Here is a 115,343-nt window from a genome sequence, read left to right on the forward strand (position 1 = left end):
TTTGGGCATGCTGGCTTGTGCCGCGTTAATCGGCGCCACAGTTTTCGGCTTATTAATGCGTTAAAGCGAAAAAAGCGAATACAAAGATCGACAAAGTTCCCTTATGAAAATATGCTTGAGGACTGACTACTAATTAGCATTGCGCGTCCTGTCCTGATGGTCACTGGCGCGCCAGGAGAACAATATGTTGTTTCTGAAGAGCACGAGTGTAACCAAGGCGCCAGGGATCTATGAGGTCGACGTCGCAGCCAAGCCGCCAGGCAAGACTTTTGGCGTCTTCCTGGCCACCGACCCCGAAAATCCGCCGCACACCGTGCTTGCCGGCCTGGCCGAACTGGGTTTCCAGAACGTCCACCAGCAAAACTATGTGCACCGCGACAAGGGCAAGGTGCTCGACCTGCATTTCCAGAAGGACGGCACCGATATGTTCAAGGGCTGGAAGGCGGACGAATGCAGCGTCAACCTGGCCGCCATCGACGCCCTGTTCGGCAACGTCGGCATCAAGGTGGCGCCGCGCGTGATGAGCCTGGCGGAAGCCTACGCCTGATCTAGGCCATCACTTCCAGGTGATACAGGGCCCAGGGGCAGGCGCCGAAACGTTGCGCCACCGGGAGCGCCGCCATTTCCGGCACCCGGTCGGCGTCGTACACGGCCCATAGCGGCCCCAATCCACCCAGCGGCATAGCCTTGCCATCCAGATGGGTGGCGACGATGAAATTCCACGCTCGCAACTGTCGCATTTCCAGTACTGCAGCATAGCCGTCGACCGCCCGCATCAGCACCTTGGCGGCATCGCGCGGCTTCGCGCCGGCCTGGGCCAGCACATCGGCCAGCAGCGGTCCGCGCAAGGTGTGCGGTTTGCCGTCGTATTCCAGGGTCGGACGGATGGTGCGCGCCGGCAGGGCGGCCAGGGCTGCGAAATCGAGGGCATAGGCGCGGTCGAACGCCAGCTTTTGCTTGGCCATCATCTGGTCGAGCGCCGGATCGAGGGCGCCGCGGTTGCTGCGCGTGATGGCGCCGGTGATGGTCAGCAGTGTCGGCCCCGCGGCCGGACCCGGGACCGTGCCTGTGCTGCGGCTGGCGAAGGCCGGCGCTGCACCGGCCAGCGCGGCGGCGCCGAGGAAATGGCGTTTGTCCATGCGAGAATGCGGTGTGGTGGAAAGTTCACCATCATAGCCGTCAATTTTGCGTATGGTTTGACCATGGACTTATTTGCCGACGACTCCGTACTGAGTCCGATCCCCCTCGAAGACGGCGAGCTCGCCTGGATGCCCCAGCTCCCACTGCCCGGGACCAATGCCGAGGTCATGGCCCGCCTGTTGCATGAGACTAACTGGCGCGAAGAAACGGTGGTGGTATACGGCAAGCGCCACCTGCAGCCGCGCCTGAGTGCCTGGTATGGCGATGCGGCGTATACCTATTCCGGCCTGCGCCTGCAGCCGGCGCCGTTCACGCCCCTGCTCGACACCCTGCGCAAGGCGGTCGAAGCGGCGAGCGGCCACAGCTTCAACAGTGTGCTGCTGAATCTCTACCGTAATGAGCGCGACAGCATGGGCATGCATAGCGACGACGAGCCGGAACTGGGACCGCAACCTGCCATCGCTTCGCTCAGCCTTGGCGCGGCCCGCACCTTCATCCTGAAGCATAAATACAACAAAAAGACGGTCCGGCTGGAATTGACGGACGGCAGCCTGTTGCTGATGCGCGGTGAAACCCAGAAATATTGGTTGCATGGCATCAATAAGATGACACGGACGTTACAAGTGCGGGTCAACCTAACTTTCAGGAAAATCGTCTAAACTGCTTGCAACCCCATTGATCCACGCGGAAATATTAATAACCGGCCGGTCATTAAGTTACACTTTCTTACAGTTCTTACGGAATCGGCACGGACTTGCTCTGTCGCCAGTGCTATCTTGATCACATCGCGATTCGTTGGGAATCACGAGCCAGATGAACAAGAAGAGGAATTGAGATGAAAAAGCTGATCGTTGCACTGCTCGCTACCACCGCCGCTGTCTCGGCTGTCCAGGCACAAGAATTCACCCCACGCGCCTATGTTGGCGCCGGTGTGGTGGCTACCGATTATGAAAAGCGCGTCCCAGGTGCAACCACCGCCGACATCGATACCATCAAGGCATCGGCCAAGCTGTTCGGCGGCTACGAATTCACCCCGAACTGGGCAGTCGAAGTCGGCCACACCGACTACCGCAGCGCCGACATCTACTACACCCTGGGCCCAGTAGCTGCCAGCGGTCAGGTCGATGGCCGTTCGACCTACGTCGCCGCCAAGTTCAGCTCGCCGCTGACCGAAAAGCTGGTCGGCTACGCCAAGCTGGGCGTGTCGCATGACGTGAACGAACTGGCAGCTGTCAACGCGTCGCTGAACCGTCGCGACAGCGACAACAACGCCTACGGCGCCCTGGGTGTGCAGTACAACATCAACCAGGACGTGGCAGTGATCGCCGAATACGAACGCTTCGGCGGCAGCCGCGACTTCGGCGTGCGCCCGAACGCACTGACCATCGGCGCGAAGTACTCGTTCTAAGCCGAACGAATCAAGAGGGCGCGGCGGTCAGCTAGCGCCCTGAACACGTCGTCGCCGCCACTGGCGACACCGACTCCCCGCGCAGGCGGGGACCCAAGTGCTGCCTGCGCTATCGAAACGCCGGCTACTTGGGTCCCCGCCTTCGCGGGGACGACGTTTTTGCGTTTACGAGTAATGCGGGTGGATCGGGCTAGTCACAGCCGGGCCAGCGCCAGGCCCTGCGGCCGCTGCACCCAGGGCGGCACGATGATCGCCGGTTCGGGCGCCGCATGTCCGGCCGAGATGAAACGGTGCAGCGACGACCACGGCCAGTCGCGTGGCTCGCGGCAATGGCCATGGCGCACGGCATCAGTGTGGACGTAGTCGACCAGGGCCGCATAATCGTCGTCCAGGCCGACCCGGTAGTGGCGGTAGTGGCGTTCCCAGAGCGCGCCATCGTCCACCCCGGACTGGCCGGTCTTGCGCAGTGCCTTCGAAAACGCAATCTTGACGGTGCGCCAGCGGCTGGAACAGTCGTGGTCGCCCGGTGGCAGGGTCCAGATCGCATGCGCATGATCGGGCAGGACTGCCCAGGCGTCGACGTGGAAAGGACGGCGCGCACGCGCCAGCCGCATGGCTTCGCCGAATGCGGAGATATGTTCGGTCAACAGGTGACTGCCGCGGTCGAGCAGGCGCACCGTGAAAAAGAAGGTCCCGCCGGGGACCCGGTTATTGCGGTAACTATGATGGCATTCGAGCATGGTCTGGCCAGCGCCGCGCGCACGAAGCGGCTGCGGTCGACGAGCTTCCGGTAGTCCTGATCGCAAACAGTTTTACATATTTTGCATTCTGACCCCGTTCCATTTCCGCTAGTAAAAAAGCCTGCCAAATGGCAGGCTTTCCCTTACGAAACAAGCGCTTGCTTTCTGTCTACCGATCAGGTGGTCAGCGGCTTGTAGCGGATACGCTTCGGCTTGGCGCCTTCTTCGCCCAGGCGTTTCTTCTTGTCAGCTTCGTATTCCTGATAGTTGCCATCGAAGAAGGTGACTTGCGAGTCGCCTTCGAAGGCCAGGATGTGGGTCGCGATGCGGTCCAGGAACCAGCGATCGTGGGAGATCACCATCACGCTGCCGGCGAACTCGAGCAGTGCGTCTTCCAGCGCGCGCAGGGTTTCGACGTCCAGGTCATTCGACGGTTCATCCAGCAGCAGGACGTTGCCGCCTTGCAGCAGGGTCTTGGCCAGGTGCAGACGGCCGCGTTCACCGCCCGACAGGTTGCCCACGACTTTTTGCTGGTCGGAACCCTTGAAGTTGAAGCGGCCCAGGTAGGCGCGCGACGGCATTTCGAAGCGACCGACGCTGAGCATGTCGGCGCCGCCCGAGACGTCTTCGAACACGGTCTTGCTGTTGGCCAGCTCGTCGCGGTGCTGGTCGACCAGTGAGACCTGGGCGGTCTTGCCAATCGCGACTTCGCCGCTGTCCGGCTGTTCTTTGCCGGCGATCATCTTGAACAGGGTCGATTTACCGGCGCCGTTGGGACCGATGATGCCGACGATGGCGCCTGGCGGCACGGTGAACGACAGGTTGTCGATCAGCAGGCGGTCGCCGAAGGCTTTCGAGACGTTCTTGAATTCGATGACTTCATTGCCCAGGCGCTCGGCCACGGGAATGAAGATCTCTTGCGTCTCGTTGCGCTTCTGGTATTCGAATTCGGACAGTTCGTTGAAGCGGGCCAGACGGGCTTTCGACTTGGCCTGGCGCGCCTTCGGATTCTGGCGCGACCACTCGAGTTCTTTCTGCAGCGCTTTCTGGCGCGCCGATTCGGTCGATTCCTCTTGCTTCAGGCGGGCCTGCTTCTGGTCCAGCCACGACGAATAGTTGCCCTTCCATGGGATGCCATGGCCGCGGTCCAGTTCGAGGATCCATTCGGCGGCGTTGTCGAGGAAGTAGCGATCGTGGGTGATGCCGACCACGGTGCCCGGGAAGCGCAGCAGGAATTGCTCGAGCCACTCGACCGATTCGGCGTCCAGGTGGTTGGTCGGTTCGTCGAGCAGCAGCATGTCGGGTTTCGACAGCAGCAGCTTGCACAGCGCCACGCGGCGCTTCTCGCCGCCCGACAGTACGCCGATTTTCGCGTCCCATGGCGGCAGGCGCAGGGCGTCGGCGGCCATTTCCAGCTGCAGGTTCAGGTTGCCGCCGTCGGAGGCAGAGATGATCGCTTCCAGGCGTTCCTGTTCCTTGGCCAGCGCGTCGAAATCGGCATCTTCTTCGGCATAGGCGGCGTACACGGCTTCGAGTTTGGCTTGCGCCTCGAAGGCTTCGCCCAGGCCGGATTCGACTTCCTGGCGCACGGTTTTTTCCGGGTCGAGCTGCGGCTCTTGCGGCAGGTAGCCGATGTTCAGGCCCGGCATCGGGCGTGCTTCGCCCTGGATGTCGGTGTCGATGCCGGCCATGATTTTCAACAGGGTCGACTTGCCCGAGCCGTTCAGGCCCAGCACGCCGATCTTGGCGCCCGGGAAGAAGGACAGCGAGATGTCCTTGAGAATTTGACGTTTCGGCGGGACGATTTTGCCCACGCGGTTCATCGTATAGACGTAATTGGCCATGCTTTGACTCTGGTGTTGTTTAAGGTGCACAGGATACGACAGAACCCGCGCCCGACACAGGATTTCTTGGCCGATGCCTGGAAATCCCATGTGGGTACTGCGCGATCAGGTTTTGGCTGGCGCAGGCTGCCGGCGCAGCAGGCCTTCGCCGGCGAACAGGATCAGCGCGCTCCAGATCAGCACGAAGCCGACCAGGCGGTCGGCGGTAAACGCTTCCTTGAACAGCCACACGCCGAGCAGGAATTGCAGGGTCGGCGACAGGTATTGCAGCAGCCCCAGGATCGACAGCGGGATCTTGCGCGCGCCGCTGGCGAACAGCAGCAGCGGGATCGCGGTCAGCGGGCCGGCCATCACCAGCAGCACGCGGATGGTGTCGGAGTCGGTATTGATGAATACGTTCTGGCCCTGCACCGTCAGCCAGATGACGTAGGCCGCCGCCAGCGGGAACAGCACGATGGTCTCGAACGACAGCCCCTCGAGCGCGCCGAGCGCCGCCGTCTTGCGCAGCAGGCCGTAGCTGCCGAAGGAGAACGCCAGGAACAGGGCGATCCAGGGCACCGTGCCGGTTTGCCAGGTCAGCCAGGCCACGCCCAGCGCGGCGATCGCGATCGCCACCCACTGGATGGTGCGCAAGCGTTCCTTCAGGATCAGGTAGCCCAGCATGATATTGACCAGCGGGTTGATGAAATAGCCGAGGCTGGCTTCGATCACGTGGTGGTTGGTGACCGACCAGATATACACCAGCCAGTTGGCGCTGAGCAGCACGGCCGACAGCACGAAGCTGAAGAATACCCGCGGCTGGCGCACCACGTTCAGCCATTTCCACTGGCGCCGCAACAGCAGGATGATCAGCAGGAAACCGAGCGACCACAGCATGCGGTGCGCCAGGATCTGCAGCGGCGGCACACCATCGAGCGCGTGGAAATAAATGGGGAACAGGCCCCAGCAGAGGAAGGCCAGGGCCGCGTAAATGATGCCGGAACGCATGGGAATGGGGGCTGGATTGCAGGGATGACATTATCCCTGAATATGTACACGGCTGCTGAAGCGTGCCTCTTTTTGCACGGGTGTATGATGCACCACGAAATATTCTTGCTTTTTTTCAGCCACTATTTTATGGTGCGCCGCACCACTACAAAAGCGATGGTGTAATCTTGACATCAGATAGCAAGAAAAGCAGCCTGGCGGCGCTCACCCTGGCCGCGGTCGGCATCGTCTACGGCGATATCGGCACCAGCCCCCTCTACACGCTGCGCGCGGTGTTCGACGACACCCACGGCCTGCCCCTGAACACTCCCAACATCCTCGGCGTCATCTCCCTGATCTTCTGGGCCCTGACCGTCATCGTCTCGCTCAAGTACGTGACCCTGGTGCTGCGGGCGCACAACCGCGGCGAGGGCGGCATCATGGCCCTCATGGCGCTGGCGACCAACTCGGTGGCGCGCAACTCGCGCTGGAGCTTCCCGCTGCTGGCCATCGGCGTCATCGGCGCCACCATGTTCTATGGCGACAGCGTGATCACGCCGGCGATCTCGGTGCTCGGCGCGATCGAGGGTCTCGAGGTCGCGGCGCCCGGCATGTCGCACTACGTGGTGCCGCTGGCGGTGGTGGTGCTGGTGGCCCTGTACAGCGTGCAGCGCCACGGCACGGCCGGCATCGGCCGCTTCTTCGGCCCCGTGATGCTGGTCTGGTTCCTGGCCCTGGCCGCGATGGGCATCGTCAACATCGTCCAGTCGCCGGAAATCCTGAACGCGCTCAATCCCTGGCATGCGGCCCACTTCATGCTGGACAATAAATTGCTGGCCTTTATCGCGCTGGGCGCGGTGGTGCTGGCGATCACCGGCGCCGAGGCGCTGTATGCCGACATGGGGCACTTCGGGGCCAAGCCGATCCGCATGGCCTGGTTCCTGATCGCCTATCCGGCGCTGACCCTGAACTACCTGGGCCAGGGGGGCCTCCTGATCGCCGATCCCGGTGCGGTGGAAAACCCGTTCTACCACCAGCTCGGCAGCTGGAGCGTGATCCCGCTGGTGATCCTGTCGACCATGGCGGCGGTGATCGCCTCGCAGGCCACGATCAGCGGCACGTATTCGATGACCAAGCAGGCGATCGCGCTCGGCCTGCTGCCGCGCATGCGCATCCTGCACACCTCGGAAAGCGAGATCGGGCAAATCTATATCCCGGCCGTCAACTGGCTGCAGCTGGCGGTGGTGCTGATCGCCGTGGTCGGCTTCGGCTCGTCGGACGAGCTGGCCGGCGCCTACGGCATCGCGGTCACGGCGACCATGATGATGACCACCGTGCTCACCTTCTTCGTGACCCGCTACCGCTGGCGCCTGCCGCTGTGGGTCTGCCTGGCTGCGACCGGCTTCTTCCTGGCGATCGATCTCATGTTGTTCGCGGCCACCACCACCAAGATCTTCCACGGCGGCTGGTTCCCGCTGCTGATGGGCGGCGTGCTGCTGACCCTGATGCTGACCTGGAAGCGCGGCCGAGGGCTGGTGTTCGAGAACCTGCAGAAGCATGCGATTCCGCTGGAAGCCTTCATGGAATCGCTGTTCGTGGCGCCGCCGACGCGGGTGCCGGGCACCGCCATCTTCCTGCGCGGCGAGAGCGACGGCGTGCCGCACGCGATGTTGCACAACCTGTCGCACAACAAGGTGCTGCACGAGCGGGTGGTGTTCCTGACCGTGCACATGCGCGAGGAGCCGTGGGTACCGTTCGAGGAGCAGATCGACATCGTCGACCTGGGCCACAACTGCTACCAGCTCAACATCCACTATGGCTTCAAGGACGAGGCCGATATCCCGGACATCCTCGACCGCTGCGGCGCGCTCGGCCTCTCGTTCGAGATGATGGAAACCTCGTTCTTCATCGCGCGCCAGACCGTGATATCGGGCCCGGGCGGCGGCATGGCGCCATGGCGCGAGCACCTGTACGTGGCGCTGTCGCGCAATGCGCGCAGCGCGGCCGACTATTACCAGATCCGCAGCAACCGGGTGATCGAGCTGGGCACGCAGATCGAGATCTGAGTAGAGCGCCAGCCTGCCGGCGGTCCGCATGCGTGGCGATGGCGGTCCTGCACCGCGATCACAGGGTCCGCGACGCTCGGTGTCGGGCAGACCAATGGTTAGGTAACATGATTTTCTCCCGGAAAGATCACACGGCAGAAAAATGCTAAGATTGTTGACAATTTTTTACCGATGATCAGGTGGGCCTTTGGGTATGGTCATGCAAAACTGCAAATGCCTGACGCATCAATTTCGTGAGAGTGAAGCAGAATCGTATCTGCATGAGGCGCCATCCAGGTTCCACGGGTAGCGGGTAAGTACGGCGATTCCCGCTACCCGGTCCGACGACACTTGCCGCATTCCAGACCTGAAGCCGAAACCGCCCTTTCTCACTACCCTTGCGGCTGACAGTTATCAGGTCAGGCCACACACTCACGGAGATTCAGGTGACTATAGGAGATAAATCTTGTCCATGATCATTATTATGGCGACGTGTAACGGGGCCAAGACGTTGCCAAAAGTGTTGGAAGGATATGCGAACCTCGCACAACCTGCAGGTGGGTGGTCGGCCATCGTGGTGGATGACGGGAGCGATGACGAGACCCGTTCGATCGTCGAATCTTACGCAAAAGTATTGCCGATCGAATATGTTCATCAGGAGCGAAGCGGCAAGAACGCCGCGCTCAACCGAGGTGTTGAGCTGGCGCTCCAACGGCGGCCGGCCGCCGAGTTGTTCGTGATGACAGACGATGACGCCACGCCTGAGCGCGAATGGCTTGTTGCGATGCAGGCTTGTATGCTGGAAAACGCCGACTATGACTTGTTTGGCGGTGCAATATTGCCCGATTGGGGCGCGCCACCTCCCGACTGGGTGCTGCGTCACGTTCCACTTGGGCTAGCGTTCGCGATCACCAACTTCAGCGACGGCCCGATTCAGCCTGGCGCCATATGGGGGCCGAATATGGCGGTGCGTCGCAAAGTGTTCGAAGCCGGACACCGCTTCAACCCGAATGTAGGACCAAACCGCGGTAACTATATTATGGGTAGCGAGACGGAATTCAATAAACGTGTCGTGGCCGCAGGCCATAAGGCCTGGTTCTGCAACAATGCGCGAGTCAACCACTTTATTCGTCCACATCAGTTGACCGAGGATTTTTGCCTGGGTCGCGCTTTCCGCGGAGGACGCGGTACATGCCTGGAAACCGGCGATCTGACGCATTTCCCCACATTGTTTGGCGTACCCCGCTGGCTATATACGAAAAAAATGCGTCATGCGTTGCAAATCGCCTTGGCAACCTTGCGTGGCGATAGTGAAGGCAAGTTCAAGGCGCGCTTCCACTACCATCACACGCGCGGATTCTTGCATCAGGCACATGATCTGAAAAACGCAGCATCGCGGAAACAATGAGCTTGCCTTAGCGGGCTCAACCAGGCATCGCAAGACTGGATCGTTGAACGGATTGTGATATAGAACTTGCGCAGCAATCTTTTCATGAATTGGATATTGGAATGAACGAATCATTTTTCCACGTCAAACGGCTGACTGAAGGGTTTGATGCTCGGGGAAAAGCGCATTGTGCTCTTGGACACCAGATCGCGCGAGAATCAGGTAATCCCGATGGCATTTACGTCGAATGGAATTGGGATGGGAAGTGCTTAACTGCGCGCAACGACCGCTACGGGATGTTCCCGGTTTTTTATTACTCACGCGACGGGGAATTCGCGATATCCTCGTCCATCGATCAGCTTCTCAATGCCGGTGCCAGTCCCGAACTGGATGAAACGGCGCTGTCTGTATTTTTCAGGCTCGGTTTTTTTATCGGTGAGGATACACCTTTCCGCCACATCCGCGCACTGCCGCCAGCGGCAACACTGAGTTGGGATGGTGAATTACGTCTTGAACGCGCGACCAGGGCTCGTGGCGCCCCCAGTCGTGGCGAATCTCGCACATCTGCGCTCGACACTTATAACGAACTTTTCCGCTGTTCGATGACCCGGCGGGCTCCCTCCGATGCGAATTTCGTAGTGCCATTGAGCGGAGGGCGCGATTCACGACATATCTTGTTTGAACTGCTCCGCCAGGGGCATAAGCCTGGTCGCTGCATTACTGCACTCCACTTTCCACCACGGGGAAACGAAGATGCGCGCATCGCTACCATGCTTACGCAAGAATTCGGCTTGAAGCATGACATCATTGCGCAATCCGGCTCATTTTACAAAGCGGAAGCGGCGAAAAATCCGTTGACTAGTTATTGCACCGATGAACACTCCTGGTATCTCGAGACAGTATCCAATATTCGCAAGCGGGATCGTATTGTTTATGACGGTATTGCAGGAGATGTTCTTTCTCAAAGCGTTTTTCTGACAGAGGAACGCCTGCGATTATTCCAGACCGCTTCTCCCAAGGAGATTGCAACACAGCTCCTTAGCAAAGCCGAGAGGAAACTCAGCCATCTTCTCGCGCCGCAGTTATACCGGAGCACAAGCCTGGAACTTGCTATCAGCCATCTGGAGAAAGAAATAAAGACGCATCTGGATAGTCCAAATCCGGTCGGATCGTTCTTTTTCTGGAACCGAACACGACGCGAGATCGCCTTGGTGCCATATGGCCTGTTGGGAGATGTACCAACGGTGTATGCTCCATTCCTGGACCATGATCTCTACGACTTCCTTACCGGACTGCCTGTAGAAATGCTGATCGATCATACCTTCCATACAGATGCAATAAGCCGCGCATATCCCGCACATGCAGGTCTTCCATATGAAGACAAGGGAAAGCGAGCCGATTCGCCAGACTTCATGCTGCTTCATGCAGAATTTGGCAAACAGGTAGCCAAGCGCCTGCTGCTTCGCCCCTCATCACGACTGATCAACAAGCGCTTTGCCCTTCCGCGCGCTGTGCGGACCCTGTTCAGTTCAACATTCAGCGCGTCTACGCACTGGTACAGTCCGTTAGCACTTTATCTCGACCAGCTCGATATCGCATCGCGTCGCTGAGCGCCGCGGAATGCGCATGTCCATTGCAGATGCCGGCGCGACAATTATCAGACAAATTCCAGACAGTTTCATGGGACTGATTCGATAAGGTACGAGGTTGCGTTACATAAACCTTATTTGCCTTTCCCAGTCGAGGACACCCCATGAAACTGAAGTTCCCCCTGATCGCAGCCTTTGCCGCCATGCTCGCCCTGACCGCCTGCGGCGGCGGCAGCGATGGTCCATCCGGCCCGGTCGTGAGCAGCCCAGCGGCGCTGACCAAGACCGACAACACGGTGGGCACCGGCGCCGAGGCGGTGACCGGCAAGACGGTGACCACCCAGTACACGCTGTGGCTGTACAACGACAAGGCCGCCGACTTCAAGGGCACGCGTCTGGAGACGGGCAATCTGCGCCCCTACGTCGTCGGCAGCGGCACCGTCATCCCCGGTTACGACCAGGGCGTGATCGGCATGAAGGTCGGCGGCAAGCGCACCGTCCTGATCCCGGCCAACCAGGCGTATGGCGCGAACGGCAACGGCCCGGTTCCGCCGAACTCGGGCCTGGTGTATGAAATCGCCCTGACCAAGGTCGAGTAAGCCAATCGGGCTTGACCAATGAGGTACCGGACCGGGGCATTGCCCCGGTCTTTTTTTGCGCGCTCGGCTGACCTGGCGCACGGCCCGCGGGGCGGTGGCGGGCGATGCTCGGGGCTTTTCGTGCCGAGCCGATCATGCGTTCCTCTTTCCAGTTTGCCGTCCGCCTGCTGCCCATCTGTCCCGGCGCCGCGTCCGCCGCGCCCGCGCCGGCGCCGACCTTCTCCGCCTGCGTCGTCGTCGATCCCCTTCTCGCCGCCGACCCGCCCGCCTGGCTGCTGCTGGCAGCCGCGGTGCTGCTGCTCGGGGCCGGCCGCCTGGCCGCCTCGTGACCGGCGCGCGCCTGCGCTGGCGCAGAACGGCGCCGCTTTGTTTGCGACATCGTTGAGATTCACCGGCCCCCGGAAGGATCGATCATGCCCCTGCGCAAACATTTCTTAAATAAATTGTTGCTGGCCATATTGGTGTTGCCGGGCCTGGCCATGGCGGAGCCGGTGTACCGCATGACCTGGCTGCCGCAGGATTTCACCGCCGCCGGTCTCGATGGCGCCGGGCGGGTGGTCGGCACCGCGCAGAGCGGGATGGCGGTGTGGTCGACGGGCGGCGCCACCTACCTGGCCTCGCTGCTGCCCGGCAGCGAAGGCCTGGCAATCAATAACGGCGGTTCCATCGTCGGCCGCGTCGGCAGCGACGCCTTCGTGTATGCCGGCGGCGCCTTCTCGATCTTCAACATGCCGCCGGCCTACGGCACCTGGGCCACCGCCATCAACGACGCCGGCCAGGTGGCGGGCTTCGGCGCCGTCGGCTTTTCCGAGACCTATGCCTTCCTGTATCAGTCGGGCGCCGTGACCCGGCTGGGCAGCTTCGGCGGGACGATCAGCGTGGCCAACGCGATCAATGCCAGCGGCCATATCGCGGGCTTCGCCAGCCGCGCCGGCGATGGCGACGACTGGGGCGATCCGCGCCGCACCGCCTCGGTCTACCGCGACGGCGTCCAGCACGACCTCGGCTCGTTGGGCGGCTGGTTCAGCGAAGCGAACGACATCAACGACGCCGGCTTCGTCGCCGGCTGGTCCGGGCTCGACGACAATGTCAACGAGCGGCCCTTCCTGTTTTCGCCCGACGAGAACCGCATGATCGATCTCGGCACGCTGGGCGGCGTGTCCGGGCGCGCCAATGCGCTCAACAACGCCGGGGTGGTGGTGGGCCTGTCCGGCATCGGCAGCGTGGGCGGCTTCGACTACCACGCCTTCCTGTATGGGGCCGACGGCATGCTGGACCTGAATGCGCTGGTGGGCGAGCGCGGCGACTGGCAGCTAGTGAACGCGCTCGACGTCAACGATGCCGGCCAGATCCTGGCCCAGGCCTGCAACGGGCTGGGCGACTGCCGTGCGGTGCGGCTCGACCTGGTCACGGCGGTGCCCGAGCCGGGCAGCTGGGCGATGCTGGGGGCCGGGCTGGCGTTGCTGGTCTGGCATACGCGCCGGCGCCGGCGCTGGCTGGCGCCGGCGCTCCTGATGGGAACGCTGACGGCGCTGCCGGCAGCGGCCGCAGCCCCGGCCGACGCGGCGCAAGGCCAGCCCCGCCTGTTCCGGGTCACTTTCATCCCGGCCGGGTTCTCCGCCTATGCCATCAACAGCCGCGGCCACCTGGCCGGGGTCTACGTCGACGCCGCACACATGTTCTCGCCGGCCGGCCTGCGCAATGCCGGGCGCGGGGTGCTGGTGGGCTTCAACTCGGCGAGCGGCTTGAACGACAGCGGGGCCGTGTCCGGCAATGCCGCCTTCGGGGTCGGCGAGCGTGGCCGCGGCTTCGTCGTCGCCAACGGCATCACGCGCATCATTCCCACGTTCGGCGGCACCTGGGGCGGCTCCACCGCGATCAACCGCCACGGCGCCGTGACCGGCACCGCCTCGGTCACGGGAGACGCCTTCCCGGTGCCGCACTATCTCGCCTACGTCTACCGCGACCAGATCATGCGCAGCCTGGGCACGCTGGGCGGCAAGAACAGCAGCGCCTACGACATCAACGATGCGCGCCAGATCCTGGCGCAGGCCTGCAATCACGAAGATTGCCTGTACGTGCGGCTCGATCCGCCGTCGTGCGCTTGCTGACCACCGGCCATGTGAACGGGCACGTCTGCGCCGTCGGCGGCAGACGGGCAGTAGTGTATCTTTGGAGGGGAGCAAGCACAGGCAGCCGGACCTGAACAGGAGGGCGCATGCCATGTTGCCGCAATGCGCGGCAGGTATGCTCATTCGAGCGCGCACCATGCCGCCGAGCCACCTGTCCATGGAAGATGCCCCGATGAGAATTCTGCTGGTAGAGGACGAGACCGAATTCGCCGACACGGTGCGCGGCGCGCTGGAGCGCGAAAAATACGTCGTCGACCATGCCGACCGGGTGGCGCTGGCGCGCGAGGCCAGCCGCATGAATTCCTACGACCTGGTCCTGCTCGACCGGACCTTACCCGATGGCGATGGCCTGTCCCTGCTGCCGCTGCTGCGCGCCGGCAATCCCGGCCTGCCCGTCATCATGCTGACCGCGCGCGGCGAAGTCACCGACCGCGTCGCCGGCCTCGACGAGGGCGCGGACGATTACCTCGTCAAGCCGTTCGCGCTCGAAGAACTGTTCGCGCGCATCCGCGCGGTGCGGCGCCGTCCCGCCGAACTCGGTCCTGAAGAAATCCACGTCGGCGCGCTCGTGTTCGATGTCGCCAACGACGAGGCGAGCGTGGCGGGCGTGCGGCTGGACCTGGCGCGGCGCGAGCTGCGCGTGCTGGCGGCGCTCGTCAGGCGCCGCGGGCGCACTGTCCTGCGCGAGTCGCTCGAACAGGCCGTGTATGGCTTCGACGACGCGATCCAGTCGAACACCCTCGACTCGCATATCTCGCGCCTGCGCCGCAAGCTGGCCGCCGTCGATGCCGGCATCGAGATCCACGCCATCAAGGGCGTCGGCTACCTGCTGCAGGCGCGGCCGTGAGCCGCAGGCCGCCCTCGCTCAAGCGGCCGCTGATCGTCCAGCCGCTGCTGTTCCAGTTCGCCATCCTGTTCATCTGCTTCCCGCTCCTCGTCGCGCTGGCGCTGCGCGCCGATAGCGGCGGGCCGTATACCGACGAGCGGATCACGCCCGTCATCGCCGCCGCCATCGTACGCGCGGACGACGGCGCCCTGGCGCTGCGCATGACGAAGCAACTGGCCGCGCTGCGCGCCGAGACGCCGAACCTGTGGTTCGTCGCCGAGGACGACCATGGCCGCCGCCTCAGCTTCGGGCAGGTGCCCGCGCAATATGCAGCGGCCACCAGCCTCTTACGCAATCTCTCCTACGGCCATGTGCGCGACCGCTTCGCGCCGCATGCGCTGAGCGCCGTGATCCGCCGCGAAGACTCGCCCGCCGGCCCGGTGACGATCCTCGGGCATGGCAAGCTGACGCAGGTGGGCTTTACCGTCCTGGCGGCGTCCAACGTCGCCGCGCTGCCGATCTTTCTGCTGATGGTCCTGATGTCGCTGATCGCCATCCCCTGGATCGTCAGGCGTTCGCTGGCCGGCGTCGCCCGGATCGCCGCCGAGGCGGAAAGCATCGACGTCGACCGGCGCGGCGTGCGGCTCAGCGAGGCGCAGGTGCCGAGCGAAATCGCGCCGCTGGTGCGGGCGGTGAACGATGCGCTCAGCCGCCTCGACGAGGGATACGAGCGGCAGCGGCGCTTCATCGCCTCCGCCGCCCACGAATTGCGCACGCCGATCGCGATCCTGCGGGTCAAGGTCGATGCCTCCAGCGACCCCGACACGCGCCGGCTCGGGAGCGATGTCGAGCGGCTCGCCAACCTGACCGAACAGATGCTCGACCTGCAGCGCCTGGATACGGCGCGGCGCGACGAAGAGATCGACCTGGCTGCGCTGGTGCGGCGCGTGGCCGGCGACCTGGCGCCGCTCCTGATCGCCGCCGACCGCTCGATCGAGGTCGAGGTCGACGCGGTGCAGCCGGTGCGGGGTGACGCCGGGGCGATCGAGCGGGTGGCGACGAACCTGGTGCAGAACGCGATCGAACATGGCGGGCGCCACGTGGTCGTGCGCGTGCTGGGCCCAGGGTTCGAGGTCGAGGACGACGGGCCGGGCATCCCGCCCGAAGAGCGCGAGCGCGTGTTCGAACCGTTCCACCGCCTGCGGCCGCGATCGGCGGGCAGCGGCCTTGGCCTGCACCTGGTGCAGCAGGTGGTCGAGCGCCACGGCGGCCACGTGGCCATCCTCGGCGCGCCCGGCGGCGGCACGATCGCGCGCGTCGTCCTGGCGCCGGCGCGGCCGGCTTCACCTGGCACTCCATGATCCCGCAATCCCGCGCTGTTCTACTGTCCTGCATGGCGACGTTGTCGCCTCCGGCCATGCGGCCGGCCACCGAATGTCAGACAGGAGAACAAGATGAATCGATCATATCTGGGCGCGGCTTGCCGCCCCCTCATGACGCTGGGCCTCGTGGCCATGCTGGGCGCGGGCCTGGCGGCATGCCAGTCGCCCGAGCAGCGGCGCGCGCTTCACCTGGCCGAGGACACCGGCACCTGCGCCGATTTCGGCGCGCGCCAGGGTTCGCGCGAATACACCGAGTGCATGCTCTCGCAGCAAACCCGGCGCGACAACGAGAAGCTCAATGCGCTCGAGCGCCAGCGCATCTCGACCCAGAACAGCAAGGACAGCCTCGAGATGGTGCGCAAGATCGAGTGCGATCGCGAGGCCAAGAAAGAACGGCAAGCGGGCCTGCGGCCGCGCCGCTGCGATTGAGCAGAGGGCTTCCTAGCGCAGCATATCGATGTGCATGATGCCGTCTTCGTCATACGGTGCCGAGACGGTCTCGAAGCCGAAGCTGCCGTAGAAGCGCTCCAGGTATTGCTGGGCGCCGATGCGGATGCGATGGCCCGGATACAGCGCCTCGGCCTGGCGGATGCCTTCGCCGATCAGGGCGCGGCCGGCGCCGGTGCCGCGCGCGGCCGGGGTGGTGATCACGCGGCCGATCGACATCTCGTCGTACTTGGCGCCCGGGGCCAGCACGCGCAGGTAGGCGGCCAGGCTGCGCTTGCCGTCGACGGTGCGCCAGCCCAGCAGGTGGTGGGCATCGAGGTCCTGGCCGTCGATGTCGGGATACAGGCAGGTCTGCTCGAGGATGAAGACGCTCTGGCGCTGGGCCAGCACTTCGTACAGGTCGAACGGAGAAAGGTCGGCGAAACGCGAGAATTGCCAGTCGATCGGGCTAGGGGTGGTCATGGATGCGAAGCGATGGTGGTGGAATGTGGAACGGCAGTCATTCGCCGGCGGTCTCGAAACCTTCGAGCACGTTGACGGTATGGATGCCGAGCTCGGGACCGGCCTTGCCGCCCTCGAACACGAAGGCCGTCGGCAGGCCGAGGTGGGCGATGCGTTCGCCGATGCGCAGGAAGTCGCCGGCCTGCAGGCCGAAGCGCGGATCGGGGCCCTGGGCGGCGGTATCGACGCCGAGCGAGACCACCAGCGCCTGCGGCCGGGCCATGGCGATCTTGAGGCAGGCGGTTTCCAGCGCCGCGAACCAGGCGCCGCTGCCGCAGCCGGGCGCCAGCGGGATGTTCGTGTTGTAGCCAAGGCCGGCGCCGCTGCCGGTCTCGTCGGCGTGACCCAGGTAGAACGGATAGGCGACGCGCGGGTCGGCGTGGATCGAGACGAACAGCACGTCGTTGCGGTGATAAAAAATGCCCTGGGTGCCGTTGCCGTGGTGGTAGTCGAGGTCGAGGATGGCTACGCGCTCCAGGCCGTCGTCCAGCAGGTGCTGGGCCGCCAGTGCGGCATTGTTCAGGAAGCAGGCGCCGCCGAAGAAATCGCTGCCGGCATGGTGGCCGGGCGGGCGCGTGAGCGCGAAGGTGCCGCGCTCGCCGCGTTGCAGGGCATGGGCCGCGTTAACGGCGCAGTCGGCGCCGGTCTTGGCCGCGATCCAGGTGCCGCCCGTGAGCGGCGTGCCGGCGTCCATTGAATACAGGCCGAGGCGCGCGCCAAAATCGTCCGGCTCGATATCGAAGCGCAGGGTGCGCACCGGCCATACCCTCGGCAAGGCATCCTTGCCGGCATGTCGCGGATCGAGACCGATCCACTCGCTCCAGGCATTGCGCAGGAAATGCAGGTAGCGCGGGCTGTGCACCCGTTCGAGCGTCATGAGCGGCACGCCGTGCGGCGTGACGATGGCGCCCAGGCCGCGCCGCTCGCATTCCTTCAGCACGATGGCGGCGCGCTCGGGTTTTTCCGAACAGGGCGCCAGCTCGCCGCGATCGAGCTCGACGTGGCCGAGGCCGTCATGCTGGGCATGGTGTTCGTTGTAAAACGTGAGCAAGTGGTCCTCGCGGCTGCGGATTCGAGCGGGCGCCGCGACTGGCGGCTACCTCAGTTGTTGGAGCATAGCTTACTGCTGTTGTACGCCGCAACAAAGTCGTCGAAGCTGCCGGTGTCCATCGCTTCGACGCTCGCCTGCTCTGCATGCGAGCTGGCCGCCATCTCGTCGAACAGCGCTTCCTCGGCCGGCATCAGGGGACTGTCGCGGAAGGTGGCCGCATGCAGGCGGCTCTGCTGCAGGCCGAAGGCCGCGGCCGAGCCGAGCGCGCGCACTTCTTCCAGCACCCGCGCCGATGGGGTGAGCGATGGATCCTCGATCTTCGCCTTCTGCTTGCCGAGCGAAGCCTGGTGCACATCGCCTTCGTTATGCCCGTCGTCCAGCAGCTGCGCCACCGGGCGGATGCGCTCGATCAGTTCCAGCGCCCATTCCTTCAACGGCACTTCGAGGCCGTCGCGGGTCAGGGTCAGGTCGGGGCGGCGGCCTTCCTTGACCGTGCGCGCGAAGTTACGCGCGTGCAGCTGGCTGTCGTGGGCGCTGATCAGGGGGCTTTCCTCGAGCGCGCAGAACAGCAGGAAGGCGTCCAGGAAGCGGCCGGTGTCGAGGGCGATGCCCACCGGCTCGAACGGATCGACGTCGAGGCAGCGCACTTCGATGTACTGCACGCCGCGGTTGCACAGGGCTTGCACCGGACGCTCGCCGGTGCGGATCACGCGCTTGGGACGGATGGTCGAGTAATACTCGTTCTCGATCTGCAGCACATTGGTCGACAGCTGGATCCATTCGCCATCCTTCTGCGTGCCCAGTTTCGCATAGGGCTCGTAGGGACGGTTGACCGCATCCATCAGGCTCGTGACATAGCTTTCCAGGCTGTTCTCGTGCGGACGCAGGCCGGACTGGGCGTCGTTCTGGTAACCCAGGTCGCTCATGCGCAGGCTGGTCGCGTACGGCAGGTACAGGGTGTCGTCGGACAGCGTCTCGAGGTTGTGTTCACGGCCGCGCAGGAAGCTGGTGGTGAGCGCAGGCGTCGCGCCGAACAGGTACATCAGCAGCCAGGAATAGCGGCGGAAGTTGCGGATCATCGCGATATAGCTTTCCGACTGGAAGTCACGCAGCGCATGGCGGCGTTCCTCGGCGATCCCTTCTTCTTGCGCGAACAGCTGCCACAGTTGTTCTGGCAGCGAATAGTTGTAGTGGATGCCGGCGATGCATTGCATCGCCTTGCCATAGCGCAGCGCCAGGCCGCGCCGGTACACGTGCTTGAGCATGCCGATATTCGACTTGCCGTACCAGGCGATCTCGATATCTTCCTCGGGCGGCAGTTCGCCCGGCATCGACACGCCCCACAACATCTCGTCGCCCAGCTTGGCATAGGCGTAGCGGTGGATCGCATCGAGGCGGTGCAGCGCCAGCGCGATGTCGTGCTCGGCGGGCGTGATGAATTCCAGCAGCGCCTCGGCGTAGTCGGTCGTGATGTGCGGGTGCGTCAGGGCCGAACCGAGTGCCGGGGAGTGCGGGGTGCGCGCCAGTTGGCCCGCCGCGTCGACCCGCAGGGTTTCGCGCTCGATGCCGCGCAACCCCTGGCCCAGCAGGGCGCGGTGTTCGTCGTCGTCGAGCAGTGCCAGGCGGCGGTTGAATTGGTTCGACACAGTGTTTCCTTTCTTATACTGCCAGTTCGGTTGGTGCAGAGATTAACCGAAAATCGGACTGCGCGTTCGGGCGCCCCTCATTCAAGCAAAGGCGCAAGCCAGGGCGGTGCGCTGAAGGACTTGCGGGCCGGCGTCGGCGCCGCTGGCGCAGGCGGCTCGAAATCGGGCGATGGACCGGGGTCGTAGCCCGGCGGCAGTTCGCCGTCGAGCACGAAGTCGAATTCGAAGGCGGGTTCCCAGATCGACACCGGTTCGGATGCGGCATTGAATGCGGCGTCGCCGTCGGCGTTTGCTCTGGGCACGGCCTGCGGCGCATTGGCGCGCGTGGCCGGATCCTTCTCGGCCGCGAGCCAAAGGCCCATGCGGCGTTCCAGTTCGGCTAGCGGCAGCGCACCGCCGCCGAGCAGGGCATCGTGGAAGCGGCGCAGGTCGAATTGCTTGCCGAGCGTGGCGCGCGCCTGGGTGCGCAGCGCCAGGATGCGCAACTGGCCGATCTTGTAGCCCAGCGCCTGGCCCGGACGCGCGATGTAGCGGTCGACCTCGGCCTCGTTGTCGCCCGGCGGATTGGCGGTATGCGTGTTCAGGTAGTCGAGCGCCTGCTGGCGCGTCCAGCCGAGCGAATGGATGCCGGTGTCGACCACCAGGCGCGCGGCGCGGAACATCTCTTCGTTGAGGTGCCCGAACAGCGAGAACGGATCCTGGAACAGGCCGAGCTCGGGGCCCAGGCTCTCGGCATAGGTGGCCCAGCCTTCGCCGTAGGCGTCATACCAGCCGTTGCGCCGGAATGCCGGCAACTCGAGTTCCTGGGCGCGCGCCACTTGCAGGTGGTGGCCGGGCACGCCCTCGTGCAGGGCCACGGTGTCGACCTGCCAGATCGGGCGCGCGTTCAGGCGCGCCGTGTCGACCACCAGCGCGGCGGTGCGCGCCGCGCTGCCGGCCTCGTAATAGGCGGCCGGCTGGCCGGCGCCATCGCCGCCCATCGGCTTGACGACGATGCCGGCGGCCGGAATGACGGTCGCGACGCGGCCCAGCCGCCCCTGGGCCAGCGCCAGCGTGCGCCGGTAGCGGTCGAGCAGGGCCGCCGCGTCGACAAAGAACAGGCGCCGGTCGCTGCGCGCGAAGACGATGAATTCGGCGAAGCCGCCGCGAAAGCCCGTGCGCGGGATCAGGCCCTCGATCCCGGCGCGCAGGCGCGCCACCTCTTGCTGGCCGAGCGCATGCACCTGGGCCGGGGTCATTGCAGTGGTGGTGCTGTCCCTCACCAGCCGGGCGTACCACGCCGGGCCGCCCGGCAGCGCTGCGGCGCCGATGCTGTCGCGCGCGGCCGGCACGTAGTCCTGGCGCAGGAAGTCCTCGAGCTTGCGCAGGGCGGGCGCCGCCTGCTGTTCCAGGGCCGCCTTGCCGGCCGCGCGCAACTGCGCGCGCACCTCGGGGACGATGGTCGCCGGGATGCGCTGGAAGGGCGCGCCGAGCGCCCCGTCGGCGATTTTTTCGCGCAGCGCGCGCAAGGCGTCCGGCACCGGCGCGATGGCGGTCTTCGGGATCGTCCAGCCGGCCTGTTTCCCGGCGCGCAGCTGTTCGATCAGGCCATCGACGTGGGCCGGCAGCGCCTGCAGGCGCGCCAGATAGGTGAGGTAGTCGGCGTCGGTCGCGAACGGCATCTGCGCGACCAGGCGCGGCAGCCGCACCTGCAGGCCGTCGTAGGCGGTGATCGGGAGCGGATCGAAAGGACGCAGGGCGCCGGCGGCGATCAGGCGCTCCTTGTCGGCCACGAACAGGTCGTACGACACCTGGTCTTCGCCGTCCAGCTGCGCGCGGTCGATTTTTTGCGCCGCCGCCAGCATGGCGCGTTCGTGCTCGAGTGCCCCCGCGCGTCCCGCCAGCGAGGTGTCGCTCAAGAAGGCGTTGTAGCGATGCTCGCCCAGGGCGGTGGCCTTCTCGGGCGCATGGCGCAACTGCCACTGCCAGTCGCGCTCGTAGAGCCGGGCGGCCAGCCTGGATGGCTGCTCGGTCGGCGCATCCCGGGTGACGGCAGGCAACGCGGGCGGCATGGGCGGCATGGGCGGCATGGGCGGCAAGGGCGGCAAGGGCGGAACTAAGCCGGCGGCGCCGCCATGCAGCGGCGCGAGCAGGACGAGAGAGGCGAACAGGATGCGCATGCATGCTCCGGAATCAGGACTGGTCATTTTAACAAGCCCATCCCGAGGGGTGCGCGCCCTAGGCACTCCGGCGGCCTCCGCTGACCCGCTCGATGCCTGCCAGGTCGCGCCAGCTCTGCACCTCGCCGTAGCCGCCTGCCTTCAGCAAGCCGCGCACCGCCTCGGCCTGGTCGTAGCCATGCTCGAGCAGCAGCCAGCCGCCGGGCTCCAGGTGGGCGGCAGCGCCATCGGCGATGGTGCGCAGGTCGGACAGGCCGTCGGCATGGTCGGTGAGGGCGTCGATCGGCTCGAAGCGCAGGTCGCCTTCAATCAGGTGGCGGTCGCCGGCCACGATATAGGGCGGGTTCGAGACGATCAGGTGGAAGCGCTCCGCGCCGAGCGCTTGATACCAGTCGCTGCGCAGGAAGCGCACGCGCGCGTCGTTGGCGGCGGCATTGGCGCGCGCAACGGACAGCGCCTCTTCGCTGACGTCGAGCGCGGTGACGTCGGCATCTAGCCGCGTGCAGGCGATGGCGACGGCGATCGCGCCGCTGCCGGTGCCCATGTCGAGCACGCGCTGTTGCGGCGCGAGGCGCTCCAGCGCGAGTTCGACGAGCAATTCGGTATCCGGACGCGGGATCAGCACCGCCGGCGTCACCTTGAACGGCAGCCCGAAGAATTCGCGCTCGCCGACGATGTAGGCGATCGGTTCGCCGTCCAGGCGACGCCGCACCAGCGCTTCTAACTGCGCCGCTTCTTCAGGCGTGAGCACGCGTTCCGATTGCGTGATCAGGGCCACGCGCGGCAGACGGAGCGCATGGCACAGCAGGATGCGGTTTTCGAGCGGATCGAGCGGCAGCGACAGCCGCACCTGCCCGAGGGTGGCGCCGGCCTCGATCATGCCCGCTTGGCGCGGAACTGGCGCAGCAGCACCCAACCCAGCAGCACGGTCAGCACCACGAACCAGACCGCCGACCATTGCGGGATCGCCAGGCCCAGGATGGCATCGGTCGCGCCTTCGCACAGGCCGTCGGCGCGGAACAGCCACGGCAGGTATTCGGCGGTGGGGATCTTGTTGAGCATCGTTTCCATCGGATCGATGCCGCACGAGAAACCGGGATTGGCGATCACGTACAGGTGCTTGCCGACCGTGTACAGGCCGCCGAAGGCCGCCAGCAGGGCCAGGATCGTGGCTGCGCGCACCTTGCCGCCGATGGCGCCGACCAGGGTGCAGACGCCGATGGCGAGGAACATATAGCGCTGGATCACGCACAGCGGGCAGGGCCGCATTTCCATGCTGTGCTGCAGATAGAGGGCGACGGCGATCAGCGCGAACGAGATCGACGAGATGGCGAACAGGACCTGGCGGTTGGTGGGCATGGATTTTTCTCGATGTGGACCGGTGCGGATGCGCTTCCAGTTATCTTTGGAACCGTCGTTCCCGCGCAGGCGGGAACCCAAGTTCATGTGCACCGCCGCTATCGGCGACCGATAGTGGCCGTGCTGGCATACTTGGGTTCCCGCCTGCGCGGGAACGACGTTCTTAGGCCAGCGTATGACGCGGGCGCCAACGGGAGGCGGGCATGCGCTTATTTTCGCATAAACGTTGCAAACGACGCTTCGCCATTTTCAATCTGGCAACTTAACAATGACTTAAGTCACTCAGTTGCGTCAATCAGTCACCGAGCGCAGCCAGCAATTCGGCCTGGTGTTCCTGGGCCAGCGCTTCGGTCAGCTCCTTCAGGTCGCCGTCCATGATGAAGTCGAGCTTGTACAAGGTCAGGTTGATGCGGTGGTCGGTCAGGCGGCCCTGCGGGAAGTTGTAGGTGCGGATGCGCTCGCTGCGGTCGCCCGAGCCGATCAGGCTCTTGCGGGTGGCCGCTTCCTTCGACTGCTGCTCGCGCAGCTGGGCGTCCTTCAGGCGCGCCGCCAGCACCTTCATGGCCGAGGCCTTGTTCTTGTGCTGGCTGCGGTCGTCCTGGCATTCCACCACCAGGCCGGTCGGCAGGTGGGTGATGCGCACCGCCGAGTCGGTTTTATTGATGTGCTGGCCGCCGGCGCCCGAGGCGCGGTAGGTGTCGATGCGCAGGTCGGCCGGGTTGATGTCGACGTCCTCGACTTCATCGGCCTCGGGCATCACCGCCACCGTGCAGGCCGAGGTGTGGATGCGGCCCTGCGTTTCGGTGGCCGGCACCCGCTGCACGCGGTGGCCGCCCGACTCGAACTTGAGCTTCGAATAGGCGCCGTTGCCGACCAGGCGCACGATGACTTCGCGGTAGCCGCCCAGGTCGGACGGCGACTCGGACACCATCTCGACCTGCCAGCGGTTGCGCTCGGCGAAACGGGTGTACATGCGCAGCAGGTCGCCCGCGAACAGGGCCGACTCGTCGCCGCCGGTGCCGGCGCGGATCTCGAGGAAGATATTGCGCTCGTCGTTGGCGTCCTTCGGCAGCAGCATTTTCTGCAGCTCGAGCTCCAGGCCCGCCATGCGTTCTTTCGCAGCTTCGATTTCTTCCTGGGCGAAATCCTTCATGTCGGGATCCTGCAGCAGCTCGCGGGCCGCCTCGGTATCCTCGAGCGCGCCCTGGTACTGGCGGTACACGTCGACCAGCGGCGCCAGTTCGGCGCGTTCGCGCGACATCTTGCGGTAGCTGTCCATGTTCGCGGTGGCGCCTTCGCTCATCAGGAGTTCATCCAGCTCGACGAGGCGGTTGGCGAGTTGGTCCAGCTTGAACAGCATGGAAGGTTTCATGGGCAGTCTCGGTATGAAGATGGTCGGATGGCCGCTGGAAGGGCCGGGTTGCGCGAGCAGGCGCGCATGGCGGGCGGGCCGCCGGGAGAATCGGGCGCTAACGGCGGCCGCGGAACAGCTGCGGCAGCAGGGTGGCCAGACGCGCGCGGTCGTCGCCCTCGGCCTGGTGCAGGGCCTGTTGCGGGCCGTGCAGGAACTTGGCGGTGAGCCCCTTCGACAGCGCTTCGAGCACGGCTTCGGCATCGTCGCCGCGCGCCAGCATCTTGCGCGCGCGTTCCAGCTCGGCCTGGCGCAAGGCCTCGCCCGATTCATGCAGGTCGCGGATCACCGGCACCACGGCGCGGTCGCCCACCCAGTGCATGAAGGACTGGACCCGGGTCTCGATGATGGCTTCGGCCTGGCGCACGGCGGCCTGGCGGCTTTCCATGCCGGTCTGCACCACCTGGGCCAGGTCGTCGACCGTGTACAGGAACACGTCGTCCAGACGCGCGACTTCGGGTTCGATATCGCGCGGCACGGCCAGGTCGACCATGAACATCGGGCGGTGGCGGCGCGCCTTGACGGCGCGTTCGACCAGGCCCTTGCCGATCAGCGGCAGGGTCGAGGCGGTGCACGAGATGACGATGTCGAACTGCTGCAGGCTGTCCGGCAGGTCGGCCAGGCGGATCGCGCGGCCGTTGTAGCGGGCGGCCAGCGCCTCGCCGCGCTCCATGGTGCGGTTGGCGATGGTGACCGATTTCGGGTTCTGGGCCGCGAAGTGGGCCGCGCACAGCTCGATCATCTCGCCGGCGCCGATGAACAGCACGTGCTGGTCGGCGATGCGGTCGAAGATGCGGTGCGCCAGGCGCACCGCGGCGGCGGCCATCGACACGCTGTGGGCGCCGATCTCGGTGGTAGTGCGCACTTCCTTCGCGACCGCGAAGGTGCGCTGGAACATCTGGTGCAGATAGGTGCCCAGGCCGCCGGCGGCGTCGGCCGTGCGCACCGCATCCTTCATCTGGCCCAGGATCTGCGGCTCGCCCAGCACCATCGAATCGAGGCCCGAAGCGACGCGGAAGGCGTGGCGCACGGCGTCGTCCTGCGGCAGCAGGTAGAGGTGGGGGCGCAGCTCGGCGTAGTTGAGCGCGTGATAATGCGCCAGAAATTGAGCCGAAGCGTCCAGCGGATCGAGCAGCTTGATCGCCGCATACATCTCGGTGCGGTTGCAGGTCGACAGGATCGCCGCCTCTTCGCCGCCGGTGGAACCCTGGCGCGCGAACCAGCCGCGCGCCGACTGCACCGCCGTGCCGATCTGGTCGGGGGCGAGCGCCAGCTGCTCGCGTAGCGAGACCGGTGCTGTGGTGTGGTTCAGGCCGACGGCAAGCAGTTGCATTTCGGAGGGGAGGCGAGGGTCAATGGACTGGGGCCATTATACCCTCTTGCCTTCAGGGTTTCAGGCGCCGAGCTTTTCCAGCCGATAGCCATAGCTGTAGACCGGCACAAGGCGGAAGCCGTTCTCTGGCCGCAGATGGAGTTTGTTGCGTACGCGCGAAACGTGGGTGTCCATGGTGCGCGACGGCACGTCGTTTTCGCGGACCCACACCGATTCGTGGATGTAGGCGCGCGACAGCGGGCGGCCGATATTCCTGAAGAACAGCAGCGCCAGCGAGAACTCTTTCTGCGTCACGTCGATCACCGAGCCGTCCCTGAGCAGCCGTCCCGGACGGGTCTCGAAGGTGTACGGACCGAACTGCAGCTGCTCGGCGCTGTTCTGCGACGGATAGGCGCGGCGCAGCAGGGCCGAGACGCGCGCCACCAGCTCGCCGCGGCGCAGCGGCTTGACCAGGTAGTCGTCGGCGCCGGCGGTGACGCCGGCAATGATGTCGTCTTCGGCGTTATTCCCGACCAGGAACATCGTCGGCGCGGTGGACGTCAGCTTTTCCTTGGCGCGGCGCAGCACTTCGGCGCCTTCCATATCGGGGACATTCCAGTCCATCACCAGCATGTCGGCACTGTCCTTTCGTAACTGTCCTAGTAGCTCCTTGGCGCTGTCATACGATTGACAGCTGTGGCCAGCAGCGCTGAGGACCTGGCAAATCAGGTCAGCTTGGGGACGGTCTTGCTCCAGGACGGCGATCTTCATGACGGGCGAAATGTTGTGTGGTTGCCTATGTAGGAAGATTCCTACAAAGTTAAACCAAATATATCAGACTTTCACAAAACGATGCTACTGATAAACTTCGCTCCGACACCAAAAGGTGACATTTGTACTATAAGACTGTTGTGTTAAAGGGACCACGCAGAAAATCTCCCCATAGGCGTAGACTGAATTTTATATGCCATTCAGATAATGTAGAGGGGGAAATTATGTTGTTTACACGCAAAAACACCACTGTGCCCGAGGACCGCGTGCCCGTCAGCGGCGCCGAGATCGACGCCACCCGTACCCGCTGCCTGGCCCTGGTCAAGAAACGCGCCGCCGTCTCGGCGGCGGTGGCCGCGGTGCCGGTGCCCGGCCTCGACCTGCTGGCCGACATCACGGGCTTCGCCGCCCTGGTCGACCAGATCAATGCCGAATTCGGCCTGACCCAGAAGCAGATCGAGCGCCTGCACCCGCGCATGCGCGTGATCGCCTACAAGGCGGCGGCCTCGGTAGGCGGCATGCTGGTCGGTAAACTGGTGACGCGCGGGGCGGTGGCGCGCCTGTTCCGGGTCGTGGCGGGCCGGATGGCGGTCAAGACCACGGCCAAGATGGTGCCGCTGGCCGGCCAGATCGCGTCGGCGGCGATCGGCTACACGCTGTTCAAGCGCATGGGGGCGCAGCACGTGGAAGCCTGCGTGAAGGTGGTGCAGGAGCTGGAGCGGGCCGAGTCCGCGGGCGAGGCGCCGCAGCCGGTGGAGGAGAACGACGACACCGCGACCGCCGCGCCGGTCAATGGCGGGGCGGTCAGCGGGCCGGCAAAAGAGCCGGTGCTGGTGATGTGACGATGGTTGGACGCGTAGTCATCTGGTCCAGTGGACCAGATGACAAGCTGTCCACCCTACCTCCACGCGTCCAATGGGCCTCAACCGACCTTCGGAAAATCGACCACCGTATCGTTGATCCGGTTGAACAGGTTCGTCAGGGTGATCGCCGTGATCGCCAGGGTGAGGTCGACGATCTGCGCATCGCTCACGCCGGCCGCCTTCACCGCCTCGACCCTGCCCGCGTCCACGGTGCCGCGGGTCGTCACCAGGTGGCGCGCGAACTCCGCCAGCGCATCTTCGCGGGCATTGCCGGTGGCCTGGCCCTGGCGCACGGCGGCCAGCGCATCGGGAGGCAGGCCGGCCATCTTGCCCATCAGGCTGTGGGCGGCCACGCAGTAGTCGCAACCGTTGACGGCGCTGACCGCCAGCTTGATGACTTCGATATCGCGCGCCGACAGCGTGGTTTTCTTGAGGCTGGCGTCCAGGGCCAGCACCGATTCCAGGACCACGGGGCTGTTGCTGCCGATGTCGCGGTAGGCGTTCGGCACCTTGCCGACGGCGCCCTGGATGGCGCTGAACAGTTGGGCGGCGGCGCCGGTGGCGCCCGAGACGGGGTGGGAGGCGAGACGGGTCATGGTGAAGCTCCTTGTCAAAATATCGTTGGGTTTGCTTGGCTGGCTGTCCGATGTGTTGCAGCCATGAACCCAGTATAGGCAGGGCCATCGATACTTTGAATGCTCAGATTCAACTAAAAATTGTCCGATCGTCTCACTACTAATATGCTCCGCGCCAAAGATAATGCCCGCACATGGCGGGCATCGTCGGGCGAAGGGCGGCGCCGGTCAGGTATCCGGCAGCACCACGTTCACGTCCAGCACTTCCAGGTTGCCCTGGCGGTCGAGCGAGACCTTGATGTCGTCGGGATTGACCTTGACGTACTTCGAGATCACCGCGATCAGCTCCTGGTGCAGGGCCGGAAGGAAATCCGGACCGGCGCGGTTGGTCCGTTCGCGTGCGATGATGATCTGCAGGCGTTCCTTGGCGGCTGTCGCGCTCTTCTTTTTTTCGGGGAAGAGGAATGAAAGCAATGCCATCTCACTTGGCTCCGAAAATGCGCTGGAATATGCCCGGCTTTTCGTAGTTGGTAAAGCGCAGCGGGCGTTCTTCGCCCAGGAAGCGCGCGACGACGTCCTCGTAGGCATCGGCCACGTCGGTGCCCTTGAAATGGATCGCCGGGTTGCCCTGGTTCGAGGCGTGCAGCACCGACTCCGATTCCGGAATGATGCCGATCAGCGGGATGCGCAGGATTTCCTGCACGTCCTGGTAAGACAGCATTTCGTCCGCTTCGACGCGTTTCGGCGAGTAGCGGGTGATGAGCAGGTGTTCCTTGACCGGCTCGCTGCCGCTCTGGGCGCGGCGCGACTTGGCCTGCAGGATGCCCAGGATGCGGTCCGAGTCGCGCACCGACGACACTTCCGGATTGGTGACCACGATCGCCTCGTCGGCGAAGGTCAGCGCCATCAGCGCGCCGTGCTCGATGCCGGCCGGCGAATCGCAGATGATGAACTCGAAGTCCATCTTGACCAGGTCGTTGAGCACGCGCTCCACGCCTTCTTCGGACAGGGCGTCCTTGTCGCGCGTCTGCGAGGCCGGCAGGATGAACAGGTTGTCGCAGTGCTTGTCCTTGATCAGCGCCTGGTTCAGGGTCGCCTCGCCATTGACGACGTTGATCAGGTCGTAGACCACGCGGCGTTCGCAGCCCATGATCAGGTCGAGGTTACGCAGGCCGACGTCGAAGTCGATCACCGCCGTCTTGTGGCCGCGCATCGCCAGGCCGGTGGAGAAGCTGGCGCTCGAGGTCGTTTTGCCCACACCGCCCTTGCCGGACGTCACAACAATAATTCTTGCCACAAAAAAGTCCTTTACAGTATCTGTTCAGTTCGGGGATCAGGCGCGGGGTGCCGGAGCCAGCGATTGGATGTCGATCCGGTCACCCACCAGCCGGATCTGCGTTGGCTGACGCGACAGGTCGGACGGAAAACCTTCGTCGAACGTGCGGTACACGCCGGCGATCGAGACCAGCTCCGGCTGCATCGACAGCGCGAAGATGCGGGCATCGGGATTGCCGGAGGCGCCCGCCAGTGCGCGGCCATTGAGCGGCGCATACACGTGAATGCTGCCGTCGGCGATCAATTCTGCGCCATTGTTGACCACGGCGGTGACGATCAGATCGGTGCCGCGCGCATAGATGCGCTGGCCGGCGCGCACCGGGGTGTCGATAATCATCGGCACGATGGCCGGAGCAGCGACCGGCTCCGGGGCCGGCGTCGGCGCGGGCGCCACAGCCGCCGCCGGAGCCGTGGGGGGCGCCGATTCGGGCGCGGCAGGGGCCGGTGGCGGGGCCGCATGGCCGCCGGCGCGTACGCCGCTCGAGCCGTCGTCCAGCGCCAGGCCCTGGGCCCGGATCGCTTCCACCATCGGCGGGCTGGCGCCGCGCACGGCCACCGCGTTCAGGCGGTATTTCTTGAGCAGGGACACCAGCGCCGCCCAGTCGAGTCCCGGCGCTTCGGGCGCGATCGCGGCCACGTCGATCACCGCGAACTCGTCCTCGAAGAAGTCCGATACGCCACCGGTCATCTGCTCCAGCGCGGCGTCGATGGCTTCCGGGTCGGCCGAGTGCAGGATCGTGGAAATGGCAACGACCGTGGAAATCTTGATTTCGATGGGAAGCGTGGTTTTAGGCATAAAGCGGTGTAGTTGGCGTTGCGCTTGTGCATTCTACTGTGAAAATTGTAGAAAAGGACAGAAGCGCACGCATCATTCCTAACAGAAATTGAACGTTTGTCAGCAACCAAAAATTAAGTCATGCGCTAGATCAAACCCGCACGATTGGCACGTTGTTTTTGATGAATAAACTGCTAAGATTGCTGATGCTTTAACAGCAGCATGGGTTCCTCATTCCGTAACTTGAGGTTTTTATCGATCCCATGCACAAAGTCCGCCATCGCAGAATGACGGGCCGAGTCCGAGGGAATTCTGAATGTTGCCGGCCGCGGCCGGCTGAACGGAGATTGAACATGGAAGACGTAGTCATCGTCGCCGCCGGTCGTACGGCCGTCGGCAAATTCGGCGGCACCCTCGCCAAGATTCCAGCCGCCGAACTCGGCGCGCAAGTGATCAAGCACCTGCTGGCCAAGACCGGTATCGCCCCCGAATCCGTCAGCGAAGTCATCATGGGCCAGGTGCTCACCGCCGGCGTGGGCCAGAACCCGGCGCGCCAGGCCGTCATCAAGGCCGGCCTGCCCGACATGGTGCCCGGCTACACCATCAACAAGGTCTGCGGCAGCGGCCTCAAGGCCACCCACCTGGCGACCCAGGCGATCCGCTGCGGCGACGCCGAGATCGTTATCGCCGGCGGGCAAGAGAACATGAGCGCCTCGCCGCACGTTCTGGCCGGCTCGCGCGACGGCTTCCGCATGGGCGACGCCAAGCTCACCGACACCATGATCGTCGACGGCCTGTGGGACGTCTATAACCAGTACCACATGGGCGTTACCGCCGAGAACGTCGCCAAGAAATACGAGATTTCGCGCGCCGAGCAGGACGAATTCGCGCTGCAATCGCAGCTGAAGGCCGAAGCTGCTCAAAAAGAAGGCAAATTCAAGGACGAGATCATCCCGGTCGAGATCGTGACCAAGAAGGGCACGACCGTCTTCGACACCGACGAATATCCAAAAGCGGGCAGCACGCTCGAGGCGCTGGCCAGCCTGCGTCCGGCGTTCAACAAAGAAGGCTCGGTCACCGCCGGCAACGCTTCCGGCATCAACGACGGCGCCGCCGCCGTGATCATGATGAGCGCGGCGAAAGCGAAAGAGCTGGGCCTGACCCCGCTGGCGCGCATCAAGGCCTATTCGTCGTCCGGCCTCGACCCGTCGATCATGGGCATGGGCCCGGTGTCGGCCTCGCAGCTGTGCCTCAAGAAGGCCGGCTGGACCCACGAAGACGTCGACCTGATGGAAATCAACGAAGCCTTCGCCGCCCAGGCCATCGCCGTCAACAAGCAGATGGGCTGGGACACGTCCAAGATCAACGTCAATGGCGGCGCGATCGCCCTGGGCCACCCGATCGGCGCTTCCGGCGCCCGCGTGCTGGTCACCCTGCTGCACGAAATGATCCGCCGCGACGCCAAGCGCGGCCTGGCGAGCCTGTGCATCGGCGGCGGCATGGGCGTGGCGCTGGCGGTCGAGCGCGACTGACGACAGCCTGATGACGGTAGCGATGGCCCGCTTGCCGCGGCGCCGTCGGTTTCAAGCGGTATGAAATGACACAATAAAACTGGAGAAGACAATGGCTCGAGTAGCATTAGTAACCGGCGGCATGGGCGGCCTGGGCGAAGCGGTGTGTATCAAACTGGCCGCATTGGGATATCAGGTCGTTACCACTTTTTCGCCAGGCAATACCAAGGTCGACTCCTGGCTCGGCGCCATGAAGGAGCAGGGCTATGACTTCAAGGCCTATGCCTGCGACGTGGCCGATTACGACGCGGCCCAGGAGTGCGTGCGCCAGGTGATCGCCGATGTCGGGCCAATCGACGTGCTGGTCAATAACGCCGGCATCACCCGCGACATGACCTTCAAAAAGATGGACAAGGTCAACTGGGACGCCGTGATCAAGACCAACCTCGATTCCGTGTTCAATATGACCAAGCCGGTCTGCGACGGCATGGTCGAGCGCGGCTGGGGCCGCATCATCAATATCTCGTCGGTGAACGGCCAGAAGGGCGCTTTCGGCCAGACCAACTACTCGGCGGCCAAGGCCGGCATGCACGGCTTCACCAAGGCGCTGGCGCTGGAAGTGGCGCGCAAGGGCGTCACCGTCAACACCATCTCGCCGGGCTATATCGGCACCAAGATGGTGATGGACATCCCGAGCGAAGTGCTGGAAACCAAGATCATCCCGCAGATCCCGATGGGGCGCCTCGGCAAGCCCGAAGAAGTGGCGGGTCTGGTGGCCTATCTGTCGTCGGACGAAGCGGCGTTTGTTACCGGCGCCAATATCGCCATCAATGGCGGGCAGCATATGTCCTGATCCGTCAGGGCAGTAGCTTCAGTTCCTTAGCACGTCGTCCCCGCGCAGGCGGGGACCCAAGTTTTCACGCATGCCACTGACGTTCAATGAAGTGGTTACGCTGAGGAATTGGGTCCCCGCCTGCGCGGGGACGACGTTTTTGCGTTAACAATCCATCATAAAATAACGATCCACCGATCTTCACGGAGCACCCCATGCACACCTTGCCCCACGGCGGCCTCGCCCTGTCCAGCCTCGACGAACAGCTGCTGCTCCCCGGCACCAAGGGTTTGCCGCTGCGTGAACCGCTGCGCCAGGGCGCGATCGGCGTGCAGGGCTGGAACGTATTGCGCGGCGATACGAGCTACCCGGTCGCCGTGCTCAGGGAATCGAGCCTGCGCCACAACCTGGCGTGGATGCGCGCCTTTTGCGAGCGCCGCGGCGTCACCCTGGCGCCGCACGGCAAGACCACGATGAGTCCGCAGCTGTTCGGCGCGCAACTGGCCAATGGCGCCTGGGGTATCACGCTGGCCACCGCGATCCAGGTCCAGGTGGCGCACCGCTTCGGCGTGCGCCGCGTGCTGCTGGCCAACCAGCTGGTGGCGCGCAGCGATATCGACGCCGTGCTGGCCCTGCTGCATGGCGATCCGGACTTCGAGTGCATCGTGCTGGCCGATTCGCTGGCCGGCGTGGCGCGCCTGGCGCAGGCGGTCGCGGCGCACAGGCTGGCGCGTCCGCTGCCGGTGCTGGTCGAGCTGGGCCTGGCCGGCAAGCGCGCCGGCTGCCGCACGCCGCAGGAGGCGATGGAGGTGGCGCGCGCTGTCGCCCTGGCCGACGGCCTGGCGCTGGCCGGCTTCGAGGGCTACGAAGGCCTGCTCGTCAGCGACGACCGCGCCGCCGACCTGCAGCAGGTGGACGATTTCCTGGCTCAACTGGTCGCCCTCGTGCGTGGCGCCGATGGCGAGGGCCTGTTGGCCACGCCCGAGATCCTGGTCTCGGCCGGCGGCTCGTCCTATTTCGACCTGGTGGTGCGCGGGTTCCAGGGCGTGGACGGCCTGTCGCGTCCAGTGCGCGCCATCCTGCGCAGCGGCTGCTACCTGACGAGCGACCATGGCATGTACCGCCGCCATATCGACGAGCTGAATGCGCGTGAAGGCGGCCAGCAGGAAGGGCTACAGGAAGGGTTACGGCCTGCGCTCGAAGTCTGGAGCATGGTCCAGTCGCGCCCCGAGCCGACCCTGGCCATCCTCACCATGGGCAAGCGCGACGCTTCCTACGACGCCGACCTGCCGATCCCGCTCTACACGGCGCGCCCCGACGGCGCTGCGGATGCTGATACCGCGCCGGCCGCGCTGCCGCCCGGCTGCACGATCTTCAAGATGAACGACCAGCACGCTTACCTGAGGTTGCCGGAAGGCGACCCCTTGTGCGACAGCCTGGCGGTCGGCGACCTGGTCGGCTGCGGCATTTCCCACCCCTGCACCACCTTCGACAAGTGGCCGCTGCTGCTGGCCGTGGACGACGCCTATACGGTGCGCTACGCGCTCAATACCTTCTTCTAAAAGCAGCTGTCGGTACGCTACAATCGGCTTCTTGAATCACTGCCAACAAGAGCCGCCATGCCCGTCACGCCGCCGTCGCTGTTCCCGCCGATCCAGCCCATCCGCCACGGCATGCTGGCGGTCGACGAGACGCACACGATCTACTGGGAAGAAGTCGGCAATCCGGACGGCATCCCGGTGCTGTTCCTGCACGGCGGCCCCGGCGCCGGCCTGTCGCCCCAGCATCGCCGCTTCTTCGACCCGCGCGCCTACCGCGTGATCCTGTTCGACCAGCGCGGCGCCGGCAAGTCGACGCCGCTGGGCGAGTGGCGCAACAACACGACCCAGCTCCTGATCGAGGACATCGAGCGCCTGCGCGCGCTGTTCGGCGTCAAACAGTGGCTGGTGTTCGGCGGTTCCTGGGGCTCGACGCTGGCGCTGGCCTATGGCCAGGCCCATCCCGAGCGCTGCCTGGGCTTCGTGCTGCGCGGGATTTTCCTGTGCACCCAGGCCGAGGTGGACTGGTTCATCAACGAGGTGCGCTGGTTCTATCCCGAGCTGTACGAACAATTCGTGGCCCCGATTCCGCAAGAGGAACGGCACGACCTGCTCAAAGCCTATGCGCGCCGCCTGCTGTGCCACGATCCTGACGTTTACTGGCCGGCCGCGCGCGCCTGGAGCCGCTTCGAGGGCCGGCGCGTCTTTTTGCTGCCGCAGCCAGAGGAAGTGGCGAACGATACGCTCGACCTGGGCGTCGGCCGGCTCGAATCGCATTACATGCTCAATGGCGCCTTCCTGGAAGAAGACCAGCTGCTGCGCGACCTGGCGCGCATCGCCCACCTGCCGGCGGTGATCGTGCAGGGCCGCTACGACGTGATCTGCCCGCCGCTGTCGGCCTGGCGCCTGCACACGGCGTGGCCTGGGTCGAAACTGGAGATGATCGCCGATGCCGGCCATGGCGCGCTGGAGGCGGGGATCGCGCGCGCGCTGGTGGCGGCGACCGAGCAGTTCAAGCGGCTGCGCCGGTTTGAATGAGGAGGGGTGGGATGCTGCTGGCTGTTACACTATGCTTCAGAGGTACCAGGCACATTACAACAATTCGAAACGTGTTCCCATGAATATCCAGATCAGCGATATCGGCCATGTCATCCAGCTGGCGATCGCGCCGGTTTTCCTGCTCACTGGCGTCGCCACCAAGCTGACCGTGCTGACCAACCGGCTGGCGCGCATCATCGACCGCACGCGCGTGCTCGAGGACCGGCTCAAGGTCAGCCCCAATGCCGAGTTTTCCAGCGAACTCGAACTGCTCTACCAGCGCTCGCACCTGATCAACTTCGCGATCGCCTCCAGCACCGCCTGCGGCCTGCTGGTGTGCGTGGTCATCGCGATGCTGTTCGCGGGCGATACCACGGGCATCCCGCTCGACCAGTACATCGCCGCCTGCTTCGTGTTCGCGATGATCGCCCTGATCAGCAGCTTCGTCTATTTCTTGCGCGAGATCTTCATCGCATCGAAGTTCATGCGCATGCAGCACCAGGCCATCATGATGCTGCAATCGCCACCACCGCCGCCGCCAGCGTCGCCAACTGCGCAACCTTGAGCGCGGCAAGAAAGAATCCCATGCACGACTACCAACGCCCTCCGACCCTGCATCGCTACGCGCTGCGTACCGAACTCGAAACCGCGCTCAAGACCGGCCAGTTCCGTCTCGAGCCCAATGGCGGCTTCCTGCACATCGCGTTTTCCACCGTCTGGGACAAGCGCCTGTTCGACATCATCACGCCGAGCGACGCCTGCCTGGTGATCCATAACACCGAGGAATTCGGCGAGCGCCTGCACCGCGCCGTGCAGCGCCTGCTGCCCAACTGGGCCGGCATCGACGGCGCCATCGAGTACGGCACCCGTTCGCCGTTGGGCGCCGCGTTCACCAAGAGCGCGGGCCAGGCGCGCGAAAAGGAATGGCAGTTCGCCTGGCGCCCGATGTCGCCCGGCGCCAGCCTGAACCCGGTGGTGGTCAGCATCGGCAGCATCGAGAGCTTCGCCGAACTGCGCGACCGCGAAAGCCACCTGGCTTGATGCACCATTCAGTCGTTTAGACGCACGACTCCAGAAAATCGCGGTGTAATGCCGCGATGACTACCTTTCCCAATCTGCTGGCGCCGCTCGACCTGGGTTTCACCACCCTGAAGAACCGCGTGATCATGGGCTCGATGCACACCGGGCTCGAAGACCGCTTCTACAACTACGGCAAGCTGGCCGCCTTCTACCGCGAACGCGCGCGCGGCGGCGTGGGCCTGATCGTCACCGGCGGCATCTCGCCCAATCGCCAGGGCTGGCTGCTGCCCTTCGGCGGGACCCTGAACTCCCTCTTCGACGTGCCCAACCACCGGCGCGTCACGCGCGCCGTGCACGAGGAGGGCGGCAAGATCCTGATGCAGATCCTGCACGCAGGCCGCTACGGCTACCAGCCCTTCGTGGTGTCGGCGTCCAGCATCAAGTCGCCGATTTCGCGCTTCAAGCCGAAGGCGCTCAGCGATGCCGGCATCGAATCGACGATCCGCGCCTACGTGCGCTGCGCCAGGCTGGCGCGCACGGCCGGCTACGACGGCGTCGAGATCATGGGTAGCGAAGGTTATCTCCTGAACCAGTTCCTGTGCGCGCGCGCCAATCGCCGCACCGATCGCTGGGGCGGGCCGATAGAGAACCGCATGCGCCTCGCCGTGGAGGTGGTGCGCCGCATTCGCGCCGCGGTCGGGCCGGATTTCATATTGATGTACCGCCATTCGGTGCTCGATCTGGTCGACGGTGGCAATACCTGGGACGAGATCGTGCTGTCCGCAAAAGCGCTGGAAGGCGCCGGCGCGACGATCCTGAACACCGGCTATGGCTGGCACGAGGCGCGCATCCCCACCATCGTCACTTCGGTGCCGCGCGCCGCCTTCGCCGAGATCGCGGGGCGCTTGCGCAAGGAGGTCGGCATTCCCGTCGTGGCCTCGAACCGCATCAATATGCTGGCCGAGGCGGAAAGCATCCTCGCGCGCGGCGACGCCGACCTGGTGTCGATGGCGCGGCCCTTCCTGGCCGACGCCGATTTCGTCGCCAAGGCCGCCGCCGGCCGCAGCGACGAGATCAATACCTGCATCGCCTGCAACCAGGCCTGCCTGGACCATACTTTCTCGAACCGGCGCGCGACTTGCCTGGTCAATCCGCGCGCCTGCTACGAGACCGAACTGGTGTTTCGCAAGGCCGCCACGGCGCGCCGCATCGCGGTGGTCGGCGCCGGGCCGGCGGGCCTGTCGGCGGCAACCGTGGCGGCCGAGCGCGGGCATCGTGTAACCCTGTTCGACGCCCAGGACCGCATCGGCGGCCAGTTCAATATCGCGATGCGCATTCCGGGCAAGGAAGAATTCGCCGAGACGATCCGTTATTTTGGTCGCCGCCTCGAACTGCTGGGCGTCGACATTCGCTTGAACTGTCGGGTCACGCGCGAGGAATTGCTGGCCCAGGGCTTCGACGACGTGATCGTGGCGACCGGCATCCGCATGCGACAACCAGCGATTCCCGGCATCGACCATCCGATGGTGGCGAGCTATATCGACGTGTTGAAGGGCGGCCGTCCGATCGGTGCGCGGGTGGCGATCATCGGCGCTGGCGGCATCGGTTTCGACACCGGCGAATTCCTGGTGCACGATCCGCGGGTAGCGCTGCCGGTGCCGGCGGCGCACTGGATGAAGGAGTGGGGCGTCGATCCGACAGTGGCCACGCCGGGCGGACTGGCGCCGCCCGTGCCGCCGCACCCGCCGCGCCAGGTCTGGCTCCTGCAGCGCAAGACCACGCGGCCCGGCGCCGGCCTGGGCAAGACCTCGGGATGGGTGCACCGCGCCACGCTCGCGCGCAACGGCGTGACCATGCTGGCCGGCGTGCAATATGACCGCATCGACGACGCCGGCCTGCACATCACGGTCGGGGGCGAAGCGCGCCTGCTGGAGGTGGACAATGTGGTGATCTGCGCCGGGCAGGAAAGCCTGGTGGAACTGATGCCGGCCGATGGGACCACGGGCGGACCGCGCTTTTACAAGATCGGCGGCGCGGCGCTGGCGGCCGAGCTGGATGCCAAGCGCGCGATTCGCGAAGGGGCGGAGCTGGCGGCGCGGCTTTGAAAGAGGCTGGTGGCGAGCAGGCTAGCTTGGGTCCCCGCCTTCGCGGGGACGACGTTGTTCAACGTCGCGAGCGATAGCCGGCTAACGCTTTAGCCAATCACCTCGAAACGTCGTCCCCGCGAAGACGGGGACCCAAGTCAGCCCGCAAACCCCATCGCCCCAGGCCCGCAAGCGCATGATTTACTTCTTGCGCACCACCACGCAACCAATCGAATAACCGGCGCCGAACGAGCAGATCACGCCATTGGCGCCCGCCGGCAGGTCATCCTGGTATTTGTGGAAGGCGATGATCGAGCCGGCCGACGAGGTGTTGGCATAGCTGTCCAGGATCACTGGCGCTTCGTCGGCTGTCGCGTCGCGGCCCAGCAGGGTGCGCACGATCAGCAGGTTCATGTTCAGGTTGGCCTGGTGCAGCCAGTAGCGCGCGACGTCTTTCGTTTCCAGGCCGGCCGCCGTGAGCGTGTCGGCGATGGTGGCCGCCGCCATCGGGCAGACTTCCTTGAACACCTTGCGGCCCTGCTGGCGGAACAGTTTATCCGGCTGGCCGATGCCGGCTTCGTCGAAGCGGTTCATGAAGCCGAAGTTGTTGCGGATGTTATTCGAGAAGCTGGTCTTGAGGCGACTGTCGAGGATTTCCCACTGGTGCGCGCCGGTGGCCGTCTCCGCGGCCTCGATCACGATCGCGGTGCAGGCGTCGCCGAAGATGAAGTGGCTGTCGCGGTCGCGGAAGTTCAGGTGGCCGCTGGTGATTTCCGGGTTCAGCACCAGCACCGCGCGTGCGCGGCCGCCCCGCACCGCGTCGACCGCGGTGGCGATGCCGAAGGTGGCCGAGGAGCAGGCCACGTTCATGTCGAAGCCGAAGCCGTCGATGCCCAGCGCTTCTTGTACCTCGACCGCCATCGCCGGATAGGCGCGCTGCATATTGCTGCAGGCGACCAGCACCATGTCGATGTCCTGCGGCTGTTTGCCGGCGCGCGTCAATGCTTCGCGCGCGGCGGCCACGCACATCTCGGCCTGCACCGAGATCTCGTCGTCGGCCCGTTCCGGGATGCGCGCCGTCATGTGGCCCGGGTCCAGGATGCCGCTCTTTTCCATCACGTAGCGCGACTTGATGCCCGACGCTTTTTCGATGAAGGCGCTGCTCGACGGCTCCAGCGCCGTCACCTCGCCCGCTGCGATTGGCGCGGCATGTTCCTGGTTGTGCAGTTCGACATAGGCGTTGAAGGCTGCCACCAGCTCGTCGTTCGAGATGGAATGCGGCGGGGTAAACAGGCCGGTGCCGCTGATGACGACAGGTTTCATATTCAGCAAACTTTCAGGGAAAATAAGCGGGGTTGTCCGCAAGATGCGCCGATTCTACACGCTCGGCGCATGCCTGGGAATCGGCTGCCGCAGGGAGCTTATTCGCCCTTGTGCCCTTGCTGGGCCAGGGTGGTGGAGGGCTCGGCGCGCTTGGACAGCACCACTTCCTGGCCCTTGAGGTGGCGCAGAGCCTGGGCCAGCTGGAAGTCGTCCGTGCTGCCGTAGTCGAGGGGCTTGCGGGTGCGCGCCTCGGCGAGCAGGCGCATCTGCTCCTCGATGTCGTCCTCGCGCGTGGCGACCTCGGGCCCCGAGCCGTTCGACAGATGGTGCTGCAGGTCGGCTTCGCGCATGCGCAGGGAGTTCAGGCCGTCGCCTTCCAGGTTTTCGTCGACCGGTAAGTCGGGCACGATGCCGCGCGCCTGGATCGAGCGCCCGGCCGGGGTGTAGTAGCGCGCCGTGGTCAGCTTGACGGCGGCGTCGCGTCCGATCGGGCGGATGGTCTGCACCGAGCCCTTGCCGAAGGTCTGGCTGCCCAGGATGGCGGCGCGCTTGTAGTCCTGCAGAGCGCCGGCCACGATCTCGGAGGCCGAGGCCGAGCCGGTATTGACCAGCACCACCATCGGCAAGTCCTTGAAGCTTGGGGGCAGGGTGGCCAGCGGATCGGCGCCGCTGCGCAGCATGTAGAACTCGGGCCGCGCATAGAAGCGCTGGCGCTGTTCAAGCAGTTGGCCGTTGGTCGACACGATCTCGGCGTTCTTGGGCAGGAACGCCGCGGCGACGCCGATCGCACCCTGCAGCAGGCCGCCCGGATCGTTGCGCAGGTCGAGCACCAGGCCTTTCAGGTCCGGGTCTTCGCGGTACAGCGCCTGCAGCCTGGCGGCCATGTCGTCCACGGTCGGTTCCTGGAATTGCGCGATGCGCAGCCAGGCGTAGCCCGGTTCCACCATCTTCGCCTTGACGCTCTTTTGCACGATCTCGCGCCGCTCGATGGTGAATTCGAGTGGCTCGGGCGCGTCCTTGCGCGCGACCGTGAGCGTCACGCGCGTGCCCGGCTCGCCGCGCATGCGCTTGATGGCGTCGTCGATCGGCGTGCCTTGCACCGGGTGGCCGTCGATGCGGGTGATCAGGTCGCCCTCCTTGATGCCGGCATGGTAGGCCGGCGAATCTTCCATCGGGCTGACGATCTCGATATAGCCGTCCTCGCTCACGGCGATCTCGATGCCGACGCCGACGAAGCGGCCCTCGGTGCCCTCGCGCAGCTCGCGGTAGGCGCGCGGATCGAGGTAGGCCGAGTGCGGGTCGAGCGAGGCGACCATGCCGGCGATCGCCTCGGACAGCAGGGCCTTGTCTTCGACCGGTTCGACATAGGTGGACTTGATGACACCGTAGACGTCGGCCAACTGGCGCAGCTCGGCGATCGGCATGCTGGCGTCGACCGGCGGCTTGAAGGCGAGGGCCGAGAATTGCATGGTCAGGCCGACCCCGGCTATCACGCCCAGGCCGACGAGGCAGGAATTCTTGAAGGTGGAACCCATGGTGTTGATCCGTTGATGCACGCGTTGCGCACGGAACCGGCAGGCGCGAGCTTATGCCTGAGGTAGCGCAAAGCCAGTATAAACCGGTTCGTGCGCGGCTGCGGGCGGCGGCGCAAAAGCTATTAACCTGGAATACGGCGGGGGAGGAGGGGCGGGGGAGTTGTTGCACCCGGTCTTACGATGGTAAGCAATTGTAAGAGTAGAAGAGCGTGCGGATGAGGCAGCCTATAGTTGGAACCAGTTTTTCTCTCTCTCCACTCTTGAAGTGGTCTTTGCCCGCGGCCTCCACCGCGGGCTTTTTTCTTTCCGGTCCCGTTTTCGCACATGGTGCGATCTAGTCGGCTGCCTCTGCACGGATTGTACATTCCCCGACGGGCTGCACCTGTCATCCTGTTGTCATCTCCCAACACATGCATACGCGAAAACACATGTGTGCCGTGTATCGAAAAGTAAAAATCCGTGCGCCGCCAGCGAGGTTTATTGCCTAACCGCTAGAATGATTTTTTGCCGACCATCCGGCCGGAACCGATTCACCCCTGCAATCGCACTGCAAGTAAGGATTTATCACGTGAAGCGACACCTCCTGAGCACCCTGACCCTGTCCCTGATGGCCGCATTCGCCGTACCGGCCATGGCTGCCGCCGCCGCCGATGCTGCGCCGGCCACCGCCGCCACCGCCACCGCCACCGCGCCGGCCGGCGTCATCTCGGGCATCGACACCCAGTACATCGACGCCAGCGTGCGTCCGCAGGACGACTTCTTCACCCACCTGAACGGCAAGTGGCTCAAGGAGACCGAGATCCCGAGCGACCGTTCGAGCTGGGGCACCTTCATGAAGCTGCGCGAAGACACCACGCCGCAGCTGCTGGCGATCATCGAGGCGGCGCAGAAGGATGCAGCCGGCGAGGACGGCGCCAAGGCCGGCACCGAAACGAAGAAAATCGGCGACCTGTACGCCAGCTTCATGGACGCCGAGCGCCGCGAAACCCTGGGCTACAAGCCGCTGACCGGCGAGCTGTCGCGCATCCGCGCGCTGAAGGACAAGAAGGGCATCCCGGCCCTGGCCGCCCACCTGGCGAAAATCGGCGTCTCGAGCCCCTATGGCATCTACGTCGGCCAGGACATGCGCGAGTCGACCAAGTACGCCACCTACATCAGCCAGAGCGGGCTGGGCATGCCCGACCGCGATTACTACCTGAAGCTCGACGACGCCAAGCTGGCCGAGGTGCGCGCCAAGTACCAGCAGCACATCGAGAAGACGCTCCTGCTTGCCGGCGAGAAGAACGCCGCGGCCCAGGCCAAGGCCATCGTCGACTTCGAGACCGAGCTGGCCAAGGTGCAGTGGACCAAGGTCGAGAACCGCGACCCGGTCAAGCGCTACAACAAGATGAGCGTGGCCGAGCTGACCAAGCTGGCCCCAGGCTACGACTGGAAGGCGGCCCTGGGCGCCGCCGGCGTGGGCAACAAGCTCGACTACATCATCGTCAACCAGCCGAGCTACTTCACGGGCTTGAACGCGTTGCTGGGCAAGACCGAGCTGGCGACGCTGAAGTCGTACTTCGAATGGCAGCTGCTGCGCGAATACGCGCCCTACCTGTCGAAGGCCTTCGTGGACGCCGACTTCGCCTTCTATGGCACCGCGCTGACCGGCGTGACCGAGCAGCGTCCGGACTGGAAGAAGGGCGTGGCCACCGTCGAGGGCGCGCTGGGCGAGGCGCTCGGCAAGCTGTACGTGAAAGAGCACTTCCCGGCCGAGCGCAAAGCGCGCATGGAAGAGCTGGTGAAGAACCTGATCATTGCCTACGGCCAGTCGATCGACAACCTGGAGTGGATGAGCCCCGCGACCAAGAAGGAAGCGCGCGCCAAGCTGGCCAAGTTCACGCCGAAGATCGGTTATCCGGACAAGTGGCGCGACTATACGCGCCTGGCCATCAAGCGCGACGACCTGGTCGGCAACGCGATGCGCGCCTCGACCTTCGAGTACGAGCGCAATATCGGCAAGCTGGGTAAACCAATCGACCACACGGAGTGGGGCATGACGCCGCAGACCGTGAATGCGTACTACCGCAGCACGATGAACGAGATCGTGTTCCCGGCCGCGATCCTGCAGCCGCCGTTCTTCGACATGCGCGCCGACGACGCCGTCAACTATGGCGCGATCGGCGCCGTGATCGGCCACGAGATCGGCCACGGCTTCGACGACAAGGGCAGCCAGTCGGACGGCGACGGCAACCTGCGCAACTGGTGGACCGCCGAGGACAAGGCCGCGTTCAAGGCGCGCACCAACAAGCTGGTCAACCAGTTCAATGGCTATAGCCCGCTGCCAGGCTATAACGTCAACGGCGAGCTGACCCTGGGCGAGAACATCGGCGACAACGCCGGCCTGGCGATCGGCTACAAGGCCTACCAGATCTCGCTGCACGGCAAGCCGGCGCCGGTGATCGACGGCCTCACCGGCGACCAGCGCTTCTTCATGGGCTGGGGCCAGGTGTGGCGCTCGAAGATGCGCGAAGCGCAGCAGATCAACCAGGTCAAGACCGATCCGCACTCGCCGGGCCAGTTCCGCGCCAACGGCACCGTGCGCAATATGGCCGAGTTCTACAAGGCCTTCGACGTGAAGCCGGGCGACAAGATGTACCTGCCGCCTGAAGAACGCGTCATCATCTGGTAAATTAGTCCGACAGCGGGCCGGCGTCACGAGCGCCGGCCCGTTTTGCATTGCAACTCACAATAAAGAGAGAGAACATGAAACGACATCTGTTCAGCGCTGCCGCACTCGTGCTGGTAGCTTCGTTCGCGCACGCCGAATCCGGCGCCGCCGCCCCTGCCACCCCTGCCACGGCCAGCGCATCCAAGGCGGGAGCTTCGTCCGGCATCGCCACCCAGTACATCGATGCCGGCGTGCGTGCCCAGGACGACTTCTTCGCCCACCTGAACGGCAAGTGGCTCAAGAGCGTCGAGATCCCGGCCGACAAGTCGACCTGGGGCGCCTTCCACCAGCTGCGCGACGACACCCTGCCGCAGCTGCGCGCCGTCATCGAGAAAGCCGCGATGGAACGCAGCGCCGCCAACGGCACCGAGGCGCGCAAGATCGGCGACTTCTACGCCAGCTATATGGACGAAGCGCGCCTGGAACAGCTGGGCGCCAAGCCGCTGGCCGGTGAGCTGGGCAAGATCGCCGCGATCAAGAACAAGAACGAATTGCCGGCGATGTTCGCCCACCTGGGCCGCATCGGCGTCAACGTGCCCTTCGTGTTCTTCATCCACCAGGACGCCAAGGATTCGACCAAGTACGTGGCCGACCTGTACCAGGCCGGCCTGGGCATGCCCGACCGCGACTACTACCTGAAACTGGACGACGCCAAGCTGGCGGACACCCGCGCCAAGTACCAGCAGCACGTCGAGAAGATGCTGGCGCTGGCCGGCGGCAAGAATGCCGCGGCGGATGCGAAAGCCATCGTCGAGCTGGAAACCGAGCTGGCCAAGGTGCAGTGGACCAAGGTCGAGAACCGCGATCCGATCAAGACCTATAACAAGGTTGAACTGGACAAGCTGGCCGCGCTGGCGCCGGGCTACGACTGGCAGCAGTGGTTGAAGGCCTCGGGCCTGCAGGGCAAGGCCGATTACCTGATCGTCAGCCAGCCGACCTACCTGAAAGGCTTTGCTGACGTTCTCGATCGTGTTCCGCTGGCGACCTGGAAAGCCTATCTGCAGTTCCAGACCGTGAACGGCTACGCCAACTACCTGTCGAAGGCCTTCGTCGACCAGCGTTTCGCCTTCAACGGCACCACCCTGGCCGGCATCCCGCAACTGGAACCGCGCTGGAAGCGCGGCGTCTCGACCCTGGAGTCGAGCCTGGGCGACGCGGTCGGCAAGCTGTATGTGGCGAAGCACTTCCCGGCCGAGCGCAAGGCGCATATGGAAGTCCTGGTCAACAACCTGCTGGCCGCCTATAAGGAGTCGATCGACACCCTGGACTGGATGAGCCCTGCGACCAAGAAGGAAGCGCAGGCCAAGCTGGCCAAGTTCACGCCGAAGATCGGTTATCCGAACAAGTGGAAGGAATACACCGCGCTCACCGTCAAGCGCGATGACCTGGTCGGCAACGTGATGCGCTCGCGCGAAGTGGAATACAACCGCGAACTGAACAAGCTCGGCAAGCCGATCGATCGCGACGAGTGGGGCATGACGCCGCAGACCGTCAACGCCTACTACAACCCGGAACTGAACGAGATCGTGTTCCCGGCCGCGATCCTGCAGCCGCCGTTCTTCGACGCCAATGCCGACGACGCGGTCAACTACGGCGGCATCGGCGCCGTGATCGGCCACGAGATCAGCCACGGCTTCGACGACCAGGGTTCGCAGTACGACGGCGACGGCAATATGCGCAACTGGTGGACCGAAGAAGACGGCAAGCGTTTCGGCGAGAAGACCCGCGCGCTGATCGCGCAATACGCGGCCTTCAGCCCACTGGAAGGCTATCACGTCAACGGCGAACTGACCCTGGGCGAGAACATCGGCGACAACTCGGGCCTGGCGATCGCCTATAAAGCCTACAAGATCTCGCTGAAGGGCAAGCCGGCGCCTGTCATCGACGGTCTCACCGGCGATCAGCGCTTCTACATGGGTTGGGGCCAGGTGTGGCGCACCAAGATGCGCGAGCCGGCTCAGATCGCCCAGATCAAGACCGATCCGCACTCGCCGGCGCAATACCGCGCCAACGGCACCCTGAAGAACCAGCCGGGCTTCTACGAGGCGTTCGGGGTCAAGGCGGGCGACAAGATGTACCTGGCGCCGAAGGATCGCGTGATCATTTGGTAAGCATTCCTTGAATGCATAAAAAAATGGGCCGCTTGCGCGGCCCATTTTTCATGCGGCGGTCGATGCCGGTCTTACTTGGCCAGGCTCGAGTAGCTGCAGGACTTGTAGACGCCAGTCTTCGGATTGCCGAAGACCGTGCTGTTGCAGGGGGTCTTCGCAGTGATGACCTTGGTGTTGTAGTAGCCGGGAGCGCCGAAGCGCACTTCACGGGTTCCGGTGAAGGAGCAAGTACCGCCTTCGGGCGCACAGACCCTCCAGGTGACCGGGGCGGCCGGGACGGCCGGGACCGATGGTGCCGGGATCGAAGGCGTTGCCGTCGGGGCGGCGCTCTCATAGGCGCCGATATCCAGTGCACCCGAGGCCGGACGAGTCTCGCTGGCTGCCGTATGCTTGTACTGTGCGGTAGGCGCCAGACTGAAGCCAGATGCCGATTTGCCCGGCGCGGTAGCAGCATTGATCACGAGCGCGTTGGCGGTAGGACGCAGGTCGAACTGCGCACGGTTGACGAAGCCTGGCGCCACAGAGCGGAAATTGCTTTTCTGAACAGCGCTTGCCTGGCCGGTCACCGAACCCGTACCACCGAAGATATTGTTCTGAATCAGGGCTGCCTTCGTCACCTTGCCGCCGATCAGCACGAACGTTCCACGCGAGCTGTCCTCGTTCAGGAAGGTGTTGTTGACCACGTATAGGTCTTGCCCTGGGTTGGTAGCGCCTTCCAGTCCATAGGCCAACATGCCCGGGTTGTTGTGAGCCGACGGTTGATGGATCACATTGCCGATCACATACGATGTGCCGCCGTTCGGCAGATCGATCTCATAGCTCGGCTTGCCGTTCTTGGTCGAACCGGTCTGGCCGGACGGCGTGCTCGAGAAACGGTTGTAGGTGATCGTATTGAGCTTGGCGCGCGACTTCAGGTTATGGCCGACGTTGGCGTCGTGCGAGTAATTGAAGCGGAACACCAGACTGGCGATATTGCCGATGTACAGATTGTGCGAATAGCCATCGCCATACCCGTTGTAGCCGAACTCGCTGGACTCGATCACGACATTGCTGTTGGCGTTGGCGCCGGACAGGATGCCGTTCTCGTTATCGTGCAGGAAGGATGAGCGCAGCGTGAAGTTGGTGCCTTCCAGGCGCAGTGCGGCGCCGTTCTTGTCCGGCACCTTGGCGCCGTACATCTCGACGTTCTCGACCTTGATGTTATTGCCCTTGACCACCCAGATCGCCTTGCCCTGGGCATTCTTGCCGGCGGCGTTGATCTTTGGACGGCCGTTGACGCCGCGGATGATGAGGTCGTTGGCGCTGATGGCGCACACGTCGCCGCTGTAGGTCTTGCCGCCCTGAATTTCGATGATGTCGCCGGCCTTGGCCTTGGCAAAGGCGGCGCACGGCGCCGCGTAAGTCTTGCCCGGACCCACCGACAGGGTGGCGGCCGAAGCGCTGCCAACGGCTGCCAGCGACATCAGCAGCGCGGCATTCAGACGGAAGACGTGGTGTTTGGTCGATGCAGAGTTGCAGAATGGCATGATATTTATCCTGTAAAAAATTCCGCTTGGAATTTGTTCCGGTTGGAAAGTTTTGAAGGATACGATATTTACGACGGTCTACTTGTAACTAATTGTGACAGTGCATTATAGAAATATTTAACAAATATACATTCACGAACATGTCTGGAAACTATTTCTTGCAAGAATTTTTGGCAACAGAATCGTAGTATTTATATACACTCTTTTATTTCTTTTAGAAAAGAATTTGAATATGTAATTCCGGAAATTAAAAGATTCGGATTAATACAGGTAAATGTTTCGAAAAACACAGGGTGAAAGACCATCGCTGGAGAAGGTAGCGAGCTGGCAGGGCGGTGGATGGCCCAGCGAAGGGCAGAATGATGTTCGGAGAGAAAATCGAACTGGTAGTTTGAAAGAGGTCTCTACTGAAAGCTGATGTCGGAATAATTTACAGGCTGCACCTGCCAGTAACTGGTGCTTTGCGCTAATTATTTGATTTTTATCGATAAATTTCTTATCGGCACGAAACTTGCTTTGATGCCAAGCATATCATTTTTATACCGAGGGGAAGTCGTGCGTAAATTTATTGGGTCGATTCTTGTTGTCATGGCGACAATGGGGCTGGGAGCGCAGGCTGCGGTTGCCGCACCGCTCGTCGCAGCTGGCTCCACCTATTCCTTCTATCTGCAAGGCTATGAAAGTGATAATGCCTATACCGGTGTTGCCGCATTCGATGGCGTGGCGGAACAAGGTTTTCGCAACACCGGTGCATTCACGGTGAACGAGTCCGAAACCGATCTTGGCAATGGTCAATCACTCATCAGTATACAGATTCGCAGTGCCGGTGATTTATTCCCATTCCCAGGAGAAACTGCGATCTACGGAATCGGCCTTTTCGATTTTCCGCTGATGCTGACCAGCGCCGTTTCCCTGTATGAGGCCCGTGTTTCTTTCCTCGACGCCGGTAATAAAGTGCTGGTCGACAGCGGGAATCTCGCCGGTGATGTTTATCAGAATAATTCCTGGGACGGTTATTTCCCGGCGACGAATGACGCCTTCGGTACCGAGGGAGTGGGCGGGCTCGGCGTGCTGGGAATTAACTTCGATTTCTTCGTGAGCACCGAACCGGCCGCAGTCCCCGAGCCGGCCGGCGCCCTGTTGATGGGGCTTGGCTTGATGGCCATGCTGACCACGCGTCGCCGCCGTTCGCACTGATCGAAATTAGTTTATTGCTGGGTTGCGCTGCAACAACGTTCATGATCTTTGAAACAAAAAAGCACCCAATCGGGTGCTTTTTTATTGGAGTTGCAGCGTGTCTTATTTGACAGCGGCCACCATGTAATCGACTGCAGCCTTGACCTCGGCATCGGGGATGGTGGAGCCGCCTTTTGGCGGCATGAAGCCGGTCTTGCCCTGGAAGCCCTTGATCGCGTGCTCGTACATCACGTTGGCGCCCTGGCCGAGACGCGCGGTCCACGCTGCCTTGTCGCCGAACTTCGGCGCGCCGGCAATGCCTGCACCATGGCAGGCGATGCAGGCCGAGTCATAGGCTTTCTTGCCGAGGTCGGCGCTGGCAATGGCTGGCGCGGCTACCGGGGCAGCGGCGGTGGCGGCAGCCGTGACAGTGGCAGAAGCGGGCGTTGCGGCCGGGCTAGCTGCTGCCGGCGCAGCGGCGGTAGCGGCGGCGTCGGCCGGCGCCTCGGCGGCAGCCGGGGCAGGCGCGGGTTCGGCCGGTTCCTTGAAGCTGGCGCCGCTCTTGTTGGTCATGAAGACGACGGCGCGCTCGACCTCGAGATTGTCCAGGTCCGGATTGCCGCCCTTGGCCGGCATCGCACGAATGCCTTCGATGGCGTGCTTGAGAACGGTGTCATAGCCTTGCGCCAGGCGTGCGCCCCAGGCGCCGTTGTCGCCGGTCTTTGGCGCGCCGGCCATGCCGCTATCGTGGCAGGCCGCGCAGGTGGCGGCATAGACGGCGCCGCCGGCCTGCAGCACGCGCGGCGCATTGGCGTCGACCAGGATGAAACCTTCTTCGGAGACCGGGCGGATACGGTTAGAAATCGCCTCGGCGCTCTGGCCGTCGGTGCCGGCGCCAGTGGTAGCGGTACTGGTAACGAAGGTGACCAGCAAAATAATACCTAAAACGATAACCAGAAAAAATGCCGTGACGGCAACGACGAGCTGCTTTGGCGTGCGGATGAGGGATTGATGTTCGTTGTGTGCGTCGCTCATGATTTCCTTAATTCAATTAAAAAAACCAGCCACTGGGCACTGCGATTTAGTGGCTTTTTGCAAATGCCGTCAAGCATCTTATTATAGTGTAATCCTGCTTTGGTGTAGGGGTTTTTCCGCCTCTCCCCATGGACGTACTTGCGGAAAGACTGTATCCTTCGTCACACCTCCAGCGCGGCTGTAGCTCAGTGGATAGAGTATTGGCCTCCGAAGCCAAGGGTCGCTGGTTCGATCCCAGCCAGCCGCGCCATTCCGGCATCATTGCCGTCGATTTCCGTCCCCTCCTGTTCGTCCAGTGTGCGCCGGCATGCCGCCGTCTCACGTCCGACTCTTCCGTGTGGTCGTTTGCACACCATTGTTTAATGGTGCATGCGCACAATTGACATTGTTGGTTGTTGACTTTAAGGTAAGTAGCCATTGGCAGGCTCTTCATTGCCGGCAGGCCTGATCCGGCACTCTCGCGTGCCACACGCGACGACATTTCCGCGCATGTGCCGCACTCTTGAAAGAGGACCTTCCATGACTCTCGACCATGGCCTTCGCGACCGTATCGCCCTTTTGCGCTTCGTCATGATCTTCGGCATCATCATGCTGCATACGCCGCAGTACGTGCCGATGGCCGAGATCGGCAATGGCTGGTTCGATGCCACCAAGGCCTTTTTCCAGCTCGCCGTGTTTCGCGCCACCGTCCCCGTGCTGACCGTCATTTCCGGCTTCCTGCTGTTCGGCGCCGCCCTCGACCGTGCGCCGGCCCGCCTGTTCAGCAAGAAGGCGCGCACGATCCTGCTGCCCTTCCTGTGCTTCAACCTGCCGCTGGTGCCGCTGGCGCTGGGAGCGCAACTGTTTGCCGGTGTCGAGATGTCCGCGCAATTGTGGCCGTTTGAACCGATGGCCTGGCTCAATGCGGCTTTCGGCCTGACCGCCTCGCCCATTAACTACCCATTGAATTTCTTGCGCGACCTGCTGGTGCTGATCCTGCTCGCGCCCGCGTTCGGCTGGCTGCTGCGCAATTACGCCTGGCCTGGCCTGGTGCTGGTGTCGGTCGTGTTCTTTAATAACTATGACAGCGCGCTGGTGCTACGCGACCTGATGGCGGTGATGTTCTATGTCGGCGGCATGGCCGCCGTGCGCGGCTGGAACCTGCGCCTGCTCGACCGTCATGCACTGCTGTGCTTCCTGTTATTCCTGCTCGCCTGCGCCGCCATCGTGCATTTCCGTGTCGCGAACACGACCTATCTGCGCCTGGTTGCGCCATTCCTGATCTGGCCGGCCACCGTCTGGCTGGCTTCGTCCCGGCTTGGCCCCTGGCTGGTCGGCATGAGCAAGTACAGCTTTTTCATGTTCCTGGCGCACGCTCCGCTGCTGCTGCTGTCCTGGCTTCTGTACAGCCGCTATGGCAGCGCCTTGCCTTATCCCGTGTACTGGCTGATGGCGCCGGTGCTGGTGACGGCCATCTTGGTCGGCGTCTACCGCATCGCGGACGTCTTGATTCCGCAGCTGTTTCCTCTGCTCATCGGCGCAGGACGGCGTGCGCGCCAGCCGGCGCCGGCCACAGATGCCATACCGGTGGTGGATCAGCCCCAGGCCGCCGGGACCAAAATCTGAGACAAACACTTGCTCTAAATCAACGTTGGCTTTAAAACAATAGCGCACGATATCCATCGTTGCGCTGCATACTGTTGAGTGGATGCTAGAATTTCTTTCCCTTATCGCAAGTGTGTGTCGCAGCTGCTGTCCTACCCTTGTTGCATTGACCTGACGCGGCAGTGAACCGTCGTTGAGTCCGCTTGTGTTTCCATGCTATATTTACTGTTAAAAATATAGCAAAAAATTGCCATGCAAACGATGCATAAAAAACATTATTTAACAATTCATGATCAGATTTAGTTGCAGAGGCGACAAGTCATCGAGATTACACAGCGCTGACCTACCATGGCGTGCACGCAGCTGGCGGCGAATGACGGTAGAAAAGTGTGTCGTCAGGGCATTGCCTTAAAGAAAGCTGCTCAACCCTGCGCACGGCAGATCTAGCGATAAAGAAACAAATCTCAATCTTTGCTATATTGATAATGTTGCGCAGGAAATTTTGTTGACCGGGACGCGGACACCGTCGTCCTTTGTTGTAAATACAACAGATCCTGGCGAGCGCGACACGTTATAGCTATTGTATGAGACCATGCGCGCGCTGCTATCCATGTAGCTGTTGCCTAGTGGTCGTTTTTGCCAACTCAGCAAGCAGTGAAGCAATAATAAATTCTGGGGAATAACATGTTTCGGATCTCTAACCACTACGTGTCGAAGATCGTATTCGTCCTTCTGTTTGTAGAGATGTTGATCCTGCTTGGTGCCGCCTATGCCGGCGCCGCCATGCGTTTTCTCGACGTTGGTGCGCCGGTGACGGCCCTGCAACTCGATCACTTCATGGCCTCGGCGATTGCTTTCGCGGTGGCGGTCAGCTTCAGCATGAGCGCCATGGGCATGTACCAGCTCGATTTCGACGAAGGCCTGCGCCATCCCTTCCTGATGAAGCTGATGCCCGCCTTCCTGATGGGCTTCCTGATCCTGACCCTGGTGTTCTATATCGCCCCCGACCTGTATTTCGGCCGCGGCATCCTGCTGCTGGTGTTTGGCCTGGCGGCGGTCGGCATCTTTACGGCGCGCATCATCTTCTTCAAGACCTCCGAGATGCGACTGATGCAGTCGCGCATCATGTTCCTGGGTAGCGGTCCGCTGGCCAAGGAGTGCAGCGAGCTGGCGCAGAAAAAGACCAGCTATCACCGCTACAATATCGCCGGCTTCATCCCGGTCGCCAGCGAAGAGGTCTGCGTGCCTGCGGGCAACCTGCTCAAGGTGCGCGACGGCGATTCGCTGGTCAAGGTCGCCAAGCAGTACGGCGTGCAGGAAATCGTGGTCTCGGTACAGAACCGCCGCGGCAGCTTCCCGATCAAGGAGCTGCTCGACTGCAAGCTGCAAGGCCTCAAGGTCACCGACGCCGCCACCTTCTTCGAACGCGAAACCTGCCAGATCCGGGTCGATTCCCTGCAGCCGAGCTGGCTGGTCTTCGGCGGCGGTTTTGACCAGAGCTATATCCGCACCTTCATGAAGCGCGGCTTCGACCTGGTGTGCAGCACCCTGATCATGGTCATGACCCTGCCGATCATGCTGGTTGCGGCGGTCGCCGTCTGGATGGAAGACCGCGGCCCCGTGTTCTATTCGCAGGAACGGGTCGGCAAGGACGGCAAGATCTTCCGGGTGCACAAGTTCCGCAGCATGCGCACCGATGCCGAAAAAGGCGGCAAGCCGCAGTGGGCGGCCCAGAACGATCCGCGTGTCACCCGCGTCGGCAATTTCATGCGCAAGACCCGCATCGACGAACTGCCCCAGGTGTTCAATGTGCTCAAGGGCGAGATGTCCTTCGTCGGCCCGCGTCCAGAGCGTGCTTACTTCGTTGAGCAGCTGATCGAGGTGGTGCCGTATTACAATGTGCGCCATAGCATCAAGCCGGGCATCACCGGCTGGGCCCAGGTGCGTTACGGCTATGGTTCCTCGGCCGAGGATGCGCTGCAAAAGCTGCAGTACGACCTGTATTACGTCAAGAACAACAGCCTGTTCCTCGACGTGCTGGTCCTGATCAATACACTCAAGGTCGTGCTGTTCCGCAGCGGACGCTGATGACCACGCCCCGGGTAGCGCCGGGGCCAGGCATCGGTGTGGCCTCCTTACCCGGATTTTTTCAATGCACGTTCTCATGGATGGCGCACGTTGACCAGCATTGCCGTCTATAGCTATAGCGTCGCCGCCATCGGTTTCCTCCTGCTGATCGGTCTCCTGCTGACGATCTGGCGCGGCCGCAGCCACGTCGCGCCGGTCGCGATCGCCTGCGCGCTCACCGCGCTCTGGTCCGGCGCCCTGGCCCTGGAAGCCGCATCCGGCCTCGGGCTGTGGTCGGTCTGGACCGACAAGCTCGAGATCCTGCGCAGCGGCGCCTGGTGCGTCGTACTGGTCCTGTTGCTGGGCAACTACCGCGATCCGGGCAGCCGCTGGCCATTCGGCCTGCGCACCTCGGTGTTCGTGGGCGGCATGGTCTACCTGGGCCTGCTGCTGGCGACGGCGCTGCTGCGCACCGACCTGATGCTCAACATCGATGGCCTGCTGCCGAACGTGACGGTGCGCGTGTGCCAGGCGGTGCTGGGCATGCTGCTGGTCGAGCAGGTGTACCGCAACAAGACGGTGCAGGAGCGCTGGGCCATCAAGTTCGCCTGCCTCGGCATCGGCGCCATGTTCGCCTACGACTTCTATATGTACAGCCAAGCGATGCTGTTCCATGAGATGCACCAGGACACCTGGGCCGCGCGCGGCATCGTCAATGCGCTGGCCATGCCGCTGATCGGCACCGCGCTCAAGCGCGGCACCTCGCGCGCCAATGCGCTGGCGCTGTCGCGTCGCGTGATGTTCCATTCGACCGCGCTGTTCGGCTCCGCGCTCTACCTGATGGCGATGGGCTTCGCCGGCTACTACCTGCGCTACTTCGGCGGCAGCTGGGGCGGCGTGATGCAGGTCGTGTTCCTGTGCGGCGCGCTGCTGGTGCTGGCCGGGACCCTGTTCTCGGGCACCTTCCGCGCCTGGCTCAAGGTCTTCATCAGCAAGCATTTCTACAGCTACGGCTACGACTACCGCGAGGAATGGATGCGCTTCACGCGCACCCTGTCCGAGCACAGCGTCAATATCGGCGAGCGCGCGATCGAGGCGGTCGGCGCCCTGGTCGAAAGCCCCGGCGGGGTGCTGTGGCAGCGCCGCGATGGGGAACCCGACAGCGGCGGCGCCAGCACCTACCGGCCGGTCGCCGGCTGGCAGGCCACCAGCAGCGCAGTCGAGCCGGCCGATTCGAAGTTCTGCCGCTTCCTGGAAACCACCCAGTGGGTGATCGACCTGCGCGAATACAAGGCCTTGCCCGAGAAGTACGGCGACCTCGAACTGCCGGACTGGCTCAAACAATTCCCGCGCGGCTGGCTGGTGGTGCCCCTGATCATGCACTCGAAACTGTTCGGCTTCGTGGTGCTGCAGGACGCGCGCAGCACCGTGGCCCTGAACTGGGAAGTGTTCGACCTGCTCGAGATCGCGGGCAGCCAGGCCGCCAGCTACCTGGCGCAGCAGGACGCCGCCAATGAATTGATGGTGGCGCGCCAGTTCGATTCGTTCAACCGCATGTCGACCTTCGTGGTGCACGACCTCAAGAACCTGGTGTCCCAGCTGTCGCTGATGAACGCCAACGCCGAAAAGCACCGCGACAATCCGGAGTTCCAGCGCGACATGCTCGACACGGTCGACCATTCGATCCAGAAGATGACGTCGATGCTGCAAAAACTGAGCCGCAACGATGCTCCGGCGCGGCCGCGCGCCTTGTCGGTCGAGGCCGTGGTGGGCCAGGCGATCGCGCTCAAGAGCGCCCTCGAGCCGCATCCGTCGCTGCAGGTCGAGCAGCAGGGCCTGAAGGTGCTGGCCGACCGCGAGCGGCTCGAGCGCGTGCTGGGCCACCTGATCCAGAACGCGATCGAGGCCACGCCCAAGAGCGGCCGCGTCAACGTCACCGTGCGTCGCCGGGGCGACCGGGTGGCGATCACGGTGGCCGACACCGGCGCCGGCATGACCGAAAAATTCATTCGCGAGCGTCTGTTCAAGCCGTTCGAATCGACCAAGCCGGCCGGCATGGGCATCGGCGTGTTCGAGAGCCGCGAATACATCACTGAACTGGGCGGCGCGCTGGACTTGACCAGCACGCCCTCGGTCGGAACCACTTTTACCGTCACCCTGCCGTTGTACCATGAGGCTGGCGCCGGCATCGCCGCCGGCGCCATCGATCGCGCAGCGTGAACTGAGGAATAGCCGTGACCCAAAACAAACCGAAACTGTTGATCATCGAGGACGACCCCGGCCTGCAGAAGCAGCTGCGCTGGAGCTTCGATGCCTATGACGTGGTCGTCGCCGGCGACCGCGAAAGCGCACTGGCGCAGATCCGCCGCCACGAGCCGGCGGTGGTCACCATGGACCTCGGGCTGCCGCCCGATCCGGACGGCTCGACCGAAGGCCTGGCCACGCTCGAGCAGATCCTGGCGCTGGCGCCGGACACCCGCGTGATCGTCCTGACCGGCAACCAGGAGCGCGCCAACGCCGTCAAGGCGATCGCCATGGGCGCCTACGATTTCCACCAGAAGCCGTGCGAACCCGAGGTGCTGAACCTGGTGATCCAGCGCGCGTTCTTCCTGCATAACCTGCAGATGGAAAACCGCCGCATGCAGTCGAACCAGGCCGATTCGCCGATGGCGGGCGTGATCAGCCGCGACGCCGGCATGCTCAAGGTCTGCCGCAATATCGAGAAGGTAGCCCCGACCTCGGCCTCGGTGATGGTCCTGGGCGAATCGGGCACCGGCAAGGAAGTGCTGGCGCGCGCGCTGCACGCGCTGTCGCCGCGCGCCAAGGAGCGCTTCGTGGCGATCAACTGCGCCGCGATTCCCGAGAACCTGCTCGAGAGCGAATTGTTCGGCTACGAGAAGGGTGCCTTCACCGGCGCGGCCAAGCAGACCAAGGGGAAGGTCGAACTGGCCAACGGCGGCACCTTCTTCCTGGATGAGGTGGGCGACCTGCCGATGGCGCTGCAGGCCAAGCTGCTGCGCTTCCTGCAGGAGCGCGTGATCGAGCGCATCGGCGGCCACGAGGAAATCCCGGTCGACGTGCGCATCGTGTGCGCCACCCACCAGAAGCTCAAGGAATTGTGCAGCACCGGGCGCTTCCGCGAAGACTTGTATTACCGTCTGTCGGAGATCGTGGTCACGATCCCGCCGCTGCGCGCGCGCCATGGTGATGCGGCCCTGCTGGCCCACCACTTCAAGAACAAGTTCTGTGCCCAGGAATCGCGCCCGACCCTGCATTTCGCCCCCGACGCGATCGCCGCCATCGAGGGCTACGAGTGGCCGGGCAATGTGCGCGAGATGGAAAACTGCGTCAAGCGCGCCGTGATCATGGCCGACGGTCCGACCATCGTGGCCGACGACCTGGGCCTGCCCGACAACGGCACGCAGGTCGAGCAACCGCTGAATTTGCGCCAGGTGCGCGACGAGGCCGAACACGCGGCCATCGTGCGCGCGCTGGCACGGGTGGACGGCAATATCGTCAAGGCCTCCGAGGTACTGGGCGTGAGCCGCCCGACCCTGTACGACCTGATGAGCCGGCACGGCATCAAGAGCAGCGCGTGAGGCGTAACGCCCGCCTGGCGCTGGCGGCCACCGTACTCGCCGGCTGCGGCGTGGCGGCGGGGCTGTTCGCGGCCGAACGCGCGGGCGTGATGCCGCGCACGCTGGCGCCATACATCGAGAAGCGCAGCAGCGGCCACAATGCCGTCATCGTCGGCGCCGGCCAGTTCGCCAGCCGCAGCCTGCTGGCGCTGGACCGCGGCGCATCGGGCGGCGCTGCCGTGCCTGACCTTGCGCCCGACCTGGCGGCCCTGACGCTGGGCGCCCAGCCGCAGGCCGCCGGCACGCCGGGGCTTGACGCGGGCCTGGTGCGCGACGTCGCGGGACTGCGCGCCGCCATGGCCGCGGCCACGCCGGGCACGACGATCACGCTGGCGCCGGGCAGCTACCCCATCGAACACCGTGCGCTGGAAGCCAGCCGGCCGGGCAGCGCACAGGCGCCGCTCGTGGTGCGCGCCGCCCAGCCGGGCACGGTGACCTTGCGTTCGAACGTGCCGGTCGCAATCCGGGTCAATGCCCCGCACTGGCGCTTCGAAAATCTGACCATCGACGGCGCCTGCGCCGCCCACGACGACTGCGAGCACGCCTTCCAGGTGACCGGCGCGGCCAGCCATTTCGCGGCCGTCAACAACACCCTGCAGGGCTTTAACGCCCACTTCAAGATCAACGGCGCCGGCGGACGCTTTCCCGACCAGGGCCTGATCGAGGCGAACACCCTGTCCAATCCGGCGCCGCGCGCGACGCGTAAACCCGTGACTCCGATCGACCTGGTCGCGGCCAGCGAGTGGACGGTGCGCGGCAACATCATCCGCGACTTCATCAAGGCTGGCGGCGACCGGATCAGCTACGGCGCCTTCGCCAAGGGCGGCGGCAGCGGCAATCTGTTCGAGCGCAACGTGGTGTGGTGCGAGGCGGCGCTGGCCGGGGAGCCCGGCCAGCGCGTCGGCCTGTCGCTGGGCGGCGGCGGCACCGGCAAGCCGTATTGTCGCGACGGCCGCTGCATTACGGAACAGGAGCGCAGTGTTGTGCGCGCCAACCTGATCGTCGGCTGTTCCGACGTCGGCATCTACCTCAACAGCGCGGCCGATTCCCGGATCGAGGACAACACCCTGGTCGACACCGCCGGCATCGACGTGCGCTTCGCCAACAGCAGCGCGCGCATCGACGGCAACCTAGTCGACGGCCCGATCCGCAGCCGCGACGGCGGCCTGCTGCACTTGGGGGATAACCGCGACGCGGCCTTGTGGCGTTCGTATGCGGGACTGCATCCGGTGCGTTCCCTGTTCGCGGCGCCGGCGGGCGCTGACTTTCGCTGGAAGGACTCGGCGCCGGCGCGCGCCGAGCGTGCCAAGCTGCGCCAGGATGGCGTCGACTTGTGTGGCGCCGCGCGCAGCCAGGCGAAGGCTTACGGCGCCTTCGAGGATTTCGGCGCCTGCCGGCGCCGCTGAGGAGTTACCAGGACCGCAACCACTCCGCGGTCCAGCATGCGACCTGGTCGCGCCAGGCGCGGCGCGAGAAGGTGTGGTCGGCGTCGTCGATCTGGCGCCGCGTCACGCGCGGCGGGGCCAGCACGCCTTTCCAGGCGCGGTCGGCATCGGCCAGGTCGCAGAATTCGCGCGCGGTCAGGTCGGCGCCGGAGATCACCAGCAGCACCTGTCCGCGAAATTCCTGCAGGCCGGCGCGCATCCGTTCCGGCAGCGAGGCCGTGGTAGCGGCGGTATCAGCACCAGCAGGAGAGGGCGTGCCCCTGGCCTTGCGCAGCAGCGCCATCAACGAAGCCAGCGAGCGCCGCCAGTCGAGCCCTCCACGCAGCAGCTGTTTCCAGAACGCCGGGTCGCGCAGGCGCGCGCGGTAGTAATGGCGCAGGGTGGCGCGCGCCAGGCCGTCCTCGGTGCGCACCCAGGGATTGAGCAGCACCAGGCCAGCCACGCGCGGGTCGCGCGCCGCATACATGCCGATCGCCGAGGCGGCGTCGCACAAGCCCCACAGCACCACTTCGCGCAGACCGGGCACCGCCGCCATGAAGGCGTCGAGTGCGGCGCGCAGGTCGTCCTCGACGTCGTCGAACGGACGGATGGCGCCTTCGCTGTCGCCCATGCCGCGGTAGTCGAAGCGCAGCACCGGCACGCCATCGCGCGCCAGGTCGCGCGCCAGCAGGGTGAACTGGCGGTGGCTGCCGGCCCGGTATTGCGGGCCGCCGACGACCACCAGCACGCCGCGCGCGCCCGGCGCGGCATTGCCCGGCAGGCTCAGGATGCCGTACAGCCGCTCGCCGCCGCAGTCGAAGGCGAGCGCGCGTTCTTCCAGCTGCGGGTCCGGACCGGTAGCGGCTTCCATCTGCCTTGTCTCCACGTCTTCAATGACCATGCAGTCGCGCCTCCAGGGCGGCCGTGCCGGCGTCCAGCCAGGCCGTGCTCTCGGTGATCTCGGTGGTGGTCCAGAACGGCGCGCTGTGGACCGGGTGCAGGCGCAGGTCGATCCCGGCCGCCTGCCAGGCGGCGGCGGCGCGCGCGGCGCCTGGCGCCGCGCTTGGAACGCGATTCGCTCCCGGCTGCGCCACCGCCTCGATCCAGTCGACCGGGCAGGCCGGCCGGAAGGCATCGAGCGGATCGAGCGCGTCGAGCGCGGCCGCCAGGCGCGGGTCGAGGTCGTAGCCTGCGATCTCGAGCGTCTCGCCATTCTGCAGCGCCGTGCGCAGCGCCGACGTGTTAACGCCCGGGCCGGCGTCGCCATCGGCCAGCAGCGCGCCGGCCAGGCGCAGGCGCAGGAACTGCGTCAGGTAGGTGGAGCCCTTGAGCACCGGCTGCCACAGCATCATGCCGGCCACCGGATGCGTGGCCGCACGCGCGTAGTCCAGCGCCAGCAGGGCGCCCAGGCGCAGGCCCCATAGCCGCAGCGGCGCGTCGGTTCTCTCTTGCAGCCAAGCGGCGGCCAGCGCCAGGTCGGCCTGCCACACATCCCAGCGCGCGTCGCCGAAGTCGCCGCTGCTGTCGCCGCAGCCGGCCAGGTCGATCTGCAGCACGGCGTGGCCGGCCGCGGCGAAGGCGCGCGCCTGCAGCGCCGCCATGCGGCGCGCGCGGTTCAGTTCTTCGGCGAAGGGATGCACGTACAGCAGCGCCCCGCGCGCCGGGCCGGCCGGCGGGTGATACAGGCAGAAGCGCTGCCCGCCGTCCGCCTTCAGGAAGAAGGGTTCGGCCGGCGCGCAGGCGGCGGCCTTCATGCGCCGCGCTTGTCGTCCACGAAAGCGGCCAGGCTGCCCAGGGTGGAGAAGGTGCTGGCGCTGATGTCGTCGTCGTCGATCGCGATGTCGAACTGTTCTTCCAGGGCGGCGATCAGGCTGATCACCGCCATCGAATCGAGTTCCGGCAGCGCGCCCAGCAGGGGCGAGTCGGCGGTCAGCCGGCGGCCGGCGTCGCCCAGGCTGAGCACGTCGGTGAGGAGGGTCTTGATCTGGTCGATGGTGGTTTGGTTGAAGTTCATGCGAATTCCATTCACGGGTTGGGGCGCAGCAGCGCCAGCCGGGTCTTGATCGGGGCCGCCAGGCGGTGCACCTCGCCCAACAGTTCGTGGCGGGTCAGGCGCAGCAGCAGATACCAGGCGATGGCCAGGACCGGCGCCATCGCGAGCAGCCGCAGCAGCGACGCCAGCGAAGAGGGCAGGACCAGCACCAGCAGCATGGCGGTGGCGCAGGTGCCCAGCGCCACCACGGCGCTCGGCACCAGGGCCCGCAGCAGGCGGAAGATGCCGAGGTCGAAAAAGCGGCGCTGCATGTAGGCCCGCAACGGCATGGTCAGGATCGTCGCCAGGCACATCGCCCAGGCAAAGCGCACCAGCGAGCCATCGTACATCCACACGCCGAATCCCACGCGCGCAGCCAGGACGGCCAGCGTGAATACCGCGCTCATGTAAGGCCGGCCGATCGCGGTCAGCGCGAAGCTGACATACTGGAACGTCATCACCGAAGCCGCCGCCAGCGTCAGCGGCAGGATGGCGGGCACTGCCTCGAGCCAGGTGGGACCGTACAGGGCCTGCACGATGTCGTGACCGAGCACGGCGGTCAGGCCGAGGGCAGTCCAGCCGACGCCGGTCAGCAGGACGGTCGCGCGCGTCAGCACGGGCGCCAGCGAATCGCCGCGATGGAAGATCTGCGCCATGTAGGGAATCGCCCCATAGGTCATGGTGGAGCCGGCGATGTGGATGAAGATCTGGACCGTCGAGTTGGCGCGGCTGAGCAAGCCGACCTGGCTTGCGGAGCCGAGCTTGCCGAGCAGGATGTCGGGAATGGCGTTGTTGATTGCCACGGCGGTGCTCGAGATGAGCGAACCGGCGCCGAAATTGACGACGCCGCGCCAGTGGGAGAACGACGGCAGCCATGGCATGTCGCGTCGGCGAAGTGGCGCAAGCGCCAGCACGCACACCAGAATATTGATCAGGTTCGCCCATGCCAGGCTCAGGCTGCCGAATCCCATCTTGGCAAGCACCAGGCAGCTGGCGCAATAGCTCAGCGTACCGGCTGCGTTCACGTAGGCCTGCTTCTCGGCCTGGAAGCTACGCGAGAGCATGGCGTTCGTGATCGAACCGAAAGGAATGAACACGAAACCGAGGGCCAGCACTTGCATGACGGGGACCATCTGCGGCTCGTCGAACGTGGCGCCGATCGGACCGCTGGCCAGGTACAGCGCCAGGGCAATCAGCCACGATGAGGAAAACAGCACGCCGCCCGCCGATCGCAGCTTCTCGGGCGTCAGGTCCTTTTCGCGCTGGATGTACTGGCTGACGCCGAAATCGCGGAACACGTGCGCGAAATTCACGAACACCACGGTCATCGAAAACACGCCGATCTCGCTTGGACTGAGAATGCGTGCGAGCAGGACGCTGACGATGAATTTGAGTACCGTTGCTCCGGTCGAGGAGCAAAAGGTGATGAACAGCGCGCGGCGGAGGTTTGCGGCGGCCATCAGGATTGGACCGTCACGACGCCGGCGTCCAGGCGTCCGGAGCATGCCTCTTGCCCTGTGCAGGGCTTGGGCAGGCGCCGGTCGCGGCGGAACTGGATCGTATTATCTGGTGACGACATGCTTGCGAATCTCTTTCTCGATGGGCAATCCCAATCAGCGCCATGGCTGCCCGATACCGGCAGCGCATAGGACGATTGCTGTAACGCACAATATTATATGGGGCGGCTCATCCGACAGATGCGCACGATACACTTTCGTGCCAGAAAGCGCAGCGCAAGGTCCCGGACACGATCGCTTCAGCGCTCCGGCGAGGCTGTGCGCGGAATTATCGCCCAGCCCGGCATCTTGGTGTAATCCGGCTTGTCGGCGCGTTTCTCGAAACGTTCCCATGCTTCTTGCGCATGCGGGATGCCGGACGTCGCCGCCACCGCGAGCGCGGGCTGCATATTGGCTGGATAGCCCAGCGGCGAATCCGCGAATCCCGACATCCGTCCCGGCGCCCAGTGGTTCTTGCTGGCGGCGCGCAGCCAGTCGCTCTGTTCGCGGCTCGCGCAGGGCTGGTCGATGTACTTGAGGCCTTGCGGATGCTTCAGCCTCCTGCTTTCGTTCAGGATGTTGTCACCGCCGAAATTAAACTGATACATCGCGGCCAGGTCGCCGAACAGCGGCTTCCCGGGGCCGGGACGGAACTCGAGGTGGTAGGCCGACGCCTGGATCCAGCAGAAGCCGGGTGCGGTCATGCGCCCGACCACGTATTTCGCCTTCCAGCGCAGGATCGGCAGCGCCCGCTCGAACCCGAGTTCGGCGAGATGGCCGAAGCTCCAGGTGAGGAAGTCGTCCTGCCACGGCGCCGACGCCTTGACCTTGAACGCGTTGGCGCCAGAGCCGTCGTAGACGCCCAGGCGGTTCGGATTACCCTTGACGTAGGCGTTATCGTAGTAGGCCAGGTTGTTGTCGAGCTGCTTGACGAAGTAGCCCTTGAGCGGATGCGCATCCGGTGTGATGTAGGCCGCATGGCCCAGCGTGCGCAATGACCAGGCCTGGCCACGCACCTGCTGCCAGCCCACCAGGCCTTGCCCCTCGCCGGAATTGCCGGGATCGGTTTCTAGCGGATTGGCGGCGGCCCAGAACTGCAATTCTTCCAGATAATAGTAGTCGCCGGTCAGCAGGTATGGCAGGTAGGAGAGGGAAGGCTGGTGCGCCGTATCGTGGTTGTAGGGCGTGTCGCACAGGCCCTTGCCGGCGCAGCGCGGGACCGGCAACGGTCCCCTGTTCCCCAGGTTCATATGGGTCGATACGCGGCGATTGGCCGGGGTGTCGGTGCGCAAAGGATATCCGGTCCGCTCGTCGCGCAGGTGGATCGACCAGCTTCCCGAACCTTCGGCGGCCGCAATCATGGTATTGCGCGCCCGCATGTCGGTCGACAGCAGGTATTGCACCGCCCAGCCCGGCAACGGTCCGATATCGTTGCGTCCGCCGGTCGCCGGCATGTGCGGATTGACCGCCCCGATTTTCATCGGACCGGTCTTTTCGTCCGGGAGCGTCTTGGCCAGGAAGGCCAGCGAGCGTTCGCTCGGCTTGATTCCCTGGTCGTAGTTGGGCACGGCCCTGCTGGCGATCAGGTAGGCGCTGTCGGGACGGATGTGCAGCGAAGGCGCGCGCTCCTCGTCCCACCAGGCCAGATGGCGCCAGCGTGCGTGGTGGTAGTGGCGCAGGTCCTTCCTTGTATATACCGTGCGCCCTGCTACCTTGACCTCGACATCGTAGTGCAGATTGCGCGCGCCCGGCTGGAAGGTTTTGGTGTTCTCGACCACCACTTCGATCCGCGCCTGTTTTTCGAGGCCCGGATACCAGCGCACGGCGAAGCGCGCGTCGAGCAGCGGGTGGCGCGCGCCGGCACTCGTCGTGAAAGGCGCCGCGCCGCGCCACTCCCTGGCGATGGCGCCATCCAGCCATGGGCTCCCTGCCCCGGCCATGGCATCCTTCAGCACGGCGCGGTAGGTGACGCCGTCCACGGTAATCTCGACGCCGGCGTCCAGCCCCTTGGCAAGCAGGCGCGCCAGGGTGGGCTCGGAGGCGGGCGGCGCTACGGGGGCGTCGGCCTTCACCAGGTCGAGGGTGGCGTTGGCGCGCGCGTCCAGCCGCGGCAGGACACCGGACAGGATGGCGTGGCGCACCGAACCGTCGGCGTGCGTGGCCTTGACGTCGACCTGCAATGGCAGCAGCTCGCCATCATCCCGTCGCGCCGCCAGCGACGCTTTCCTGCCGACGTCGCCGGGAGCGAACACCTGGCCGAACGTGAACGGCACGCCCGACTGCTGCGCGCCGAGGTTCTGGACACGGAACCCGACGATCGCGCCGCCCGGCGCCGCCATGCCGGCTGGTGCGATCAGGACGGCCAGGATCGCCGCTGCGAGGCGGACAGGCATGGAAAAACGCATGGCGCCGGACCTCCTGCTAGCAGGGACGTACCGGGTTGGCTGCCGGCTGGCCGAGCGCGGTGCCGGCGGCGGACGCCGACTCGATCATGCGGATCGCTTCGCGCGAGGTCGTCTCGTACTGGCCGTTGATGAAGCGCATCGAGCCGATGAAGTGGTAGAACGCCGTTTCGGTGGTTGCGCAATCGGGCGTGCCATACTTGGGAAAGGGCAGCGAACGGGTGCCGCTGGCATTCGCCACCAGGTAGTTCGAGGTCACCTGCTCGGTGCCCCAGCGTTTCCAGTCGTCGCCGAGCCTGGCCGTCATGCGGCGCGAGAAATCGGTCATCGTGTCGCGCATGGTCTGCGAAGGCGGGAAGCCGGTGAAGCCGGAGCAGCCGCGGACATACAGCGCGTCCGGCGGCAGTCCGACATTGACCATTTCGCTTTCGGTGATGGTCTGGATGTGCGCACCCGGCTTGAGCCAGGCCAGCGCGCGCTCGCGCACCGCCGGCAGCAGGCGGATCGGCGTATCGGGGATTTCGCCCAGCACGAAGCCGGCGCCGTTGCGCACCGCTTCCAGCACTTCCGGGATCGGCTGCACGGTCAGGGTGTCGGCATCGAGCTGGATCACGTAGTTGTCCCGCACCAGGCCGGCGATCGCATACAACCGTTCCCAGGTGCCGCCGCGCGGAATGTCGGGATGGGTGAACTCATCGGCCGGACGCAATTCGATATGCGGCACGTGCTGGCGCAGCACGGCCTGGTCCTGTTCGGTGATGGACGGGTCGCATACGACCACGATCCGTTCCGGATTCAGGAAATGCACGAAGGACTTGACGGCGACGAGGTAGGCCTGGACGTCGCGGGCATGGACCATCGACAGCAGCACGAACGGCAGGTTGCCGCGCTCTACAGGACGGGTCGACAAGATATGCCGGATCACTTTCTGGTGCCTCGCGCGGAAATAATCGCGGCGCAGGCGCTGAAAGATCCTGGTGATTAAAGACATCCTTATTGACTCCTGTATCGGCAATCGGGCGCACGACGCGCGGCGCCGGATTGAAATTTGGCTGAGCTGGCGTGTTACTCTTGCTATCCTTGCAATGAAGCGCAGTCATTATATGATGAAACCACCTGCGCACGCGTTCCTTGCTGCATGTTTGTCAATAGGCATAATTCATTGCAATACATATACGAAAATTTCATGATCAAGTTATCCAGGCTGGAGAACAGGTGAGTCGACAAGTCGTGTTTTATATCCCCGATCGGCAGCAGGTCAGCCTGTTTCGCGATGCCGACCCTGACCGGGACTGGCGCTTGTTCAATACTGGCGTGCATGTCTGGATAGGACAGACCTACCTGCGCCTGAAACAGGCCGGATATCCGGTCTCCCTGTCCGACTCGGTCCCCGAGGCCGGTCTGGTGGTCGCCCATGCCGATCACGTGGCGGAGCTGCTGCGCCGGCGCCGCTGGCGTGCTCCCCTGACCGTCGTGGCGGCCCGTGCGGACCGGCCGCGGCAACCTTATGCCGACTGGGAAATCGTGCAGAACGCCGCCGGCGCCGATGCGGACACGGTGTTTCACATCCAGCACTGGCCGCAACCGGGCCTGGCGCCGAGGAATGCCGCGCGCGGCAACGAGGTGCGCACCGTCGCGTTCAAGGGAACGGTCGGCGAGATGGCGCCGGAACTGGCCGCGCCCGAGTGGGCGGACGCGCTGGCGCGCCAGGGAATCGAATGGCGCTGCGACGCGGTAGCGTGGGGCGGCAACGCCGCCAACTACCAGACCAGCTGGAACGACTACAGCGACATCGATCTGGTCGTGGCCATGCGCAGGGACCTGTCGCACCTGCATGTGAAAAAACCGGCCAGCAAATTGATCAACGCCTGGCTGGCCGGGGTGCCCGCGATCCTCGGCCCGGAGCAGGCCTACCGGGAACTGCGCCGTTCTCCGCTCGACTACATCGAAGCGGCCTCGCCCGCCGAAGCCGCGGCCGCCATCGCGCGCCTGGCGGCGGATACGGCCCTGTATGGCGCCATGGTCGAGAATGCGCGCCTGCGTTCTGCCGAAGTGCGCGCGGAGCGCTGCACGCAGACCTGGGCGACCCTGCTGTTCGAGACCATCCCGGCGCGGCGCGCGCCGATGCCGGTCGCCCTGGCCCGGCTGGGCTGGCGCAGCCTGCGCTGCCGGGCCAGCGCCTGGCGCACGGGCGGTCCCACATGACGAAGGCGCTGCCACCCGGGGGGTGGCAGCGCCTTCGGAAGCCGGCTTGCGGGGCAAGCCGGCCGATATCGCGGCTACCGTATCAGCGCGGGATGATGTCCCACTGGGCGCCCTTGCTGTAATCCGGCTTGTCGGCGCGGCCGCTGTACACGGTCCAGGCCTGGGCCGCATTGGCGATCCCCGAAGTCGTCGCCACCGCCAGCGCCGGCTGCATATTGGACGGATAGCCCATGTTCGAATCCGAGAAGCCCGACATCCGGCCTGGCGACCAGTGACCGCTGGTGGCGGCGCGGAGCCAGTCGCTCTGGGCCTGGCTGGCGCATGGCTGGTCGATATACTTCAGGCCTTTCGGATGGCTCAGCTGCCGGCTCTCGTTCAGGATCTTGTCGCCGCCAAAGTTAGACGCGTGCATCGTGGCCAGGTCGCTGAAGATCGGTTCCTTGGCGCTGGGGCGGAATTCCAGGTGGTAGGCCGAAGCCTGGATCCAGCAGTAGCCTGGCGTCGTCATGCGGCCGACCGCGTATTTCGCCTTCCATTGCAGAATCGGCAACGCCTTGTCGAAGCCCAGCTCGGCCAGGTAGCCGAAACTCCAGGTCAGGAAGTCGTCCTGCCACGGCGCCGAGGCCACCACCTTGAACGAGCCGGTGCCCGAGCCGTCGTACACGCCCAGCTGGTTCGGGTTACCCGCCACATAGGTCGCGTGGTAGAAGTTCAGGTTGTTGTCGAGCTGCTTGACGAAATAACCCTTGAGCGGATGCGCATCCGGCGTGATGTAGGCGGCATGGCCCAGCGTGCGCAGCGACCAGGCTTGGCCCCGAATCTGCTGCCAGCGCACCAGGCCCTGGCCGTAGCCGGAATTGGACGGGTCGGTTTCCAGCGGATTGCTGGCGGCCCAGAACTGCAGCTCTTCCAGGTAATAGTAGTCGCCGGTCAGCAGGTAAGGCAGGTAGGCCATCGACGGCTGGTGGGCCGTATCGTGGGTGTATTTCGAACCGCACAGGACCTTGTCGTTATTGACGCAACGCGGCACCGGCAGCGGACCCTTGTTCGCCAGGTTCATGTGGGTCGACGTGTTCTTGTAGGCGTCGTTGTCGACGCGCAGCGGATAGCCGGTCTTTTCGTCGCGCATGTGGATCGACCAGGTGCCCGAGCCGTCGGCGACCGACATCATGGCATTGCGTGCGCGCATATCGAGCGACAGCAGATAGGACACGCTCCACATCGGCAGCGGACCGATGTCCGGACGGCCACCGGTTCCGCCCATGGCGGCGGCCAGGGGACCGATCTTCATCGGACCGGTGTTGTCGGGGGTGATCTGCTTGCCCATATAGGCGAGCGTGGCTTCGCCCGGCTTGCTGGCCTGGTTGTAGTTCGACACGGCCTTGGACGCGATCAGGTATGCGGTGTTCGGGCGCACATGGATGTCCGGTGCGCTGGCGCCATTCCACCAGCCGCTCTGGTGCCAGCGCGTATGGTGCAGATGCGACATCGCGGGGCGCGAGAAGATCGAACGGCCGCCGACGTCGACGTTCACGTCGTAGACCATATTGTGCGAAGCCTTGAACGTCATCGTGTTCTCGAAGATCACGTCGACCCGGGCCTGCTTGTCGAGGGTCGGATACCAGCGCACGGCGAAGCTGACGCCGACGCGCGGGTGCACGACGCCGTTGGCGGTCTTGAGCGGCGCGGTGATGATCCATTCGTTGACGACGGGGCCGGACAGCCAGTTCACGGCTTTCGGGGCAACCACCGCATCCTTCAGCGATGCGGTGTACTGCAGGCCGTCCTGCTTGACCACCACCTCGCTGGTCAGCCCGCTGGCGACCAGGTCTTGCACGGTCAGTGCGCTTTTCTCCTGCGCGGTCGACTTGACCAGCTCGATCTTCTCGATCTGGCCGGCGGCCAGGGTCGGGAGGACGCCGGAGACAACCATGTGGCGCACCGAACCGTCAGCGTGGGTTGCCTTGACGTCGGTCTGCAGGCGCATTACGGTGCCGTTCGACAGGCGCGCCGCGAGGCCCTCGTTCGCGCCCATCTGGCCGGCCGCGACCATCTGGCCGAAGGTGAAGGGCACGTTGGTCCGGGCCGCGCCCAGGTTCTGGATCTCGAAGTCGGTGATGGTGGCGCCGACGACGATCGTTGCAGGATTGTTCGACGTCACCGGGGTGAGCACGGTCGGCGTGGTCGGCGTCGGCTTGAACCCGGTGGTGGTCTTGGCCAGCGAGGTATTCGAGTCGGCGTACGACACGGTATCGGCCGTGACGTCATCGCCGCCGCCGCCGCCGCAGGCGCTCAGCAGGGCTGCGCTCAGGATGGCGGCGAGGGCGGTGCGCAGCGGCAGACGGATCGGCTGGGCGGCATTGACATTGCCACGTACCACGCGGCTCGGGATCTGATCGATGGTCATGTAAGTAGGGGTAATAGTTCGCTATGGAAATTAATTTCCGTGTGGAACTGAACTTTACCCCGATAAACTTTTCCATGGGCCAATTTTGAACAGATTTTGCCGATTTCCTGCGCAAAAACAACGGAAGTGCAGGGTTTGAAATAATATTCGACAACAAAGTCAAGAGATTTTCAGGAAAAAAGGTGAGAAAGCTACAATAATCTTGGTTTTTATATACTTTTGAACCGCTTTTCTAAGCGACTGAGCACAAAAGCACTCAAACCAGCACAGGGAAATTATCGTATTTACTGAATTTTAATATCAGGGAATTATGCATTCTTGCGAAGTTGACATTGAATAATCTTCCAATGTGATAGGATGACAACACGGACCGGTGACATCGCCGGCACTTGTAACCAAGCACATAGTGCCGGCCGTCGTGCTGCGCCAATGTAACGTACCCGGGCTTCGCGGAAATGATGCAATGCTAAGCACAACAAATCATGTAAAGGCGCGACTGGCGCCGGGCCGGGCGCCGGTCCTGATCGTGATTGTCGACACCGAGGAAGAATTCGCCTGGGACCGGCCGTTCGACCGCGCCAACGTCGACACCGCCTCGGTCGCAGCCCAGCCCCTGATGCACGAGCGGGTGTTCGACCGTTTCGGCATCGTGCCGGCGTATATGGTCGACTGGCCGGTGGCCACCGCCCCGCAGGCCGTCGCCACCCTGCGCCGGCTGATGCAGGAAGGACGCTGCGATATCGGTACCCAGCTCCACCCTTGGGTATCGCCTCCCTATGAAGAGCAGGTCACGCGCTTCAATTCCTATGCCGGCAACCTGCCGCGCGAGCTGGAACTGGCCAAGCTGCGCATGCTCACCAACGCCATCGGCGACGCCTTCGGGCGCGCGCCGACCGCCTTCAAGTCGGGCCGTTACGGCCTGGGGCCGCACAGCGCCGAGGCGGTAGCCGCGCTGGGCTATGAGATCGATGCCAGCGTGGTGCCGCATACCCGCTTCGAAGACGATGGCGCTCCGGATTTTCGCGCCTTTGACGAGCATCCCTACTGGTTCGAGGCCGGCGGACGGCGCCTGCTTGAGCTGCCCGTGACCACCGGCTATGCCGGCTGGCTGCGCGGCATGGGACCACAGCTGTTCGACCTCACGCGCAGCCTGGCGGGACGCACGCTGCGCATGGGCGGCATGCTGGCGCGTACCCGCGCGCTCGAGCGCATCCGCCTCAGCCCTGAAGTCGCCAGCGGCGCCGAGATGCGGCGCCTGACGCGCGCGCTGCGCGCCGATGGCTGCGAAGTGTTCTCGCTGACCTACCACAGTCCCTCGCTGGTGCCAGGCCACACGCCATATGTGCGCGATGCGGCCGACCGTGAACGCCTGGTCTCCACGATCCACGATTATTGCGCCTGGTTCCGCGACGAGATCGGCGGCCAGTTCCTGGCCCTGTCGCAGGTCGGGGCGGCGCTGGCGCCCCAGGCCGGGGTCGCGCCGCTGGCGCTCGAAGCGGTGCGCTGAAATCAGCGCCCGGCGGCGCGCGCGTGCAGCCGGCCCAGCCAGGGCCAGCGGTAGGCGTTCAGGTGGTACATGGTGCGCACCTCGCCGGTCCAGCGCAGGTGCCACTCCATCACCCTTCCATAGAATTCGATGCGCTCGAAGCGGCGCGCTTCGACGATGTCGCGCGTGGCTTCCTCGCGCATCAGGAGCGCCGGCGACAGGCCGTTGCCGATGCCTTCGTCATAGGCCGTCTTGAGCACGACGATGCAGCCGCCGCCCTCCACGCACAAGTCCATCGCCGCCAGCCGTTCGCCGATGTAGTAGCGGTAGACGCAGGCCGCGTCCAGGGCGGCGAAGGCTTCCAGCATGGCGCGGTAGAAGCGGCCCTGCTCGTTGCCGGCGCTGACGGCGGTGCCGTCCTTCGCCTTCCAGCCCGCGCTTTCCAGGCGGCCGTAGTCCTCCACTGCGGCCGCCATCTCGTGCACAGCGCGGCAGGCCTCAAGCCGGGTCGGCACGCCGTCGTCCTTCAGGCGCTTGCGCTGCTTGCGCAGGTTGCCGCGCAGGTTCTTGCCGCGCGTATTCCAGTAGTCGTCGAAGCTGGCCGGCAGGGTGACGCGGGCGGTCTCGATGTAGTCGAGGGTGCGTAGGCCCGCGCCAGCGGCGGGACGTTCCATCAGCATCGGGTCGCATTGGGTCAGGCCCAGCATCAGGGCCGGGCCGGGGAGGGCACGCAGCAGCCCGGGCAACAGCTCCGGGCGCGGGCGCGCATCGCGCTGCAGCCACAGGCCGACCGGGGCCTGCGCCGGCTGGAAGGTGTCCCAGGCGCCGGGGCGCGACGGCGCCAGGACCGCCATGACGTCGGTCGATCCATCCTGTTCATGCCAGGCCAGCCGCTCCCGTCCGGTGCCGAATACGGCCAGCAGGGGCGTGACGAATTCCGGCGCCAGCAGCGGCGAGCCGCCGGCGTCGTGCTGCAGGCGGCGCCAGCGTTCCAGCAGGTCGGGACGGGCCATCAGCTCGGCCGCCGGGACCACGGTCCAGCTCATGCCGGCGCTCCCGCGCTGTCTTCCAGCGCACGGCGCACGGCGGCCGCCAGCCGGCTGCGTTCTGCATCCCGCAGTTCCTGGTGCACGGGCAGGCCGAACAGGCGCCGGCCCAACTCCATGCTGTTGGCGCAGACGGCGTCGTCGACCCCCGGCCACAGGCTGCTGCCGAAGCGCACCATCGGCACCCCGGCGGCGCGCAGGCACGCGAACAGGGCCTCCGGACGGTTGGCCAGCAGCGGGAACACCCAGGGGCAGGCGCCGTCGGGCAGGGCGGGGAACAGCGGCCGCCAGCCCGGCGCGCCGGCCAGCGCGCGTTCCAGTTCCAGGTAGTGACGGCGCCGGCCCTCGACGAGGCGCGCGCGGCCGGCGCGTTGCAACACGGCGCGCGAGAACCAGGACGAGCGCCGGTCGAGCCAGTGCGGATCGAAGGCAAAGCTGCTGTCGGAGGACGACGGGGCCAGCGCCGACGCCGCGCCGCCCGCGCCATTTCTGCTGCCATTGCGCGCCTTGACCCGCTGCCACAAGAACGTCTTGAGCCGCAGCGGCAGCGCCATGGCGGCGCGCAGCGCGGGCAGGCGGCCGTGGCCGAAGCTGTTCTCGAGCGCGGCCAGCGCGGCCTTGGCCTCGAAGCCGGCGCCGGCGCCAGCCAGGGCGTCCGGTAGCCGATGGCGGTGCGAGACCAGGCAGCCGCCTTCGAAGATCGGGAAGAATTTCATGCTGCTGCCGATCGCATAGTCGCCGCTGCTGCCGACCGCGACGCCATCGCGCTCGCCGAAGTAGCAGTGGGCGCAATCCTCGATCAGGCCGGCGCCGTTGGCGTCGCACAGCGCGCGCAGGGCGCGCAAGTCTTGCGGGAAGCCGAAGAAATGGGTGGCCATGACGGCCTTCACGCCAGGGCCCAGCTTACGCGCCACGTCATCGAGGTCGGCCGTGGTGTCGGGATGGACGCGGTAGAACACGGCCTCGGCCCCGCGCCAGTGCACCGGCGGGATCATCGAGGGACTGTGGTAGGCCGGCACCAGCACCCGGTCGCCAGGACCGACGCCAAGCGCGCGCAGCGCCATCCCGATCGCGATCCGGCCGCTCGTGACGGCTTGCACCGCAGGCGCGTCGTCCAGCGCCGGCAGGGTGGCGCCACGGCCGGCGAAGGTGCCGAGCGAGAGGACGGGAACGGAGGGAATGGTGCGGGTGTCTGTCATGCTGGCGCTGCTGGTGTGTTTATTCTCGGCATGATTTAAATATAACATGCGGCCTCGCCGTTTCCGCGCACCGGCGGCACTGCGCGCGCTCGCGGAGCGATGTCGAAAAAGCATGCAATCGTCTTGTTGCGCGGCCCGAACTGGTAAGATTGCAGATGCGTGAAGAACGCGCCGCGCCATGCGGCCACCAGACCCACTATGCGATGAACCACCTGATCCACGACAGCATCTTCGACAGCGCGGCGCGCACTCCCGAGGCCGAGGCCCTGGCCTATGGCGCGGCGCGCTGCACCTACCGCGAACTGGCCGGCCAGGTAGAAGCGGCGGCCGCCCTGTTCCTGGCCCAGGGACTGCAGCCGGGCGAGCGGGTCGCCGTGTACATGGAAAAGCGCATCGAGAACGTGGTGGCCATGTTCGGCGCGGCCGCCGCCGGCTGCGTGTTCGTGCCGGTCAATCCGCTGTTGAAACCCGAGCAGGTGGCCTACATCCTGGCCGACTGCAATGTGCGCCTGCTGGTGACGACGCCCGAACGCCAGGCGCAATTGGCCGCCAGCCTGGCCGGCTGCCCCGACCTGCGCGCGCTGCTGCTGACCGACGGCGCCCAGCCGGCGCCGTCCCCTTCGGGCCTGGCGCTGCTGCACTGGTCGCAGCTCGGGACGGCGGCATCGTCCGCCCCGCACCGCCGCATCGACACCGATATGGCGGCCATCCTGTACACCTCGGGCAGCACCGGCGCCCCCAAGGGCGTGGTGCTGTCGCACCGGAATATGGTGGCCGGCGCCGCCAGCGTGGCCGGCTACCTGGGCGTGGCTGCCTCCGACCGCCTGCTGGCGGTGCTGCCGCTGAGTTTTGACTATGGCCTGAGCCAGCTGACCACCGCTTTCCTGCGCGGCGCCTCTGTGGTGCTCATGAATTACCTGTTCCCGAAGGATATCGTGGCCGCCGTGCGCGCCGAGCGCATCACCGGCCTGGCCGCGGTGCCGCCGCTGTGGATCGCCCTGTCGCGCCTGGAGTGGCCGGCCGACTGCACGCTGCGCTTCATCACCAATTCCGGCGGCGCCATGCCGGTGGTGACGGTCGAGGCGCTGCGGGCGGCGCTGCCGCGCGCCGAGGTGTACCTGATGTATGGCCTCACCGAAGCCTTCCGTTCGACCTATCTGCCGCCGGCCGAGCTGGCGCGCCGCCCCGATTCGATCGGACGCGCGATCCCGAACGCCGAGGTGCTGGTGGTGCGGCCCGACGGCAGCCTGTGCGAGGCCGACGAGCCGGGCGAACTGGTGCACCGCGGCGCCCTGGTGGCGCTGGGCTACTGGAACGACCCGGCGCGCACCGCCCAGCGCTTCCGCCCGGCTCCGGGCCAGGATCCGGCCCTGCCGCTGCCCGAGCTGGCCGTGTGGTCGGGCGACACCGTGCGGCGCGACGCCGACGGCTACCTGTACTTCATCGGCCGCAGCGACGAGATGATCAAGGTGTCCGGCTACCGCATCAGCCCGACCGAGGTCGAGAGCGTGCTGCATGCCAGCGGCCTGGTGAGCGAGGTGGCGGTGTTCGGCATCGCCGACGAGACGCTCGGCCAGGCGATCGTGGCGGTGGCGGTAGCCGACCTGGACGCGGTCGATCGCGCCGCCTTGCTGGCCGAGTGCCGCCGCCGCCTGCCGGCCTATATGATCCCCGCCCACATCGTCGTGCGCGACGCGGCGCTGCCGCGCAACCCGAACGGCAAGATCGACCGCAACCTGCTGCGCACGACCTTCCAGCCCGGCCAGGGCCAGTAAAGGCCGGGCCTTACCGCATTCCAGACCATTCCCATGACCGGCACCAAGCCCCAGCACGCTCCCCAGATCCATTTTCCGACCGTCGACGACGTCCTGCAAGTCGGCGACATCCCGCTCACCCGGCTGGCCGAGCGCGTCGGTCGCACGCCGTTCTTCGCGCTCGACCGCGCCGTCTGCAGCGCCAAGGTCGCGGGCCTGCGCGCGATCCTGCCGCCGCAGGTGGCGCTGCACTATTCGATCAAGGCCAATCCGATGCCGGCCCTGGTGCAGCACATGGCGGGCCTGGTCGACGGCCTCGACGTCGCCTCCAGCGGAGAGTTGAAGACCGCGCTCGATACCGGCAAGGACCCGGGCCACATCAGCTTCGCCGGCCCGGCGAAGACGGATGCCGAACTGCGCCAGGCGATCGCCGCCGGCGTGTGCCTGAACATCGAGTCCGAACATGAGCTGGCGCGCGCCGCGCGCATCGGCGAAGCGCTCGGCGTCACGCCGCGCGTGGCGCTGCGCATCAACCCCGCCTTCGAACTGAAATCGTCAGGGATGAAGATGGGCGGCGGCGCCAAGCCCTTCGGCATCGACGAGGAACTGGCGAGCGCGGTGCTGCGTCAGGTGGCCGCCCTGGGCCTGGATTTCCAGGGCTTCCATATCTTCAGCGGTTCGCAGAGCCTGCGCCTGGACGCCATCGTCGAGGCGCAGTCGCGCAGCATCGAACTGGCCATGCGGCTGGCCGGCGACAGCCCGCTGGCCGTGCGCCAGCTGAACATCGGCGGCGGCCTCGGCATCCCGTATTTCCCGGGCGAGGCGCGCCTCGATCCGGCGCCGATGGGCGAGCACCTGGCCGCATGGCTGCCGCGCCTGGCCGCAGCGCTGCCGCAGGCGCGGCTGGCGCTGGAACTGGGACGCTACCTGGTGGGCGAGGCCGGCGTGTATGTGGCGCGCGTGATCGACCGCAAGGTCTCGCGCGGCGAGGTATTCCTGGTGCTGGACGGCGGCATGCATCATCACCTGGCCGCCTCAGGGAACCTGGGCCAGGTGATCCGCAAGAATTATCCGGTGGCGGTCGGCAACCGCATGAACGCCGCGGGCGACGCGCCGGACAGCGGCCCGGCCTCGGCCACCGGCCCGCTGTGCACCCCGCTCGACATCCTGGCCGACCGCATGCCGCTGGCCCACGCCCAAGTCGGCGACCTGGTGGTGGTGTTCCAGTCCGGCGCCTATGGCGCCAGCGCCAGCCCGGCGCAATTCCTGGGCCATCCGCCGGCGCTGGAAGTGCTGGTCTAGTACAGCGCCGATGCCGGTGCGCCGGCCGGCGCCTTCGTCGCAGGGGTCTTGCCCAGCCAGCGGTCGATGCGGTCCTGCAGGAACGGGATGCGCATCGGCGGGATGTCGTCCTTCTGCGGCAGGCGGATCAGCACTTTCTCGAGCGTGATCAGGATCGCCATCACATAGTAGATCAGGTCATAGTAGGCCAGGGTGAGGAAGGCGCCCGCGGTGAGGTAGCCGATGATGCTGACGTGGCACATGCGCGCCAGCGTCAGCGCCCACGCCAGGTCGTCCTTGCCGCGGCAGAAGCGGATCACGCGTGAACCGGTTCGCCAGGCGACGGCGAACATGGTCAGGAAGATTGCCAGCCCGATATAGCCCTGCTCGCCGATGATCTGGAAGTAGATGCTGTGGGCGTCGTAATAGCGCTCCGGATCCGGCGCGTACAGCATGAACATATAGGGCGAGAAGACGTTCGGTCCGCCTCCCAGCACGAATTCGTTGGCGATGTTGACCGCGAACTGCCAGGAATTGATGCGGCCCATGGCCGATGCGTCCTCGCTGTAGGTCTGGATGGTATGCATCCTTCCCATCCATTCTTCCGGCATCGACAGCACGACGACCGGCACGAGCAGCAGGAAGGCGAGGCCGGTCTTGAGCTTGTGGGTGGACTTGAGCCACAGGAAGAAGCCCATCATGAAGGCGCCCAGCAGGGCGCCGCGCGAATAGGAGCCGATCGCCCCCAGCGCAGTCAGGGCTGCCATGCCCAGCACTGCGCGCCGGGTCCATTTCGTGTGGGTCTGCGTGAGCAGGTAGACCAGCAGCGGCGTGACCGTCACCAGCGCCAGGGCCAGGGTATTGTTGTCGCTGATGAAGCTCGCCTTGGGCCCGAGCACGCCCTCGCCGCCGCCGCTGAAGATCACGAACAATCCGCTCTTGATCCCCCAGAAACCCAGCGACAGCGCCACCACCACTGCCAGCAGCTGGACGTCCTTGCGGGTGCGCACCGTCATGATGGTGACAAAGATCATCAGTATGATCTTGCTGATCCGGTCCCAGTCGCTCCATGCTGCTGCTGGCATCTGGGCAAAGATTGTCGTGATCGTGGTCCATGAAAAGAATATCAGCAGCATCAGCACCCCGGGCGACATCGGCAGCTTCTTGGGCTCCCTCGACATTACGACCGCAGCCAGTGTGATGACACACAGCAGCATGGCAAATGGGAAATTCTGGGCGAAGCCATAGGCCATGCGGTGGGGATTCATCAGGCTCACCAGGGCATAGGCAAGCGCGCCCACCACCGGGCGCTTGAAGATGAAGGGAATGATCGCCACGAAGGCGAACAGCAGTATCAGGTCACGCACGGTTCGGCAGGCTCGCGAGAGTGGCGCCATGCAGCAGGGCGCCGGAGTAGGAGGTGGTCGGGGCGGACGTGATCATGGATGGAGAGTACGGCATCGGCCCCGGACATCGGCGTTTATGCAATAAAAGCAATAACTCTATTATGCGAAAAATTTTTCCAAACGGCAGCACGATTGACGGCGGACGCATAAATTTTTGACAACCATGGTACTATAAATTCAGTTCCAGCTGGCATTGTTACTTGTGGCAACTGTCCTACGGATTTGCACTCACCTAGGGGAAACACAGCTGCTTCCTACGCTGATGTTGTACTCAGTCTTTTTCGTTCAGTTATTCCTTTTCCAAGATAAATTATGAAGATCACTATCATTGGCACCGGTTATGTCGGCCTGGTTTCGGGTGCATGTTTTGCCGATGTCGGCAACACCGTCCTTTGCCTTGACGTCAACGACGAAAAAATCGCGATGCTCAAGAACGGCGTCATTCCTATCCATGAGCCGGGCCTGGACACCATGGTCGAACGCAACGCGGCCGCCGGCCGCCTGCTGTTCTCGACCAGCTACGACGAAGCCATGGCCCACGCCGAATGCGTGTTCCTGGCGGTCGGCACCCCGCCCGACGAGGATGGTAGCGCCGACCTGACCCATATCCTGGCGGCCGCGCGTTCGATCGGCCAGCGCATCGAGCAACCGGTGGTGGTGGTCGACAAGTCGACCGTCCCGGTCGGCACCGCCGACAAGGTGCGCGCCGCGATCCAGGGCGAACTCGACAAGCGCGGCAGCAAGGTCGCGTTCTCGGTGGTCAGCAATCCCGAATTCCTGAAAGAGGGCGCCGCGATCGACGACTTCATGCGTCCCGACCGCATCGTGGTCGGCAGCGACGACACGGGCGCCACGCGCCTGATGCGCCAGCTGTACGCGCCGTTCAGCCGCAACCATGAAAAGCTGGTCGAGATGGACGTGCGCAGCGCCGAACTGACCAAGTACGCGGCCAACGCCATGCTGGCCACCCGCATCAGCTTCATGAACGAGCTGGCCAACCTGGCCGAAGTGCTCGGCGCCGACATCGAGGCGGTGCGCCACGGCATGGGCCTGGACCCGCGCATCGGCTCGCAGTTCCTGTATGCCGGCATGGGCTATGGCGGCTCCTGCTTCCCGAAGGACGTGAAAGCCCTGGTCAAGACCGGCGCCGACCACGAGCAGACCCTGCACATCCTGGAAGCGACCGAGCGCGTCAACGACAACCAGAAGAATGTGTTGTTCAAGAAGCTGTCGCGCTTCTACGGCGGCGTTGAAAACCTGAACGGCAAGACGATCGCCCTGTGGGGCCTGTCGTTCAAGCCGAACACCGATGACATGCGCGAGGCGCCGAGCCTGATCCTGCTGAAGGAACTGTTCGCCGCCGGCTGCCGCGTGCGCGCCTACGATCCGGTGGCCAGCAGCGAAGCGCTGCGCGTGCTGGAACGCGACCACGGCGCCGCCCGCGTCGAGGAGATGCTGACCATCGCCAGCTCGGCCACCGCCGCGGTCGATAATGCCGACGTGCTGGTGCTGGTGACCGAATGGAAGGAATTCCGCGCACCGGACTTCCGCCACCTGGCCCAGACCCTGCGCGGCAAGGCCATCTTCGACGGCCGCAACATCTATGACCCGGCGGAAGTCGCCGAGGCTGGCCTGGCCTACGAAGGTATCGGCCGCGTCAGCCGGAAGGCCGCCTGATGATCGGGGGCAGCCACCGCATCCTGGTCACGGGCGCCGGCGGCTTCGTCGGCAGCTTCGTGGCGGCGCGCCTGGCGGCCATGGGCCATCAGGTGGTCGGTTGCGATAATTTCAACGACTATTACGATCCGCGCCTGAAACACGACCGCGTGGCGGCCCTGCTGGCGCCCGCTGGCGTGCCCTGCCACACCGTGGAGCTGGCCGATGCGGCCCAGGTCGCGGCGCTGTTCGAACGCGAGCGGCCAACGCTGGTGGTGCACCTGGCGGCCCAGGCCGGGGTGCGCTACTCGCTCGAGAACCCGGCCGCCTATGTGCAGTCGAACCTGGTTGCCTTCGGCAACATCCTCGAAGCCTGCCGCCACGGCAAGATCGAACACCTGCTGTACGCCAGCAGCAGCAGCGTCTACGGGGCCAACGCCAAGGTGCCGTTCAGCGAGGACGACCAGGTCGATGCTCCGGTCTCGCTGTACGCCGCCACCAAGAAGTCGAACGAGCTGATGGCGCATTCGTACAGCCACCTGTTCAAGCTGCCGGCCACCGGCCTGCGCTTCTTCACGGTCTACGGACCCTGGGGCCGTCCCGACATGGCTTATTTCAGCTTCGCTGAGAAAATGGCGCGTGGCGCCACGATTCCGGTGTTCGCCGAAGGCCTGCTCACGCGCGACTTCACCTATATCGACGACATCGTCGAAGGCGTGGTGCGGCTGCTGTTCAAGCCGACGCCGGCTACGGAAACGCGCGCGGCGCACACCGTGTTCAATATCGGCAACCACAACCCTGTGCGGGTGCTGGACTTCATCCAGACGCTGGAAGACGTGACGGGCATCGAAGCGCGCAAGGAGTTCCTGCCGATGCAGCCGGGCGACGTACCGGCCACGCATGCCTCGATCGACAAGCTCAAGGCGTGGGTAGACTTTGCGCCCGTTACCCCGCTCGCTACCGGCCTTGCGAACTTCTGGGCCTGGTACCGTGACTGGGCGCCTGGACGCAAGTAAGGCGGGAATGCGCATGAACGACCAGCCGCAAATCCTGTTGTTCCAGACCACCGACCCGGCTGCGGTGAAGAAGCGCCTGCTGCGCTTTCGGAAGGCCTTCCTGAAGCTGGGACCGCACTGCCGGTTCGCCGCGATCTCGTACGCGCCCTCTGCACGGACCGAGGTGCGCCGCGTGGTGCTGGACGGAATCGAGATCGAGCACCACATCTACGGACCGGACGCGATGGACACCCTCGGCTATCCGGCCAAGGGCGCGGCGCGTCCATTCAGGCTCATTCCCGGCAACTGCGACCTGCCGCCGCTGCTGTTCCGGCGCGGGCAGCCGCAGTACGGGCAGTACTGGGTGGTCGAGGACGACGTCGAGTATTCGGGCGACATCCACACGCTGTTCGCCGGGCTCGCCGATCGAGAGGGAGACTTGCTGGCAGCCCACCTGGCGCGCGGCTTCGACGGCTGGACCTATTCCTCGATGCTGCGCGCACCGGGCACGGACATCACCCCGGCCAGCAGCTGGCTGGTCTTCCTGACCTTCTATCGCATCAGCGGGGCCGCGCTCGACCTGATCGACCGCTACTACCTCGAGGGCTGGAACGCGCACAGCGAGAACGCCTGGGCCACCATCCTCAAGCATGCTGGAATGAGCGTGGTCGACTTCGGCGGCGCCGGCGAATTCGTGGCCGAGGAGGACCGCGACAAGCGCTACCAGGGCGTGGCCAACGATGGTTTCGAAAAACGCGGCAGCTTCGGGACCATGAACATCCGCCTGCGCGCCGGACCCGAGAAGGACTTGCTCTGGCATCCGATCAAGCCGCCCCGGGCCTGGTTGCGCCAGACCCGCAAGCACTATCTCTCGATCGCCAAATGGTATCTGGGCCGGATCACGCGGACCTTGCGCCCGGGCCGGGCGCAGACCTGAGCGGACCGACCGGGGGCTTCGACAGCCCCCGTTTTCTTGTCAGGCGTCGGCGCTGACCCGCAGGAAGGTCTCGAACATCAGCACCGACCACAGCGGGGTGCTGTAGTCCTTGCTGCCGGCGATGTGCTGTTCGACCATCTCGCGCAGGAAGCGCTCGTTGAACATGCCGGTGTCGAGCAGCAGCGGGGACAGCGCCGCCGCGCGCAGCTTGTCGCGCAGCGGGCCGCGCAGCCAGGCCGCGAGCGGAATAGAGAATCCCTTCTTGGCGCGGTACAGCACGTCGTGCGAGAGGAAGGGCTCGAGCGACTTCTTGAAGATGTACTTGCCTTCGCCGCCGCCCAGCTTGATGTCGGGCGGCAGGATCGAGGCCCATTCGACGAAGGTATGGTCCAGGAGCGGCACCCGCACCTCGAGCGAGTGCGCCATGCTGGCGCGGTCGACCTTGGTCAGGATGTCGCCCGGCAGCCAGGTCTTGAAGTCGAGGTACTGGATCAGCGACAGCGGATCGTCGGTCGGCGACTTCGCCGCGTGCTCGTGGAACACCTGGATCGCCTCGTAGCCCTGCAGCTCGCGCTTGAACGCATCCGAGAACAGCTGGGCGCGGATCCGGTCCGGCATCTTCGACACGCCATGGAAGTAGCCCTCGACCGTGTCGCGCGCCAGCGCCTCGAAGGTGGTCTTGGCGCGGAACATGCGCGGCGCCCAGTCGGCCTTCGGATACAGCCGGCCCAGCGTGCCGAACACGGGTTTGCGCAGGCCGGCGGGCACCTTGTCGCGCACGCGCTGCTCGGCCATCGCGAAGCGGTAGCGGCGGTAGCCGGCGAAGCTCTCGTCGCCGCCGTCGCCCGACAGCGACACCGTGACGTGCTTGCGCGCCAGCTGGCATACGCGGTAGGTCGGGATCGCCGAACTGTCGGCGAAGGGTTCGTCGTACAGGCGGCCCAGGGTGTCGATCAGGCCGTAGTCGTCCTTGTCCACGATCTGGGCGTGGTGGGTGGTGCGGTAGCGCGTGGCGACTTCGTTGGCGTACTTCGATTCGTCGTACTCGGGGTCGTCGAAGCCGATCGAGCAGGTGACGACCGAATCGGGATTCTGCTGCGCCATCATCGCCACCACCGCGCTCGAATCGACGCCGCCCGACAGGAAGGCGCCCAGCGGCACGTCGGCCACCATCTGGCTCTGCACGCATTCCTGCAGGCGCGCCGTCAGTTCCTGCTCGATTTCCTGCATCGGACGCTGCGGAGCGCGCTGGAACGGGATGTCCCAGTACTGCTCGGGTTTCACCCCGGTGTCGCCCGCTTTCAGGGTAATGCGGTGGCCCGGCGCCAATTTGAAGGCGCCGTGGAAGATGGTGTGCGGTTCCGGCACGTAGCCGAAGGCAAAGTAATCCTCGACCGCGCGCGGGTTGAGCTTGCGCGACAGTTCGGGGTGGGTCATGATCGATTTCAGCTCGGAGCCGAACACGAACAGGCCGTTCGGCAGCAGCGCGTAGAACATCGGCTTGACGCCCAGGTGGTCGCGCGCCAGGAACAGCGTCTGCTTTTTCCGGTCCCAGATGGCGAAGGCGAACATGCCGCGCAGGCGCTGCAGGCAGTCCTGGCCCCAGGCCTGGTAGGCGTGCAGCAGCACCTCGGTGTCCGACTTCGTGCGGAAGGCGAAACCGAGCGCGACCAGCTCGTCGCGCAGTTCGCGGTAGTTATAGATCTCGCCGTTGAACACCATCACCACGTCGCCCGCGGCGTTGCGGATCGGCTGCTGGCCGCTGGCCAGGTCGATCACCGATAGCCGGCGGTGGCCCATGCCGAGCGCCGTTTCCAGATACAGCTCGCCTTCGTCCGGGCCGCGGTGGTGCTGGCTCTCGTTCATGCGGCCCAGCGCCCCGCGGTCGATCTCGCGTGTTCCCTGGGTATCAAAAATGCCGACGATTCCGCACATGCTCGTTCACTTCCTGCGTTGTTTAGGTATTCAAGGGTTGATGCAGCCGGGCCGGCGCCTTGCGCGCGACCAGGCCGTCGTACAGCGCCATATAGGCGCGCAGCATGGCGTCCATGCTGTATTTTTCTTCGATGCGCGCGCGCGCGGCTGCGCCGTGGCGCGCCATCATGTCAGGGTCCTGCACGTAGCGCGCCAGCGCGTCGGCCAACGCATTTACTTCGACCGGCACCAGCAGGCCATGCACGCCATCGGTGATCACTTCCGGGATGCCGCCGACGTTCGAGCACACCGACGGCAGGCCGCACGCCATCGCCTCCAGCAGAGAGACCGGCGTGCCCTCGGCCAGCGAGGGCAGGGCGAACAGGTCGAAGCCGTGCAGCAGATCGGCCACGTCGGCGCGCGCGCCGGGCAGCCAGACCGCGTCCTGCAGGCCGGCTTCTGCCACCTGTTCGCGGATCGCGCCCAGCAGCGGGCCGTCGCCGATGATGGACAGGCGCAGGCGTGCGCGCAGGGCGGGCAGGCGTTCGCGCAGCAGGGCGAAGGCGGCCACAAGGCTGCGGTGGTTCTTGACGTCCTGCACCCGCGCCACGGCGCCGATCACGATATCGTCCGGCCCCCAGGGCGCGGCGGTGGCCACGTCCGCGCGCGGCGCGAAGCGTACGGTGTCGACGCCGTTCTTGATCAAGTGGTTCTTTGCGGCCGGAATCCGGACCACGTCGGCCAGCCAGCGCTGCAGGTCATCGGATACCGGGATATAGCGGTCGATGAACGGCGCCAGGCGGCGGCGCAGGAAGTTGTGCTTCGGGTTCAAGCCCTGCGGGTCGGATGCATCGCGGCCATGCTCGGCATGGATCCGCACCGGCACCCCGGCCAGGGCGGCGGTGAAGCAGAATTCCATCGCCGCCAGGTTGTAGGTGTGCAGGATGGCCGGGCGCAGGCGCCGCATCAGTTTCCAGAAATCGACGTGCACTTGCGCGCCGTTCCCGGGCGGCTTGTTCAGGGCGAACAGCTCGACCCCGGGCTGGGTGATGCGCTGGGCGAACTCCGAATAACGCGTCAGGCACACCACCGCATGCCGGTATTTCTCGGGCGGCAGGCGGTTGATGCAGTCGACCAGCAGCGTCTCCAGCCCGCCCACGTCGAGCGAGTAGACCAGGTGCACGACCAGGGGCCGCTGGGCATTGAGGACAGACAGCTCGCTATGCATGATCGTGCGCGTCAATGGGTGCGCGCATGGTCCAGCGCGCGCTCGACCGCCTGGCCCTGGCCCGCCAGGAAGGCGCGCAGGGCGGCGCGCGCGGCTTCCGGATTATCGCGCACCGGCGCCGACAGCAGCACCACGGCGCCGTCGTCGCCGCGGAAGCGCAGCTTGGCCTGGGCCTGCAGCAGCTTGCCGACATAGTTATTGGCCGTCAGGTGGCCGTCGATCGACATCCACTGCCACACCAGGATCTGGCCGGTCGGGCCGTTCAGGCGCGTCTCGCGCAGGGTCAGCGGCTGGCCGCCCAGGGTCTCGCTGCGCAGCGCGCCGCCGACCGCATGCCAGGCATCGTCCGAGGTGGCCAGGGTGTTGACGGAGCTGATCAGGGCCTTGCCGTTGCGCTGGTTGCGGTAGTACATGATGTCGAGCGCGACCGGCGGCATGCTTTCGCTGTTGCGGAAGGTGGCGCGGTAGGTCGCGTCCGGATTCACCCAGCGCGGCGTCCAGCTGGCGAATGGCGCCACCTGCGGCCAGCTCACCGCCACGCTCGAGAGCTGGACCGGCTGCGGATTGAGGTTGGCGGCGTCGTTGTAGCGCGCGAAGCCCGGCCACAGGGCGGTGAGCGCCACCACGGCGGCGCACATCGCCGCCATGCGGGCCATCGAGGCCGGCGCCGGGTTGCCCGGCACGGTAGCGGCGACCGTCGTAGCCGCATCAGTGACCGGCAGCTCGTCGTCGTCGCGCCAGAAGCTGCCGACCCAGAACATCAGCAGCATCACCAGGCCGAAGAACACCCAGCCATAGATCAGGTGGTCGACGCCGGTGGCCAGTTCCATGCCCGACAGGTGGCCGATCATCACGATCATGTAGGCGCGCAGGCCGTTGGCGACGATCGGCACCACGATCGACACCGCCACGAACAGCAGGCGCTTTTTGGTGGAGCGGTAGGTCAGGTAGGCGTACAGGCAGCCCAGGGTGACCGAGGAAATCAGGTAGCGCACGCCGCTGCAGGCTTCGACCACCGACCAGGAACCGGTCGGCAGCTCGAAGCGGGTACCGTTGCGCAGCACCGGGATGCCGGTGGCCTGCACTGCCCACACGGTAAAGTCGGCGGTGAGGTTGATCAGCGGGCCGACGAAGACTTCGCCGAACGGCACGGCCAGCAGCAGGAACAGCAGCGGAAAGGCGAGCGCCCCCGCCAGGCGCGGGCCCAGCATGGCCAGCGCGATCACCGGGAACATCGAGACGAAGGCGTACTGCATCACCACCTGCACCTCGCCCATGCGCGCCAGCAGCCAGCCGGCGCCCAGCACCGCCAGCAGCAGCAGGGCCGGGGCCCAGGGCCGCGCCGGCACCGCATTGAACACCGCGCGCCTGCGCCAGATCAGCCACAGGCTGATCGGCAGGATGGCGTAGCCGTGGGCGAAGGTCTCGGAACTGTTCCAGATCGTCACCAGCGACTGGGCGGTGCCGAGGTAGAGGAAGAAGGGGGCCAGCAGGGCGAGCGCGATCAGCATCGCGCTCGAGGGCGCCAGCGGCGTCGTGGCGGCGCCCGGTGCGGAGGCAGCCAGGTCCTTGGGTGGGTTCACGAGCATTCCAGTCGCTCCTCGATGCAGGCCAGGTTGCTCGGCCAGCTGTAATGATGTTCGACCCGCGCCCGTGCGGCGCGGCCCATGTCCTGGTTGTCGCGGGCCAGGAGCCCATTGAGCGTGTCGATCCAGGCCGGGGCGCCGTCGGCCACCGCCAGCTCCTGGTCCGGCACCGCGTCGATGCCTTCCAGCGCCTGTGGCGAGACCACGGTCGGCGTGCCCATGGCCATCGCCTCGAGCACCTTGTTCTGGATGCCGCGCGCGATGCGCAGCGGCGCCACCGCCAGCGTGGCGTGGCGGATGTAGGGACGCACGTCGGGCACGGTGCCGGTCACGGTCACGCCGGGCAGCTGGCCCAGGGCCTGGACCTGCGGATTCGGGCGCGAGCCGACGATATAGAAGCGCAGCGCCGGGTCGTGCGCGGCGAGGGCCGGGAACACGTCGTCGCAGAACCACTGCACGGCGTCAACGTTGGGCCAGTAGTCCATGGCGCCGGTAAACACCAGCGCCCGCTCATTCGGCGCGAACGGGCTGGCCAGCTCGTGCCCGGGCGAGAAGTAATCGGTGTCGACCCCGTTGCTGAAGTGGCCGATGCGCGCCACGCTCTCGGGCGCCAGCTGGCGGAACAGGTCGGCCTCGGGCTTGGAGACGAACAGCGAAGCGTCGTACTGGCTGGCCACCTGGCGCTCGTAGCGCAGCAGCTGGCGCGCCTCGTGGCGGTACAGCCAGCTCATGGGCCACGACTTCTTGTCGGCGTACTGGCGCCACTTGTCCGAATCGACGTCGCAGAAGTCGATCACGCGGCGCGCGTCGCGATGGTGGTCGACGTATTGCGCCATCGGCGACGAGAACACCATCACGCGCTTGATGCCGTGCGCGGCCACCGTCTGCTCGACCCAGCGCGCCATGCCCGCATCCTGGTAGTAGTCCAGCGACAGCGAGCGGTTCTTGACCAGCGCGCCCAGGCTGCGCACGCGCGCCAGCAGGGGATTCAGGGCCGCGAAATGGCTGCTGGCGCACATCGCCTCGACCTTGGGCACGTGCTGCCAGTCGTCGGCGTCGTCCACGAAGGTGGCCAGATGCACCCGGTAGTCGCGCGCCAGGTGCTTGAGCAGGTTGTACGAGCGGATCTTGTCGCCCTTGTTGGGCGGGTAGGGGATGCGGTGGATCAGGAGCAGCAGGTCTTGCACGGCATTACCCCAGGTTGCGCACGATGTAGGGACCGAGGAAGTTCGCCACCGGCATGGGCAGCTTCTTCCACATCTTGATGAACAGCTGGTACTTCGGGTTCAGCGGATTGTTGTCCGGCAGCGCGGTCGATGCGTACAGCTTGTATTCGTAGGGCAGCGGCTGGGCTTCGAAGCCCCAGTTCTTCTTGAAATCGTAGGCGCCGGTGCCCAGCTTGCTGCGGCCGAAGTCGAAGATGCGGCAACCGCGCGCGGCGGCGGCCTGCATCAGGTTCCAGTACATGAAGTCATTGCCGGCCACGCTGCGCGCCAGGTCGGTGCCGCCGCCGTAGTAGGGCACCACCTCGTCGCGCCAGTAGAACGACAGCACCGAGCCGACCAGGCGGTCGTCTTCGGTGAGAATGGTGCGCACCTCGCACTCGTCGCCGAAGGTCGTCTGCAGCAGGGCGAAGTATTTTTTCGGGAACACCGGGGTGCCCAGGCGCAGCACGCTGGTGGCATAGGCCTCGAACATGCGGTCGACATTGTCCTCGACCACGCCTTTCAGGTTGAGCTTGATCCCCTTGCGCACCATGGCGCGCTGCTTGCGCGGGATGGCGTTCATATTGGCCTCGTCGTCGCCCGTGATCTCCTTGCGGAAGGTGACGTAGAGTTCCTTGGTATGCCAGGAGGCGTCGCCCGGATGGGCGCGGTGCATGCCGCGGTATTCCAGGTGGCCCACGCCCAGCTTCTTCGCCAGCAGGTCGGCCGCTTCGTCGAGGAGCAGGCGTGCGCCGTCGTTCAGCGCCGCCACGCCGCCGTAGACGCAGAACGGCATCGCGCCCAGCGAATGGCCGAACAGGCGGCTCTTGATCTCGGCCAGCGGCAGCACGCCCTGGATCTGGCCGTCCTGTTCCACGAAGTAGAACCAGGTCTTGATGCCGAACGACTGCTCGATGACTTTCTGCCAGCCAGACAGGTGAAAGAAGGTGGCGTTGGGGCAGGCGCGCACGAAAGCGTCCCAGCGCGCGCAATCCTGCGGCTGCATCAGGTGCAGGGTCTGGGCGCCGGCGGCGGTGGAAGGCATCGCGCGCTTGGCCTGCGCCGCTTCGATGATCGAGTTCATGGCTTATCCAGGAAGATGCGGTCCATGCGGTCCCACTTGAAGTCGCGCGCCAGCTGTTCCAGACGCCGCTCCATGCGGTCGATATTGACGTAGTGGCGGAAGCGCGCCTTGGCGCCCAGGCCTTCGGGACGCGGCTGGCCGGGATCGACTTCCCACGGGTGGAAGTAGAACAGGGCCGGTTCACCGTCTTCGCGGTTGACCTTTTCCATCATCCAGCGCGACAGCGCGTAGGGCAGCAGGCGGAAGTAGCCGCCGCCGCCGGCCGGCAGGTTGCGGCCCGCCATCTTGACCGTGGTGATCGGCACTTCGAGCAGCCCGTCCGGGCCGTTCGGGTAGAAGGCGAAGCGCGGCGCGTCCGGCATGCCGTAGTGGTCGTGGGCGATCGGATAGATGCTCGAGCTGTACTTGTAGCCGGCTTCGTGCAGCGCGTCCAGCGCCCACAGGTTGGCGTGGCCGATCGAGAAGCTCGGCGCGCGGTAGCCCACCACGGCCTGGCCGCCGATGTCTTCCAGCAGCGCCTTGGAGGAGCGGATGTCGTTGTCGAATTCGGTGCGGCTCTGGTCCGAGGCGCGCAGGTGGCCATAGCCGTGGCTGGCCAGTTCGTGGCCGGCATCGACGATCCGGCGCACCATGGCGGGATAGCGCTCGGCGATCCAGCCCAGGGTGAAGAAGGTCGCGCGCACGCCATGGCGCTCGTACAGCGCCAGGATGCGTTCCATATTGGCTTCGACCCGGCATTCGCGGGTCGGCCAGCTGGCGCGGTCGATGTAGGGGGCGAAGGCCGAGACCTGGAAGTAATCCTCGACGTCGCAGGTCATCGCATTGCGGATCTTCTCGCCCGGCGCGGGACGCGGGCGGGCGGCGGGAGCGGTCATTTTCATGCCAAGTCCATTCCTGAAAGGGGTCTATTTCCGGGTTATTCCTGGTCCAGCTGGCGCTGCGAGCCGGGCGGGGTGGCGGCGATCTTCTTGAGGATCGACAGCACCGAGACGATCGATTTTTCGAGGCGCATCATGCGTTCGTCGAGCTGCTCGACGCTGGCGCTGCGCCGTTCGCCGTGCTGCAGGTCGTGCTGGCCTGAGGCAGCGCGCATGGACGCCGGATCCGGCTCGCCCAGTCCATCCGGGGCCTGGAACTCGTCCGAGATGTCGCGCACCACTTCCTCGATGTGGGAGCCGGTGAAGCCGTGCAGCTCTTCCAGGTAGCCCATCAGGAGCACGCGGTCCATCAGCGTATTGGTCTTGCGCGGAATGCCGCCGCTGTAGGCGTAGATCACCGCGTGCGCACTGTCGTCGAAGGCGGGATCGCCCTTCCAGCCGACCGTGGCCAGGCGATGCTCGACGTAGGCGCGGGTTTCCGGCGCATCCATCGGACCCAGGTGGTAGCTGGCGATCACGCGCTGGCGCAGCTGCTGCATGGTGGGGCTGTGCAGCGTGGCGCGGAATTCAGGCTGTCCGAGCAGGAAGGTTTGCAGCAGCGAGCGGTCGTCGGTCTGGAAATTGGACAGCATGCGCAATTCCTCGACCGTGCGCGCGTTCAGGTTCTGGGCCTCGTCGATCACGAGCAGGGCGCGCTTGCCCTGGCGGTCGACCGAGCGCAAAAATTGTTCCAGGCGATTGAGCAGCTCGGCCTTGCTGGCGCCCTCGTAGGGCAGGCCGAAGGCGGAAACCACCATGCGCAGCGTGTCTTCCGGATCGAGGCTGGTGTTGACGATGTGCGCCGCCACGATCTGGTCGAGCGGGATGTGGCCCAGCAGGTTGCGCACCAGCGTAGTCTTGCCGGCGCCCACTTCGCCCGTGATGACGATGAAGCCCTCTCCCTGCGACAGGCCGTATTCGAGGTAGGCCATGGCGCGCTTGTGGCCCTTGGAGCCGAAGAAGAAGTGCGGGTCCGGGCGGAGCTGGAAGGGCTTGGCCGACAGGCCATAATAGGATTCGTACATCGTGGTTCCGTTCTGGTTCCGTTGCGCTTAAAACATCATCATCAGGCTGGCAGATACCGAATTCTCGGTATAGGTGCCGGCGCTGGTCCGGTTGCCGAGATCGCCGCTACGGCGGCGCACGTCGACCGATGCCCGGGCATCGCCGAAGCGGCGCGTCAGGCCCACGCGCATCGTGCGCTGGTAGTTGCGGTAATCGGTGTTGCGCGATTCGCTTTCGTCGAGATCGTAGCCGGCGACCAGATTGGACTGGGAGTTGAGCCGGTAGGTGTAATACGCGGTAAGCCCATGCTGGCGCACGTTGTCGCTGAAGCGGCCCTGCTGGCTGCCCAGCAAGGGGCTGTCGCTCTGCTGGTCGGAGATCGCGTTGCGGTCGCTGACGTGGGCCGAGAGCGAGGCGCTGCTGCGTCCCTTGCGGTACACCATCGATGCGCGCAGCATCTTCTGGCGCATGAAGCGGTTGCTCAGGTAATTGACGCTTTCCGACAGCGACGGCGGCAGGCCGGTCTGCTGCAGATAGGCCTGCACGACCCGCGCGCGCTCGATCGGATCGGGGTAGGCGGTCGCGAACATGCGGTCGAGCAGGCCGGCGGTGTCGATGGTCGACGGCAGCAGGAATTGCTGGCGCGAGGTGGTGATCGTGTCGGCGTAGGTGAGGTTCCAGCTGGTGCGGCGGGTGCGGTGCGTGGCCAGCAGGCTGCCGGTATTGCCATAGAAGTGGCGTCCGGCCGTGGCCTGCAGGCTGGTGCGCGCCGAAGGCGTCCAGCGAAAACCCAGCGACCAGTTGGCGCCCTGCTCGCCGCCGCCCAGGCCTTCGAACTCATAGCGATCGTAGCCCGCGTTGGCCAGCAGCGCCAGGCGGCCGCTGACCATGTAGCTCAGGTTGGCGGCCAGGGTCTCGCTGGAAGAGTCGCCATAGCGGTCGCCGCTCAGCTCCTGCTTGTTGTAGTTGATGCCCCAGCCGACGGTGCGGAACGACGCACCGCTGGCCAGCGTGGCTTGCAGCGTGTCGCCGCCGGTGCGCCGGAATCCGACGTTCTCGCCGCCGCCCACCGAGTCGCGCGTGTAGCGCAGCTGGCCGGAAGCGGTGTTGCCGAAGCGGTGCACCAGATATGGGCTGATGCTCCAGGTTTCGATGTCGGTACGGTTGTTACGCGAATACGCATCGTTGTTGATCCGGGGGCCGAAGGCGGAGATGTTCTGCTGGCCGCGGGAGGCGCTCGCGTCGATGAAGAATAGGTCCCGGGCCAACTCGCCGCGCAGGTTGCCGCGGTAGCTGCGCTGGATGGTGGCCGGACTGCGGAAGGCGCCGTCCTCGTCGGTGCCGGGGCTGCCGTCGAGGCCACGTTCATTGCTATCGTGCAGGTAGTGGAAGGCGTGCAGCTGGGCTGCCGCGTTCACGGTCAGGCGCCGGCTGCGCTGGCTGACCTCGAAGCCTGGCGACACTTGGGTGATCAGGTCGCTGTGCGCGAGTGAATCATCGGTCAGGTTGACGTTGTCGGTCCAGATCTCGCTGAGCGTCAGGGTCGGCGTCACGCGCCAGTCGGCATGCGCGGGAACGGAGGCCAGCAGCAGCGCGGCCGCCAACGGCGCCAGGCGCAAGGTCCCGCGCCCGGCGCCGATGCTGGCGGCGGAAAGCTTAGCCGTAGTGATAGTCATACGTTTCTTCGATGCCGGGGATGTCCCTGGTCTTGTTATAGATGAGATTGACGTTGCTCATGCCTTCCAGCTGGTGCAGCGACTCCTTGACCGCATGCTGGGTCGTGGTCTGGGCTTCCACCACCACCACGATCTGGCCCATGTGGCTGGCCAGCACGCGCGCTTCGCTGGTCAGCATCAGCGGCGGCGAATCGAAGATGATGATGCGGTCGGGGTAGCGGTTCGCCAGCTCGTTCAGCATGGCCGTCATCGTCGAGCTGGCCAGCAGTTCGGTGGCGCGCGGCGTGGCGGTGCCGGCCGGCAGGATGGCCAGCGTATCGACGTTGGTGCGCAGCATGACGTCCGCCAGGTCGAGTTCCTTGTCCACCAGGATGTCCATCAGGCCGCGCTGGGTTGGCAGGCCAAGGGTGCGCAGCACCGATGGGCGCGCCACGTCGGCGTCGACGAGCAGCACGGTATGGTCGAGCTCCATGGCGATGCTCATCGCCAGGTTGATCGCACAATAGGTCTTGCCTTCGCCCGGCAGCGAGCTGGTCACCATGATCAGGTTGGCAGGATTGTCTTTCGGGCCGCGCTCGGCGAAGGCGCGCTTGAGCAGCGGGCGCTTGATGATGCGGAATTCTTCCAGCAGGTTGGTGCGTCCGCCGGCGGCGGTAACCATGCCCAGTTCGCGCATCCGGTTCAGGTCGAGTTCGACGCGCCGCGTGCGGGCAGGCGCTGCGCCAGGGGCGGCGCCCGGCAGCGCTTGCGCAGCCTCCGCCACAGGCACTTCCACCAGGACGGCGGCGGGAGCGGCATCCGCACCGGCCTCGGCCGGCGAATGGTTGACGGCGGGGGCGGCGTTCTGGCGCTGCTTGTCGATGCGGCTGGCCGCTTTTTCGATAATACTCACATTGACTCCTTATAGGCCAGCCGGCCTTACATCGTAGGGCGGATCAGGATGGCGGCAATGCCGGCGGCATAGGCGCAAAACAGCACGAGCACCGAGGCGGCAAGCATGATCAGGCGGCGCTTGCGCAGCACCGTCTGTTCGGACGTCCAGTTCATGCTCACCGAACCAAGGATCGGCAGGCCGGTGGTCTCGCGCAGCGTGGCCGGGCTCAGGAAGGTCGGCCGCAGCTGGCTCAGCAGCAGGGCGCTGGCCAGGCCGGCGCCAAGGGCGCCGAGGAAGACCAGCGTGAACAGCTGGAGGCGGTTGGGACCGGCAGGGATGGCGGGAGCGGTCGGTGGATCGATCACGCGGAACGTCAGCATATCGGTCACCGACGACACTTCGCCCGACAGCTTGGCCGACTCGCGCCGCTCGACCAGGCGCTGGTAGTTGGCGCGGTTGACTTCATAGTCGCGGTTGAGCTGGGCCAGCTGGGCTTCGACTTCCGGCACCTGCTCGCTCTGGCCGCGCAGGCGGGTCACCCGGGCGCTGAATTCGGCCACGCGCGCCTGCAGCGAGGCCACGCGCGCCTCGGCTTCGGACAGCTGCACGTTCAGCTGCTGCAGCATCGGACTGTAGTTGGCGCCCGGATCGCTGCTCGGCGCCGGGTTCTTGGCCAGCTCGGCGCGGCGCTCCATCAATTGCTCGAGCAGGCGGCGGTTGGCGACGATGTCGGGATGCTGTTCGGTGTACTGCGTGCGCAATCCGTCCAGGTTCTTGTTCACGCTGGCGATGCGCTCATCCAGCGCCGGGTCTTGCACGACCGGGACGCTGCGGCTGCCGCCACCGCTGTTGTCGCCCGAAATCTTGCGGCGGATCGCGTTGCGTGCCTGCTCGGCCTCGGCCAAGTCGAGCTGCGCCTGGTTCAGGGCTTCGCTGGACGACATCATGCGCGCGCCATAGTCGGCGCCTTCGCGCGGCAGCATGCCGATGTTCTTGATCTTGAATTCCTTGAGCGAATTCTCGGCCGCGGCCAGGCGCTCTTCGTAGCTGCGGATCTGCTCGTCGATGAACTGGACAGCTTTCTCGGAATCCTGCCTCTTGCCGGCGAAGCTGCCTTCGACAAAGATGGTCAGGAAGGCCTGCACCACGTCCTTTGCCTGCTGCGCGCTGGTGCCGGTATAGCTGATCGTGTAGATGTCGTCACGACCGGTGCCGACCATCTTGATCTTGGAGATCAGGTCGTCGACCACCTTGTCGAACTCCTTGCCGCTGCTGGAATTGACATCGAGGTCGAGGTCGCGCACCACCCGTTCCACGTTGGGGCGGCTGAGCAGTGTGCGACGCATGAACTGGACTTGCTGGTTCAGGTTCGGCAGGGTGGTCATGCCCGACATCAGCGGCTTGAGAATGGTCTGCGTGTCGACATAGACGCGCGCCTTTGCCTCGTACTGGTTGGGTAGCTGGTAGACCATCCCCCAGCCAACCAGTGCGACGACCCATGTGATCGCGACTGCGTGCCAGCGGTACTTGCCGATGGCTTTTAATAAGTGAAGAATCTGGGATGTAATTTCAGCCATCGTGTCGATCTCGTTGGTCAGGGCCTGGCGTGCAGGGGCAACAAAAAACAATAAGCATGATCGCTTGTACCCTAAGCAATTGCAATTGAGGGTAGGGGAATCCAGCGATTCTCGGTCACCGATGCCATCGGTTTGCAACACTACTTCATTTGGACAGAACGATGCGTAATGGTGCATCGCAACGTCGTTGTTGCATTATCGCAAACATTTAAGGAATGCGCTTGTGGTATTTCGCGTAACGATCTGATGATTCGGGATGTGCCGCCCAGTCCAGGCTGCGCACCGAGTTACCTCAAATAGTTGCTGAAATTCAAAGAAGCTTATTGTAATGTTTAAAAAAGGAAAGGGGCCGTACGATTGCCTCACACCTGTTACAACTACCTGAAGATTGTGATGTTTTAATGACGCGACGTTTGTTTGGAAGATACGTGGCCGCTGCTGCGCTGCTGTGCGTGACGGGGGGATTGGCGCGGGCGGCGACCCTGCCGCAGACGGTAGCGGCGGTAAAGCCGTCGATCGTGGGCGTCGGCACCCAGCTGCAAACGCGCAGCCCGGCGATCGTGTTCAGCGGTACGGGCTTCGTGGTCGGCGACGGCCTGAGCGTGATTACCAATGCCCACGTCGTGCCCGACAAGCTCGATGCCGCTCGCATGGAGCAGCTTGGCGTGGTCTTGCCGGATGGCGCCGGCGTGCGTTTCCGTCCGGCGCAGCTGGTCGCCCTGGACCGGGAACATGACCTGGCGCACCTGCGCCTGGAAGGCGCGCCGCTCCCGGCCCTGCGCCTGGGGAATGCGGACGCGGCCGAGGGCCAGGCCCTGGCCTTCACCGGCTTCCCGCTCGGCATGGTGCTGGGCCTGCACCCGGCCACCCATCGCGCGCTGCTGGCGGCGGTCACCCCGGTGATGCAGCCTTCGCTCAACGCGCGCCGGCTCGACGCGCGCGCGGCGGCCCGGCTGCAGCGCAGCCCGTTCAGTATCTACCAGCTCGACGGCACAGCCTATCCTGGCAACAGCGGCTCGCCACTGTACGATCCGGAGACCGGCATCGTGCTGGGCGTGATCAATATGGTATTCGTGAAAGGCTTGAAGGAGTCCGCAATCTCGGCCCCAAGCGGGATCACGTATGCCATCCCGGTGCGGCACGTGCAGGAACTGCTGGATCGTTAGCGCCATCCGATGGCGATGTACCTACTTGCGGCAAGATAAAAGATTTCAATTGTGCACGGCTTGCCGGCGCGGCCGTCTGCGCTACAATAGCGCGGGCCATGATGGCGAAATAACAATTTTTGATTCACGCCAAACACTAGTCCATGGGACAGGTAAGGCGCGAGGGGATGAACGCGATGATGACGAAAACCATGAAGAATCTGTTGGCAGCCGGCGCCGCCGCTTGCATGCTGCTGCTGGGCGGCTGTTCCACCCCGGTGCCTCCGAGTACCGCCGCGCTGGCGCCGGTCAACCCGGACTACCTGATCGGGCCTGGCGATGCCGTCAACATCATTGTCTGGCGCAATCCGGAAGTGTCGATGTCAGTGCCGGTCCGTCCGGACGGCAAGATCACGACCCCGCTGGTCGAAGACCTGCCAGCCGCCGGCAAGACCTCGACCCAGCTGGCACGCGACATCGAACAGGCCCTCGCCCAGTTCATCCAGCAGCCGGTCGTCACCGTGGTCGTGACCAATTTTGTCGGCAACTTCAACGAGCAGATCCGCGTGATCGGCCAGGCCGCCCGTCCGCAGGCATTGCCGTATCGCCGCGAAATGTCGCTGATGGATGTGTTGATCGCGGTCGGTGGTGTGACTGAATTCGCCTCGGGCAACAAGGCCAGCATCGTTCGCAACGTCGACGGCAAGCAGGAAAAAATCAATGTACGCCTTGACGACCTGATCAATGATGGCGATATCTCGGCGAACATCATGATGCGTCCTGGCGATATTCTGGTGATCCCGGAAAGCTTCTTCTAAGTCCTACCTGCAAGACCGGCTTCGCAGCCGGTCTCTCCGCCGGCAATCGCCGGCGCGGCCCAGGGCCGCTCCCTTCCTGTTTTACGGTGTCTGGCTGCCATGCGGCCGTGATCCATCCTCGCATTTTCTTATCCGTGCGCGTCGCAGAGCCTGCGTAAACTGCTATCGTCGCGATATGGCGGCTGCGTTATGAATGTCAAAACGGCAAATACTTGTTGTTAATACAGTTGATAAATTGTAATTTTCGATGCTATGATGATCAGGAATGCCGCCGGTGCATGACGCGCCGGTCTTGCCTGGAGAATGACCATGATCGAGACATTAGGGCCGACCTATCTCGCCACGCCGAGCGGCGATGACGGGAGCGCCTCCGACGAACCGAGCATCATCGACGTCGCCATCAATGAGCGCGTGTTCGGCATTCGCGCAGCCGACATCGATTCCCAGCGTAACTCCGCCAGTATGCTCATCAGTAAGATGTATTCCTGGCGCGGCTATAGCGGCAACCACCAGGTGCATAGCGATCCCAACCGGATCACGCTGACGGCATCCGACCACGGCCAGGTATTCGGCACGCTGAGCCTCGGCCTGGATTCCGAAATCGGCTTGCTGGCCGACCAGGTGTTCAAGGACTGTATCGACGTACGGCGCGAGCAAGGACGGGTATGCGAGATCACCAAGCTGGCGGTCGACCCGGCGGTCAAGTCCAAGGCGGTGCTGGCTTCGCTGTTCCACGTGGCCCTGATCTATGCGCGCGACCTGAACGCCTGCCGCGACATCTTCATCGAAGTCAATCCGCGCCATCGCCGCTTTTATGAAGCGATGCTCGGCTTCCAGACCGTGTGCGAATCGCGCCCCAATCCACGGGTGCAGGCGCCGGCGGTCCTGCTGCGCGTCGACACCGCCTTCGGCACCGAACAGGTGGCCAAGTGGGGCGGCATGCAGGACAAGGCGGTGGGCGAGCGCTCGCTGTTCCCCTGGTTCTTCTCGCAACGCGAAGAGGCGGGCATCGTCAACCGCCTGCGCCAGCTGGGCTGAGCCGCATTCGATCCGCGCTTGCCTGCTGTTCATTAACGACCTATATTTTGCGCTTCACTTCAATCAACGAGGACGCTCCATGACGACCGGTAAGACCAGGGATGAAATCGCCGAAGCCTATTCATCCGAACCGTGGTGGTACGACCTGCGCGGCTTTTTCATTCTCACCTTCGCCTACAACAGCACGATCGGCACCCAGATGCGCTTCTTCGGGCCCAACTTCGGACCGGATCACCTGGAAGTGGCGTGCGGCACCGGCACCCTGCTCGAGATGGTCCTGAACTGGCGCCGCCGCCGCAAGCTCGCGCCGGTCAAGGTGACCGGCATCGACTATGCCCCGTCGATGCTGGCCGGCGCCAGGCGCCGCTTCGCCGGCAATCCGCTGGTCGAGGTGCAGCATGCCGATGCGGCCCAGCTGCCGTTCGCCGACAACCGCTTCGACACCGCCAATATCGCCAACTCGATCCACTGCTTCCCGACGGTCGACGGCGCCCTGCGCGACATCCTGCGCGTGCTCAAGCCGGGCGGGACCCTGGCCGCCAACGTGCTGCTGTATCCATCCGGCTTCGCGCCATTGCGCTGGGCGGCGCAGAAGATCAACGACTGGGGCATCCGCAAGGGCATCCTGTACAGCCCCTTCCACATCGAGGAGCTGCGCGCCAAGGTCCTGGCTGCCGGCTATGAGATCGCCAGCGAATTCACGTCCGGGAATACCTGGAATGTGGTGCTGAGGAAATCCCTGTAGGACGGGGCTGACAAAGGTATGAGAATTTCTTAAATGCAGCTGTCGGAATATTTTACAGTGTTGTAATTTCTTCTACGAAATGTTGGGTTAAGTGATTGATTTTAAAGGGGTTGACTTGGCTGGCACGATGGTTGCTTAGATAGAGGGTGTTAGTACGAACCCTACAACCAGGAGATCCAAGATGAAAGCAGTTTCGAAGTCCATTATCGCTTGTGCAATCGCTGCAACCTCGATGTTCGGCGCCGCCGCCCACGCTGATAACTTCAACCCGTTCACCGTGGAATATGACGGCCGCTCGTTCACCGCCGACAAGATCACCGGCAACTACAACGAGATCGCCACCTTCAACACCGACGGCACCTTCAACGTGTCGCTGGTGTGGAACGCCGGCCAGTTCGTCACCAACGGCGGCACCACCCCGGTCACCCGCACCGGCCTGAACAACGACTATGGCCTGTACGCCCTGTACACCGCGTCGGGTACCTTCGCTGTCGAAAACGGCACGAACGTGTTCCGCTTCAACGAAGGCAGCGGCCGCCTGGCGATGTACCTGGACGCCAACCTGGACTCGACCTTCACCATGCCTGGCAACGGCGCTAACTCGGTCACCGTGGGCGCGTCGGACGACGACCTGCTGCTGGCCGAAGGCGATCCGCTGTCGGGCTTCGGCGTGCTCGACCCAACCCTGCCGACCTGCGGTCCTAGCGGCATCAACTGCGGCAGCTTCGGCGCCAGCTCGAGCTTCGCCCTGGCCGGTTTCGGTACCCAGTTCTTCACCTCGCCAAACCCGTTCTACGACCTGTCGTTCCAGTCGGGCCAGCTGAACAACTTCGACCCTGTCGGCACCCAGGAAATCAACGGTTCGCTGGACGTGGTCTTCAGCAACGTGGCCGAAGTGCCTGAGCCAGCATCGGTCGGCCTGCTGGGCCTGGGCATGCTGGGCCTGTACGCTGCCCGTCGCCGCAACAAGAAAGCCGCCTAAGTACGCACGGGCCTGCTTCGCAGGCCCAGCGCTGCAAGGTAAAAAGCCACTGCCGGAGCGATCCGGCAGTGGCTTTTTGACGTCGGGCGTTCATGAGGCCGGCGCGGCGCCGGCGTGCTTCAGCGTCCGGCCGCCGCCATGCGCGCGAACTGGCGGCGACCGATCGCCAGCATCAGTTGCTGGATCGGATGGCGGTTGCCGCCCGGGCGCCAGGTGCGCTTGAGCTTGTTGCGGTAGGCGTCGAACTGCATGCCCCAGGGCGCCGCCAGCACGTCGCCGCGTTGCAACAGGATCTTGAGCGCCTCGGTGGCGCAAATGCCGGCGCACAGCTGGCAGGCCATGAAGGTCGATGGGCCGCGCTGCTCGGCCAGGTTGACCGATTCGGGCACCACCAGGTAGGGGCGGTGCAGGCCGGCCGGCGCCAGGCCGACCACGAAGCGGATCGCCTTCTCTTGCTCCGGCAGGTCGCCCCAGCCGAAATATTCCTCGAAGGTCATCTTGCCCGGCATGAAGTTGAGCAGGGCCGCGCCCATGCCCAGCGGCGCCCCGGTGGTGGCCGGGATGCCGCGCCGGGCGCAGGCGGCGAAGGTCTGCTGGCGCGCATCGAAGGCGAAGAAGTCGAGCGCGTCGACGTACAGGTCGACGCCGTCCAGGAAGGCGTCCAGGTTGTCCTTGTGGACGCCGTCGGGGAAGATGGCGATCTCGATCTCGGGGTTGATGTCGCGCGCCATGCGCGCCAGCACCTCGGCCTTGGGCTGGCCGACGGTCGACATCATGGCGCCGACTTGCCGGTTGAAGTTGGCGATGTCGAAGCTGTCGAAATCGGCGATGTGGAAGCGCGTGATGCCCAGGCGCGCCAGGGTCAGCAGGTGGACGCCGCCGACGCCGCCGCCGCCGGCGATGGCGACGCGCTTGCCGCGCAGCTGTTGTTGTTCGGCCAGCGTGACCCAGCCGATATTGCGCGAGAACGCCTGTTCGTAGTTGAACGGTTTATTCATTGACGGTTCAGGAAAGAAGTGGGGAACAAGGGCGCCGGCCCTCATGCCGGATGCGATTCATCCATGCGCAACAGGCGATTGATAATGCCACGCTCTTCGCGTGGGGAAAAGAAATAAGGATAGAACGAGCGCTCCTCGGTCTCGCCCTCGGCGGCGTAGCTGCCGCCGAAAAGGGCGATCTGTTCGGTGACGAAGGCCAGGTTCACGCGCAGCAGGTAGGCCGGCGCATCGACCCGCGGATTGACCTTGAGTTCGCCTTCCTTGCGAAAGCCCAGCATGCGTTCATAGAAGCGCCGATGGCGCGGATTGACCTCGATCACGATGTCGGTGCAGCCATGCATGTCGCGCGCGTAGATCACGGCCAGGTGGAACACATTGGCCAGCGCCGTCTTGGAGCGCACCGAAGGGTCGAAGGCGAACTTGGTGAACTCGCACAATTTCGCGCCGCGACCGCGGTGGGCGTCGAGTTCGTCCCTGAAGATTTCGTCGGCCATCAGGCCGACCTCGGAGTCGATGCCGATGCTGAGCGTGCCGACCACGTCGCCCTTGTCGGTGGCGGTCAGGGTGATGCGGTTGGGGTCGCTGCTGGGCTGGTGATCTCCGGTGTAGCCGCGCCAGGCATACATCCTGTTGATCAGCATACTGGCCGTGTTACGACCGTCCGAAGTATCGGTAAGCCGGATTCCGTACGAATCGTCGTCCACGATAAACATCCTCATTTAGGAGAACGTTATCTTATCGCGACATTAATAAATCCAGCGTTCGATAGGATGAGGCCGCGCACCCCCGGCGTGCACGCAGCGTGCCCTTATTGACGGGGTCGGTGACGCGACAGCGGGTTCGCCGCGGAGCCCGGCAAGGCCCCGCGGCGAACGCCCCGGTTACAGCGATTTGAGCAGCGCGCGCGCCTCGTCGGCGTGGGCGAACGGCGTGCTCGACGCCAGCAGCTTGTCGAGCTCGCGGCGTGCGCCGGCCTTGTCGCCGCTCTTGTGCAGGGCTTGCGCCAGGTGGTAGCGGATCTCCATCGAGTTCGGCGCCTGGCTGCTGGCCTTCTGCAGCAGCGGCAGGCCGCGCGCGGTGTCGCCTTGCTCCACCAGCACCCAGCCCAGGGTGTCCATCACGCCCGGGCTGTCGCCGGCCAGCTTGTAGGCCTTCTCGGCGGTCGCCAGCGCGCGCGGATCCTTCACCTGCTGGTAGGCCCAGGCCAGGTTGTTCAGCACCAGCGGATGCTCGGGGGCGCGCTTTTGCGCGTTCTCGAGCTTGGCGATGGCGCCCTTGTAATCCTTGGCCGACAGGTTGAGCTCGGCCACCAGCAGCGAGACGCGCACGTCGTCCGGCTGGGCGGCGAGCCAGGCCTGGCCGCGCGCCAGCGCTTCCTTGCTCTTGCCGCCGGCCTGCAGGGCCTGCATCACCTTGACCGTCAGTTCCGACGAGCGCGCCAGGGACAGGCCTTTTTCATAGGACTGTTCGGCCTGGGCGAATTTTCGCTGCGACATCAGCACGTCGCCTTCGATGACGTGGCCGACCGGCGCCTTGGGCGCCGCCTTCTGCAGCGCGCGCGCCACCGCCAGCGCCTCGTCCGGACGCTTGCCGCGCAGCGCCAGGTCGACCTGCATCAGGCGCGCCGGTACGAAGTCGGGCTGGAGATCGACCGCGCGCTTGAGGTGGTTGGCGGCCGCGGATTCGTTCTTCAGCGCCAATTGCACCTGGGCCAGGCGGAGCTGGGCGCCGGGCGCCTTCGGCAGCACGTTGACCAGCTTGCTGTAGGTGTCGAGCGCGCCGTTGAAGTCCTTGTTCGCGGCCTGCGACTGGCCGAGCAGTTCGAGCACGCCGGCATCGGTCGGATGCGTGGTTTGCAGCTTGCGGGCCAGCGCCAGCGCCTTGGGCGCCTGTTCGGTGGCCAGGTAGTGCGCGCCGAGCTTGAGCGAAGGCGCGATGGCGTTCGGCTGGGCCGCGCTGGCCTTCTCGTACCAGCTCGTGGCCTCGGCCGGGTTCTTTTGCAGCGTGGCCAGCTCGGCCAGCGCCGTCATGGCCTCGACGTTGTCCTTGTTCTTGTCCAGGAAGGCGGTGAAGCGGGCCTTGGCGGCGTCCGGCTTCTTGTCCTGCACGTCCAGGCGCGCCAGGTTGGTCACCGCCGGCAGGAAGCTCGGCTGCAGCGACAGCGCCTTCTCGAAGGCGGTGCGCGCCTCCGCGTTCTTGCCCTGGACCATGTAGACAGCGCCCTTGAGCTGCTGCACTTGCGGGCTGTCAGGCTGTTGCTTTTCGAGCGCATTGACGGCGGCCAGCGCCTTGTCGTAGCGCTTCATGCCCATCTCGGTTTGCACCAGGGCCATGGTGGCCTGGAGCGACTTCGGGTCGAGCGTGGCGGCCATTTCGAGGTCGCTCAGTGCGCGCGCCTGGTCGCCCTGGGCCAGGCGCGACAGGCCCAGCGAGGTGCGCACGGCGGCTGCCTCCGGCGCCAGCGTGGCGGCCTGCTGCAGGTAGTTGCTGGCCTTGTCGAAGTCGCGCACCTGCATATACGATTCGCCGGCCAGGGCCAGCAGCTGCGCATCCTGCGGCGCCTCCTTCAGGGCCGGCGCCAGGGTGGCGGCGGCATCGGCCGGCTGGGAATTCTTGAGCTGGGCCTGGGCCAGCAGCTTGCGCGCATAGACGTTGTTCGGATTGGCTTCCAGGTATTTGCGCAGATGCTGCTCGGCCTGCTGGGTGCCGCCCAGCTGCAGCTCGGAGGCGCCCGCCAGCAGGATGCTCGGATAGTGGTTGGGTGCGACCTTGAGGATCTTGGCCAGCGCATCCTTCGCCGCCGAGTGCTTGCCTTGCGAGAATTCATACAGGGCGCGGGTGTACACCACCAGCAGGCTGCCCGGCGAGTTCTTTTCCGCCGCCTCGACTTCTTTCTTCGCCGCGTCGAACTTGCCGCGCGCGATCTCGATATAGGCTTTCTCGATATGGGCGCCGCGGTGATCCGGCTTGAGCGCCAGCGTCTTGTCGTAGGCGGCCAGGGCTTCGTCCGGCTTGTTCATCGAACGCAGCATGGCGCCCTGCATGATGAAGACTTCGGGATTCTTCGGATCCTTGGCCACCGCCTGGTCGACGTAGAGGAGGGCGGCATCGCGCTGGCCGCGTACGGCGGACAGGCGTGCCAGGCCCATCAGGGCGTCGCCGGAATTGGCGTTCACGGCCAGGGCCGCCTCGTAGGCCTGCTTCGCCTCGTCGGGCTTGCCGCTGCCCAGCAGCGCATCGCCACGCAGCGACAGCAGCGCGGCCGACTTGCCGGCCTTTTCCGGTGTGATCAGTTCCAGCACCTCCTTGAACTTGCCCTGCTGCGCCAGGGTCTGGCCCAGCAGCGGCAGCACCCGCTCGTCGGCGATGCCGAGCGAACGCGCGCGGCCCAGTTCCTTCTCGGCCGAGACGTTGTCGCCGGTGGACAGCTGCAAGGTGCCCAGCGCCAGGCGCGCCTCGCCGTCTTCCGGGCTATTCGCCACGGCGTTCTTGAGCTGGATCAGGGCAGCCTTGATATCACCTTTTTGCTGGTACTCGGACGCCTCCGCCAGCAGGGTTTCGGTCGACTGGGTCCGGTTGCAGCCGGCCAGGCCGACGGTCAGGAGGGCGCCGGTCAGGATGGCGGCGGTGAGTTTGAGCTTGGTGGGATGGCGCGGCATGTGGAATTCCTCAGGCAGTGGAGACGGTCGTTTCGCCGGGTAAGCGAAATTCTCAACAACAAATCATACCTGAAGGAACCGCGCAACCAGTGTACAAACGGACACAGCTATTGCAAAACTTATCCGATGCCTGTTGCATGAATGTTGAAAAAATTGCTACGCGGGAAAATTACCCCGCGCCGCCGCCATCCGGGCCGGCATCGCGGCGCAGCCGGCCCAGCAGGGCTTCCACATTCTCGCCCACCGGCAGGCCATGGCGCCGCAACAGCTGCACGTGCAGCACCAGGTTTTCCAGCACCAGCTTGGCCGATACGGCCAGCAAGGTCAGCGTGCGGTCTTCCTCGCTGAAGCTCTCCATCGCCGCCGCCATCTCGCACAGGTGGTTGGCGACGATAGCGCGCATCTCGTCCTCGGGGAAGGGCAGGTCGGCGAAGTCGATCGGGTCTTCCCGTTCGACTTCGCGCATCAGGGCGGCGAGCTGGTCTGGCTGGATCGTCATGGATGGCTCCGTGGTGGATACGGGGCCATTCTACGGCCTGCGTATTACATATTGCGCCGATACTGCCCACCGACCTCGAACAGCGCGGTCGTGATCTGGCCCAGCGAGCACACGCGCACCGCGTCCATCAGGCGCGCGAACACGTTTTCGTTGTCGATCGCGGCCTGGCGCAGGGCGGCCAGCGCGGCGGGCGCCGCATCGGCGTTGCGGCCGTGGAAATCGTCCAGGCGCTGCAGCTGCGATTGCTTTTCGTCGTCGGTCGAGCGCGCCAGTTCGATCGTGGCCGGGGCGCCCGCGCCTTTCGGGTTGCGGAAGGTATTGACGCCGATGATCGGCAGGCTGCCGTCGTGCTTCTTGTGCTCGTACAGCATCGACTCTTCCTGGATCTTGCCGCGCTGGTAGCCGGTTTCCATCGCGCCCAGCACGCCGCCGCGTTCGGCGATGCGCTCGAACTCCTGCAGCACCTGTTCTTCGACCAGGTCGGTCAGCTCGTCCATGATGAAGGCGCCCTGGTTCGGGTTCTCGTTTTTCGCCAGGCCCCATTCGCGGTTGATGATCAGCTGGATCGCCAGCGCACGGCGCACCGATTCGTCGGTCGGCGTGGTGATCGCCTCGTCGTAGGCGTTCGTGTGCAGCGAATTGCAGTTGTCGTAGATCGCGATCAGCGCCTGCAGCGTGGTGCGGATGTCGTTGAAGTCGATCTCTTGCGCGTGCAGCGAACGGCCCGAGGTCTGGATATGGTATTTGAGCTTCTGGCTGCGATCGTTGGCGCCGTACTTGTCGCGCATGGCCACCGCCCACAGGCGGCGCGCCACGCGGCCCAGCACCGTGTATTCCGGGTCCATGCCGTTCGAGAAGAAGAACGACAGGTTCGGCGCGAAGTCGTCGATGTGCATGCCGCGCGCCAGATAGGCTTCCACAAACGTGAAGCCGTTCGACAGGGTGAAGGCCAGCTGCGAGATCGGATTCGCGCCGGCTTCGGCGATGTGGTAGCCCGAGATCGACACCGAGTAGAAGTTGCGCACGCCGTGCGTCACAAAATATTCCTGGATGTCTCCCATCACCTTGAGCGAGAACTCGGTCGAGAAGATGCAGGTGTTCTGGCCCTGGTCTTCCTTCAGGATGTCGGCCTGCACGGTGCCGCGTACGGCGGTCAGCACCCAGGCGCGGATTTCCTCGGCCTCGGCGCCGGTCGGCTGGCGCCCGTTCTTTTCGACGAACTTGTCCATCTGCTGGTCGATGGCGGTATTCATGAACATCGCCAGGATGGTCGGGGCCGGGCCGTTGATGGTCATCGAGACCGAGGTCGACGGGCTGCACAGGTCGAAGCCGTCGTACAGCACCTTCATGTCGTCCAGGGTCGCGATCGACACGCCCGAGTTGCCGACCTTGCCGTAGATGTCAGGCCGCAGCGCCGGGTCGGCGCCGTACAGTGTCACCGAATCGAAGGCGGTCGACAGGCGTTTGGCGTCCATGCCGGTCGACACCAGCTTGAAGCGCCGATTGGTGCGGAAGGCGTCGCCTTCGCCGGCGAACATGCGGGTCGGATCTTCGCCCTCGCGCTTGAAGGGGAATACTCCCGCAGTGTAGGGGAAGGAACCCGGCACGTTTTCCAGCATCAGGAAGCGCAGGATTTCGCCATGGTCCTCGAAGCGCGGCAACGCCACCTTGCGCACCGGATTGCCGGACAAGGTCGTCGAGATCAGGCGCGTGCGGATTTCCTTGTCGCGGATTTTCACCACGTGTTCTTCACCCGCGTAGGTCGCCTGCAACTGCGGCCAGGAGGCCACCAGCGCCTTGGCTTCGCCGTCCATGGCGTTGTCGCGCTGCGCGATCACGTCGTCAAAGTCGGCGTCCTTGCCCGCCGCAGCCAGCATGCGCTGCGCTTCCTGGAGCTGCTGGCGCTCGCGCGCCAGCGTCACCTGCCTGCCGACGCGGCGGTGGTAGCCGCGCACGGTGTCGGCGATTTCGGCCAGGTAGCGGCTGCGCGCGGGCGGCACGATCACGTTCTTGCCGCTCGAGTAGCGCTGCGCCGGCGCCTGCAGGCTGCCGCTTTCGAGTGTCAGTCCCAGCGCCGCCAGTTTCGGCAGCAGGCCGTGGTAGAGGGCGGTCACGCCGTCGTCGTTGAAGCGCGAGGCCTGGGTGCCGTAGACCGGCATCTGGTCCGGGTTCATCGACCACAGTTCGCGGTTGCGCTGGTATTGCTTGGCTACGTCGCGCAGCGCGTCGAGCGCGCCCTTGCGGTCGAACTTGTTGATCGCGATGAGATCGGCGAAATCGAGCATGTCGATCTTCTCGAGCTGCGAGGCGGCGCCGAATTCCGGCGTCATCACATACATCGAGGTGTCGACGTGCGGCACGATGGCGGCGTCGCCCTGGCCGATGCCTGAGGTCTCGACGATCACGAGGTCGAAGCCGGCCACCTTGCAGGCGGCGATCACGTCGGGCAGGGCCTGCGAGATCTCGGAGCCCGCTTCGCGCGTGGCCAGCGAGCGCATGAACACGCGCTGCTGGCCGTTCCACGGATTGATCGCGTTCATGCGGATGCGGTCGCCCAGCAGGGCGCCGCCCGATTTGCGGCGCGAGGGGTCGATCGAGATCACGGCAATGTTCAGGCGGTCGCCCTGGTCGAGGCGGATGCGGCGGATCAGTTCATCGGTCAGCGAGGATTTGCCGGCGCCGCCGGTGCCGGTGATGCCCAGGGTCGGCACGCGCAGCGTGTCGGCCGTGTCCAGGATCTCCTTGCGCAGGCCGGGGTCGACCCGATCGTTCTCCAGCGCCGTGATCAGCTGGGCCAGCGGACGGTGGCGCGCCGCGATCTCGCCTTCGCGCAGGGCCGCGAGCGAAGTCGGGGCGTAGGGCGACAGGTCGACGTCGCACGCTTCGAGCATCGAGCGGATCATGCCGACCAGGCCCATGCGCTGGCCGTCTTCCGGGCTGAAGATGCGCGTCACGCCATAGGCGTGCAGGTCGTCGATCTCGCTGGGGACGATCACCCCGCCGCCGCCGCCGAACACCTTGATGTGCTCGCCGCCGCGCTGGCGCAGCAGGTCGATCATGTACTTGAAGTATTCGACGTGGCCGCCCTGGTAGCTCGAGATGGCGATGCCCTGCGCGTCCTCGGCCAGCGCCGCGGTGACCACCTCGTCGACCGAGCGGTTGTGGCCGAGGTGGATCACCTCGGCGCCGTTCGACTGCAGGATGCGGCGCATGATGTTGATCGAGGCGTCGTGGCCGTCGAACAGCGAGGCGGCGGTGACGAAACGGACCTTGTTGGCCAGGCGCGGCTGTTCGGGCAGGTCGAGCTTCGCCGAGGGAGTGATGTCGTTCATGAGGGGAGGGTCCTTGAGATCGGTGAGGACGGGATGCTGGTAAGTTATATGACGTTAACGTTAACGTCAAGCTCGCGCCGAAGTAATACCGCCGCCTTCGATTCATTTCACATTGCGTATCTCTGGGGCAACATAAGGTTCCATTGCGCAAGCTGCTTGTTATACTCGACGCATAAGGGGCGCCTGGCGCCGGGAATTCATGCACGGGAAGAGACACGACAGATGCTGAAAAAAGTGGATTCTTCACAGCTCAGGGTGGGCATGTTCATCCAGGACCTGGATTGCGGCTGGATGGAGCATCCGTTCGTACGCAACCAGTTCCTGATCACCAACGAGGCCGAGATCAGCAAGATCGTCGAGGCGCGCATCCGCAACGTGGTGATCGATTGCCGCCGCGGCCTGGACGTCGGCGCGCCGACGGTCGACGAAAGCGCGGCCGCCACCGAGGCCGAGGTGACGGCGCTGGCGGAGGTGCCCACCGCCTCCGGACGTACACGGGTGCCGCTGGCCGAGGAATTGCAGCGCGCCGTCCATGTGCGGCGCCAGGCCGAGGGCCTGGTGCGCGCTGTGATGCAGGACGCGCGCCTGGGCAAGGCCGTCGAGCTGGGCCAGGTGAGCCCGGTGGTGCAGAGCATTACCGAATCGATCCTGCGCAACTCGGGCGCCTTGCCCAGCCTCCTGCAGCTCAAGAACAAGGACGACTACACCTTCCTGCACTCGGTCAGCGTGTGCGCGTTGCTGGTCGCCTTCTGCCGCTCGCGCGGAATGGACGAGGACACCATCTACCAGGCCGGCCTGGGCGGCCTGCTGCACGACACCGGCAAGGCCATGGTGCCGGACGCCATCCTCAACAAGCAGGGCCGCCTGACCGACGACGAATTCGACATCGTCAAGCGCCATCCGCGCGACGGCCACGACATCCTGGTGCGCACGGCGGGCATCGGCCTGGTGCCGCTCGACATCACGCTGCATCACCACGAGCGGCGCGACGGCAGCGGCTATCCGGACCGCCAGGTCGGGGACGGCATCAGCGAGCTGGCGCAGATGGCGGCCATCGTCGACGTGTACGACGCGATCACGTCCGACCGCTGCTACCACAAGGGCATCCCACCGGCCGAGGCGCTGCGCAAGATCTACGAGTGGAGCAAGCACCACTTCAATCCGGCGCTGACCCAGGAATTCATGCGCTGCGTCGGCATCTACCCGGTCGGCACCCTGGTGCTGCTGGAATCGGGCCGGCTGGGCGTGGTGGTCGAGCCGCACGAATCGAGCCTGCTCACGCCGAAAGTCAACGTGTTCTTCCATGCGAAGCGGCAGGTGTATATCCGCCCCGAGACGGTCGACCTGTCGCGCGCGGTGGGCTTCGGCGGCGGCGACCGGATCGTGCGCCACGAGTCGGCCGCCAAGTGGCAGGTCGAGCCGCTGCGTTTCATGCAGCTGGCCGAGGCCTAGGCCTGGTTGCAGGAATTCAGAAGAATTCGGCGGTGTCGTTAGTGGCCACGGTCTGCAGCAGCCCGCCCGCGACCAGTTCTTCGTAGTGGCACACGCGGTTGCGGCCGTGGGCCTTGGCGTAGTACAGGGCCTGGTCGGCGTGGCCCAGCGTGACCACCGGCGAATCGGCGGCGCTGACGCTGGTGAAGCCGATGCTGACGGTGACCTGGCCCACCTGCGGGAAGTCGTGGCTCTCGACGTCGGCGCGGAAGCGCTCGATGATGCGGCGCGCGTTCTCCAGGTCCGTCGAGCGCAGCAGCACCACGAATTCCTCGCCGCCGAAGCGGAACACCCGGTCCTGGGCGCGGAACGACGACTGCAGCAGGTTGGCGATCAGGATCAGCACCTCGTCGCCATACAGGTGGCCGAAGCGGTCGTTGACGCCCTTGAAGTGGTCGACGTCGACCACCGCCAGCCACTGCTTTTCTTCGCCGTTGTGATGGCGCCGCTCGGCCTGGCCGGGAACCGTGGCATCGGTCTCGGAGGCGTGCAGCATGCGCGCCAGCTGGTCGTCGAAGGTCTTGCGGTTGAGCAGGCCCGTGAGCGAGTCGCGCTCGCTGTAGTCGAGCAGGTTCTGGAAGTTGCGGTACACGCTGACGATCCCGTTGACCATGTACAGCGCCTCGGGCGTGAACGGTTCGGCGTGCACGATCTCGAGGCAGGTGTCGGCCTTGTCGCCGAACCAGATCGGCAGCCACAGGCGGCGCAAGCCGTCGGCGCCGATGCTCTCGGCGCGCGGTTCATGGCGGCGCAGGCAGGCGCCGAGTTCGGGATAGAGCGCGATCGGTTCGCCGGGGCCGCTGTCCTGCGGCTCTTCGGGGCAGGCCACGCCGCCGGCATGGATGCAGGCGCGCGAGCGCACGAAGTACTGTTCGCCGACGCTGGAGATGGTGAGCACCCGGGTGCGGGCCGCGCCCGACAACTCCTGGACCGCCGAAATAACGGAGATGTCCAGCATGGTGTGATCGCGGTGGCCGGTCATGTCCACCATGTGTCGCAGCAGGGAATCCATGTCGTCGTTATCAGACCAAGCAATAAGAGGTACCGGAAGGGACCGTTCCGCGCAGGGCGTGGCGCACAGGGCGGGCTGCGCTGGATGGGCGTCCAGCCCGCCATGATCGGCGGTGCCGCATTTTTCAGCGGTCAAGCAAAACAGCATAATACTTTTTTGTATTACCGGCAACTATTCTTAACAATTTTTATTCATGGTTTCCCGCAGCGTGACACATCGCCCTTGCGATTTTGTTTCTTATCAGAAGCTCGAATTTCTGCATGAAAAGTTGTGAATGGTCAACTTGCCGTGCGGCACTAATCGGTACAGTGAACTCACTGGCAAACGCAACACAGCAGTCGCGACGGGGCCCAGTCGCAGCCAGTATTTCCTCAACCATCATAAGGAGTTTGTCATGAGCACGATTACCTCCGCCATCAAAGCATTTTTCGCTGACGAAAACGGTGTGACGGCCATCGAGTATGGCCTGATCGCCGCCCTCATCGGCGTGGTGATGGCCGGTGTCGCCGGTCAAGTCGGCGATGAGATCAAGCAGGCCTTCGAGTACATCCGAGACCAGTTCGACACTCCAACTGCTCCGTAATCTGCCTGCCCCCCGGGACGCGGTTCGGCCCTGGGGGGCTTTTTTTTCGGCTGGTTCCGCGGGGGCTGCAGGACCTGGCCCCGGCGGGGCTTTTTTTATCTCGGGGAATCCGATCATGGCTGTCGCACTTTACCTCGATATGCTGCTGCTGCTGCTGGTCACCGCGGCGGCGCTCAAGGACCTGGAGAGCCGCCGCATCCCGAACCGGCTGCTGGCCGCCGGCATGTTCGGCGCCCTGGTCCTGCACTTGCTGTCGCCGCAACCGGTGGATGGGCTGCTCGCCTGGCTGGGCGGGGCGGCGACCGGACTGGCGGTCTTTCTTCCCTTTTACCTGGTCCGCGGCATGGCAGCCGGGGACGTCAAGATGATGGCGGCCGTGGGCGCCTTCGCCGGCCCCGGCGACGCGCTGCGCATCGCCATCCTGGCCTGGTGCGCGGGCGGCGTGATGGCGCTGGCCGTGATCGTCTTCAAGGGCCGCCTGCGCATGGTGTTGTCGAACCTGTGGGGGATCGTGCGGCCCACGTTGCTGCGGCTGCCGCGCGCGCCGATGCCCGGCAGCGCCGGCGGCCCGCCCAGCGCCGGATCGATTCCCTACGGGGTGGCGATCGCCGGCGGCGCCATCGCCTTGCTGGTCAGCCGTTATGCCGATCGTCCGCTTCTCTGAAGTCCGGTCCTTGCTGCGCCTTTATTGGCTCTTTGTCAGGTATCAAGTGCCTGTCGGGGCTGCTCGCTAGAATCAAATCAAGGTCTTAAGAAACATTTTCATGGGCAGGAGGGTTCATGATTGGAATGTTGTCGGCCACCACGGCCGCCGCCGGGCTCGATGCGCCTGCGTTCGGGACCGGGGCCAGCGCGTCGTCGAACGATGGCGACGTGACCGCCGTGCTGCCGCGCCAGCCGCGCACCGTGCGCGACACCGGGCTCGATCCGCGCCTGGTGACGGGGCTGGTGCTCAAGGTCCTGCATGCGGACGGCAAGACGCCGCTGTCCAGGCTCACCGGGCGCCTGCGGCTGTCGGTCAGCGTGGTGCGCGAAGTGTTGCAGGGCCTGGTCGCCGGCCAGCAGGCCGAAGTCGCTTATTCGGGCGATACCGATCTCGACGTGCATTACCAGCTCACCACCACCGGTGCGCGCGCCGCCGGCGAGCACCTGGCCGAGTCGCGCTATGCCGGCCCGGCGCCGGTGACGCTGGCGGCCTGGCGTAGGGTGGTGGCGCAGCAGTCGCAGCGCCAGCCGGATGCGCCGCGCGTGGCGCGCACCGAACTCGAAGCGGTGCTCGACGGCGACGGCCTGGAACCGGCCACGCGCGAACTGATCGGCGCGGCCCTGTATTCCAGCCGTCCGCTGCTGCTGTACGGCCCGTCCGGCAGCGGCAAGACCACGCTGGCGCGCAAGTTCGCGCGCCTGCGCCAGGATCCGATCGCGGTGCCGTACGCGGTGCTGGTCAACCACGAGATCGTCCAGCTGCACGACCCGGCCCTGCATCCGGCGCCGCTGCAGATGCGCGGCCTGGAAGAACGCCGCAGCTGCGACGCCCGCTGGCAATTGTCGCAGCGGCCGCTGGTGCACGTCGGCGCCGAGCTCACGCGCGACATGCTGGAACTGCGGGTGGACGCCGCCAGTGGCGTGCTGCGCGCGCCGCCCCACATCCTGGCCAATAACGGCCTGCTGGTGCTGGACGACCTGGGCCGCCAGCGGATGCCGGCCGGCGAGCTGCTGCATCGCTGGCTGGGCGCGCTGGAGGCCGGCCAGGACCACGTGACGGTGCCGCACGGTCCGAGCCACGCGCTGCCTTTCGACGTCGGCCTGGTGCTGGCCACCAGCCTGGCGCCCGAATCGGTGCTGGACGACGCCTGCCTGCGCCGCATCGGCTACCGCATCGCCGTGGGGCCGCTGTCCGAATCGAGTTACCGCGCGCTGCTGCGGCGCCAGGCGCGGCTGCGCCGCATCGAGGTCGACGAGGCGGCGTTCGACTATCTGATCGACGAACTGCACCGCCGCACGCGACGCCCATTGCTGGCCGCCTGGCCGCACGAGCTGCTGGGGCGGATCGCCGATTTCGCCGGCTTCGCCGGCCGCGCGCCGCGTTGCGACGTGGAGGGCCTGGTCCAGGCCTGGAGCAGCCTGTTCGGAGCCAGCGCCCTGCCGCCCGCGCTGCCTTGTGCATCGAATCGGGCGGCGGTGAAGCGGGAAGACAATGAAGGGGATGCGCGATGAAGAACAAACGTGCCGTGATCATGATGGCACTGGCGGTGGTGCTGGGCCTGTTGGCGGTGGCGCTGGCGGCAAGCTGGCTGCTCAATGCCCCGGGTGCGACCTCCGGTCGGATCGTCGTCGCCAGGACCGACGTCGACATCGGCCAGCGCCTGACGCCGGAGATGTTCAAGCTGGCCGACTGGCCGACCGACAGCGTGCCGAAGGGCGCCTTCACCGATCCCGCGCCGCTCGGCGGGCGGGTATTGCGCAGCAGCCTGCTCGCGGGCGAACCGATCAGCGAAGCCAAGCTGGCCCCGGCCGGCACCCTGGGCGGCCTGTCGGCCCTGATCACCGAGGGCAAGCGCGCGATCACGGTGCGCGTCAACGACGTGATCGGGGTGGCCGGCTTCACCCTGCCGGGCAACTACGTCGACATCATCGTCAGCACCGAGACCATGCCCGACCCGAACGCGAGCCGGGCGCGCGAGCAGAGCATCTCGAAGATCGTGCTGGAGCGGATCCTGGTGCTGGCGGTGGCGCAGGAAGTCAACCGCGACGAGACCAAGCCCAAGGTGGTCAATGCCGTCACGCTCGAGGTGACTCCGGCCGAGGCGGAAAAACTGGACCTGGCGCGCAGCGTGGGCACGCTGTCGCTGGCGCTGCGCAACCAGGTCGATCCGGCCGCCGCCGCCACCCTCGGCGCGACCAAGGAAAACCTGCTGCCCACGATCGCCGCCGCCGCGCCGCCGCCGGTGGTGCGGGCACCGCCGCGACCGCGCGTGCAGCAGGTGCGCGCGCCGGCCCCGCCCAAGCGCGACTGCATCAACGTCATCAACGGCCTGCACGCATCGCAGGAATGCTTCTGACCACCGACTGGATCGATCATGAAACGACGTCCCTCGATCATATTGCGCGCTTTTCTTGTCGCCGTCCTTGCAGCGGTGGCCGGCCCGGCCCTGGCCAGCGCCGCGCCCGCCACCGCCACCGCCGCCGCGCAAAAGGCGGCGGAACCGAAACCGGCGCCGAAGAAGCCGGCGCCGGCCCGCACGGCTGACGAGCCGCCCACGCGCATCACCGAAGGCTGCCGCGGCGAGGCGGCGCGGCCGGCCGCGATGGTGCTCCAGATGGGCAAGTCGACCATGCTGCGCCTGCCCGAGAAGGTGGCCCGGCGCAGCGTCGGCAACCCGGCCGTGGTGCAGGCCATGCTGGTCGCCCCCGACACCCTGTACATCGCCGGGGTCGACGTCGGCAGCACCAATATGATCGTGCAGGGCCGCAGCGGCTTGTGCAGCGTGATCGACATCACCATCGCGATGGACCCGAGTGGGCTGGAAGCCACACTCAAGGCCGCGATGCCGGAAGAGCAGGACATCCGCGTGATGGCGGCCAACGACAGCCTGATCCTGAGCGGCACCGTCAGCGACGCCACCGCCGTGCAGCGCGCTGTGGAGCTGGCCGGCGCCTACGTGCGGCGCCCGCTGCGCCAGCTCCCGGCGGCCGACAAGGATAACGAGACCGACGGCGTGATCGTGGTGGGCCGCAGTGGCGCCACCGGCGGCGGCGGCGGCGGGGCGGGCGGGGCCGGCGCCCGGGTGGTCAACCTGCTGGCGGTGAGCGCGCCGCAGCAGGTGCAGCTCGAGGTCAAGGTGGCCGAGGTCTCGCGCACCCTGCTCGAACGGCTCGAGACCGGCACCCGCTTCAGCTTCGGCTCCGGCAGCTGGACCACCACGCTGGCCACCGATTTCCTGACCGGCCTGGCGCGCGGCAGCCTGTCGGGGCTCAAGACCAACGGCAACCGCTTCGCCATCGAGGCCGACAAGCTCGATGGCCTGGTGCGCATCCTGGCCGAGCCGAACGTGCTGGCCATCAGCGGCCAGGAGGGTTCCTTCCTGGCTGGCGGCAAGTTCTACATCCCGGTGTCGCAGGACGACGACCGCGTGACGCTGGAAGAGAAGGAATTCGGGGTCGGCGTGCGCTTCACCCCGACCGTGCTGTCGGGTGGGCGCATCAACCTGAAGGTGGCGCCCGAGGTGTCCGAACTGTCGCGCGAGGGGATCGGCATCACCGCCAATGGCATCGCCGGCACCGCCATCATGCCGCTGGTGACCACGCGCCGCGCCAGCACCACGGTGCAGCTGCACGACGGCCAGAGCTTCGCGATCGGCGGCCTGGTGCGCAACAACCTGATCGCCAATATGAAGGGCTTGCCGGGCCTGGGCGAGATTCCGGTGCTGGGCGCGCTGTTTCGCAGCACCGACTACCAGCAGGACCGCACCGAGCTGGTGTTCGTGATCACGGCGCGCCTGGTCAAGCCGCTGGCGGGCGGCAGCCACGTGCTGCCCACCGACGGCCATGTCGTGCCGTCGCGCGCCGGCCTGATGCTGGGCGGGCGGCTGGAAGGAGAGTCGCCCGCCGCCGCAGCGCCGGCCGGCGCTCGGGCCACGTCACCGGCCACGCCACCGGCCGCAGGGCAGACCGCGGGCGCGGATACCGCCAGCTTCGAACTGACGCCGGCGGCTTCGAACTGATATAGGGGAATGCGATGCGAACCACATTCACACGATGGGCGGCGCTGGCGCTGCTCGCCTGCGGCGCGCCGGGATGCGTCTCGACCACGCCGGACTGGGATGCGCGCTTCGGCGCGGCCACCCGCAGCAACCTGGCGGCCCAGGTGATCGATCCGAGCGGCGCCGCCAGCGGCAATCCCTCCCTGGGCCTCGATGGCCGCGCCGCGCGCGCCGCCATCGACAACTACCAGCGCTCGTTCGCCCGGCCGGAAACCGGCCAGCCGGCGGCGATGGTGGACCAGTGATGGACGCGCGCGGAGCAGAAGTCCTCCGTCCGGGGCTGCCATGAGAGCGCTCCTGATCAGCCGCGACAGCCACTTGTACGCGGAACTGGCCTCGCAGGGCGCGGCGCGGGTGCCGCCCCTGCACCTGGCCGCCACCCGCGCCAGCCTGCGCGAGGCGCTCGACCGCCTCGAACCCGACGCCCCGCAACTGGTGATCGTCGACGCCAGCGGGCTGCAACCGTCCGAATCGGGCCTGCTCGAGCGCCTGGGC

Annotated in this window: 96 protein-coding genes and 1 tRNA gene (2 of these 97 running past the window's edge); 50 read left to right on the forward strand and 47 right to left on the reverse strand. The window is 65.3% G+C overall.

Translation table 11 applies throughout. The features are described 5' to 3' along the window. Both AC3A6F_RS19375 and AC3A6F_RS19380 read left to right on the forward strand, forming a co-directional pair. Positions 1-64: the end of an MAPEG family protein gene (locus AC3A6F_RS19375; protein WP_123070890.1), read on the forward strand. Its footprint begins 314 nt before the window's first position; 64 of the gene's 378 nt are visible here — the last part of the coding sequence; the start codon falls outside the window, past its left edge; it ends in the stop codon at positions 62-64. 120 nt (positions 65-184) lie between these two features. Further along, on the forward strand, positions 185-547 hold the full coding sequence (locus tag AC3A6F_RS19380; protein ID WP_320473108.1) for a hypothetical protein: 363 nt from the start codon (positions 185-187) through the stop codon (positions 545-547). A gap of 1 nt (position 548) precedes the next feature. Here the strand turns inward: AC3A6F_RS19380 and AC3A6F_RS19385 are convergent, their stop codons facing one another. Next, positions 549-1,139, reverse strand: coding sequence for a putative pterin-binding protein (locus tag AC3A6F_RS19385; protein ID WP_487683658.1), 591 nt, complete (start codon positions 1,137-1,139; stop codon positions 549-551). Between the two features lie 63 nt (positions 1,140-1,202). Between AC3A6F_RS19385 and AC3A6F_RS19390 the strand changes: the two genes are divergently transcribed. Further along, the gene (locus tag AC3A6F_RS19390) at positions 1,203-1,799 is read left to right on the forward strand and encodes an alpha-ketoglutarate-dependent dioxygenase AlkB family protein (protein ID WP_487683661.1); all 597 of its coding nucleotides are present in this window, start codon (positions 1,203-1,205) and stop codon (positions 1,797-1,799) included. Positions 1,800-1,975: 176 nt separating this feature from the next. Next, positions 1,976-2,548, forward strand: a complete 573-nt coding sequence (locus AC3A6F_RS19395; RefSeq protein WP_487683664.1) for a porin family protein — start codon at positions 1,976-1,978, stop codon at positions 2,546-2,548. A 194-nt stretch (positions 2,549-2,742) separates the two neighbouring features. Here the strand turns inward: AC3A6F_RS19395 and AC3A6F_RS19400 are convergent, their stop codons facing one another. From AC3A6F_RS19400 to rarD, 3 genes are all read right to left on the reverse strand, one after another. Further along, the gene (locus AC3A6F_RS19400; protein ID WP_487683667.1) at positions 2,743-3,288 is read right to left on the reverse strand and encodes an REP-associated tyrosine transposase; all 546 of its coding nucleotides are present in this window, start codon (positions 3,286-3,288) and stop codon (positions 2,743-2,745) included. A 176-nt stretch (positions 3,289-3,464) separates the two neighbouring features. Then, positions 3,465-5,132, reverse strand: a complete 1,668-nt coding sequence (gene ettA / locus AC3A6F_RS19405) for an energy-dependent translational throttle protein EttA (RefSeq protein WP_487683670.1) — start codon at positions 5,130-5,132, stop codon at positions 3,465-3,467. 105 nt (positions 5,133-5,237) lie between these two features. Beyond that, positions 5,238-6,119, reverse strand: coding sequence for an EamA family transporter RarD (gene rarD / locus AC3A6F_RS19410; protein ID WP_487683672.1), 882 nt, complete (start codon positions 6,117-6,119; stop codon positions 5,238-5,240). 167 nt (positions 6,120-6,286) lie between these two features. On the opposite strand from rarD, the gene AC3A6F_RS19415 reads away from it, so the two are divergent. The 9 genes from AC3A6F_RS19415 to AC3A6F_RS19455 all read left to right on the forward strand — a co-directional run bounded on the left by AC3A6F_RS19415 (position 6,287) and on the right by AC3A6F_RS19455 (position 16,487). Continuing rightward, complete coding sequence (locus tag AC3A6F_RS19415; protein ID WP_487683675.1) at positions 6,287-8,164, forward strand: potassium transporter Kup; 1,878 nt, start codon at positions 6,287-6,289, stop codon at positions 8,162-8,164. 451 nt (positions 8,165-8,615) lie between these two features. After that, a complete protein-coding gene (locus tag AC3A6F_RS19420; protein ID WP_487684178.1) occupies positions 8,616-9,551 on the forward strand; it encodes a glycosyltransferase in 936 nt (311 codons plus the stop codon). Between the two features lie 101 nt (positions 9,552-9,652). Continuing rightward, positions 9,653-11,140 carry an asparagine synthetase B family protein gene (locus AC3A6F_RS19425; RefSeq protein WP_487683678.1) on the forward strand — a complete coding sequence of 496 codons (1,488 nt, stop codon included), beginning with the start codon at positions 9,653-9,655 and terminating at the stop codon, positions 11,138-11,140. A 143-nt stretch (positions 11,141-11,283) separates the two neighbouring features. Next, positions 11,284-11,718 (forward strand): FKBP-type peptidyl-prolyl cis-trans isomerase, encoded by a 435-nt coding sequence (locus tag AC3A6F_RS19430; protein WP_487683681.1) that lies wholly within the window; start codon positions 11,284-11,286, stop codon positions 11,716-11,718. Positions 11,719-11,852: 134 nt separating this feature from the next. After that, on the forward strand, positions 11,853-12,047 hold the full coding sequence (locus AC3A6F_RS19435; RefSeq protein WP_487683684.1) for a hypothetical protein: 195 nt from the start codon (positions 11,853-11,855) through the stop codon (positions 12,045-12,047). Between the two features lie 84 nt (positions 12,048-12,131). Continuing rightward, the gene (locus AC3A6F_RS19440) at positions 12,132-13,829 is read left to right on the forward strand and encodes a PEP-CTERM sorting domain-containing protein (protein ID WP_487683687.1); all 1,698 of its coding nucleotides are present in this window, start codon (positions 12,132-12,134) and stop codon (positions 13,827-13,829) included. Between the two features lie 193 nt (positions 13,830-14,022). Further along, entirely contained in the window at positions 14,023-14,697 is a 675-nt protein-coding gene (locus AC3A6F_RS19445) for a response regulator (protein ID WP_487683690.1), read from the forward strand. Further along, positions 14,694-16,037 carry a sensor histidine kinase gene (locus tag AC3A6F_RS19450; RefSeq protein WP_487683693.1) on the forward strand — a complete coding sequence of 448 codons (1,344 nt, stop codon included), beginning with the start codon at positions 14,694-14,696 and terminating at the stop codon, positions 16,035-16,037. Before AC3A6F_RS19445 ends, AC3A6F_RS19450 begins: the two co-directional genes overlap by 4 nt. A gap of 93 nt (positions 16,038-16,130) precedes the next feature. Then, complete coding sequence (locus AC3A6F_RS19455) at positions 16,131-16,487, forward strand: hypothetical protein (protein WP_487683696.1); 357 nt, start codon at positions 16,131-16,133, stop codon at positions 16,485-16,487. Positions 16,488-16,499: 12 nt separating this feature from the next. On the opposite strand, the gene AC3A6F_RS19460 is transcribed toward AC3A6F_RS19455, so the two are convergent. The 9 genes from AC3A6F_RS19460 to AC3A6F_RS19500 form a co-directional block, all read right to left on the reverse strand. Beyond that, positions 16,500-16,967 (reverse strand): GNAT family N-acetyltransferase, encoded by a 468-nt coding sequence (locus tag AC3A6F_RS19460; RefSeq protein ID WP_487683698.1) that lies wholly within the window; start codon positions 16,965-16,967, stop codon positions 16,500-16,502. 37 nt (positions 16,968-17,004) lie between these two features. Further along, positions 17,005-18,057 (reverse strand): histone deacetylase family protein, encoded by a 1,053-nt coding sequence (locus AC3A6F_RS19465; protein WP_487683701.1) that lies wholly within the window; start codon positions 18,055-18,057, stop codon positions 17,005-17,007. A 50-nt stretch (positions 18,058-18,107) separates the two neighbouring features. Then, positions 18,108-19,703, reverse strand: coding sequence for a glutamate--cysteine ligase (gene gshA, locus AC3A6F_RS19470; protein WP_487683704.1), 1,596 nt, complete (start codon positions 19,701-19,703; stop codon positions 18,108-18,110). Positions 19,704-19,780: 77 nt separating this feature from the next. Beyond that, a complete protein-coding gene (locus AC3A6F_RS19475; protein WP_487683706.1) occupies positions 19,781-21,862 on the reverse strand; it encodes a DUF885 domain-containing protein in 2,082 nt (693 codons plus the stop codon). 58 nt (positions 21,863-21,920) lie between these two features. Further along, on the reverse strand, positions 21,921-22,742 hold the full coding sequence (gene prmC, locus AC3A6F_RS19480; protein ID WP_487683709.1) for a peptide chain release factor N(5)-glutamine methyltransferase: 822 nt from the start codon (positions 22,740-22,742) through the stop codon (positions 21,921-21,923). Further along, a complete protein-coding gene (locus AC3A6F_RS19485) occupies positions 22,739-23,221 on the reverse strand; it encodes a disulfide bond formation protein B (RefSeq protein WP_487683712.1) in 483 nt (160 codons plus the stop codon). The genes prmC and AC3A6F_RS19485 overlap by 4 nt, the downstream gene beginning before the upstream one ends. Before the next feature lie 295 nt (positions 23,222-23,516). Beyond that, positions 23,517-24,593 carry a peptide chain release factor 1 gene (gene prfA / locus AC3A6F_RS19490; RefSeq protein WP_123070090.1) on the reverse strand — a complete coding sequence of 359 codons (1,077 nt, stop codon included), beginning with the start codon at positions 24,591-24,593 and terminating at the stop codon, positions 23,517-23,519. Between the two features lie 97 nt (positions 24,594-24,690). Beyond that, a complete protein-coding gene (gene hemA, locus AC3A6F_RS19495) occupies positions 24,691-25,965 on the reverse strand; it encodes a glutamyl-tRNA reductase (RefSeq protein WP_487683715.1) in 1,275 nt (424 codons plus the stop codon). Positions 25,966-26,025: 60 nt separating this feature from the next. Next, a complete protein-coding gene (locus AC3A6F_RS19500; protein ID WP_487683718.1) occupies positions 26,026-26,715 on the reverse strand; it encodes a response regulator transcription factor in 690 nt (229 codons plus the stop codon). Between the two features lie 224 nt (positions 26,716-26,939). Here AC3A6F_RS19500 and AC3A6F_RS19505 point away from each other — a divergent pair, with 224 nt between their 5' ends. Further along, on the forward strand, positions 26,940-27,557 hold the full coding sequence (locus AC3A6F_RS19505) for a hypothetical protein (RefSeq protein WP_487683721.1): 618 nt from the start codon (positions 26,940-26,942) through the stop codon (positions 27,555-27,557). 80 nt (positions 27,558-27,637) lie between these two features. Here the strand turns inward: AC3A6F_RS19505 and AC3A6F_RS19510 are convergent, their stop codons facing one another. The 4 genes from AC3A6F_RS19510 to minC all read right to left on the reverse strand — a co-directional run bounded on the left by AC3A6F_RS19510 (position 27,638) and on the right by minC (position 30,284). After that, positions 27,638-28,174, reverse strand: coding sequence for a carboxymuconolactone decarboxylase family protein (locus AC3A6F_RS19510; RefSeq protein WP_487683723.1), 537 nt, complete (start codon positions 28,172-28,174; stop codon positions 27,638-27,640). Positions 28,175-28,381: 207 nt separating this feature from the next. Beyond that, entirely contained in the window at positions 28,382-28,633 is a 252-nt protein-coding gene (minE, locus tag AC3A6F_RS19515) for a cell division topological specificity factor MinE (protein ID WP_005663943.1), read from the reverse strand. 1 nt (position 28,634) lies between these two features. Beyond that, positions 28,635-29,450 carry a septum site-determining protein MinD gene (gene minD / locus AC3A6F_RS19520; protein ID WP_123070085.1) on the reverse strand — a complete coding sequence of 272 codons (816 nt, stop codon included), beginning with the start codon at positions 29,448-29,450 and terminating at the stop codon, positions 28,635-28,637. Between the two features lie 36 nt (positions 29,451-29,486). Continuing rightward, positions 29,487-30,284, reverse strand: a complete 798-nt coding sequence (gene minC, locus AC3A6F_RS19525) for a septum site-determining protein MinC (RefSeq protein WP_487683727.1) — start codon at positions 30,282-30,284, stop codon at positions 29,487-29,489. Between the two features lie 332 nt (positions 30,285-30,616). Between minC and AC3A6F_RS19530 the strand changes: the two genes are divergently transcribed. From AC3A6F_RS19530 to AC3A6F_RS19560, 7 genes are all read left to right on the forward strand, one after another. After that, positions 30,617-31,795, forward strand: coding sequence for an acetyl-CoA C-acetyltransferase (locus AC3A6F_RS19530; RefSeq protein WP_487683730.1), 1,179 nt, complete (start codon positions 30,617-30,619; stop codon positions 31,793-31,795). Positions 31,796-31,886: 91 nt separating this feature from the next. Next, positions 31,887-32,627: an acetoacetyl-CoA reductase gene (phbB, locus tag AC3A6F_RS19535; protein WP_123070082.1), complete on the forward strand. Its 741-nt coding sequence runs from the start codon at positions 31,887-31,889 to the stop codon at positions 32,625-32,627. A 194-nt stretch (positions 32,628-32,821) separates the two neighbouring features. Continuing rightward, the gene (locus AC3A6F_RS19540) at positions 32,822-34,168 is read left to right on the forward strand and encodes an amino acid deaminase (protein ID WP_487683733.1); all 1,347 of its coding nucleotides are present in this window, start codon (positions 32,822-32,824) and stop codon (positions 34,166-34,168) included. A 57-nt stretch (positions 34,169-34,225) separates the two neighbouring features. Next, positions 34,226-35,182: a prolyl aminopeptidase gene (gene pip, locus AC3A6F_RS19545; protein ID WP_487683736.1), complete on the forward strand. Its 957-nt coding sequence runs from the start codon at positions 34,226-34,228 to the stop codon at positions 35,180-35,182. A gap of 79 nt (positions 35,183-35,261) precedes the next feature. Beyond that, positions 35,262-35,747: a DUF2721 domain-containing protein gene (locus AC3A6F_RS19550; protein WP_320473137.1), complete on the forward strand. Its 486-nt coding sequence runs from the start codon at positions 35,262-35,264 to the stop codon at positions 35,745-35,747. Positions 35,748-35,767: 20 nt separating this feature from the next. Continuing rightward, the gene (locus AC3A6F_RS19555; RefSeq protein WP_487683740.1) at positions 35,768-36,223 is read left to right on the forward strand and encodes a hypothetical protein; all 456 of its coding nucleotides are present in this window, start codon (positions 35,768-35,770) and stop codon (positions 36,221-36,223) included. Positions 36,224-36,279: 56 nt separating this feature from the next. After that, positions 36,280-38,307 carry an FAD-dependent oxidoreductase gene (locus AC3A6F_RS19560; protein WP_487683743.1) on the forward strand — a complete coding sequence of 676 codons (2,028 nt, stop codon included), beginning with the start codon at positions 36,280-36,282 and terminating at the stop codon, positions 38,305-38,307. 180 nt (positions 38,308-38,487) lie between these two features. On the opposite strand, the gene AC3A6F_RS19565 is transcribed toward AC3A6F_RS19560, so the two are convergent. Further along, positions 38,488-39,609: a beta-ketoacyl-ACP synthase III gene (locus AC3A6F_RS19565; RefSeq protein ID WP_487683746.1), complete on the reverse strand. Its 1,122-nt coding sequence runs from the start codon at positions 39,607-39,609 to the stop codon at positions 38,488-38,490. Between the two features lie 98 nt (positions 39,610-39,707). Beyond that, a complete protein-coding gene (locus AC3A6F_RS19570) occupies positions 39,708-41,144 on the reverse strand; it encodes a S41 family peptidase (protein WP_487683749.1) in 1,437 nt (478 codons plus the stop codon). Positions 41,145-41,712: 568 nt separating this feature from the next. Between AC3A6F_RS19570 and AC3A6F_RS19575 the strand changes: the two genes are divergently transcribed. After that, positions 41,713-43,815 carry a M13 family metallopeptidase gene (locus AC3A6F_RS19575; RefSeq protein WP_487683752.1) on the forward strand — a complete coding sequence of 701 codons (2,103 nt, stop codon included), beginning with the start codon at positions 41,713-41,715 and terminating at the stop codon, positions 43,813-43,815. A 74-nt stretch (positions 43,816-43,889) separates the two neighbouring features. After that, positions 43,890-45,965 (forward strand): M13 family metallopeptidase, encoded by a 2,076-nt coding sequence (locus tag AC3A6F_RS19580; protein ID WP_487683755.1) that lies wholly within the window; start codon positions 43,890-43,892, stop codon positions 45,963-45,965. 71 nt (positions 45,966-46,036) lie between these two features. Here the strand turns inward: AC3A6F_RS19580 and AC3A6F_RS19585 are convergent, their stop codons facing one another. After that, a complete protein-coding gene (locus AC3A6F_RS19585; protein WP_487683758.1) occupies positions 46,037-47,491 on the reverse strand; it encodes a right-handed parallel beta-helix repeat-containing protein in 1,455 nt (484 codons plus the stop codon). Between the two features lie 555 nt (positions 47,492-48,046). On the opposite strand from AC3A6F_RS19585, the gene AC3A6F_RS19590 reads away from it, so the two are divergent. Next, a complete protein-coding gene (locus tag AC3A6F_RS19590; protein ID WP_487683761.1) occupies positions 48,047-48,688 on the forward strand; it encodes a PEP-CTERM sorting domain-containing protein in 642 nt (213 codons plus the stop codon). A 102-nt stretch (positions 48,689-48,790) separates the two neighbouring features. Here the strand turns inward: AC3A6F_RS19590 and AC3A6F_RS19595 are convergent, their stop codons facing one another. Then, a complete protein-coding gene (locus AC3A6F_RS19595) occupies positions 48,791-49,702 on the reverse strand; it encodes a c-type cytochrome (RefSeq protein ID WP_487683764.1) in 912 nt (303 codons plus the stop codon). A gap of 174 nt (positions 49,703-49,876) precedes the next feature. Here AC3A6F_RS19595 and AC3A6F_RS19600 point away from each other — a divergent pair. The 6 genes from AC3A6F_RS19600 to AC3A6F_RS19625 all read left to right on the forward strand — a co-directional run bounded on the left by AC3A6F_RS19600 (position 49,877) and on the right by AC3A6F_RS19625 (position 58,397). Then, positions 49,877-49,952, forward strand: a tRNA-Arg gene (locus AC3A6F_RS19600). Between the two features lie 269 nt (positions 49,953-50,221). Continuing rightward, positions 50,222-51,307, forward strand: coding sequence for an acyltransferase family protein (locus tag AC3A6F_RS19605; RefSeq protein WP_487683767.1), 1,086 nt, complete (start codon positions 50,222-50,224; stop codon positions 51,305-51,307). 663 nt (positions 51,308-51,970) lie between these two features. Beyond that, a complete protein-coding gene (locus AC3A6F_RS19610) occupies positions 51,971-53,374 on the forward strand; it encodes a TIGR03013 family XrtA/PEP-CTERM system glycosyltransferase (RefSeq protein ID WP_487683770.1) in 1,404 nt (467 codons plus the stop codon). A 90-nt stretch (positions 53,375-53,464) separates the two neighbouring features. After that, positions 53,465-55,573 carry an XrtA/PEP-CTERM system histidine kinase PrsK gene (prsK, locus tag AC3A6F_RS19615; protein ID WP_487683773.1) on the forward strand — a complete coding sequence of 703 codons (2,109 nt, stop codon included), beginning with the start codon at positions 53,465-53,467 and terminating at the stop codon, positions 55,571-55,573. A 14-nt stretch (positions 55,574-55,587) separates the two neighbouring features. Beyond that, the gene (gene prsR / locus AC3A6F_RS19620; RefSeq protein ID WP_487683776.1) at positions 55,588-56,952 is read left to right on the forward strand and encodes a PEP-CTERM-box response regulator transcription factor; all 1,365 of its coding nucleotides are present in this window, start codon (positions 55,588-55,590) and stop codon (positions 56,950-56,952) included. Further along, positions 56,949-58,397 carry a right-handed parallel beta-helix repeat-containing protein gene (locus AC3A6F_RS19625; RefSeq protein WP_487683779.1) on the forward strand — a complete coding sequence of 483 codons (1,449 nt, stop codon included), beginning with the start codon at positions 56,949-56,951 and terminating at the stop codon, positions 58,395-58,397. The genes prsR and AC3A6F_RS19625 overlap by 4 nt, the downstream gene beginning before the upstream one ends. 4 nt (positions 58,398-58,401) lie before the next feature. Here the strand turns inward: AC3A6F_RS19625 and AC3A6F_RS19630 are convergent, their stop codons facing one another. The 6 genes from AC3A6F_RS19630 to AC3A6F_RS19655 all read right to left on the reverse strand — a co-directional run bounded on the left by AC3A6F_RS19630 (position 58,402) and on the right by AC3A6F_RS19655 (position 65,336). Then, entirely contained in the window at positions 58,402-59,286 is an 885-nt protein-coding gene (locus AC3A6F_RS19630) for a hydrolase 1, exosortase A system-associated (protein ID WP_487683782.1), read from the reverse strand. 19 nt (positions 59,287-59,305) lie between these two features. After that, positions 59,306-60,169 (reverse strand): hydrolase 2, exosortase A system-associated, encoded by an 864-nt coding sequence (locus AC3A6F_RS19635; protein ID WP_487683784.1) that lies wholly within the window; start codon positions 60,167-60,169, stop codon positions 59,306-59,308. Next, positions 60,166-60,429, reverse strand: a complete 264-nt coding sequence (locus AC3A6F_RS19640) for an acyl carrier protein (RefSeq protein WP_487683787.1) — start codon at positions 60,427-60,429, stop codon at positions 60,166-60,168. Before AC3A6F_RS19640 ends, AC3A6F_RS19635 begins: the two co-directional genes overlap by 4 nt. A gap of 11 nt (positions 60,430-60,440) precedes the next feature. Continuing rightward, positions 60,441-61,907 carry an oligosaccharide flippase family protein gene (locus AC3A6F_RS19645; protein ID WP_487683790.1) on the reverse strand — a complete coding sequence of 489 codons (1,467 nt, stop codon included), beginning with the start codon at positions 61,905-61,907 and terminating at the stop codon, positions 60,441-60,443. A 296-nt stretch (positions 61,908-62,203) separates the two neighbouring features. After that, on the reverse strand, positions 62,204-64,336 hold the full coding sequence (locus AC3A6F_RS19650; RefSeq protein WP_487683793.1) for an RIFT barrel domain-containing protein: 2,133 nt from the start codon (positions 64,334-64,336) through the stop codon (positions 62,204-62,206). Between the two features lie 28 nt (positions 64,337-64,364). Beyond that, positions 64,365-65,336, reverse strand: a complete 972-nt coding sequence (locus AC3A6F_RS19655) for a hypothetical protein (RefSeq protein WP_487683796.1) — start codon at positions 65,334-65,336, stop codon at positions 64,365-64,367. Between the two features lie 224 nt (positions 65,337-65,560). Here AC3A6F_RS19655 and AC3A6F_RS19660 point away from each other — a divergent pair, with 224 nt between their 5' ends. After that, the gene (locus AC3A6F_RS19660) at positions 65,561-66,550 is read left to right on the forward strand and encodes a hypothetical protein (protein WP_487683799.1); all 990 of its coding nucleotides are present in this window, start codon (positions 65,561-65,563) and stop codon (positions 66,548-66,550) included. Positions 66,551-66,632: 82 nt separating this feature from the next. Here AC3A6F_RS19660 and AC3A6F_RS19665 read toward each other — a convergent pair whose 3' ends face one another. Then, the gene (locus AC3A6F_RS19665) at positions 66,633-68,957 is read right to left on the reverse strand and encodes a hypothetical protein (protein WP_487683802.1); all 2,325 of its coding nucleotides are present in this window, start codon (positions 68,955-68,957) and stop codon (positions 66,633-66,635) included. Between the two features lie 463 nt (positions 68,958-69,420). Here AC3A6F_RS19665 and AC3A6F_RS19670 point away from each other — a divergent pair, with 463 nt between their 5' ends. After that, positions 69,421-70,464, forward strand: coding sequence for a polysaccharide deacetylase family protein (locus AC3A6F_RS19670; protein WP_487683805.1), 1,044 nt, complete (start codon positions 69,421-69,423; stop codon positions 70,462-70,464). Between the two features lie 2 nt (positions 70,465-70,466). Here AC3A6F_RS19670 and AC3A6F_RS19675 read toward each other — a convergent pair whose 3' ends face one another. Together AC3A6F_RS19675 and AC3A6F_RS19680 are read right to left on the reverse strand one after the other, a co-directional pair. Next, entirely contained in the window at positions 70,467-71,489 is a 1,023-nt protein-coding gene (locus AC3A6F_RS19675; RefSeq protein ID WP_487683808.1) for a GNAT family N-acetyltransferase, read from the reverse strand. Beyond that, entirely contained in the window at positions 71,486-72,688 is a 1,203-nt protein-coding gene (locus tag AC3A6F_RS19680; protein WP_487683810.1) for an aminotransferase class I/II-fold pyridoxal phosphate-dependent enzyme, read from the reverse strand. The genes AC3A6F_RS19675 and AC3A6F_RS19680 overlap by 4 nt, the downstream gene beginning before the upstream one ends. A gap of 203 nt (positions 72,689-72,891) precedes the next feature. Between AC3A6F_RS19680 and AC3A6F_RS19685 the strand changes: the two genes are divergently transcribed. Together AC3A6F_RS19685 and AC3A6F_RS19690 are read left to right on the forward strand one after the other, a co-directional pair. Continuing rightward, positions 72,892-74,463 carry an acyl-CoA ligase (AMP-forming), exosortase A system-associated gene (locus tag AC3A6F_RS19685; protein ID WP_487684181.1) on the forward strand — a complete coding sequence of 524 codons (1,572 nt, stop codon included), beginning with the start codon at positions 72,892-72,894 and terminating at the stop codon, positions 74,461-74,463. 33 nt (positions 74,464-74,496) lie between these two features. Next, entirely contained in the window at positions 74,497-75,744 is a 1,248-nt protein-coding gene (locus AC3A6F_RS19690) for a pyridoxal-dependent decarboxylase, exosortase A system-associated (protein WP_487683813.1), read from the forward strand. Here the strand turns inward: AC3A6F_RS19690 and AC3A6F_RS19695 are convergent. Further along, the gene (locus AC3A6F_RS19695) at positions 75,741-77,090 is read right to left on the reverse strand and encodes a putative O-glycosylation ligase, exosortase A system-associated (protein WP_487683816.1); all 1,350 of its coding nucleotides are present in this window, start codon (positions 77,088-77,090) and stop codon (positions 75,741-75,743) included. The genes AC3A6F_RS19690 and AC3A6F_RS19695 overlap by 4 nt on opposite strands. 351 nt (positions 77,091-77,441) lie before the next feature. Here AC3A6F_RS19695 and AC3A6F_RS19700 point away from each other — a divergent pair, with 351 nt between their 5' ends. From AC3A6F_RS19700 to AC3A6F_RS19710, 3 genes are read left to right on the forward strand one after another with little or no spacing between them, the layout of a single operon-like run. Beyond that, positions 77,442-78,806: a UDP-glucose dehydrogenase family protein gene (locus AC3A6F_RS19700; protein ID WP_487683818.1), complete on the forward strand. Its 1,365-nt coding sequence runs from the start codon at positions 77,442-77,444 to the stop codon at positions 78,804-78,806. Next, entirely contained in the window at positions 78,806-79,801 is a 996-nt protein-coding gene (locus AC3A6F_RS19705) for an NAD-dependent epimerase/dehydratase family protein (RefSeq protein WP_487683821.1), read from the forward strand. The genes AC3A6F_RS19700 and AC3A6F_RS19705 overlap by 1 nt, the downstream gene beginning before the upstream one ends. A gap of 13 nt (positions 79,802-79,814) precedes the next feature. Further along, positions 79,815-80,717: a hypothetical protein gene (locus AC3A6F_RS19710; protein ID WP_487683824.1), complete on the forward strand. Its 903-nt coding sequence runs from the start codon at positions 79,815-79,817 to the stop codon at positions 80,715-80,717. Between the two features lie 39 nt (positions 80,718-80,756). On the opposite strand, the gene AC3A6F_RS19715 is transcribed toward AC3A6F_RS19710, so the two are convergent. From AC3A6F_RS19715 to AC3A6F_RS19760, 10 genes are read right to left on the reverse strand one after another with little or no spacing between them, the layout of a single operon-like run. Further along, positions 80,757-82,652, reverse strand: coding sequence for an XrtA/PEP-CTERM system amidotransferase (locus AC3A6F_RS19715; RefSeq protein WP_487683827.1), 1,896 nt, complete (start codon positions 82,650-82,652; stop codon positions 80,757-80,759). Between the two features lie 22 nt (positions 82,653-82,674). Beyond that, positions 82,675-83,859: a TIGR03088 family PEP-CTERM/XrtA system glycosyltransferase gene (locus AC3A6F_RS19720; protein ID WP_487683830.1), complete on the reverse strand. Its 1,185-nt coding sequence runs from the start codon at positions 83,857-83,859 to the stop codon at positions 82,675-82,677. A gap of 11 nt (positions 83,860-83,870) precedes the next feature. Beyond that, a complete protein-coding gene (gene xrtA, locus AC3A6F_RS19725; protein ID WP_487683833.1) occupies positions 83,871-85,448 on the reverse strand; it encodes an exosortase A in 1,578 nt (525 codons plus the stop codon). Continuing rightward, positions 85,439-86,632 (reverse strand): TIGR03087 family PEP-CTERM/XrtA system glycosyltransferase, encoded by a 1,194-nt coding sequence (locus AC3A6F_RS19730; protein ID WP_487683836.1) that lies wholly within the window; start codon positions 86,630-86,632, stop codon positions 85,439-85,441. Before AC3A6F_RS19730 ends, xrtA begins: the two co-directional genes overlap by 10 nt. 4 nt (positions 86,633-86,636) lie before the next feature. Continuing rightward, entirely contained in the window at positions 86,637-87,734 is a 1,098-nt protein-coding gene (locus AC3A6F_RS19735; RefSeq protein ID WP_487683839.1) for a FemAB family XrtA/PEP-CTERM system-associated protein, read from the reverse strand. Continuing rightward, positions 87,731-88,615 (reverse strand): XrtA system polysaccharide deacetylase, encoded by an 885-nt coding sequence (locus AC3A6F_RS19740; protein WP_487683841.1) that lies wholly within the window; start codon positions 88,613-88,615, stop codon positions 87,731-87,733. The genes AC3A6F_RS19735 and AC3A6F_RS19740 overlap by 4 nt, the downstream gene beginning before the upstream one ends. Before the next feature lie 35 nt (positions 88,616-88,650). Continuing rightward, positions 88,651-89,676, reverse strand: a complete 1,026-nt coding sequence (locus AC3A6F_RS19745) for an XrtA/PEP-CTERM system-associated ATPase (RefSeq protein WP_487683844.1) — start codon at positions 89,674-89,676, stop codon at positions 88,651-88,653. 27 nt (positions 89,677-89,703) lie between these two features. Further along, the gene (locus AC3A6F_RS19750; RefSeq protein WP_487683847.1) at positions 89,704-91,332 is read right to left on the reverse strand and encodes a TIGR03016 family PEP-CTERM system-associated outer membrane protein; all 1,629 of its coding nucleotides are present in this window, start codon (positions 91,330-91,332) and stop codon (positions 89,704-89,706) included. Then, on the reverse strand, positions 91,313-92,224 hold the full coding sequence (locus AC3A6F_RS19755; protein ID WP_487683849.1) for an XrtA-associated tyrosine autokinase: 912 nt from the start codon (positions 92,222-92,224) through the stop codon (positions 91,313-91,315). The genes AC3A6F_RS19750 and AC3A6F_RS19755 overlap by 20 nt, the downstream gene beginning before the upstream one ends. Before the next feature lie 26 nt (positions 92,225-92,250). Beyond that, positions 92,251-93,783: an XrtA system polysaccharide chain length determinant gene (locus tag AC3A6F_RS19760; protein WP_487683852.1), complete on the reverse strand. Its 1,533-nt coding sequence runs from the start codon at positions 93,781-93,783 to the stop codon at positions 92,251-92,253. A 401-nt stretch (positions 93,784-94,184) separates the two neighbouring features. Here AC3A6F_RS19760 and AC3A6F_RS19765 point away from each other — a divergent pair, with 401 nt between their 5' ends. The 5 genes from AC3A6F_RS19765 to pepA all read left to right on the forward strand — a co-directional run bounded on the left by AC3A6F_RS19765 (position 94,185) and on the right by pepA (position 98,511). Beyond that, positions 94,185-94,949 (forward strand): S1 family peptidase, encoded by a 765-nt coding sequence (locus tag AC3A6F_RS19765; protein WP_487683855.1) that lies wholly within the window; start codon positions 94,185-94,187, stop codon positions 94,947-94,949. Positions 94,950-95,140: 191 nt separating this feature from the next. After that, on the forward strand, positions 95,141-95,746 hold the full coding sequence (locus tag AC3A6F_RS19770) for an XrtA/PEP-CTERM system exopolysaccharide export protein (RefSeq protein WP_487683858.1): 606 nt from the start codon (positions 95,141-95,143) through the stop codon (positions 95,744-95,746). Between the two features lie 309 nt (positions 95,747-96,055). Further along, positions 96,056-96,784: a GNAT family N-acetyltransferase gene (locus AC3A6F_RS19775; protein ID WP_487683861.1), complete on the forward strand. Its 729-nt coding sequence runs from the start codon at positions 96,056-96,058 to the stop codon at positions 96,782-96,784. 79 nt (positions 96,785-96,863) lie between these two features. Then, positions 96,864-97,529, forward strand: coding sequence for a class I SAM-dependent methyltransferase (locus AC3A6F_RS19780; protein WP_487683864.1), 666 nt, complete (start codon positions 96,864-96,866; stop codon positions 97,527-97,529). Positions 97,530-97,710: 181 nt separating this feature from the next. After that, complete coding sequence (gene pepA, locus AC3A6F_RS19785) at positions 97,711-98,511, forward strand: flocculation-associated PEP-CTERM protein PepA (protein ID WP_487683867.1); 801 nt, start codon at positions 97,711-97,713, stop codon at positions 98,509-98,511. 119 nt (positions 98,512-98,630) lie between these two features. Here pepA and AC3A6F_RS19790 read toward each other — a convergent pair whose 3' ends face one another. From AC3A6F_RS19790 to icmF, 5 genes are all read right to left on the reverse strand, one after another. Then, positions 98,631-99,509, reverse strand: coding sequence for a ThiF family adenylyltransferase (locus tag AC3A6F_RS19790; RefSeq protein ID WP_487683869.1), 879 nt, complete (start codon positions 99,507-99,509; stop codon positions 98,631-98,633). 41 nt (positions 99,510-99,550) lie between these two features. Then, positions 99,551-100,150 (reverse strand): GNAT family N-acetyltransferase, encoded by a 600-nt coding sequence (locus AC3A6F_RS19795; protein ID WP_487683871.1) that lies wholly within the window; start codon positions 100,148-100,150, stop codon positions 99,551-99,553. 240 nt (positions 100,151-100,390) lie between these two features. Then, on the reverse strand, positions 100,391-103,168 hold the full coding sequence (gene prsT, locus AC3A6F_RS19800) for an XrtA/PEP-CTERM system TPR-repeat protein PrsT (protein WP_487683875.1): 2,778 nt from the start codon (positions 103,166-103,168) through the stop codon (positions 100,391-100,393). Positions 103,169-103,337: 169 nt separating this feature from the next. Next, the gene (locus tag AC3A6F_RS19805; RefSeq protein WP_487683878.1) at positions 103,338-103,667 is read right to left on the reverse strand and encodes a hypothetical protein; all 330 of its coding nucleotides are present in this window, start codon (positions 103,665-103,667) and stop codon (positions 103,338-103,340) included. A gap of 44 nt (positions 103,668-103,711) precedes the next feature. Next, positions 103,712-106,999 (reverse strand): fused isobutyryl-CoA mutase/GTPase IcmF, encoded by a 3,288-nt coding sequence (gene icmF, locus AC3A6F_RS19810; protein ID WP_487683881.1) that lies wholly within the window; start codon positions 106,997-106,999, stop codon positions 103,712-103,714. A gap of 222 nt (positions 107,000-107,221) precedes the next feature. Between icmF and AC3A6F_RS19815 the strand changes: the two genes are divergently transcribed. Continuing rightward, on the forward strand, positions 107,222-108,451 hold the full coding sequence (locus AC3A6F_RS19815; RefSeq protein ID WP_487683884.1) for an HD-GYP domain-containing protein: 1,230 nt from the start codon (positions 107,222-107,224) through the stop codon (positions 108,449-108,451). 16 nt (positions 108,452-108,467) lie between these two features. Here the strand turns inward: AC3A6F_RS19815 and AC3A6F_RS19820 are convergent, their stop codons facing one another. Beyond that, positions 108,468-109,502 carry a GGDEF domain-containing protein gene (locus tag AC3A6F_RS19820; RefSeq protein WP_487683887.1) on the reverse strand — a complete coding sequence of 345 codons (1,035 nt, stop codon included), beginning with the start codon at positions 109,500-109,502 and terminating at the stop codon, positions 108,468-108,470. Positions 109,503-109,896: 394 nt separating this feature from the next. Here AC3A6F_RS19820 and AC3A6F_RS19825 point away from each other — a divergent pair, with 394 nt between their 5' ends. From AC3A6F_RS19825 to AC3A6F_RS19855, 7 genes are all read left to right on the forward strand, one after another. Further along, the gene (locus AC3A6F_RS19825; RefSeq protein WP_109345586.1) at positions 109,897-110,085 is read left to right on the forward strand and encodes a Flp family type IVb pilin; all 189 of its coding nucleotides are present in this window, start codon (positions 109,897-109,899) and stop codon (positions 110,083-110,085) included. A 115-nt stretch (positions 110,086-110,200) separates the two neighbouring features. Then, complete coding sequence (locus AC3A6F_RS19830) at positions 110,201-110,749, forward strand: A24 family peptidase (RefSeq protein ID WP_487683890.1); 549 nt, start codon at positions 110,201-110,203, stop codon at positions 110,747-110,749. A gap of 116 nt (positions 110,750-110,865) precedes the next feature. Beyond that, entirely contained in the window at positions 110,866-112,302 is a 1,437-nt protein-coding gene (locus AC3A6F_RS19835) for an ATP-binding protein (RefSeq protein WP_487683893.1), read from the forward strand. Beyond that, entirely contained in the window at positions 112,299-113,147 is an 849-nt protein-coding gene (gene cpaB, locus AC3A6F_RS19840; protein WP_487683896.1) for a Flp pilus assembly protein CpaB, read from the forward strand. The genes AC3A6F_RS19835 and cpaB overlap by 4 nt, the downstream gene beginning before the upstream one ends. Positions 113,148-113,165: 18 nt before the next feature. Beyond that, positions 113,166-114,809, forward strand: coding sequence for a type II and III secretion system protein family protein (locus AC3A6F_RS19845; protein WP_487683898.1), 1,644 nt, complete (start codon positions 113,166-113,168; stop codon positions 114,807-114,809). Positions 114,810-114,823: 14 nt separating this feature from the next. Then, a complete protein-coding gene (locus AC3A6F_RS19850) occupies positions 114,824-115,093 on the forward strand; it encodes a hypothetical protein (protein ID WP_487683901.1) in 270 nt (89 codons plus the stop codon). A gap of 40 nt (positions 115,094-115,133) precedes the next feature. Next, positions 115,134-115,343: the 5' end (the start) of a CpaE/TadZ family protein gene (locus AC3A6F_RS19855; RefSeq protein ID WP_487683904.1), read on the forward strand. It continues 966 nt past the right edge of the window; 210 of the gene's 1,176 nt are visible here — the first part of the coding sequence; it begins with the start codon at positions 115,134-115,136; its stop codon lies beyond the right edge, outside the window.

The organism is Massilia sp. Soil_C_3, assembly GCF_057657035.1.

Excerpts from the sequence above, each read along its gene's own strand:
- AC3A6F_RS19770 (WP_487683858.1), top strand. The coding sequence starts at position 95,141 with ATGAAGAATCTGTTGGCAGCCGGCGCCGCCGCTTGCATGCTGCTGCTG.
- AC3A6F_RS19820 (WP_487683887.1), bottom strand. The coding sequence starts at position 109,502 with ATGGATTCCCTGCTGCGACACATGGTGGACATGACCGGCCACCGCGAT.
- AC3A6F_RS19510 (WP_487683723.1), bottom strand. The coding sequence starts at position 28,174 with ATGACCCGTCTCGCCTCCCACCCCGTCTCGGGCGCCACCGGCGCCGCC.
- AC3A6F_RS19835 (WP_487683893.1), top strand. The coding sequence starts at position 110,866 with ATGATTGGAATGTTGTCGGCCACCACGGCCGCCGCCGGGCTCGATGCG.
- AC3A6F_RS19670 (WP_487683805.1), top strand. The coding sequence starts at position 69,421 with ATGCTAAGCACAACAAATCATGTAAAGGCGCGACTGGCGCCGGGCCGG.
- AC3A6F_RS19745 (WP_487683844.1), bottom strand. The coding sequence starts at position 89,676 with ATGTACGAATCCTATTATGGCCTGTCGGCCAAGCCCTTCCAGCTCCGC.
- AC3A6F_RS19750 (WP_487683847.1), bottom strand. The coding sequence starts at position 91,332 with ATGACTATCACTACGGCTAAGCTTTCCGCCGCCAGCATCGGCGCCGGG.
- AC3A6F_RS19740 (WP_487683841.1), bottom strand. The coding sequence starts at position 88,615 with ATGAAAATGACCGCTCCCGCCGCCCGCCCGCGTCCCGCGCCGGGCGAG.
- AC3A6F_RS19845 (WP_487683898.1), top strand. The coding sequence starts at position 113,166 with ATGAAACGACGTCCCTCGATCATATTGCGCGCTTTTCTTGTCGCCGTC.
- AC3A6F_RS19710 (WP_487683824.1), top strand. The coding sequence starts at position 79,815 with ATGAACGACCAGCCGCAAATCCTGTTGTTCCAGACCACCGACCCGGCT.
- AC3A6F_RS19585 (WP_487683758.1), bottom strand. The coding sequence starts at position 47,491 with ATGCCATTCTGCAACTCTGCATCGACCAAACACCACGTCTTCCGTCTG.
- AC3A6F_RS19385 (WP_487683658.1), bottom strand. The coding sequence starts at position 1,139 with ATGGACAAACGCCATTTCCTCGGCGCCGCCGCGCTGGCCGGTGCAGCG.
- AC3A6F_RS19435 (WP_487683684.1), top strand. The coding sequence starts at position 11,853 with ATGCGTTCCTCTTTCCAGTTTGCCGTCCGCCTGCTGCCCATCTGTCCC.
- AC3A6F_RS19805 (WP_487683878.1), bottom strand. The coding sequence starts at position 103,667 with ATGACGATCCAGCCAGACCAGCTCGCCGCCCTGATGCGCGAAGTCGAA.
- AC3A6F_RS19780 (WP_487683864.1), top strand. The coding sequence starts at position 96,864 with ATGACGACCGGTAAGACCAGGGATGAAATCGCCGAAGCCTATTCATCC.
- AC3A6F_RS19700 (WP_487683818.1), top strand. The coding sequence starts at position 77,442 with ATGAAGATCACTATCATTGGCACCGGTTATGTCGGCCTGGTTTCGGGT.
- AC3A6F_RS19690 (WP_487683813.1), top strand. The coding sequence starts at position 74,497 with ATGACCGGCACCAAGCCCCAGCACGCTCCCCAGATCCATTTTCCGACC.
- AC3A6F_RS19455 (WP_487683696.1), top strand. The coding sequence starts at position 16,131 with ATGAATCGATCATATCTGGGCGCGGCTTGCCGCCCCCTCATGACGCTG.
- AC3A6F_RS19760 (WP_487683852.1), bottom strand. The coding sequence starts at position 93,783 with ATGGCTGAAATTACATCCCAGATTCTTCACTTATTAAAAGCCATCGGC.
- AC3A6F_RS19645 (WP_487683790.1), bottom strand. The coding sequence starts at position 61,907 with ATGGCCGCCGCAAACCTCCGCCGCGCGCTGTTCATCACCTTTTGCTCC.
- AC3A6F_RS19850 (WP_487683901.1), top strand. The coding sequence starts at position 114,824 with ATGCGAACCACATTCACACGATGGGCGGCGCTGGCGCTGCTCGCCTGC.
- AC3A6F_RS19705 (WP_487683821.1), top strand. The coding sequence starts at position 78,806 with ATGATCGGGGGCAGCCACCGCATCCTGGTCACGGGCGCCGGCGGCTTC.
- AC3A6F_RS19390 (WP_487683661.1), top strand. The coding sequence starts at position 1,203 with ATGGACTTATTTGCCGACGACTCCGTACTGAGTCCGATCCCCCTCGAA.
- AC3A6F_RS19735 (WP_487683839.1), bottom strand. The coding sequence starts at position 87,734 with ATGAACTCGATCATCGAAGCGGCGCAGGCCAAGCGCGCGATGCCTTCC.
- AC3A6F_RS19530 (WP_487683730.1), top strand. The coding sequence starts at position 30,617 with ATGGAAGACGTAGTCATCGTCGCCGCCGGTCGTACGGCCGTCGGCAAA.
- ettA (WP_487683670.1), bottom strand. The coding sequence starts at position 5,132 with ATGGCCAATTACGTCTATACGATGAACCGCGTGGGCAAAATCGTCCCG.
- AC3A6F_RS19655 (WP_487683796.1), bottom strand. The coding sequence starts at position 65,336 with ATGTCTTTAATCACCAGGATCTTTCAGCGCCTGCGCCGCGATTATTTC.
- AC3A6F_RS19580 (WP_487683755.1), top strand. The coding sequence starts at position 43,890 with ATGAAACGACATCTGTTCAGCGCTGCCGCACTCGTGCTGGTAGCTTCG.
- cpaB (WP_487683896.1), top strand. The coding sequence starts at position 112,299 with ATGAAGAACAAACGTGCCGTGATCATGATGGCACTGGCGGTGGTGCTG.
- AC3A6F_RS19640 (WP_487683787.1), bottom strand. The coding sequence starts at position 60,429 with ATGAACTTCAACCAAACCACCATCGACCAGATCAAGACCCTCCTCACC.
- prsT (WP_487683875.1), bottom strand. The coding sequence starts at position 103,168 with ATGCCGCGCCATCCCACCAAGCTCAAACTCACCGCCGCCATCCTGACC.
- rarD (WP_487683672.1), bottom strand. The coding sequence starts at position 6,119 with ATGCGTTCCGGCATCATTTACGCGGCCCTGGCCTTCCTCTGCTGGGGC.
- minC (WP_487683727.1), bottom strand. The coding sequence starts at position 30,284 with ATGCCTAAAACCACGCTTCCCATCGAAATCAAGATTTCCACGGTCGTT.
- AC3A6F_RS19665 (WP_487683802.1), bottom strand. The coding sequence starts at position 68,957 with ATGACCATCGATCAGATCCCGAGCCGCGTGGTACGTGGCAATGTCAAT.
- AC3A6F_RS19830 (WP_487683890.1), top strand. The coding sequence starts at position 110,201 with ATGGCTGTCGCACTTTACCTCGATATGCTGCTGCTGCTGCTGGTCACC.
- AC3A6F_RS19560 (WP_487683743.1), top strand. The coding sequence starts at position 36,280 with ATGACTACCTTTCCCAATCTGCTGGCGCCGCTCGACCTGGGTTTCACC.
- pip (WP_487683736.1), top strand. The coding sequence starts at position 34,226 with ATGCCCGTCACGCCGCCGTCGCTGTTCCCGCCGATCCAGCCCATCCGC.
- AC3A6F_RS19675 (WP_487683808.1), bottom strand. The coding sequence starts at position 71,489 with ATGAGCTGGACCGTGGTCCCGGCGGCCGAGCTGATGGCCCGTCCCGAC.
- AC3A6F_RS19610 (WP_487683770.1), top strand. The coding sequence starts at position 51,971 with ATGTTTCGGATCTCTAACCACTACGTGTCGAAGATCGTATTCGTCCTT.
- AC3A6F_RS19445 (WP_487683690.1), top strand. The coding sequence starts at position 14,023 with ATGAGAATTCTGCTGGTAGAGGACGAGACCGAATTCGCCGACACGGTG.
- AC3A6F_RS19685 (WP_487684181.1), top strand. The coding sequence starts at position 72,892 with ATGAACCACCTGATCCACGACAGCATCTTCGACAGCGCGGCGCGCACT.
- AC3A6F_RS19825 (WP_109345586.1), top strand. The coding sequence starts at position 109,897 with ATGAGCACGATTACCTCCGCCATCAAAGCATTTTTCGCTGACGAAAAC.
- AC3A6F_RS19565 (WP_487683746.1), bottom strand. The coding sequence starts at position 39,609 with ATGAAACCTGTCGTCATCAGCGGCACCGGCCTGTTTACCCCGCCGCAT.
- prmC (WP_487683709.1), bottom strand. The coding sequence starts at position 22,742 with ATGATCGAGGCCGGCGCCACCCTCGGGCAGGTGCGGCTGTCGCTGCCG.
- AC3A6F_RS19570 (WP_487683749.1), bottom strand. The coding sequence starts at position 41,144 with ATGGGTTCCACCTTCAAGAATTCCTGCCTCGTCGGCCTGGGCGTGATA.
- AC3A6F_RS19650 (WP_487683793.1), bottom strand. The coding sequence starts at position 64,336 with ATGCCTGTCCGCCTCGCAGCGGCGATCCTGGCCGTCCTGATCGCACCA.
- AC3A6F_RS19395 (WP_487683664.1), top strand. The coding sequence starts at position 1,976 with ATGAAAAAGCTGATCGTTGCACTGCTCGCTACCACCGCCGCTGTCTCG.
- AC3A6F_RS19505 (WP_487683721.1), top strand. The coding sequence starts at position 26,940 with ATGTTGTTTACACGCAAAAACACCACTGTGCCCGAGGACCGCGTGCCC.
- AC3A6F_RS19635 (WP_487683784.1), bottom strand. The coding sequence starts at position 60,169 with ATGAAGGCCGCCGCCTGCGCGCCGGCCGAACCCTTCTTCCTGAAGGCG.
- AC3A6F_RS19715 (WP_487683827.1), bottom strand. The coding sequence starts at position 82,652 with ATGTGCGGAATCGTCGGCATTTTTGATACCCAGGGAACACGCGAGATC.
- AC3A6F_RS19500 (WP_487683718.1), bottom strand. The coding sequence starts at position 26,715 with ATGAAGATCGCCGTCCTGGAGCAAGACCGTCCCCAAGCTGACCTGATT.
- AC3A6F_RS19795 (WP_487683871.1), bottom strand. The coding sequence starts at position 100,150 with ATGCTGATCAACAGGATGTATGCCTGGCGCGGCTACACCGGAGATCAC.
- AC3A6F_RS19790 (WP_487683869.1), bottom strand. The coding sequence starts at position 99,509 with ATGAATAAACCGTTCAACTACGAACAGGCGTTCTCGCGCAATATCGGC.
- AC3A6F_RS19440 (WP_487683687.1), top strand. The coding sequence starts at position 12,132 with ATGCCCCTGCGCAAACATTTCTTAAATAAATTGTTGCTGGCCATATTG.
- AC3A6F_RS19605 (WP_487683767.1), top strand. The coding sequence starts at position 50,222 with ATGACTCTCGACCATGGCCTTCGCGACCGTATCGCCCTTTTGCGCTTC.
- pepA (WP_487683867.1), top strand. The coding sequence starts at position 97,711 with ATGAAAGCAGTTTCGAAGTCCATTATCGCTTGTGCAATCGCTGCAACC.
- AC3A6F_RS19420 (WP_487684178.1), top strand. The coding sequence starts at position 8,616 with ATGATCATTATTATGGCGACGTGTAACGGGGCCAAGACGTTGCCAAAA.
- AC3A6F_RS19775 (WP_487683861.1), top strand. The coding sequence starts at position 96,056 with ATGATCGAGACATTAGGGCCGACCTATCTCGCCACGCCGAGCGGCGAT.
- AC3A6F_RS19595 (WP_487683764.1), bottom strand. The coding sequence starts at position 49,702 with ATGAGCGACGCACACAACGAACATCAATCCCTCATCCGCACGCCAAAG.
- AC3A6F_RS19540 (WP_487683733.1), top strand. The coding sequence starts at position 32,822 with ATGCACACCTTGCCCCACGGCGGCCTCGCCCTGTCCAGCCTCGACGAA.
- icmF (WP_487683881.1), bottom strand. The coding sequence starts at position 106,999 with ATGAACGACATCACTCCCTCGGCGAAGCTCGACCTGCCCGAACAGCCG.
- minE (WP_005663943.1), bottom strand. The coding sequence starts at position 28,633 with ATGGCATTGCTTTCATTCCTCTTCCCCGAAAAAAAGAAGAGCGCGACA.
- AC3A6F_RS19720 (WP_487683830.1), bottom strand. The coding sequence starts at position 83,859 with ATGCATAGCGAGCTGTCTGTCCTCAATGCCCAGCGGCCCCTGGTCGTG.
- AC3A6F_RS19380 (WP_320473108.1), top strand. The coding sequence starts at position 185 with ATGTTGTTTCTGAAGAGCACGAGTGTAACCAAGGCGCCAGGGATCTAT.
- AC3A6F_RS19460 (WP_487683698.1), bottom strand. The coding sequence starts at position 16,967 with ATGACCACCCCTAGCCCGATCGACTGGCAATTCTCGCGTTTCGCCGAC.
- AC3A6F_RS19475 (WP_487683706.1), bottom strand. The coding sequence starts at position 21,862 with ATGCGCATCCTGTTCGCCTCTCTCGTCCTGCTCGCGCCGCTGCATGGC.
- AC3A6F_RS19485 (WP_487683712.1), bottom strand. The coding sequence starts at position 23,221 with ATGCCCACCAACCGCCAGGTCCTGTTCGCCATCTCGTCGATCTCGTTC.
- AC3A6F_RS19630 (WP_487683782.1), bottom strand. The coding sequence starts at position 59,286 with ATGGAAGCCGCTACCGGTCCGGACCCGCAGCTGGAAGAACGCGCGCTC.
- prfA (WP_123070090.1), bottom strand. The coding sequence starts at position 24,593 with ATGAAACCTTCCATGCTGTTCAAGCTGGACCAACTCGCCAACCGCCTC.
- xrtA (WP_487683833.1), bottom strand. The coding sequence starts at position 85,448 with ATGCTCGTGAACCCACCCAAGGACCTGGCTGCCTCCGCACCGGGCGCC.
- hemA (WP_487683715.1), bottom strand. The coding sequence starts at position 25,965 with ATGCAACTGCTTGCCGTCGGCCTGAACCACACCACAGCACCGGTCTCG.
- AC3A6F_RS19425 (WP_487683678.1), top strand. The coding sequence starts at position 9,653 with ATGAACGAATCATTTTTCCACGTCAAACGGCTGACTGAAGGGTTTGAT.
- AC3A6F_RS19680 (WP_487683810.1), bottom strand. The coding sequence starts at position 72,688 with ATGACAGACACCCGCACCATTCCCTCCGTTCCCGTCCTCTCGCTCGGC.
- AC3A6F_RS19400 (WP_487683667.1), bottom strand. The coding sequence starts at position 3,288 with ATGCTCGAATGCCATCATAGTTACCGCAATAACCGGGTCCCCGGCGGG.
- AC3A6F_RS19550 (WP_320473137.1), top strand. The coding sequence starts at position 35,262 with ATGAATATCCAGATCAGCGATATCGGCCATGTCATCCAGCTGGCGATC.
- AC3A6F_RS19555 (WP_487683740.1), top strand. The coding sequence starts at position 35,768 with ATGCACGACTACCAACGCCCTCCGACCCTGCATCGCTACGCGCTGCGT.
- AC3A6F_RS19815 (WP_487683884.1), top strand. The coding sequence starts at position 107,222 with ATGCTGAAAAAAGTGGATTCTTCACAGCTCAGGGTGGGCATGTTCATC.
- AC3A6F_RS19430 (WP_487683681.1), top strand. The coding sequence starts at position 11,284 with ATGAAACTGAAGTTCCCCCTGATCGCAGCCTTTGCCGCCATGCTCGCC.
- phbB (WP_123070082.1), top strand. The coding sequence starts at position 31,887 with ATGGCTCGAGTAGCATTAGTAACCGGCGGCATGGGCGGCCTGGGCGAA.
- AC3A6F_RS19765 (WP_487683855.1), top strand. The coding sequence starts at position 94,185 with ATGACGCGACGTTTGTTTGGAAGATACGTGGCCGCTGCTGCGCTGCTG.